The sequence below is a fragment of the Methylorubrum sp. B1-46 genome, from assembly GCF_021117295.1.
Lineage (GTDB): Bacteria > Pseudomonadota > Alphaproteobacteria > Rhizobiales > Beijerinckiaceae > Methylobacterium.
Genome location: NZ_CP088247.1, coordinates 4,545,996 through 4,658,175, shown reverse-complemented (window position 1 = coordinate 4,658,175; position 112,180 = coordinate 4,545,996). Strand labels below are relative to the sequence as shown.

Annotated in this window: 104 protein-coding genes and 1 tRNA gene (2 of these 105 only partly in view); 58 read left to right on the top strand and 47 right to left on the bottom strand. The window is 69.7% G+C overall.

Annotation, left to right across the window (positions count from 1 at the left end):
• From hemB to LPC10_RS21655, 3 genes are all read right to left on the bottom strand, one after another.
• Positions 1–1,014: the 5' portion of a porphobilinogen synthase gene (gene hemB / locus LPC10_RS21665; RefSeq protein ID WP_231344311.1), read on the bottom strand. The gene continues 42 nt to the left of window position 1, outside the view; the window shows 1,014 of its 1,056 coding nt (coding positions 1–1,014); it begins with the start codon at positions 1,012–1,014; its stop codon lies beyond the left edge, outside the window.
• Between the two features lie 379 nt (positions 1,015–1,393).
• Positions 1,394–1,633, bottom strand: coding sequence for a hypothetical protein (locus LPC10_RS21660; RefSeq protein WP_231344310.1), 240 nt, complete (start codon positions 1,631–1,633; stop codon positions 1,394–1,396).
• Between the two features lie 307 nt (positions 1,634–1,940).
• Positions 1,941–4,049 (bottom strand): bifunctional diguanylate cyclase/phosphodiesterase, encoded by a 2,109-nt coding sequence (locus LPC10_RS21655; RefSeq protein WP_231344309.1) that lies wholly within the window; start codon positions 4,047–4,049, stop codon positions 1,941–1,943.
• A gap of 290 nt (positions 4,050–4,339) precedes the next feature.
• Between LPC10_RS21655 and LPC10_RS21650 the strand changes: the two genes are divergently transcribed.
• The 4 genes from LPC10_RS21650 (at position 4,340) to LPC10_RS21635 (ending at position 6,777) form a co-directional block, all read left to right on the top strand.
• Positions 4,340–5,440, top strand: coding sequence for an enoyl-CoA hydratase/isomerase family protein (locus LPC10_RS21650; RefSeq protein ID WP_370644738.1), 1,101 nt, complete (start codon positions 4,340–4,342; stop codon positions 5,438–5,440).
• Positions 5,437–5,904, top strand: a complete 468-nt coding sequence (locus LPC10_RS21645; protein ID WP_231344308.1) for a DUF6163 family protein — start codon at positions 5,437–5,439, stop codon at positions 5,902–5,904. Before LPC10_RS21650 ends, LPC10_RS21645 begins: the two co-directional genes overlap by 4 nt.
• 161 nt (positions 5,905–6,065) lie before the next feature.
• Complete coding sequence (gene ldtR, locus LPC10_RS21640; RefSeq protein WP_108941938.1) at positions 6,066–6,584, top strand: transcriptional regulator LdtR; 519 nt, start codon at positions 6,066–6,068, stop codon at positions 6,582–6,584.
• Between the two features lie 19 nt (positions 6,585–6,603).
• A complete protein-coding gene (locus tag LPC10_RS21635) occupies positions 6,604–6,777 on the top strand; it encodes a hypothetical protein (RefSeq protein ID WP_231344306.1) in 174 nt (57 codons plus the stop codon).
• Between the two features lie 39 nt (positions 6,778–6,816).
• Here the strand turns inward: LPC10_RS21635 and pqqA (LPC10_RS21630) are convergent, their stop codons facing one another.
• Together pqqA (LPC10_RS21630) and pqqA (LPC10_RS21625) are read right to left on the bottom strand one after the other, a co-directional pair.
• Positions 6,817–6,906: a pyrroloquinoline quinone precursor peptide PqqA gene (gene pqqA, locus LPC10_RS21630; RefSeq protein ID WP_015857429.1), complete on the bottom strand. Its 90-nt coding sequence runs from the start codon at positions 6,904–6,906 to the stop codon at positions 6,817–6,819.
• 62 nt (positions 6,907–6,968) lie between these two features.
• The gene (pqqA, locus tag LPC10_RS21625; RefSeq protein WP_015857429.1) at positions 6,969–7,058 is read right to left on the bottom strand and encodes a pyrroloquinoline quinone precursor peptide PqqA; all 90 of its coding nucleotides are present in this window, start codon (positions 7,056–7,058) and stop codon (positions 6,969–6,971) included.
• Positions 7,059–7,537: 479 nt separating this feature from the next.
• Between pqqA (LPC10_RS21625) and serS the strand changes: the two genes are divergently transcribed.
• From serS to LPC10_RS21605, 4 genes are all read left to right on the top strand, one after another.
• On the top strand, positions 7,538–8,824 hold the full coding sequence (gene serS, locus LPC10_RS21620) for a serine--tRNA ligase (RefSeq protein WP_231344305.1): 1,287 nt from the start codon (positions 7,538–7,540) through the stop codon (positions 8,822–8,824).
• On the top strand, positions 8,824–9,588 hold the full coding sequence (surE, locus tag LPC10_RS21615) for a 5'/3'-nucleotidase SurE (protein ID WP_231344303.1): 765 nt from the start codon (positions 8,824–8,826) through the stop codon (positions 9,586–9,588). The genes serS and surE overlap by 1 nt, the downstream gene beginning before the upstream one ends.
• A gap of 33 nt (positions 9,589–9,621) precedes the next feature.
• The gene (locus tag LPC10_RS21610; protein WP_231344302.1) at positions 9,622–10,320 is read left to right on the top strand and encodes a protein-L-isoaspartate O-methyltransferase; all 699 of its coding nucleotides are present in this window, start codon (positions 9,622–9,624) and stop codon (positions 10,318–10,320) included.
• A 186-nt stretch (positions 10,321–10,506) separates the two neighbouring features.
• Positions 10,507–11,868, top strand: a complete 1,362-nt coding sequence (locus tag LPC10_RS21605; protein WP_231344301.1) for a murein hydrolase activator EnvC — start codon at positions 10,507–10,509, stop codon at positions 11,866–11,868.
• Positions 11,869–11,993: 125 nt separating this feature from the next.
• On the opposite strand, the gene LPC10_RS21600 is transcribed toward LPC10_RS21605, so the two are convergent.
• Positions 11,994–12,872 (bottom strand): ATP-binding protein, encoded by an 879-nt coding sequence (locus LPC10_RS21600; RefSeq protein WP_231344300.1) that lies wholly within the window; start codon positions 12,870–12,872, stop codon positions 11,994–11,996.
• Positions 12,873–13,108: 236 nt separating this feature from the next.
• Between LPC10_RS21600 and yajC the strand changes: the two genes are divergently transcribed.
• The 7 genes from yajC to LPC10_RS21565 all read left to right on the top strand — a co-directional run bounded on the left by yajC (position 13,109) and on the right by LPC10_RS21565 (position 18,321).
• Positions 13,109–13,441, top strand: coding sequence for a preprotein translocase subunit YajC (gene yajC, locus LPC10_RS21595; RefSeq protein ID WP_108941932.1), 333 nt, complete (start codon positions 13,109–13,111; stop codon positions 13,439–13,441).
• 64 nt (positions 13,442–13,505) lie between these two features.
• Positions 13,506–15,107 (top strand): protein translocase subunit SecD, encoded by a 1,602-nt coding sequence (secD, locus tag LPC10_RS21590; protein WP_108941931.1) that lies wholly within the window; start codon positions 13,506–13,508, stop codon positions 15,105–15,107.
• A 106-nt stretch (positions 15,108–15,213) separates the two neighbouring features.
• Positions 15,214–16,155, top strand: coding sequence for a protein translocase subunit SecF (secF, locus tag LPC10_RS21585; RefSeq protein WP_108941930.1), 942 nt, complete (start codon positions 15,214–15,216; stop codon positions 16,153–16,155).
• Positions 16,156–16,256: 101 nt separating this feature from the next.
• Positions 16,257–16,655, top strand: a complete 399-nt coding sequence (locus LPC10_RS21580; RefSeq protein WP_231344299.1) for an Mth938-like domain-containing protein — start codon at positions 16,257–16,259, stop codon at positions 16,653–16,655.
• 28 nt (positions 16,656–16,683) lie between these two features.
• Positions 16,684–17,580: a phytoene/squalene synthase family protein gene (locus LPC10_RS21575; protein ID WP_231344298.1), complete on the top strand. Its 897-nt coding sequence runs from the start codon at positions 16,684–16,686 to the stop codon at positions 17,578–17,580.
• 90 nt (positions 17,581–17,670) lie between these two features.
• Positions 17,671–17,925 (top strand): type II toxin-antitoxin system RelE/ParE family toxin, encoded by a 255-nt coding sequence (locus LPC10_RS21570; RefSeq protein WP_231344297.1) that lies wholly within the window; start codon positions 17,671–17,673, stop codon positions 17,923–17,925.
• 21 nt (positions 17,926–17,946) lie between these two features.
• A complete protein-coding gene (locus tag LPC10_RS21565; RefSeq protein ID WP_231344296.1) occupies positions 17,947–18,321 on the top strand; it encodes a helix-turn-helix domain-containing protein in 375 nt (124 codons plus the stop codon).
• A gap of 47 nt (positions 18,322–18,368) precedes the next feature.
• Here the strand turns inward: LPC10_RS21565 and LPC10_RS21560 are convergent, their stop codons facing one another.
• Entirely contained in the window at positions 18,369–19,292 is a 924-nt protein-coding gene (locus tag LPC10_RS21560; protein ID WP_133089695.1) for a manganese catalase family protein, read from the bottom strand.
• A 301-nt stretch (positions 19,293–19,593) separates the two neighbouring features.
• Between LPC10_RS21560 and LPC10_RS21555 the strand changes: the two genes are divergently transcribed.
• The gene (locus LPC10_RS21555) at positions 19,594–21,336 is read left to right on the top strand and encodes an L-lactate permease (RefSeq protein WP_231344295.1); all 1,743 of its coding nucleotides are present in this window, start codon (positions 19,594–19,596) and stop codon (positions 21,334–21,336) included.
• 81 nt (positions 21,337–21,417) lie between these two features.
• On the opposite strand, the gene LPC10_RS21550 is transcribed toward LPC10_RS21555, so the two are convergent.
• The gene (locus tag LPC10_RS21550; RefSeq protein ID WP_231344294.1) at positions 21,418–21,855 is read right to left on the bottom strand and encodes a DUF983 domain-containing protein; all 438 of its coding nucleotides are present in this window, start codon (positions 21,853–21,855) and stop codon (positions 21,418–21,420) included.
• Positions 21,856–22,032: 177 nt separating this feature from the next.
• Here LPC10_RS21550 and LPC10_RS21545 point away from each other — a divergent pair, with 177 nt between their 5' ends.
• Both LPC10_RS21545 and LPC10_RS21540 read left to right on the top strand, forming a co-directional pair.
• Positions 22,033–22,563, top strand: coding sequence for a GNAT family N-acetyltransferase (locus tag LPC10_RS21545; RefSeq protein WP_231344293.1), 531 nt, complete (start codon positions 22,033–22,035; stop codon positions 22,561–22,563).
• A gap of 293 nt (positions 22,564–22,856) precedes the next feature.
• Positions 22,857–23,534: a response regulator transcription factor gene (locus LPC10_RS21540; RefSeq protein WP_231344292.1), complete on the top strand. Its 678-nt coding sequence runs from the start codon at positions 22,857–22,859 to the stop codon at positions 23,532–23,534.
• Positions 23,535–23,543: 9 nt separating this feature from the next.
• On the opposite strand, the gene LPC10_RS21535 is transcribed toward LPC10_RS21540, so the two are convergent.
• The gene (locus tag LPC10_RS21535; RefSeq protein WP_231344291.1) at positions 23,544–24,443 is read right to left on the bottom strand and encodes a DMT family transporter; all 900 of its coding nucleotides are present in this window, start codon (positions 24,441–24,443) and stop codon (positions 23,544–23,546) included.
• Between the two features lie 120 nt (positions 24,444–24,563).
• Between LPC10_RS21535 and LPC10_RS21530 the strand changes: the two genes are divergently transcribed.
• On the top strand, positions 24,564–25,994 hold the full coding sequence (locus LPC10_RS21530) for a PLP-dependent aminotransferase family protein (protein WP_231344290.1): 1,431 nt from the start codon (positions 24,564–24,566) through the stop codon (positions 25,992–25,994).
• Positions 25,995–26,124: 130 nt separating this feature from the next.
• Here the strand turns inward: LPC10_RS21530 and LPC10_RS21525 are convergent, their stop codons facing one another.
• Positions 26,125–28,473, bottom strand: a complete 2,349-nt coding sequence (locus tag LPC10_RS21525) for a PAS domain-containing hybrid sensor histidine kinase/response regulator (protein WP_231347114.1) — start codon at positions 28,471–28,473, stop codon at positions 26,125–26,127.
• Positions 28,474–28,641: 168 nt separating this feature from the next.
• A complete protein-coding gene (locus LPC10_RS21520) occupies positions 28,642–30,003 on the bottom strand; it encodes a pentapeptide repeat-containing protein (RefSeq protein WP_231344289.1) in 1,362 nt (453 codons plus the stop codon).
• 174 nt (positions 30,004–30,177) lie between these two features.
• Here LPC10_RS21520 and LPC10_RS21515 point away from each other — a divergent pair, with 174 nt between their 5' ends.
• Together LPC10_RS21515 and LPC10_RS21510 are read left to right on the top strand one after the other, a co-directional pair.
• A complete protein-coding gene (locus LPC10_RS21515; RefSeq protein WP_133089078.1) occupies positions 30,178–30,552 on the top strand; it encodes a response regulator in 375 nt (124 codons plus the stop codon).
• 197 nt (positions 30,553–30,749) lie between these two features.
• On the top strand, positions 30,750–32,702 hold the full coding sequence (locus LPC10_RS21510) for an AI-2E family transporter (protein WP_231344288.1): 1,953 nt from the start codon (positions 30,750–30,752) through the stop codon (positions 32,700–32,702).
• Between the two features lie 19 nt (positions 32,703–32,721).
• Here the strand turns inward: LPC10_RS21510 and LPC10_RS21505 are convergent, their stop codons facing one another.
• Both LPC10_RS21505 and LPC10_RS21500 read right to left on the bottom strand, forming a co-directional pair.
• The gene (locus LPC10_RS21505) at positions 32,722–33,165 is read right to left on the bottom strand and encodes a DMT family transporter (RefSeq protein WP_231344287.1); all 444 of its coding nucleotides are present in this window, start codon (positions 33,163–33,165) and stop codon (positions 32,722–32,724) included.
• Positions 33,166–33,211: 46 nt separating this feature from the next.
• On the bottom strand, positions 33,212–34,369 hold the full coding sequence (locus LPC10_RS21500; RefSeq protein WP_231344286.1) for a Gfo/Idh/MocA family protein: 1,158 nt from the start codon (positions 34,367–34,369) through the stop codon (positions 33,212–33,214).
• 273 nt (positions 34,370–34,642) lie between these two features.
• Here LPC10_RS21500 and LPC10_RS21495 point away from each other — a divergent pair, with 273 nt between their 5' ends.
• Positions 34,643–35,794, top strand: a complete 1,152-nt coding sequence (locus LPC10_RS21495; protein ID WP_231344285.1) for a glycosyltransferase family 2 protein — start codon at positions 34,643–34,645, stop codon at positions 35,792–35,794.
• A gap of 126 nt (positions 35,795–35,920) precedes the next feature.
• Here the strand turns inward: LPC10_RS21495 and lipB are convergent, their stop codons facing one another.
• Complete coding sequence (gene lipB / locus LPC10_RS21490; RefSeq protein ID WP_231344284.1) at positions 35,921–36,667, bottom strand: lipoyl(octanoyl) transferase LipB; 747 nt, start codon at positions 36,665–36,667, stop codon at positions 35,921–35,923.
• 57 nt (positions 36,668–36,724) lie between these two features.
• Here lipB and LPC10_RS21485 point away from each other — a divergent pair, with 57 nt between their 5' ends.
• From LPC10_RS21485 to LPC10_RS21475, 3 genes are all read left to right on the top strand, one after another.
• Positions 36,725–37,030: a FliM/FliN family flagellar motor switch protein gene (locus LPC10_RS21485; RefSeq protein WP_108941912.1), complete on the top strand. Its 306-nt coding sequence runs from the start codon at positions 36,725–36,727 to the stop codon at positions 37,028–37,030.
• Between the two features lie 125 nt (positions 37,031–37,155).
• Positions 37,156–37,240: transfer RNA gene (locus tag LPC10_RS21480), tRNA-Leu, on the top strand.
• Positions 37,241–37,453: 213 nt separating this feature from the next.
• Positions 37,454–37,876 carry a hypothetical protein gene (locus LPC10_RS21475; protein ID WP_231344283.1) on the top strand — a complete coding sequence of 141 codons (423 nt, stop codon included), beginning with the start codon at positions 37,454–37,456 and terminating at the stop codon, positions 37,874–37,876.
• A gap of 238 nt (positions 37,877–38,114) precedes the next feature.
• On the opposite strand, the gene LPC10_RS21470 is transcribed toward LPC10_RS21475, so the two are convergent.
• The 3 genes from LPC10_RS21470 to LPC10_RS21460 form a co-directional block, all read right to left on the bottom strand.
• Entirely contained in the window at positions 38,115–38,300 is a 186-nt protein-coding gene (locus LPC10_RS21470; RefSeq protein ID WP_231344282.1) for a hypothetical protein, read from the bottom strand.
• A 160-nt stretch (positions 38,301–38,460) separates the two neighbouring features.
• A complete protein-coding gene (locus LPC10_RS21465) occupies positions 38,461–39,804 on the bottom strand; it encodes an O-antigen ligase (protein ID WP_231344281.1) in 1,344 nt (447 codons plus the stop codon).
• A 90-nt stretch (positions 39,805–39,894) separates the two neighbouring features.
• Positions 39,895–41,370, bottom strand: coding sequence for a GumC family protein (locus LPC10_RS21460; RefSeq protein WP_231344280.1), 1,476 nt, complete (start codon positions 41,368–41,370; stop codon positions 39,895–39,897).
• A gap of 335 nt (positions 41,371–41,705) precedes the next feature.
• On the opposite strand from LPC10_RS21460, the gene LPC10_RS21455 reads away from it, so the two are divergent.
• The 4 genes from LPC10_RS21455 (at position 41,706) to LPC10_RS21440 (ending at position 49,033) form a co-directional block, all read left to right on the top strand.
• Positions 41,706–43,139, top strand: coding sequence for an NAD-dependent succinate-semialdehyde dehydrogenase (locus LPC10_RS21455; protein WP_231344279.1), 1,434 nt, complete (start codon positions 41,706–41,708; stop codon positions 43,137–43,139).
• Between the two features lie 385 nt (positions 43,140–43,524).
• Positions 43,525–44,907 (top strand): polyhydroxyalkanoate depolymerase, encoded by a 1,383-nt coding sequence (locus tag LPC10_RS21450; RefSeq protein ID WP_231344278.1) that lies wholly within the window; start codon positions 43,525–43,527, stop codon positions 44,905–44,907.
• 203 nt (positions 44,908–45,110) lie between these two features.
• Entirely contained in the window at positions 45,111–48,083 is a 2,973-nt protein-coding gene (locus LPC10_RS21445) for an FAD-binding and (Fe-S)-binding domain-containing protein (RefSeq protein WP_231344277.1), read from the top strand.
• Between the two features lie 77 nt (positions 48,084–48,160).
• Positions 48,161–49,033, top strand: coding sequence for an SDR family oxidoreductase (locus LPC10_RS21440; protein ID WP_231344276.1), 873 nt, complete (start codon positions 48,161–48,163; stop codon positions 49,031–49,033).
• A gap of 133 nt (positions 49,034–49,166) precedes the next feature.
• Here the strand turns inward: LPC10_RS21440 and hyi are convergent, their stop codons facing one another.
• On the bottom strand, positions 49,167–49,943 hold the full coding sequence (gene hyi, locus LPC10_RS21435; RefSeq protein WP_231344274.1) for a hydroxypyruvate isomerase: 777 nt from the start codon (positions 49,941–49,943) through the stop codon (positions 49,167–49,169).
• Positions 49,944–49,998: 55 nt separating this feature from the next.
• On the bottom strand, positions 49,999–50,802 hold the full coding sequence (locus LPC10_RS21430; RefSeq protein ID WP_231344273.1) for a GntR family transcriptional regulator: 804 nt from the start codon (positions 50,800–50,802) through the stop codon (positions 49,999–50,001).
• A gap of 152 nt (positions 50,803–50,954) precedes the next feature.
• On the opposite strand from LPC10_RS21430, the gene LPC10_RS21425 reads away from it, so the two are divergent.
• Positions 50,955–52,130 carry an alanine--glyoxylate aminotransferase family protein gene (locus tag LPC10_RS21425; RefSeq protein WP_231344272.1) on the top strand — a complete coding sequence of 392 codons (1,176 nt, stop codon included), beginning with the start codon at positions 50,955–50,957 and terminating at the stop codon, positions 52,128–52,130.
• Between the two features lie 88 nt (positions 52,131–52,218).
• Entirely contained in the window at positions 52,219–53,520 is a 1,302-nt protein-coding gene (locus LPC10_RS21420; RefSeq protein WP_231344271.1) for an MFS transporter, read from the top strand.
• Between the two features lie 45 nt (positions 53,521–53,565).
• Here LPC10_RS21420 and LPC10_RS21415 read toward each other — a convergent pair whose 3' ends face one another.
• The 4 genes from LPC10_RS21415 to LPC10_RS21400 form a co-directional block, all read right to left on the bottom strand.
• A complete protein-coding gene (locus LPC10_RS21415) occupies positions 53,566–53,955 on the bottom strand; it encodes a hypothetical protein (RefSeq protein WP_231344270.1) in 390 nt (129 codons plus the stop codon).
• Positions 53,956–54,137: 182 nt separating this feature from the next.
• Complete coding sequence (locus tag LPC10_RS21410; protein ID WP_231344269.1) at positions 54,138–54,611, bottom strand: anaerobic typically selenocysteine-containing protein; 474 nt, start codon at positions 54,609–54,611, stop codon at positions 54,138–54,140.
• A 536-nt stretch (positions 54,612–55,147) separates the two neighbouring features.
• On the bottom strand, positions 55,148–57,859 hold the full coding sequence (locus LPC10_RS21405; RefSeq protein WP_231344268.1) for a DUF2339 domain-containing protein: 2,712 nt from the start codon (positions 57,857–57,859) through the stop codon (positions 55,148–55,150).
• A gap of 155 nt (positions 57,860–58,014) precedes the next feature.
• A complete protein-coding gene (locus LPC10_RS21400) occupies positions 58,015–58,266 on the bottom strand; it encodes a hypothetical protein (RefSeq protein ID WP_231344267.1) in 252 nt (83 codons plus the stop codon).
• Between the two features lie 391 nt (positions 58,267–58,657).
• Here LPC10_RS21400 and LPC10_RS21395 point away from each other — a divergent pair, with 391 nt between their 5' ends.
• From LPC10_RS21395 to LPC10_RS21370, 6 genes are all read left to right on the top strand, one after another.
• Complete coding sequence (locus LPC10_RS21395) at positions 58,658–59,350, top strand: Crp/Fnr family transcriptional regulator (protein ID WP_012456405.1); 693 nt, start codon at positions 58,658–58,660, stop codon at positions 59,348–59,350.
• 87 nt (positions 59,351–59,437) lie between these two features.
• On the top strand, positions 59,438–60,529 hold the full coding sequence (locus LPC10_RS21390; protein ID WP_231344266.1) for an ABC transporter ATP-binding protein: 1,092 nt from the start codon (positions 59,438–59,440) through the stop codon (positions 60,527–60,529).
• Positions 60,526–61,563, top strand: a complete 1,038-nt coding sequence (locus LPC10_RS21385; protein WP_231344265.1) for an ABC transporter permease — start codon at positions 60,526–60,528, stop codon at positions 61,561–61,563. Before LPC10_RS21390 ends, LPC10_RS21385 begins: the two co-directional genes overlap by 4 nt.
• On the top strand, positions 61,560–62,336 hold the full coding sequence (locus tag LPC10_RS21380) for an ABC transporter permease subunit (protein ID WP_231344264.1): 777 nt from the start codon (positions 61,560–61,562) through the stop codon (positions 62,334–62,336). The genes LPC10_RS21385 and LPC10_RS21380 overlap by 4 nt, the downstream gene beginning before the upstream one ends.
• A gap of 41 nt (positions 62,337–62,377) precedes the next feature.
• On the top strand, positions 62,378–63,067 hold the full coding sequence (gene tmk, locus LPC10_RS21375) for a dTMP kinase (RefSeq protein WP_231344262.1): 690 nt from the start codon (positions 62,378–62,380) through the stop codon (positions 63,065–63,067).
• Entirely contained in the window at positions 63,057–64,130 is a 1,074-nt protein-coding gene (locus LPC10_RS21370) for a DNA polymerase III subunit delta' (protein WP_231344261.1), read from the top strand. The genes tmk and LPC10_RS21370 overlap by 11 nt, the downstream gene beginning before the upstream one ends.
• Positions 64,131–64,187: 57 nt before the next feature.
• Here LPC10_RS21370 and LPC10_RS21365 read toward each other — a convergent pair whose 3' ends face one another.
• Positions 64,188–65,789 carry an acyltransferase gene (locus LPC10_RS21365; protein WP_231344260.1) on the bottom strand — a complete coding sequence of 534 codons (1,602 nt, stop codon included), beginning with the start codon at positions 65,787–65,789 and terminating at the stop codon, positions 64,188–64,190.
• A 244-nt stretch (positions 65,790–66,033) separates the two neighbouring features.
• Between LPC10_RS21365 and LPC10_RS21360 the strand changes: the two genes are divergently transcribed.
• Both LPC10_RS21360 and LPC10_RS21355 read left to right on the top strand, forming a co-directional pair.
• Complete coding sequence (locus tag LPC10_RS21360; RefSeq protein ID WP_108941892.1) at positions 66,034–66,225, top strand: helix-hairpin-helix domain-containing protein; 192 nt, start codon at positions 66,034–66,036, stop codon at positions 66,223–66,225.
• A 164-nt stretch (positions 66,226–66,389) separates the two neighbouring features.
• Positions 66,390–66,941, top strand: a complete 552-nt coding sequence (locus LPC10_RS21355; RefSeq protein ID WP_231344258.1) for a ferritin-like domain-containing protein — start codon at positions 66,390–66,392, stop codon at positions 66,939–66,941.
• A 109-nt stretch (positions 66,942–67,050) separates the two neighbouring features.
• On the opposite strand, the gene LPC10_RS21350 is transcribed toward LPC10_RS21355, so the two are convergent.
• Positions 67,051–67,251: a hypothetical protein gene (locus LPC10_RS21350; RefSeq protein ID WP_231344257.1), complete on the bottom strand. Its 201-nt coding sequence runs from the start codon at positions 67,249–67,251 to the stop codon at positions 67,051–67,053.
• A 311-nt stretch (positions 67,252–67,562) separates the two neighbouring features.
• Between LPC10_RS21350 and LPC10_RS21345 the strand changes: the two genes are divergently transcribed.
• From LPC10_RS21345 to LPC10_RS21330, 4 genes are all read left to right on the top strand, one after another.
• A complete protein-coding gene (locus LPC10_RS21345; protein ID WP_231344256.1) occupies positions 67,563–67,775 on the top strand; it encodes a hypothetical protein in 213 nt (70 codons plus the stop codon).
• A gap of 196 nt (positions 67,776–67,971) precedes the next feature.
• Positions 67,972–69,540 (top strand): methionine--tRNA ligase, encoded by a 1,569-nt coding sequence (gene metG, locus LPC10_RS21340; RefSeq protein ID WP_231344255.1) that lies wholly within the window; start codon positions 67,972–67,974, stop codon positions 69,538–69,540.
• A gap of 57 nt (positions 69,541–69,597) precedes the next feature.
• Positions 69,598–70,395 carry a TatD family hydrolase gene (locus tag LPC10_RS21335; protein ID WP_231344253.1) on the top strand — a complete coding sequence of 266 codons (798 nt, stop codon included), beginning with the start codon at positions 69,598–69,600 and terminating at the stop codon, positions 70,393–70,395.
• Between the two features lie 16 nt (positions 70,396–70,411).
• A complete protein-coding gene (locus LPC10_RS21330) occupies positions 70,412–71,236 on the top strand; it encodes an MBL fold metallo-hydrolase (protein WP_231344252.1) in 825 nt (274 codons plus the stop codon).
• 4 nt (positions 71,237–71,240) lie between these two features.
• On the opposite strand, the gene LPC10_RS21325 is transcribed toward LPC10_RS21330, so the two are convergent.
• The 4 genes from LPC10_RS21325 to LPC10_RS21310 all read right to left on the bottom strand — a co-directional run bounded on the left by LPC10_RS21325 (position 71,241) and on the right by LPC10_RS21310 (position 75,171).
• Positions 71,241–71,633: a group III truncated hemoglobin gene (locus LPC10_RS21325; RefSeq protein ID WP_231347113.1), complete on the bottom strand. Its 393-nt coding sequence runs from the start codon at positions 71,631–71,633 to the stop codon at positions 71,241–71,243.
• 71 nt (positions 71,634–71,704) lie between these two features.
• Positions 71,705–72,520, bottom strand: coding sequence for an SGNH/GDSL hydrolase family protein (locus LPC10_RS21320; protein ID WP_231344251.1), 816 nt, complete (start codon positions 72,518–72,520; stop codon positions 71,705–71,707).
• Between the two features lie 451 nt (positions 72,521–72,971).
• The gene (locus tag LPC10_RS21315) at positions 72,972–73,994 is read right to left on the bottom strand and encodes a sensor histidine kinase (protein WP_231344249.1); all 1,023 of its coding nucleotides are present in this window, start codon (positions 73,992–73,994) and stop codon (positions 72,972–72,974) included.
• A gap of 244 nt (positions 73,995–74,238) precedes the next feature.
• Positions 74,239–75,171 (bottom strand): DMT family transporter, encoded by a 933-nt coding sequence (locus LPC10_RS21310; RefSeq protein WP_231344247.1) that lies wholly within the window; start codon positions 75,169–75,171, stop codon positions 74,239–74,241.
• A 438-nt stretch (positions 75,172–75,609) separates the two neighbouring features.
• Here LPC10_RS21310 and LPC10_RS21305 point away from each other — a divergent pair, with 438 nt between their 5' ends.
• Genes LPC10_RS21305 through LPC10_RS21290 form a run of 4 tightly spaced genes read left to right on the top strand, consistent with a single transcriptional unit; the run spans position 75,610 to position 80,263 of the window.
• The gene (locus LPC10_RS21305) at positions 75,610–76,989 is read left to right on the top strand and encodes a protein adenylyltransferase SelO (RefSeq protein WP_231344245.1); all 1,380 of its coding nucleotides are present in this window, start codon (positions 75,610–75,612) and stop codon (positions 76,987–76,989) included.
• Between the two features lie 6 nt (positions 76,990–76,995).
• Positions 76,996–77,820, top strand: coding sequence for an SDR family oxidoreductase (locus tag LPC10_RS21300; RefSeq protein ID WP_231344244.1), 825 nt, complete (start codon positions 76,996–76,998; stop codon positions 77,818–77,820).
• 17 nt (positions 77,821–77,837) lie between these two features.
• Entirely contained in the window at positions 77,838–78,752 is a 915-nt protein-coding gene (locus LPC10_RS21295) for an alpha/beta hydrolase (RefSeq protein ID WP_231344243.1), read from the top strand.
• Complete coding sequence (locus LPC10_RS21290) at positions 78,749–80,263, top strand: NAD(P)/FAD-dependent oxidoreductase (protein ID WP_231344242.1); 1,515 nt, start codon at positions 78,749–78,751, stop codon at positions 80,261–80,263. Before LPC10_RS21295 ends, LPC10_RS21290 begins: the two co-directional genes overlap by 4 nt.
• Positions 80,264–80,381: 118 nt before the next feature.
• Here the strand turns inward: LPC10_RS21290 and LPC10_RS21285 are convergent, their stop codons facing one another.
• From LPC10_RS21285 to LPC10_RS21270, 4 genes are read right to left on the bottom strand one after another with little or no spacing between them, the layout of a single operon-like run.
• On the bottom strand, positions 80,382–80,855 hold the full coding sequence (locus LPC10_RS21285) for a DUF2721 domain-containing protein (RefSeq protein ID WP_231344241.1): 474 nt from the start codon (positions 80,853–80,855) through the stop codon (positions 80,382–80,384).
• 15 nt (positions 80,856–80,870) lie between these two features.
• A complete protein-coding gene (locus LPC10_RS21280) occupies positions 80,871–81,200 on the bottom strand; it encodes a lipid-A-disaccharide synthase N-terminal domain-containing protein (protein WP_108941875.1) in 330 nt (109 codons plus the stop codon).
• A gap of 4 nt (positions 81,201–81,204) precedes the next feature.
• Positions 81,205–81,972: a glycosyltransferase family 2 protein gene (locus LPC10_RS21275; RefSeq protein ID WP_231344240.1), complete on the bottom strand. Its 768-nt coding sequence runs from the start codon at positions 81,970–81,972 to the stop codon at positions 81,205–81,207.
• A complete protein-coding gene (locus LPC10_RS21270) occupies positions 81,969–83,765 on the bottom strand; it encodes a glycosyltransferase family 39 protein (protein WP_231347112.1) in 1,797 nt (598 codons plus the stop codon). Before LPC10_RS21270 ends, LPC10_RS21275 begins: the two co-directional genes overlap by 4 nt.
• A gap of 260 nt (positions 83,766–84,025) precedes the next feature.
• On the opposite strand from LPC10_RS21270, the gene LPC10_RS21265 reads away from it, so the two are divergent.
• Together LPC10_RS21265 and LPC10_RS21260 are read left to right on the top strand one after the other, a co-directional pair.
• Complete coding sequence (locus tag LPC10_RS21265) at positions 84,026–84,220, top strand: hypothetical protein (RefSeq protein WP_003599068.1); 195 nt, start codon at positions 84,026–84,028, stop codon at positions 84,218–84,220.
• A gap of 160 nt (positions 84,221–84,380) precedes the next feature.
• Entirely contained in the window at positions 84,381–86,012 is a 1,632-nt protein-coding gene (locus LPC10_RS21260; protein ID WP_231344239.1) for an acyl-CoA synthetase, read from the top strand.
• 87 nt (positions 86,013–86,099) lie between these two features.
• Here the strand turns inward: LPC10_RS21260 and LPC10_RS21255 are convergent, their stop codons facing one another.
• Together LPC10_RS21255 and LPC10_RS21250 are read right to left on the bottom strand one after the other, a co-directional pair.
• Positions 86,100–86,462 carry a response regulator gene (locus LPC10_RS21255; RefSeq protein ID WP_133089111.1) on the bottom strand — a complete coding sequence of 121 codons (363 nt, stop codon included), beginning with the start codon at positions 86,460–86,462 and terminating at the stop codon, positions 86,100–86,102.
• 187 nt (positions 86,463–86,649) lie between these two features.
• A complete protein-coding gene (locus LPC10_RS21250; protein ID WP_231344238.1) occupies positions 86,650–87,906 on the bottom strand; it encodes an ATP-binding protein in 1,257 nt (418 codons plus the stop codon).
• A gap of 194 nt (positions 87,907–88,100) precedes the next feature.
• On the opposite strand from LPC10_RS21250, the gene LPC10_RS21245 reads away from it, so the two are divergent.
• Entirely contained in the window at positions 88,101–89,597 is a 1,497-nt protein-coding gene (locus tag LPC10_RS21245) for an AMP-binding protein (RefSeq protein WP_370644590.1), read from the top strand.
• Positions 89,598–89,856: 259 nt separating this feature from the next.
• Complete coding sequence (locus LPC10_RS21240; RefSeq protein WP_108941870.1) at positions 89,857–90,198, top strand: hypothetical protein; 342 nt, start codon at positions 89,857–89,859, stop codon at positions 90,196–90,198.
• A gap of 155 nt (positions 90,199–90,353) precedes the next feature.
• On the opposite strand, the gene LPC10_RS21235 is transcribed toward LPC10_RS21240, so the two are convergent.
• From LPC10_RS21235 to LPC10_RS21215, 5 genes are all read right to left on the bottom strand, one after another.
• Positions 90,354–90,551, bottom strand: coding sequence for a hypothetical protein (locus LPC10_RS21235; protein ID WP_231344235.1), 198 nt, complete (start codon positions 90,549–90,551; stop codon positions 90,354–90,356).
• Between the two features lie 290 nt (positions 90,552–90,841).
• Positions 90,842–91,210 carry a DUF6481 family protein gene (locus LPC10_RS21230; protein WP_231344234.1) on the bottom strand — a complete coding sequence of 123 codons (369 nt, stop codon included), beginning with the start codon at positions 91,208–91,210 and terminating at the stop codon, positions 90,842–90,844.
• Between the two features lie 104 nt (positions 91,211–91,314).
• Positions 91,315–91,524 carry a cold-shock protein gene (locus tag LPC10_RS21225; protein WP_108941867.1) on the bottom strand — a complete coding sequence of 70 codons (210 nt, stop codon included), beginning with the start codon at positions 91,522–91,524 and terminating at the stop codon, positions 91,315–91,317.
• 306 nt (positions 91,525–91,830) lie between these two features.
• Positions 91,831–95,427: a transcription-repair coupling factor gene (gene mfd / locus LPC10_RS21220; protein ID WP_231344233.1), complete on the bottom strand. Its 3,597-nt coding sequence runs from the start codon at positions 95,425–95,427 to the stop codon at positions 91,831–91,833.
• Between the two features lie 198 nt (positions 95,428–95,625).
• Positions 95,626–95,922, bottom strand: coding sequence for a succinate dehydrogenase assembly factor 2 (locus tag LPC10_RS21215; RefSeq protein ID WP_017483961.1), 297 nt, complete (start codon positions 95,920–95,922; stop codon positions 95,626–95,628).
• A 538-nt stretch (positions 95,923–96,460) separates the two neighbouring features.
• Between LPC10_RS21215 and LPC10_RS21210 the strand changes: the two genes are divergently transcribed.
• The 3 genes from LPC10_RS21210 to LPC10_RS21200 all read left to right on the top strand — a co-directional run bounded on the left by LPC10_RS21210 (position 96,461) and on the right by LPC10_RS21200 (position 100,375).
• The gene (locus LPC10_RS21210; RefSeq protein ID WP_231344232.1) at positions 96,461–97,636 is read left to right on the top strand and encodes a hypothetical protein; all 1,176 of its coding nucleotides are present in this window, start codon (positions 96,461–96,463) and stop codon (positions 97,634–97,636) included.
• Positions 97,633–99,762, top strand: coding sequence for an ATP-dependent DNA helicase RecG (gene recG, locus LPC10_RS21205; RefSeq protein ID WP_231344231.1), 2,130 nt, complete (start codon positions 97,633–97,635; stop codon positions 99,760–99,762). Before LPC10_RS21210 ends, recG begins: the two co-directional genes overlap by 4 nt.
• Before the next feature lie 283 nt (positions 99,763–100,045).
• On the top strand, positions 100,046–100,375 hold the full coding sequence (locus LPC10_RS21200; protein ID WP_231344230.1) for a hypothetical protein: 330 nt from the start codon (positions 100,046–100,048) through the stop codon (positions 100,373–100,375).
• Positions 100,376–100,402: 27 nt separating this feature from the next.
• Here LPC10_RS21200 and LPC10_RS21195 read toward each other — a convergent pair whose 3' ends face one another.
• The gene (locus LPC10_RS21195; RefSeq protein WP_231344229.1) at positions 100,403–101,206 is read right to left on the bottom strand and encodes a DUF502 domain-containing protein; all 804 of its coding nucleotides are present in this window, start codon (positions 101,204–101,206) and stop codon (positions 100,403–100,405) included.
• A gap of 220 nt (positions 101,207–101,426) precedes the next feature.
• On the opposite strand from LPC10_RS21195, the gene LPC10_RS21190 reads away from it, so the two are divergent.
• A complete protein-coding gene (locus LPC10_RS21190) occupies positions 101,427–101,861 on the top strand; it encodes a heme-binding protein (protein WP_133089118.1) in 435 nt (144 codons plus the stop codon).
• 64 nt (positions 101,862–101,925) lie between these two features.
• On the opposite strand, the gene glmS is transcribed toward LPC10_RS21190, so the two are convergent.
• From glmS to LPC10_RS21170, 4 genes are all read right to left on the bottom strand, one after another.
• Complete coding sequence (glmS, locus tag LPC10_RS21185; RefSeq protein WP_231344228.1) at positions 101,926–103,752, bottom strand: glutamine--fructose-6-phosphate transaminase (isomerizing); 1,827 nt, start codon at positions 103,750–103,752, stop codon at positions 101,926–101,928.
• A gap of 180 nt (positions 103,753–103,932) precedes the next feature.
• Positions 103,933–105,318, bottom strand: coding sequence for a bifunctional UDP-N-acetylglucosamine diphosphorylase/glucosamine-1-phosphate N-acetyltransferase GlmU (gene glmU / locus LPC10_RS21180; RefSeq protein ID WP_231344227.1), 1,386 nt, complete (start codon positions 105,316–105,318; stop codon positions 103,933–103,935).
• A gap of 403 nt (positions 105,319–105,721) precedes the next feature.
• On the bottom strand, positions 105,722–106,255 hold the full coding sequence (locus LPC10_RS21175) for a DUF2243 domain-containing protein (RefSeq protein WP_231344226.1): 534 nt from the start codon (positions 106,253–106,255) through the stop codon (positions 105,722–105,724).
• 11 nt (positions 106,256–106,266) lie between these two features.
• A complete protein-coding gene (locus LPC10_RS21170; RefSeq protein WP_231344224.1) occupies positions 106,267–107,166 on the bottom strand; it encodes an MBL fold metallo-hydrolase in 900 nt (299 codons plus the stop codon).
• Between the two features lie 362 nt (positions 107,167–107,528).
• Here LPC10_RS21170 and LPC10_RS21165 point away from each other — a divergent pair, with 362 nt between their 5' ends.
• Complete coding sequence (locus LPC10_RS21165) at positions 107,529–108,263, top strand: DUF4336 domain-containing protein (RefSeq protein WP_166060679.1); 735 nt, start codon at positions 107,529–107,531, stop codon at positions 108,261–108,263.
• A gap of 18 nt (positions 108,264–108,281) precedes the next feature.
• Here LPC10_RS21165 and LPC10_RS21160 read toward each other — a convergent pair whose 3' ends face one another.
• Together LPC10_RS21160 and LPC10_RS21155 are read right to left on the bottom strand one after the other, a co-directional pair.
• Positions 108,282–108,479, bottom strand: coding sequence for a hypothetical protein (locus LPC10_RS21160; protein WP_231344223.1), 198 nt, complete (start codon positions 108,477–108,479; stop codon positions 108,282–108,284).
• A gap of 146 nt (positions 108,480–108,625) precedes the next feature.
• Positions 108,626–109,507 (bottom strand): serine protease, encoded by an 882-nt coding sequence (locus tag LPC10_RS21155; RefSeq protein WP_231344222.1) that lies wholly within the window; start codon positions 109,505–109,507, stop codon positions 108,626–108,628.
• Positions 109,508–109,877: 370 nt separating this feature from the next.
• On the opposite strand from LPC10_RS21155, the gene LPC10_RS21150 reads away from it, so the two are divergent.
• Positions 109,878–111,758 (top strand): methanol/ethanol family PQQ-dependent dehydrogenase, encoded by a 1,881-nt coding sequence (locus LPC10_RS21150; RefSeq protein ID WP_108941853.1) that lies wholly within the window; start codon positions 109,878–109,880, stop codon positions 111,756–111,758.
• Positions 111,759–112,021: 263 nt separating this feature from the next.
• Positions 112,022–112,180: the start of a methanol oxidation system protein MoxJ gene (gene moxJ, locus LPC10_RS21145; protein ID WP_231344220.1), read on the top strand. Its footprint extends 720 nt past the window's final position; 159 of the gene's 879 nt are visible here — the first part of the coding sequence; the start codon lies at positions 112,022–112,024; the stop codon falls past the right edge of the window.

Below are 112,180 nucleotides of genomic sequence, written 5' to 3'. Positions count from 1 at the left end.
GTAGGTCAGCACCCCGTCGGCCCCCGCGCGCTTGAAGGCGAGCAGGCTCTCGGTCATGGCGCGCTCGCCGTCGAGCCAGCCGTTGCGGGCGGCGGCCTCGATCATCGCGTACTCGCCCGACACCTGATAGGCGAAGGTCGGCACGCCGAACTCCGTCTTCACCCGGGTGATGATGTCGAGATAGGGCAGCCCCGGCTTGACCATCACTGAGTCGGCGCCCTCGGCGAGATCGAGCGCGACCTCGCGCAGGGCTTCCGCCGCGTTGCCGGGATCCATCTGGTAGGTGCGCTTGTCGCCGACCAGAGCCGCCTTGGTGCCGATGGCGTCGCGGAACGGGCCGTAGAAGGCGCTGGCGTATTTGGCGGCGTAGGCCATGATCTGCACGTCGCGGAAGCCCGCCCGGTCGAGGCCGGTGCGGATCGCGCCGACGCGCCCGTCCATCATGTCGGAGGGAGCGATGATGTCGGTGCCGGCCTCGGCCTGGATCAGGCTCTGCTCGACCAGCACCGCCACAGTCTCGTCGTTGAGGATCGCGCCGTCCTCGATTAGGCCGTCATGGCCGTGGCTGGTATAGGGGTCGAGCGCGACATCGGTCATCACGCCGATCTCAGGCACCGCCCGCTTCACCGCCCGCACCGCCCGGCAGACGAGGTTCTCGCGGTTCAGCGCCTCGGAGCCGGTGGGATCGCGCAGGCCCGGCTCGGTGTAGGGGAAGAACGAGACCAGCGGGATGCCGAGCTTTGCGGCGCGCTCGGCCTCGCGCACGACCTCGTCCACGCTCAGGCGCTCGACGCCGGGCATGGAGGCGATCGGCTCGCGCCGCCGCTCGCCCTCGATGACGAAGAGCGGCCAGATCAGGTCGTCGACGGTGAGGCTGTGCTCGCGCACGAGACGGCGCGACCAGTCGGCCTTGCGGTTGCGGCGCGGGCGCTGGGTCAGGCTCAGCGACCCCGAGCCCGGAGCGGCTTCGCGCGCGGTTTCGATGGCGAGCGGGCGCGGCGTGGCGTCTGACATGGCCCTCAGGACTCCGGTGTTCCAGCGCGCTCTCGAGCCGAAGGGGGCACCGGCTCGGGGGCAGTTGCGCATCGCGACAAAGACGTCAGAGCCATGCTCGAAGGCAAGTCGATCTCGAAGGCAAGTCGATCGGCGATGGCCCGAGGCGGAGCATTCCGGGCTCGCATCCCCGAAACCGTCCGTAGACCGGAGGTTTCCCGCGGGCCGAAACGGTGGGAGGAGCGCCGCGGAACGCGCAGCCATGAGGTGTGCGCCTAGCACATCCCGATTTGGACCCGAAAGGCGCCGTTGCCGCAGGGCAGGCTCCCTTATCTCGGCGATGGCATTCCGCTCATCACCCTTTGAGGACGGGACGACCGAGGCTTCCCCTGCAAACGCGTCAGCCGCCCGCCACGTCCTCGATCTGACTGACGAGGCGCAGGCGCATCACCGCGCGGTCGGGTCCGTCGCGCACCGTCACCACGACGACGCCGGAGCCGCCGAGCTTCTGCGGATCGGCGGCGAAGGCGGCCCCGCGCGCCAGCGCCTCGGCCCGCGCGGCGGCGCGATCGGGCAGATCCCGTCCGTTGGTGTCGATGACGACGGCGTCGTCATGGATATCGAAGAAGTAGCGAGGCAACGTCCATCCCTTCCGCCTCGTCCGGGACGTCGGTCCGCGCGGCCTCGATGGGCCAAGCACCATCGCCCCGCCCTTCGAAGGTGCAGAAGATACGGGCAGGGCTCAACAACAAATGCGCGCGTTGTGACACCCTAAAGCGGCTGCCGGAGAGGTGAACACCGGTTTGCCGCAGCAACGCGCATCATGAGAGAACTCAGAGCCGCATTCAGCTTGATGCGCTTGGATCGATGCGGTTTCGGTTCGGGCGTGGACGAGGTCGGAGCCGACCGCCTGCGAGACGCGCACATGCCCTTCGCCGTTGGTGTCGTCACGCGGCCTCGTTGTCGGCGTTCGGCTCCTCCGGCACATAGGCCGCGTGCGCCACGAGACCTTCGATGGTCGCGACATCGCGCGGATGCGGCGCGGGACGGCCGAGCAGGTAGCCCTGAACCTCGCTGCAGCCCTCCGCGGTGACGAGGGCCAGATGGGCTGCGGTCTCGACGCCTTCGGCCACCGTCGTCACCCCGAGGCGGCGGCCGAGATCCGCGACGACCCCGACGATCGCTGCGCAATCCGGGCGGCTGGTCGCGTCGCGCACGAACGAGCCGTCGATCTTGATCTTGTCGAACGGAAAGGCGCGCAGATGCGCCAGGGACGAGAAGCCGGTGCCGAAATCGTCGAGCGCGATGCGCACGCCCAGGCCGCGGACCCGGCGCAGCTCGCCCATGCAATCGACGTGATCGTTGAGCAGCGCGCTCTCGGTCACTTCGAGTTCGAGGCGTTGCGGCGGCAGGCCGCTGGCCACGAGGGCGGCGAGCACGGCCTGGAGCAGACGACCGGTGCCGAGCTGGCGCGGCGAGACGTTGACCGCGACCCGCGCCTCGTCCTCCCAGCTCATCGCATCCGTGCAGGCGCGATGCAGCACCCAGGTCCCGATCTCGTCGATCAGCCCGCTCTCCTCGGCGATCGGGATGAAATCGCCGGGCGAGATCCAGCCGCGCGCCGAATGGTGCCAGCGGATCAGCCCCTCGCGCGCCGTCACCCGGCCGGTGCGGATATCCGTGATCGGCTGGTAGAACAGGAACAGGCCGTTCTTCTCTTCGAGCGCCTGCCGCAGCTTCGCCTCCAGGCGGACCCGCTGCGTCATCCGCTGCTCCATCTCCGGCTGGAAGACGCGGAAGGTGTTCTTGCCGGCAGCTTTCGCCGCGTAGAGCGCCATGTCGGCGCGCGAGAGCAGCGTTTCCGAGTCGGTCCCGTGCAGGGGTGCGACCGCGATGCCGATACTCGCGCCGATCTGCAAGCGCCGCTCGTCCTCGACCAGGAAGGGCGCGACCAGCGCTTCCACCAGGGCTTCGGCGAGGTCCATCGCCGCCCTCGTGTCGCCGCCCAGGATCAGGATCGCGAACTCGTCGCCGCCGAGGCGCGCGACGGTCACCTCCGGGCTGCGGCAATGCCCCCGCAGCCGGTCGGCGACCCGCTTCAGCAATGCGTCGCCGACGAGATGGCCGTTGGCGTCATTGACGAGCTTGAAGCCGTCGAGGTCGATGAACAGAAGCCCGTGGCAGGGCTGCGGCCGGCTGAGGGCGGCCTCCAGATGCTCGCGGAAGGTGGTGCGGTTGGCCAGCCCTGTGAGGGTATCGTAGTGGGCGAGCTGCTGGATCCGCGCTTCGGCAGCGACCTGGTGGGTGATCACCGACCACGTCAGCATCGGACCGATATAGTCGCCGCTCGTCCCCGTCACCGCGGAGACCTGCAGATCCAGCACCTCGGGTCCGAGCTTGATCTGGGCGCGATGGGGCAGGTTGCGCGGATCGGCCAGGAGGCGGCGCTGGTGCTCCGGGTGGCGGTGGAAGATGTCGATCGACTGGCCGAGCAGGGCGTCCGGCTTGACCGGCAGCAGGTTCTCGATTTGCGAGAGCGTGCGCTTCGAGGTCTCGTTCATGTAGGTGATCGCAAAGCTCGCCGGATCGACCGTCATCACCGCCACCGGCATGTCGTCGATCATGCGAAGGAGCTTGTACTCCTCGTGCTCCTTGGCCACCTCCGCGGTCGCGATCGCCCAGACCAGCAGCGCGCGCACGACGCGCCCCTGCGAGTCCGGCAGCGGATGGATGTGCAGGTCGAGCCACTCTTCGCCGAAGCGGATGCGGGCCTTGTGGGGCAGGGCGTCAGGGTTGGAGAGCAGTCCGCGCTGATAGCCGGGGTGGCGGTGGAAGACGTCGATGCATGTTCCGACGATCTGCTCCGGATCGAAATCCAGCGAGTCGCGGATGGTGTGCAGGAGTTGGATCGAGCAGGCATTCGCGTAGTCGATCGTAAAGGTCCTCAGGTCGCAGGTCATCGCGCCGATGGGGAGAACCTCGATCATCTTTGCAAACGACAGCGGCTCGATCTCGCCCAGATCGGCCGGCAGCGGATCGAGATAGGGGCAGCTCATCGACTCCACCCGGCAACGGGGCTTGCGCTCATGAAGAAAAGCTAACCAAACAAATGTGAATAAAATGCCAAACAACGCAGGGCGGAAGGCATCGCCGCGCAGCGTTGACGCTGCCGCCGGGAGTTCGTCTAAGGGGCCCGCGCGGCCGCGCAGCGGACATCCGCGCGGGGGGCGGCATGGCGGAGTGGAGCACGGCGGTGGAGCGCGGAATGTCGGGCGGGCGAGGGAGCGGGCAAGGAAGCGGGCAAGAGAGCGGGCAAGCGATCTCGCGAGAGGACGTGCGCGCGGAATTGGCCGAGCCCGACATCGCCTTCGAGACCCGCGGAGAGGCCGGGCTGATCACCCTGAAGCGGCCGAAGGCGCTCAATGCCCTGACCCTGCCGATGGTGGAGGCGATGCACCGCCAACTCCGGGCCTGGGCCGCGGATGCGCGGGTCACCCGGGTGGTGGTGCGCGGCTCGGGCGGGCGCGCCTTCTGCGCCGGCGGCGACATCCGTCAGATCCACGCGCTCGGCCGGGCCGGGCGCCACGCCGACGTGATGGCGTTCTGGCGCGGGGAATACTGGCTCGACGCCACCGTGAAGACCTTTCCGAAGCCCTACATCGCCCTGATCGAGGGCATCGTCATGGGTGGGGGGGTCGGCCTCTCGCTCCACGGCGACGTGCGGGTGGCCGCCGAGAGCTACAGCTTCGCCATGCCCGAGACCGGCATCGGCTTCTTCCCCGATGTCGGCGCGACCTACGCCCTGCCGCGCCTGCCCGGCTACACCGGGCGCTACCTCGCGCTCACGGGCGCCCGGATCAGCGCGGGCGACGCGCTGGCCGTGGGGCTCGCGACCCACGCGGCGCGGGCGGCCGATTTCGAGACCCTCATCGAGCGGCTCGCGGGCGGCGGGGCGATCGCCCGCGCCTTCGAGGGCCTCGATGCGCCGACACCGGAGACCGGCCCCCTCGTTGCCGAGCGGACGCTGATCGATGCCTGCTTTTCCGCCGACACCGTCGCGGAGGTGGTCGCCCGCCTCGACGCGGCGGCGGGGGAGGGCTCCGCCTTCGCGGCGGCGAGCGCGAAGACGATCCGCACCCGCTCGCCCACGAGCCTGACCATCGCCCAGGCGCTGATGCGCCGGGGCGGCGAACTCGGATTCGCCGAGGCCCTGCTCGCCGAGTACCGGCTGGCCGAACGGGTGATGCGCGGCCATGATTTCTACGAGGGCGTGCGGGCGGTGATCATCGACAAGGACAACCGGCCGGCCTGGCAACCCGCCACCCTGGACGACGTCGACGGCGCGGCGATCGAGACCGCCTTCGACCCGCCCGATCCCGCCGAGCCGCGCTTCGACGGCAGCCAGGGCCCGCGCGACGCAGCGCCGGCCGCGGGAATCCGGTCGTGAAGGCGCTCGCCAAGGTCGGCACCACCCTCGACGGACGCGGGCGGGCAAGTGCCGGGAACGGCGACCGGATCGAGGGCACCGCCCCGCGGGCGCAGACCCGCTGGGACGTGGTGCTGGTCTGGTTCATGCGGATCACCGCCCTGATCTGGCTCGCCAAGGGGCTCGCCACCTGGGGCGAGATCCTGGACCTGATCCCCGGCCGGACGCCGTTCGCCGACCTGCCGATGGGCCGGCAATCGGCGATCGTCTACTTCGCGGTGATCGACTTCGTGGCGGCGGTCGGCCTGTGGCTGACGAGCGCCTGGGGCGGGGTGGTCTGGCTGCTCGCCGCGACCTCGGCGCTGACGCTGGCCCTGCTGACGCCGCAGCTCCTGCCGATGTCGATGCCGCTGATCGCAGTGCAGGCAAGCATTGTCGCCGTTTACTTCGTGTTATCCTGGCTGGCGGCCCGCGATGTAGGCTGAACAAGAGGTCAACATCATCGTTTCATTTTGCATTTACCGACAGAAGTAAATCGCGAGTTCATCCTGTCGCTTAAATCGGCTTTCATCGGTGGGGGCTAGGTTCACCTCATAAGCGAGGCCGGCCAGCAAGAGCCGGCACGAATCGACAGGAAGGCATCACGATGAGCACGAAGGCCGCCAACACCGCCCTCAAGACCACCGACGCCGCCCCCGAAGCCCAGGGCGCCGCCGGCTCCTATCTCGAGGCGCTGCACCTCGTGGAGCGGCTGCACCGCCGCCTCCTCGACGTCATCAAGGACGAGTTCGACCGGCGTGGCCGGGAGGACGTCAACAGCGTCCAGGCGCTACTGCTCTACAACATCGGCGACAAGGAGCTGACCGCGAGCGAGCTGCGCTCCAAGGGCTACTATCTCGGCTCGAACGTGTCCTACAACGTCAAGAAGCTGGTCGAGGCCGGCTTCCTGCACCACGCCCGCTCCAAGACCGACCGGCGCTCGGTGCGCATCAGCCTGACCCCGAAGGGCCGCGAGGTCCACGACCTGATCCAGGGCCTCTACGACAAGCACGCCCGCACGATCCAGCCGATCGGCGGCATCTCCGAGGACGATTTCGGCCGTCTCAACCTCGCGCTCTCCCGCCTGGAGCGCTTCTGGACCGACCAGATCCGCTACCGGCTGTGATCGACCCTCCCGAGGATTGATGCAGACTTTTCCCGTCATCGCGAGCGTCAGCGAGGCGATGACGGGTGCAGGAAGCCTCGAACCGAGCAATTCCGAAAGCATGAAGGCCGAAGGGTTCAGCCAAGAACCCTTCGGCCTTCATGCTTCTCGCCGCGTCATTGCAAACGAAAAGGGCGCCACCCTGTTCGGGTGACGCCCTCGATCTCACCGGATGAGTCCGGCGACAGCCTTCTTAGTTGAAGGTGTCGATCTCGGCGGACTCGTAGGAGGTGACTTCCATGCCGACGCAGATCTCGGCAACGACGGGAGCAGACCACTTCATGACGTTTCTCCTGCTGGACGAATGAATGAAAGCCGGACCGGCTCGAAGCCGGCGGCACCTTCTCAGTTGAAGGTGTCGATCTCGGCGGACTCGTAGGAGGTGACTTCCATGCCGACGCAGATCTCGGCAACGACGGGGGCAGACCACTTCATGGCGTGTCTCCTGATGACAATTTGAATACGAAGGTCGGTCCCAGGACCGTCCCACCTCGAACTGAGGTGGTGGCCGTTTGTTCACCGAGCCCCTCGTGTTCGACGCCCTTGATATAGACGATCCGTTGGGCGCAATTCAAGCGGACCCTACACTTATATTTCTCATAGATAGCTCTCAGGAACGCCCAACTCGGTATCCGAGAGAGGCCGCCTCCCGTCAAAGGCGCGGAAAAGTGCCGGGATTATCAACGATGTGGTGCCGATCGCCGTGATCCACAAGCCGGAGTGGCGGGATCATGCGCAGCGATCCTTGCCACTCTCTCCCGGCTCATTTTATCGGAAATCCGGTACGGCGCACCCCCGCCGACCCGGATCGGATGCCCGCGACCCGGCGCGCGCCAGCGTACCCACTCTTGTGATGCGGGGGGCGATGCGGCAAAGCGGGGCCCTCGCGCGCACAAGATCTCGAGAGCCCCGATATGCACGACATCCGCGCCATCCGCGAGAATCCGGAGGCCTTCGACCGCGATCTGGAGCGCCGCGGTCTCTCGCCCCTGAGCGCCGAGCTGATCGCCCTCGACGATGCGCGCAAGGGCGCCGTCTCGGCGGCGCAGGCGGCCCAGGAGCGGCGCAACGCGCTGTCCAAGGAGATCGGCGCCGCCAAGAAGGCGAAGGACGAGGCCCGCGCCGCCGAACTGATGGCCGAGGTCGCCCGCCTGAAGGAAGAGGCGCCGGGCCTGGAAGCGGCGCAGGCGCAGGCGGCCAAGGTCCTCGATGCGCGCCTCGCCGCGATCCCGAACCGGCCGAAGGCGGATGTGCCCCCCGGCGCCGACGAGCACGGCAATGTCGAGTACCGCCGCTTCGACGCCTCTCGCGCGCGCCTGGCGGAAGGCCGCCAGCATTTCGAACTCGGCGAAGCCACCGGCCTGATGGATTTCGAGGCCGCCGCGAAACTCTCCGGTTCGCGCTTCGTGGTGCTGAAAGGTCAGCTCGCCCGGCTGGAGCGGGCGCTCGGCCAGTTCATGCTCGACCTGCATACGAGCGAGCATGGCTACACCGAAGTTGTCCCGCCCGTCCTCGTGCGCGACGAAGCGATGTTCGGCACGGCGCAGTTGCCGAAGTTTCGTGACGACCAGTTCGCGGCTGGCGACGGCTTCTGGCTGATCCCCACGGCCGAAGTCCCGCTCACCAACCTCGTGCGCGAAAGCATTCTGGCCGAGGACGAGCTGCCTCTCCGCTACACTGCGCTCACCCCCTGCTTCCGCGCCGAGGCCGGGGCGGCGGGGCGCGACACCCGCGGCATGCTGCGCCAGCATCAGTTCAACAAGGTCGAGCTGGTCTCGATCACCGCGCCGGAGAGGTCGGACGAGGAGCACGAGCGGATGCTCGCCTGCGCCGAGGCCGTGCTGAAGAAGCTCGATCTCAGCTACCGCGTCATGACGCTCTGCACCGGCGACATGGGCTTTGCCTCCCAAAAGACTTACGACATCGAGGTCTGGGTGCCGGGCCAGCAGACCTACCGGGAGATCTCGTCCTGCTCGGTCTGCGGCGAGTTCCAGGCGCGGCGGATGAATGCGCGCTACCGGGCCAAGGAGGGCAGGGGCGTCAACTTCGTCCACACGCTCAACGGCTCCGGCGTCGCGGTCGGCCGCGCGCTGATCGCCGTGATGGAGAACTACCAGAACCCCGACGGCAGCGTCACGATCCCGTCGGTGCTCCAGCCCTACATGGGCGGCCTGAACCGGATCGAGGGACCGAACCACTGATGCGCATCCTGGTCACCAACGACGACGGCATCCACGCGCCGGGCCTGGAGACGCTGGAGGGGATCGCCCGCGAACTCAGCGACGACGTCTGGGTGGTCGCGCCCGAATACGACCAGTCGGGCGTCTCGCACTCGCTCTCGCTCAACGATCCGCTGCGGCTGCGGCAGGTCTCGGACAAGCGCTTCGCGGTGAAGGGCACGCCCTCCGACTGCGTGATCATGGGGGTGTCGCACATCCTCAAGGATCACCGGCCGGATCTGGTGCTGTCGGGGGTCAACCGCGGCCAGAACGTCGCCGAGGACGTGACCTATTCCGGCACCATCGCCGGCGCCATGGAGGGCACCATCCTCGGCATCCGCGCGATCGCGCTGAGCCAGGCCTACGGCGCGGGCGGGCGGGCCAACCTGAAATGGTCCTGCGCCGCCGCGCACGGGGCAGGGGTGATCCGCAAGATCCTGGAGATCGGGATCGAGCCCGGCATCCTCGTCAACGTCAACTTTCCCGATTGCGAGCCGGATCAGGTGCAGGGCGTGGCGGTCTCGGCGCAGGGCCAGCGCAACCAGGCGCTGCTGCAGATCGACGCCCGCCACGACGGGCGCGGCAACCCCTATTTCTGGCTCGCCTTTGCCAAGGCGCGGTTCGAGCCGGGCAACGGCACCGACCTCAAGGCGATCGCCGAGAACCGCATCTCGGTGACGCCGCTGCGGCTCGACCTCACCGACGAGCCGGAACTGACCCGCTTCGCCGCGGCCTTCCGGACGTGAGCGGGGGCGGTCGCTCCGGCCATTCGGGGCCCCATGCCGTCTGAGGCCGACGATCCCGAGGGATCGGCCGAGGGGCTGGCGAGGGGGCTGGCGGAGGCGACCGGCAACGCCGCCTTCGTGCTGGCCCTGCGCGAGCGGGGCGTGCGCGACACCGCCGTGCTGCGGGCGATGGAGCGGGTGCCGCGGGAGCGCTTCGCCCCGCCGGCCCTGCGCGCCCATGCCCGGCGCGACATCGCCCTGCCGCTCGCCTGCGGTCAGACCATGACCGCGCCGAGCGTGGTCGCCGCCCTGCTCGGCGCCCTCGACGTCGCTCCCGGCGCCCGGGTGCTGGAAGTCGGCACAGGCACCGGCTACGTCACCGCCCTGCTGGTTCAGCTCGGCGCGGCCCATGTGCGGAGCCTGGAGCGCTACGAGGGGCTCGCCCGCGCCGCGCGGGCCCATCTCGGGCGCGACTTCGACGCGGCGAGTGTCGAGGCCGCCGACGGGCTCGCGCCGGAGGTGGTGCGCGGCGGGAGCTACGACCGCATCCTCCTCAACGGCAGCCTCGCCGCGCTGCCGCCGCACCTTCCCGCCGCGCTCAAATCCGGCGGGCGGCTGGTGGCGGGGTTCTGGAGCGGGCGGGGGAGCCGGCTCGTGACCCTGACCCGCGACGGCGCGGCGGCGTTCGCGCGGACGGAAGGACCGGCCCTGCGCCTTGGGCCCCTCACCTCGGGGCGGGTGCTCGCGCCGTAGCCCGGACCGCGTCGACGGGGTGGGCCGCGCGGGTCGAAGACGGGATCGGCAGCGTCGCGAGAATTCCTCAACCTTTACGGATCAGGCGCGAAATCGATCCGTGTGAGGATCTCGGGAACGGTTGCTTAACCTGAATCCCGTTTGAATAGCGCATCACGTTGCGTCAGTGTTCAAGCGGGTGCGTCGATGCGGGTTCGGGGGAAAGTTCTGGGCTTGAGGACGCTGTCGCGCTTCGCCCTTATCGGAATGATCGGCGGCGGCACCGCCGCCTGCTCGTCGGACGCCTCGCGCCTCGGCGATCCCTTCACCAACCCCTTCTCCTCGCTGACCGGCGAGCCCTCGGCCACCGGCAGCCTGCCGGAGGAGGGCGCGGATAGCGAGATGGCGGCCGCTCCGGCGATCCGCACGCCGCGCATCCAGTCCCAGGCGCTGCCCGCTCCCGGGCCGGCCCTGTCGCCGCGCCCCGGTGCGATCAGCGCCGCCCCGGCCAAGACCGCGACCCGCGTCGCGACGGCCGAGCCGATCTCGGGCGGAATGGCGAGCAGCGTGTCCGGCCTGAACCCGGATGCGAGCCGCGCGATGACGCCGCGCGCCTCCGCCCCGGCACCGCAGCCCAAGCTCCAGTTCGGCAAGCCCGCGGACAAGGCCACCGACAAGGCTGCGGAGAAGCGCGCCGCCGAGGCCGCTGCCGCAAAGGCGCTCGACGCCCGCCGCGAAGCCGAGCGGCAGGCCGCCGCCGCCAAGATCGCCGAGGCGAAGGCGGCGGAAGCCAAGGCTGCGGAGAAGGCAGCGCAGTCGAAGAAGCTCGCCGCCGACAAGGCCGCCGAGGCGAAGAAGGCTGCCGAGGCCGCCAAGCATCCGCGCCCGGGTCAGAAGGCGACCGAGAAGGTCGCCAAGATCGAGACGAAGGTCGATCCGAAGGACGCCGCCAAGGAAGCTGCGAAAGCCGAGGCTGCCCGCAAGGCCGAGGCCGAGGCCAAGCAGGCCAAGGCCGACGCCGCCAAGAAGCTCGCCGAGGCCCGCGCCGCGGAAGCGGCCGCCAAGGCCGCGGCCAAGGAGAGCAAGGAAGCGGCCAAGGAAGCGGCTAAGGCGCCTGCGAAGGAGACGGCGCCGGCCGCTCCGGTGAAGGTTGCGAGCGCCGACGCCTCGGCCCCGATCCCGTCGGCGGCCCCGCAGGCCCCAGCCGAGTCGTTCCGCTGGCCGGCCAAGGGCCGCATCATCAACGGCTACGGCTCGGGCGGCAACGAGGGCATCAACATCGCCGTGCCCGAGGGCACCCCGGTCAAGGCGGCCGAGGACGGCACGGTCGCCTATGCCGGCTCCGACGTGAAGGGTTACGGCAAGCTGGTTCTGGTGCGGCACAACAACGGCTACGTCTCGGCCTACGCCCATAACGGCGAGCTGGACGTGCGCCCCGGCGAGAAGGTGAAGCGCGGCCAGACGATCGCCAAGTCGGGCGCGACCGGCAACGTCACCTCGCCCCAGCTCCACTTCGAGCTGCGCAAGGGCGCGACCCCGGTCGATCCGATGCCTCATCTCGGCGGCTGATTTTTCCGACGCCTACAGTCAAAAGGCGGCTCCTTGCGGGGCCGCCATTTTCGTTCAGACCACCTCGTCTTCAGCCGCATCCCCTCTCTCCCTGTGTGGGGAGAGGGGATGCACGGCATTCCGAGCTACCCGTCGAGCCGCTGCCCGAGCCGCCCGGCGAGATCCTGGATGAACTGGAACGCCGTGCGCCCCGACCGCGAGCCGCGGGTGGTGGCCCATTCCAGCGCCTCGGCCCGCACCCGCTCCGGCGCCACGTCGAGGGCGTAGCGATCCACATAGGCGGAAATCATCGCCAGATATTCGTCCTGGCTGCATTTGTGGAAGCCGAGCCAGAGGCCGAAGCGGTCCGAGAGCGAGACCTTCTCCTCCACCGCCTCGCCCGGATTGATCGCCGTGGAGCGCTCGTTCTCGACCATCTCGCGGGCGAGCAGGTGGCGCCGGTTCGAGGTGGCGTAGAACAGCACGTTGCCGGGCCGCCCCTCGATGCCGCCGTCGAGCGCGGTCTTGAGCGACTTGTACGAGGTGTCGTCGGCATCGAACGAGAGGTCGTCGCAGAAGACGAGCCAGCGGTGCGGGTCGTTGCGCAGCAGGCTCATCAGCTCGGGCAGCGCCTCGATGTCCTCGCGGTGGATCTCCACGAGCTTCATCGGCAGGCTGCCCTCCGGCCGCCGGGCGTTGATCTCGGCATGCGCCGCCTTGACCAGCGAGGACTTGCCCATGCCGCGCGCGCCCCAGAGCAGGGCGTTGTTGGCTGGCAAGCCCCGGGCGAAGCGCTCGGTGTTCTCGACCAGGGTGTCGCGGGCGCGGTCGATGCCGGTGAGGATGCCGATCTCGACCCGGTTGACCCGCGGCACCGGGATCAGCCTGCGCTCCGGCCCCCACAGGAAGGCGTCGGCGGCACGCGTGTCCACCTTCGGGACGGCGGGGGGCGCAGCGCGCTCCAGGGCTGCGGCGATCCGCTCCAGGAGCGGGAGGAGGTCGGCGGGGGTCGGCTCTGGGGCCATGTTTGGACGGGTCCGGTTGCGGGGGGAGGGCGGTGGCCCTCGCTGAGGTGGCGCCTTGTAGGCGGATGCCGGAAAAAAGGGGAACCGCCGCACCGCGGGCCCGGATGCATCGCCCCGCCGTTGCTTTCGAATCGCCCCTCGCTATAGTCCGCGCGCTTTTCGGCAGGCTCGTCGTCGCAAGGCTCCGGCGTCGCCGGGCCTCACGAGCCCATGCCCTCGATCAGGAGTGTTCGGCGTTGATCACCCCCGCCTTCGCGCAAGGAACCGGTGCCGGAAGCGGCGCGGACGTCGCGTTGCAATTCGTCCCCTTCGTCCTGATCTTCGTGATCATGTACTTCCTGATCCTGCGCCCGCAGCAGCGCCGGCTCAAGGATCACCAGAACATGGTGAAGAACGTCCGCCGCGAGGACACCATCGTGACCACGGGCGGCCTCGTCGGCCGGGTCACCAAGGTCGCGGATGACGCCTCCGAGATCGAAGTCGAGATCGCCCCGAACGTGCGCGTGAAGGTGGTGCGCACGATGATCTCCGAGGTCCGCGTCAAGGGCGCCCCGGTCAAGGCCTCCTGAGCGCCACAGGCGTGTGCCGGCCGGCATAGCCGGCACCCATGACAGACAAGTCGGAACCGGGCGGATGCTGCGCTTCTCGAAAACCAAGATCGTCGCGACGCTCGCCGTCATCCTGATCGGCCTGAGTCTGGCGGTGCCCAGCTTCATCCCGGCCGACAGCCGCAAGGCCTTCATGGCCTCCCTGCCGTCGTGGTTCCCGAGCTGGATCATCCCGCAGCGGGCGATCGTGCTCGGCCTCGACCTCCAGGGCGGCTCGCAGATCCTGCTTGAGATCGACCAGCCCGACCTCGTCCGCTCGATGGTCACGGGCCTGCGCGACGACGTGCGCCGCATCCTGCGCGAGGCCTCCGTCTCGCCCGAGGGCGGCATCCGCGTGATCAACCGCGGCGTCGAGCTGCGCATCCCCGATGCGGCGGCCCGCGCCAAGGTGCTGCCAAAGCTGCGCGAGCTCGCCCAGCCGATCAACAATCCGCTGGCCGCCGGCGGTCAGACGCTCTCGGTCAACGAGGCCGAGAACGGCACGATCCAGCTCGTCCTGACGGATGCCGGCATCAACGACCGCACCCGTCGCGCGGTCAGCCAGGCGATCGAGGTCGTGCGCAAGCGCATCGATTTCGGCGGCACCAAGGAGCCGTCGATCCAGCAGCAGGGCGCCGACCGCATCCTTGTCCAGGTGCCGGGCCTGCAGAACCCGCAGGAGCTGGAGGACCAGCTCGGCAAGACCGCCAAGCTCGAATTCCGCATGCTGGCCGACTCGCCCTCGGGCGACGTCGACATGCTGCCCTCGAAGGACGAGGGCGGCGCCAAGGTGCCGGTCGAGCGCCGCGTCATGGCCGACGGCAGCGACCTCACCGACGCCCAGCCGGCCTTCGACCCGCAGACCCACGAGCCGATGGTGAGCTTCAAGTTCAACCTGCGCGGGGCGCAACGCTTCGGTCAGGCGACCTCGGAGAATGTCGGCCGCCGCATGGCGATCGTGCTCGATGGGGTGATCCAGTCGGCCCCCGTGATCCGCTCGGCGATCACCGGCGGCTCGGGCCAGATCACCGGCAACTTCACCGTCAAGGACGCCAACGACCTCTCGGTGCTGCTGCGGGCGGGCGCGCTGCCGGCCAAGCTCACCGTGGTCGAGCGCCGCGTCGTCGGCCCCGGTCTCGGCCGCGACTCGATCGAGGCCGGCAAGATGGCGACTTTGGTCGCCGCCGGACTCGTCATCGCTTTCATGTTCGCGACCTACGGCACCTTCGGCTTCATCGCCAACATCGCGCTCATCGTCCACGTCGGCCTGATCCTCGGCCTGATGTCGGTGCTGGAGGCGACGATGACGCTGCCCGGCATCGCCGGCATCGTGCTCACCATCGGCACGGCGGTGGATTCCAACGTGCTGATCTACGAGCGCATGCGCGAGGAGGCCCGATCCGGCCGCTCCCTGGTCTCAGCGCTCCAGGCGGGCTTCGACCGGGCGTTCGCCACCATCATCGACTCGAACTCGACCATGGCGATCGCCGCCCTGCTGCTGTTCTTCATGGGCTCCGGCCCGGTGAAGGGTTTTGCCGTGGTGTTCATCCTCGGCATCCTCACCACCGTCATCACCGCCGTGACGCTGACGCGCATGATGATCGCGGTGTGGTACAATTGGCTCCGGCCCAAGGCCCTGCCGTTCTGATCGAACCCCGCCCGGGGACCTGAGGCGGCCCGCACCGCGTGGGCCGCGATACCGCTTCGTAAGGCTCAAGGCGCCGCGCGCCGGCCTTCATGATCCGAGACCGACCATGCGCCTGCTTCGCCTCTGGCCCGACGAATCGCATTTCGACTTCATGCGGTTCCGGCGCGTCACCTTCCCGCTCTCGGCGGTGATGTCGGTCGTGACGCTCGTGCTGTTCATCACCGTCGGGCTCAATTACGGCATCGACTTCAAGGGCGGCACCCTGGTCGAGCTTCAGGCCAAGCCCGGCCATACGGCGGACGTCGCCGAGATCCGCCACACCGCCAACGGCTTCGGCTTCGGCGAGACCGAGGTTCAGGAACTCGGCGGCCAGGGGCAGGTGCTGGTGCGCTTTCCCCTTCAGGCCGGCGAGCAGGGCCAGACCGCGGTGATGCAGAAGGCGCACGCCGCCTTCGACGCCGGCTACGATTTCCGCCGCACCGAGACGGTCGGTCCGCGCGTCTCGGGCGAGCTGGTGCAGTCCGGCACGATCGGCGTCGTGCTCTCGGTGCTCGCCGTGCTGGTCTACCTGTGGTTCCGCTTCGAGCGGGAGCTGGCGCTGGGTGCCATCGTCGGCACCCTGCACGATATCGTGCTGACGGTGGGCGTGTTCATCATCACCCGCATCGAGTTCAACATGACCTCGATCGCGGCGATCCTCACCATCGTCGGCTACTCGCTCAACGAGACCGTGGTCGTGTTCGACCGGACCCGCGAACTGATGCGCCGCTACAAGACCATTCCCGTGGTGGAGTTGCTCAACCTCTCGATCAACTCCACCATGTCGCGCACGGTGATGACCTCGCTCTCCACCACCCTGTCGCTGGTGGCGCTGGTGCTGTTCGGCGGCGAGGCGATCAACGGCTTCGCCGTGGTGATGCTCTGCGGCGTGGTGATCTGCACCTATTCGGCGATCTTCGTCTCGACTCCGGCGCTGATCTATATCGGCCTGCGCCTGTCGGGCTCGAAGGCGTCGCAGCAGGCGGGCCTTCCGCAGGCGGCCGAGTAAGTGTCTGCCGCAAAACGCCCGCGGCACCGTCGCAGCCGGCGAAAAGCGGTCGGTGACCGGGCGTCCGACATCGTCCGATCCGGGATGAGGGGAGACGCGGCGTGAGCGAGGGACGGGTCCCGGGTCAGATCCACGACGGCTTCCTGCCCGGCCGCCACGGCATCGACGCTTACGGCAATGGCGGTTTCCGCTTCGGGCAGATGTCCCATCGCGGCTCGATCCTGCTGCTGCCCTCGGGCGTGCGCGCCTGGGACGTGAGCGAGCCCGGCGCCATCGACGGGCCGAGCCTCGCCCCCATCCTCGCCGAGGCCGACGGGATCGAGCTGCTGCTGATCGGCACGGGCGCCGACATCGTCTTCCTGCCCGATTCCCTGCGCCAGCGCCTCAAGGCCGCAGGCATCGGCCTCGACACCATGCAGACGGGAGCGGCGGCACGCACCTACAACATCCTGATGGCCGAGAACCGCAAGGTCGCGGCCGCGCTGATCGCCGTCACCTGACTGTCGAACGCCGCATGAGCCCCGCTCCATGACGCGCCCCGAGACCCGAACCGAGACGAACCCGGAGGCCGGCCATGACGGGCTCGCCTTCGCCTTCCGGCACTGCGAGGAGCTGGTGCGCGAGGGCGACCCGGATCGCTACTTCGCGGCCCTGTTCGCGCCCGCCGCCTTCCGCCCGCACCTATTCGCGCTGGCCGCCTTCAGCTTGACCATCGCCCGCATCCGCGAGGCCGCCACGAACCCGATGGCCGGCGAGATCCGCCTGCAATGGTGGCGCGACGCGCTCCAGGGCGAGGCGCGGGGCGACGTGCGGGCCAACCCGGTCGCGGCGGCGCTGGAGGACGCCATCGTCACCCGCCGCCTCGGGCGCCAGCCCTTTGTCGACCTGATCGATGCCCGCGTGTTCGACCTCTACGACGACCCGATGCCGCGGGTGAACGATCTGGAGGGCTATTGCGGCGAAACCGCCTCGGCGCTGATCCGCCTTTCGGGCCTCGTGCTCGCGGAAGGGGCCGAACCCGGCGGCGCGGCGGCGGCCGGGCATGCCGGCGTCGCCTACGGCATCACCGGCCTTCTGCGCTCGCTGCCGTGGCACGCGCGCCAGGGGCAGGTTTACCTGCCCGGCGACCTGCTGCGCCAGAACGGCGTCACCCGCGAGGACATCGTCTCGGGCCGCGGCGGACCGGGACTGGTGCGCACCTGCGCCGAATTGCGGGCGCTGGCGCGGCGCCATCTCGCCGCCTACGAGGCGGCCCGTGCCACCATTGCCCCGGCCGCCCGGCCCGCCTTCCTGCCGACGGCGCTGGTCGAACCGTATCTCGCGGCGATGGAGCGTCCCGGCTACGACCCGCTCAACAGCGTGATCGAGATCGCCCGCTGGCGCCGCCTGTGGCGGCTGTGGCGGGCGGCGCGCACGGGGCGCTAAAAAGACGGCGCGACCGCTGAAGGCCACCGGAATCTGCGATCGCGCATAATAGCGAATTGCTATTTCATAGCATTCTGCTATGCACGATGCATGGCTGAGGTCGTCTACAGCAAAGCTGCCGTGCAGGCTTTGATCCGGCTCCCAGCCGACGTCTCCCGGAAGATCCGCCTCAAGATCGAACAATACGCAGCCGACCCTGCGTCACTTGCCAACAACGTGAAGGCTCTCCGGGGCGAGCCCGGCATCCTACGCCTGCGGGTTGGAGATTGGCGTGTTCTCTTCACCGAGGAAGGCGTCGTGATTGCCGTCATCAGGATCGCACCACGGGGCGACGCGTACGACTGAGTGGCGAAGGATACGACAACCATGAACACGCGGATCATCACCACCCCCGGCGGCGAGCGTCTTGTGCTTATGCCGGAATCGGATTTCGAAGCGTTGGTGGCAGCGGCCGAAGACAACGCCGACCGTACCGCCGTCGCGGAGTTCCGGCGTAAGATCGCTGCGGGCGAGGAGGAACTGGTTCCAGCTTCCGTCGTGGAGCGTCTTCTGTCCGGCGAAAACCGTGTCCGTGTCTGGCGTGAACACCGCGGCCTGAGCGGGGCCGCGCTCGCGAAGCAAGCCGGTCTCGCGCAGGCTTACCTGTCGCAGATCGAGACGGGCGCGCGGGAAGGCACCATCGAAACGTATGGCAAGCTTGCAGGGGCTCTCAGGGTTTCCCTGAACGATCTCGCGGGCTGATCCCCCGTAGTCTCGGCGGCCGACGTCGCCGGCCACCGAGCAGCGCCTCAGCGCGCCTTCTTCGTCAGCTTCTGCGCGATCTCGAACATCTCCTCCGGCGCGTAGTCCGGCGCGAAGGCCGAGGGGATACCGGTGAGCTGGTGGATCTTGCCGCCGTCGGGCATGCCCTCGACGACCTCCAGTTCACCCGGCGGATCGCCGGGCAGGGCGTGCTCGCCGCTGTTCCAGATCCCGGCGATGTCGCGGTAATCGTTCGGGCTCCAGGTGTAGAGGCGGCGGTGCGAGCCCTCCTGCAGATACTTCTGGCACTCGGGGATCTTGTCGAGGTTGATGTTCGGCGTCGGCAGGAACTTGTCGAGATCGACGCCGGTGATCTGCTTGAGCGCCAGCGCGTAGGCGTGGGCATGGACCGAGCCGCGCACCAGCAGGTAGCCGCAGACCTCGCGGCCGGTCGGGTCCGACAACGTCTCGTAGACCCGAAGCTTGTGCAGCCGGGCGCCGCATTCGAGGTGGAAGTTGTGCAGGAGATCGACGACGACGTTGCCCGTCGAGGTGATGAAGTCGTTGTTCCACGAGGCGCCGTTGCTGTTGATCGGCGCCGCACCGCCGCCGTTCGAGAGGAAGGCCGCGGCCAGCCGAATGTCCTTCATGTCCTCGAAGGGCGCACCCGAGATATCGCCGCCATCCGTCGTATCGCCGTCGTTGTCGGGCCCGTTGTTGAGCATGGCCACGCCGTTGCTCACGAGCTCGACATGGCCGAGTTCCTCCGCCGTGATGCTGGCCACCAGGCTGTAGAAGGGCTTGAGCTTGTCCTTGCTACGGAAATTGAAGCTCTGGAACATGTAGTTCCCGAGCGTGGACATCTCGCCGTACTTGCCACCGAGCAGCTCCTGCAGCGCGGCGGCCGCGTTCGGATCCCTGCGTTTGGGGGCGGGAAGCTCGGCCTGTAGCTTGTCGACGCGCATGAACATGGGAGGATATTCCTCTCGCTGCGTTCGGAGTAGCCCGGAGGCGTCCAGCGGGAACCGGCGGTGCCCGGCCCTGTTCCTCGCCCGTCCCAAACAATTGCTCACACCCGCGTGATGCCGCCCACCGGCTGGTCTTCCGCGCGCTTCATCGCCCGCGGTGCCAAAAAACGTCACCCGGCAAACATCGCTCGGGACACGGATTGAATACATCATGACGCGCGTTGAGCGGGCTTGGCAGCTCTGCTAGCACCCTACTCCAGAAGGTCCCGGCGCAAGATCGGGGCATGGGAGGAGGGCCAAGCCCGTGACACCCTGGAATCAGGTCTACGATCCATTCGGTAATCAGTGGCTCTCGACTTTCGTCGCGTCGCTGCCGGTCATCGCTCTGCTCGGCATGATCGCCAGCGGCAAGATCAAGGTGCACATCGCCGCCGTTCTTGCCCTTGTCGTTGCCTTCCTCGTCGCCGTGGTCGCCTTCGGCATGCCGACGGACCTCGCCGTGCGCGCCACGATCCTCGGCATGGTCACGGGCATGTTCCCGATCGGCTGGATCATCCTCAACGTGATCTTTCTCTACCGCCTGACGGTGGAGAAGGGCTGGTTCGCCATCCTCCAGCAATCGGTGGCCGGCATCACCGAGGACCGGCGCATCCAGCTCCTTCTGGTGGCCTTCGCCTTCGGCGCCTTCTTCGAGGGCGCGGGCGGCTTCGGCACCCCGGTCGCCGTCACCGGCGCCATCCTGATCGGTCTCGGCTTCTCGCCTCTGGCCGCCTCGGGCCTGTCGCTGATCGCCAACACCGCCCCCGTGGCCTACGGCGCGCTCGGCGCTCCGGTGCAGGGCCTGGCCTCGGTGACGGGCTACGACCCCTACGTGCTCGGCGCGATGATCGGCCGCCAGCTGCCGTTCTTCTCGGTGATCGTGCCGTTCTGGCTGATCTGGGTGTTCGCAGGCTTCCGCGGCATGATGGCGATCTGGCCGCCGATCGCGGTCTGCGGCATCTCGTTTGCCGCGGCGCAGTTCCTGATCTCGAACTACATCAACCCCTGGATCGTCGATATCGGCGCTTCGCTGGTCTCGATGGCGGCGCTGGTCGCCTTCCTCAAGGTCTGGCGTCCGGCCCAGGTCTGGACCTCTCCGGCCCTGCGCGGCCACGACCCGTCGATCGGCTACGGCGAGCCCCGGCCCGCCTCGCTCGGCGCGGGCGTGCCCAGCGACCTGCCGAAGGTCCAGCTCGGCGGCCGCACCGCCTCCTCGCAGGAGATCCTCATGGCCTGGGTGCCGTGGATCATCCTCTCGATCATCGTCGCGATCTGGGGCACCGGCTGGTTCAAGGGCATCGTCAACCCGATCTTCTCGTGGAAATACGAGGTGCCGGGCCTGCACAACATGATCATGAAGGTGCCGCCGGTGGAGGCCGCGCCGAAGGCCGAGGCCGCGATCTTCAACTTCACCTACATGTCCTACACCGGCACGGGCGTGCTGTTCGCCGCGATCATCTCCGGCCTGATCATGCGCTTCTCGCCGGTGCGTCTCGTCACCGCTTATTTCGAGACGATCTGGGTCTTGCGCTACTCGCTCATCACCATCGCGGCGATGCTCGCGCTCGGCGTGCTCACCCGCTACGCCGGCGTCGACGCCACGCTGGGTCTGGCCTTCGCCGGCACGGGCATCCTCTACCCGTTCTTCGGCACCCTTCTCGGCTGGCTCGGCGTCGCGCTGACGGGCTCGGACACCGCCTCCAACGTGCTGTTCGGCGGCCTGCAGCGGATCACCTCCGAGCAGCTCGGCCTGTCGGGCATCCTGATGGCCTCGGCGAACTCGTCCGGCGGCGTGATGGGCAAGATGATCGACGCCCAGTCGATCGTCGTGGCCTCGACGGCGACGGGCTATTTCGGCCAGGAGAGCAAGATCCTGCGCTTCGTGTTCTGGCACTCGATCGTGCTGGCCTGCCTCGTCGGCGGCCTCGTGATGCTCCAGGCCTACGTCTACCCGTTCACCGAGATGGTGATCCACCCACCGGCCGGCCTCGCGCCCGCCGCGCACTGACGCTCAGGTCGACGACCGCATGACGAAGCCCGCCCCGAGCGCTCGGGGCGGGCTTTTCGATTCCGACCGGTCCCGCCGGGGTCAGCGCGGCCCGGGCGCGTCGGGGTTCGCGGCCGGTGCGGAGGCCGCGGCCGGCCGCGCGAGCCGTCCCTCCTCGGCCCGGTGCACGTATTGGCTCGCCACCAGCCAGCCCTTGAAGAAGCGCAAGGGGAGGGTGCAGGTGATCAGCACCACCGGCAGCGTCAGGACGAAGTGGAGCCACATCGGCGGGTCGTAGGTCAGCTCCAGCCACAGGCCGAAGGCGACCGCCGGGATCGCCGTCGTCATCATCACGAAGAAGGCCGGACCGTCGGCGGGATCGGCGAAGGAGAAGTCGAGCCCGCACACGTCGCAACGCGGGGCGATGTTCAGGAATCCCTTGAACAGGTGGCCCCGGCCGCAGCGCGGGCAGGCGCTGCGCGCCGCCACGGCCAGCGGCGCCTGGGGCTCGTACCGGGTCTCGTCACGGGTCTCGGTCATCATGGTCTCCTGGCGGGGCAACCGGCGCCCCCCGCGATGGTTCGCGCAGCCGGCCCGCACACCACCCATGCGGGAGTAGCAGGATTTTTTCGAGCCGAGATTTTTCTCAGACAGGCGGGATTAACCGGCTGCGTCCACACGTTGAGACTGTCACCCGCGCCACCACAGTCCCCAGCCATGTTCCTCCGCCGCGGCCGCCCTGACAGCCTGATCGACCTGCCCGGCCTCGACACCGCGCGCCTGGCGATCGCGCCGCTCGGGCCGGAGCATGCGCCGGCGCTGCACCGGCTCACCGACGATCCGGCGATCACCGGCGCGGTCGACTTCCTCCCCACGCCCTTCACCCTGGCGGATGCCGAGGCGCTGATCGCGTCGGGCCGGCACGGGCGCGACCGCTTCCTGGGGGCCTGGAGCCGCGAGGAGGCCGCCCCGCTCATCGGGGTCGTGGGCGCGCATCTGCGGGGGGAGGGAGCGGTCGAGATCGGATACTGGATCGCGGGCGGCGCCCGCGGGCGCGGCTTCGGAACCGAGGCCGTCCTGGCGACCCTCGATTGCCTGCGCCGCTGCTTCCCGCACCGGGTCGTCGTGGCCGAGTGCCGCCCCGGCAATGTCGCCTCCTGGGGCCTGCTGCACAAAGTCGGTTTCCGCGAGACCGGGGCGGACGGGCACCGGCCGGGCCGTCGCCAACTTATCCTCGAAAGCGCGTGACGGCCGACGCTTCGCCCATCGCCGGTGTCCAAAGGACAGGTCCCTTCGGGTGTCCGGGGCGGGGCCGGGACAGAGCCCTGATCGAGCGGAGGCGCGACAGTCGGCCGCCTCGGCCTTATCTCCTGGCACAGGGCGCCTCGCATTGGACCAAAGATCGGGAAGCGGGCGCGCCCGAAATGCCCTATGAGAATCGGGATGGGACCGCAGGCCGGCCCCGCCGGAAGGCACGACCCGCGATGACGGCCACCGCAGCATCGGATTCCGCATCGGATCGCGACCGGGAGATCGGGGGCATGCCCGTCCTTGCGGGGGAGGGCGCCCTACGCCTCCTCCTCGTCGATGACCATCCGCTCTTCCGCGAGGCGCTGGCGAGCGCCATCGCGCTGGCCTTTCCGAAAGCGGCCTTGCACGAGGCCGACGGCATCCGTGCGGCCTGCGAGATCTTAGGCCAGAACCCCGCCATCGACCTCACTCTGCTCGATCTCTCGATGCAGGGCGTGACCGGGTTCGAGGGCCTCACGACGATCCGCGCGCGCTTTCCCCGCGTGCCGATCCTGATCGTCTCGGGCGTCACCGAACCGCGGGTCATGCAGGAGGCCCTGCGCCACGGCGCGGCAGGCTTCGTGCCGAAGGCCGTCGACAAGGCGACCCTGACGCGGGCGATCTCCGAGGTGCTCGGCGGCGCCCTGTTCATGCCGCCCGACCTTGCCGCCGCGCCGCCCCCGGCACGGGGGAGCGACAAGGCGCCGATCGCCGAGCGGGTCGCCCGCCTGACCCCGCAGCAGATGCGGGTGCTCGGCATGATCCGCCAGGGCAAGCTCAACAAGCAGATCGCCTACGAGCTGCAGGTCGGCGATTCGACCGTGAAGGCGCATGTCTCCGAGATCCTGCGCAAGCTCGAAGTCATCAGCCGGACGCAGATCGTGATCGAGACCGCCTATCTCGACTTCGATCAGACGGCCGGCTTCTGACGCGCCCCCTCAGGCGAAGCGCTTGGCGCCGACGACGCAGAGCACTACCCCGGCGGCGACCGCGACCATCGTGCCCTCGACCGGCTCGCCCAACAGGAGGCCGGCCAGTGCGAGGCCGAGGAAGGGCTGGAGCAATTGCAATTGCCCGACGCCGGCGATGCCGCCGAGCGCCAGCCCGCGATACCAGAACACGAAGCCGACCAGCATGCTGAAGACCGAGACGTAGCCGAGCCCGATCCAGGCCCGCAGCCCGATCCCGGCCCAGATCTCAGGCCAAGTCTCGGGCCAGGTCGCGAGGGCCAGCCCCGCCATGGCGGGGACGGCGAGCAGGAGCGCCCAGGAGATCACCTGCCAGCCGCCGAGCCGGCGCGAGAGCCGGGCTCCCTCGGCATAGCCGAGGCCGCACAACCCGATCGCGCCGAGCATCAGCCCGTCGCCGGTGAGGTCGCCGCCATCGCCATGCGCCAGGGCGAAGCCCACGACCAACAGGCTGCCCGCGCCCGAGAACAGCCAGAAGGCGGGCTTCGGACGGTCGTCGGCGCGCAGCAGGCCGAACAGGGCGGTGGCCAGCGGCAGCAGGCCGATGAAGACGATGGAGCGGGCCGACGTAATGTGCCGCAGCGCCAGGGCCGTCAGCAGGGGAAATCCGACCACCACGCCGAGCGCCACCACCGCGAGCGGCCCGAGATCGCCCCGCGCCGGCCGCCGCTGCCGCAGCAGGGCGAGCAGCGCGGCGCCGAGTCCGGCGGCGATCACCGCCCGCGAGGCGGTGAGGAAGAGCGGCGTGAAGCCGCTCACCGCCGCCCGCGTCGCCGGCAGCGACCCGCTGAAGATGATCACGCCGAGAAGGCCGTGGCCCCACCCCTCCCATCGCTTGCTGCTTGGATTGTTCGTGTGATGTTCGGGCATCGTTCGTCTCGAAGGCGATGCGAGGCTAGATGACGAACCCTGGCAGTGACAGATACAGTCCCGTACGGCTTGATCCAAACTGTATGGCTCTTTGCACCGATATGCCTGAACAATCGCACCATGACGGATGAGATCGGAGGCCGTACGGCGGCAGTGATGGCGGCGATCCGCGACAAGCTCGCCACCCAGGCGCTGGCTCCGGGCGAAAAGCTGCCCTCGATCCGCCGGTTCGCGGCGACCATGGGCGTCTCGCCCTCGACCGTGGTCGAGGCCTATGACCGGCTGGCGGCGGAGGGGCTGATCCGGGCCCGGCCGGGTTCGGGTTTTTTCGTCTCGGGCGCGGTCTCGCCGCTGGCGCTGAGCGAGACGGAGCCGCGGCGTGACCGGGCGATCGATCCGCTCTGGGTCTCGCGCCAATCGCTCGATGCCGGGCCGGACATGCTCAAGCCGGGCTGCGGCTGGCTCCCGGCGGAATGGATGCCGAATGCAGCGATCCGCCGGGCCGTGCGCGGTCTCGCGCAGCAGGCCGGGGAAGGGGTGCTGACCGATTACGGCGCCGCCCGCGGTGCGCTCACCCTGCGCCGTCACCTCGTGCGCCGGCTCGCGGGGGAGGGGATCGACCTGGGCGCGGACCAAGTGCTGCTCACGGCCTCGGGCACGCAGGCCATCGACCTGATCGGCCGCTTCCTGCTGCGGCCCGGCGACACCGTGATCGTGGACGATCCCTGCTACTTCAACTTCCAGGCCTTGCTGCGCGTGCACGCGGTGCGGATCGTCGGCGTGCCCTACACGCCGACGGGGCCCGACCTCACGGCCTTCGCCGCGGCGCTGGCCGAGCATCGCCCGCGCCTCTACGTCACCAATTCCGCGCTCCACAACCCGACCGGCGCGACGCTCACGCCGCAAACCGCCCACCGGCTGCTGACGCTCGCGGCGGCGCACGACCTCACCATCGTCGAGGACGACATCTTCGCCGACCTCGAGCCCGAGCCCTCGCCCCGGCTCGCCGCGCTCGACGGCCTCGCCCGTGTGATCCGCGTCGGTAGCTTTTCCAAGACGCTCTCGGCCTCGATCCGCTGCGGCTACGTCGCGGCGCGTCCCGACTGGATCGAGGCGCTGGTCGATCTCCAGGTGGCGACGAGCTTCGGCGGCCCGAGCCCGGTCGCCGCGGAGGTGATCGCCGGCACGCTCACGGATGGCAGCTACCGCAAGCATCTGGAGGCCCTGCGCCGCCGGCTGTCGCGGACGCGCCGGGAGGCTGCCGCCCGGCTGGAGCCGCTCGGCATCGCGCCCTGGATCGTGCCGCGGGGCGGCTTCACCCTGTGGTGCCGCCTGCCCGAGGGGCAGGACGCGGGCGCGCTCGCCCGCGCCGGCTTGGCCGAGGGTCTGGTGCTGGCGCCGGGCAACGTGTTCAGCGTCGCGCAGACGGCGGGCGGCTTCATGCGCTTCAACGTGGCGCAGATGACCGATCCGCGGGTCTACGAGGGGCTGGCACGGGCGATGGCGAAGGCAAGGGCTGATAAGGCAAGGGCTGATCCGGTTTCCGGCTGATCGGCTCGGCCCAGCCCCCCGCCACCGTCACTCCGGGTCGCTGACAAGCGAAACTGGGATGACGGAGCGCGGCACCGAAGAAAGCCATGCTCTCCCTCCTCACCCTGAGGCGGGTCGGACAGGCCGAACCCTACGGCGGCAGCTTGTCGATCAGCCCCTGGAGCTGTCCCGGCAGCGGCGTGCCGTCCTGCCGGGCGTAGAGGTCGCGCAATTGCCGGCCGATCTCGGACAGGCTCATCGAGCCCTTCATGATCAGCCGGTCGGCCTGCCGTCCGAGGCTCTCCTTCTCCGACGGGGTGATCTCCTTGGCCGTGAGCACCACCACGGGAATGCTGTCGCCGTCCGGGCGCCCGCGTAGCGCCCGCAGGAAGGCGAAGCCGTCCATCACCGGCATCATCAGGTCGAGCAGGATCAGGCTCGGGCGTTCAGCGTCGAGGCTCTCCAGGGCGGCGGCGCCGTTCTCGGCCTCGCGCACCTGCCAGCCGTCCCGCTGGAGCGTGCGGCGCACCCGCTCGCGGGCATCTGCATCGTCGTCGACCACGAGCACGCTGCCCTCGCGGTCGACGGGGCGGTAGCGCTCCATCGCGTCCTTGAGCGCGCTCCAGTCGATCGGCTTGACCATGTAGTCGGTGGCGCCGAGCACGTGGGCGAGGCTGAACTCGTTGACCACGCTGGTGATGATCACCGGCGTCTCGGCGATCTCGGGATCGGTGCGGATCGCGTGCAGCACCGCCCAGCCGTCCATGCGCGGCATCTCGATGTCGAGCAGGATCGCCCTGGGCTTCAACGCCCGCGCCAACGTCAGCCCGGCCCGGCCATCGTTGGCGGTGCGAACGCGAAACCCCTCGCGTTCGAGGAAGCGCTGGAGCAGGTCGCGGGCGGCCGGATCGTCGTCGACGAGCAGCACCACGTCGTGCAGATGCGCCTCGCCCTCGGTGATCTCGTGGACGCGGGCGGCGACGCTCTGCGCCTCCACCTCCTCCTCATGGGCGGCGAGTTCGGCCGGCAGGCGGATGGTGAAGGTCGCGCCCGCGCCGAACGTGCTCTCGACGCCGATCGAGCCGCCCATCCGCTCGACGAAGGCGCGGGTGATGGCGAGCCCGAGGCCGGTACCGCCGAACTGGCGCGTGGTCGATTCGTCCGCCTGGGAGAAGCGCTCGAACAGCCGGCCGATCTGCTCTTCCGTCAGCCCGATGCCGGTGTCGGAGACCGCAAAGCGCATCCAGTCGGCACCGTCCTGCCGGAAACGCCGCACCGAGAGGACGATCTCGCCGTCTTCCGAGAACTTGGCGGCGTTGCCGATCAGGTTGATCAGCGACTGGCGCAGCTTGAGCTGGTCCTGATGCATCGCGCCGAGGCCGATCATCGGATCGCCCTCGACGTCGAGGCGGAAATGGTTGCGCTTCTTCGTGATGAGCGACTGCGTCGCGGCGGTGACATCCTCGATCAGCGTCGCCACGTCGAAGGTCTCCGCCGCCAGCGTCAACCGTCCAGCCTCGATCTTCGAGATGTCGAGCACATCATTGATGAGGCCCAGCAGGTGGCGGGCCGAAGACTCGATCTTGCGCAGATCCGGCAGCAGCTCGGCCTGACCGAGATCCTCCAGCTCCTCGCCGAGCATCTCGGAATAGCCGATCACCGCCGAGAGCGGTGTGCGCAGCTCGTGGCTCATATTGGCCAGGAACTGGCTCTTGGCGAGGTTGGCGGCCTCCGCCGCGGCGCGGGCTTGCTCGATCGCGGCCTCCGCCTCCTTCCGGGCGGTGATGTCGATGTTGAGCCCGACCCATTCGCGGATGGTGCCGTCCTCGCCGAGCACCGGCACGCCGCGCACCTCCATGTCGCGCCAGACGCCGTCATGGCGGCGCAAGCGGTACTCGACCTCGTAGGTCTTCGCCGCCTCGACGCATTCGGCCCAGACCTCGGCGGCCCGCGCCCGGTCGTCGGGATGGACGGCATCGACCCAGCCCCAGCCCTGGTAGGCTTCCTCGCTCTGCCCGGTATAGGCGGCCCAGCGCGGCTGGGGCGGCAACAGTTCGCCCGTGGCCGTGGTGTTCCAGATCACGGCCGCCGAGGCATCGACCAGCGCCCGGAAGCGCTGCTCGGAATGGCCGAGCGCGTCCTGTGCGAGGCGCGTCTCGGTGACGTCGGTGTTGGTGCCGTACCAACGCACGATGACGCCCTCGGCGTTGCGCACCGGCTCGGCCAGCGACAGGAACCAGAGGTAGCGGCCGTCCTTGCCGCGCAACGGAAAGGTGTCCTGCCACGATTCGCCCGCGGCGATGCAGGCGGAGAAGCGCGCGGCGGCGCGCTCGAGATGGTCGGGATGGTGCAGCTTGCGCCAGCCGTGATCGGCCATCTCGGCCGGTGTGGTGCCGGTGTAGTCGTACCAGCGGCGATTGTACCAGACGAGGTTGCCGTCGGCCTCGGCGATCCAGGCGAGTTGCGGCAGCGCGTCGGCGAGATTGCGGAAATCCGCCATGGTCGGCCCGGTGTCCGGCACCTTCCCGCTCTGTAGGGGCACAGTGATGTCTCCCGTCGTGGCGTTGCCGCCTCGGCGCTGCGGCCTTGGCCTTGCTGTCCCGGCATCGCCCGCAAAAGCTGTGGCCGGCTTTTGCGGGAAAGCACAATCAAAAGTCGGAGCCGCCGCTCAGCGCCGCAGCCGGTTGCCGAGCACGAAACCGAACAGCCCCATCAGCACGATGCCCGCCGCCCCCTGAAGACCGACCAGCAGGTTGGTGACGCGCCCGATCGGCTTCACGCCGATCTCAGGCGGGTTGGCCGTCATCATGTTGAGCGCGCTGTAGCTGACGAGGTCGAGGGGATTGTAGGTCGGGATGTTCTCGCCCTCGTGGAACAGCCCGCCGGTCGCGCCGTAGGCCCCGGCGAACAGGACGATCCCGACGAGAAAGGCGCGGGCGATCCGCGACAGGCTCTCGCCGTAATCGCACAGCCACTCGACGAAGCGGTCGGCGATCCAGCGGTAGCCGTGGCTCAGGGTTCCCCGGATGTCGCGGGCGAAAAAGGCCTCGCGGGCGCGCTGGCCGGCATGGCGGCGGCCCATGCGGCGCCCGCGCTTGTAGGCCCAGCTCGCCCCCTCGGGGCTGCCGATGCTCTGGAGGTTGCGCTCCAGGGCGAGATAGCTCGCCTGCGCCGCCTCGTACTCGCCCGCCTTCTCCTCGCCGACCATGCCCCCGATCTGCTCGACGGAGAGCCGCACGCCCTCCAGCCACGCCCCGGCGAAGCGCGCGTGGTGCAGCCGGCACGCGGTGAGGTCGAGCCGAACGAGGCTGGTGCGGGAGAAGTCGGCTCCCGACAGGTCCGCCCCGTCGAGACGGGCGCCGGAGAAGTTGGCCCCGCGCAGCCGCGAGCCGACGAGCCGCGCCTTTTTAAGGCTCGCGCCCTCGAAGTCGGCGCCGGTCAGGTTGCAGTCGGAGAGGTTGGCCTCGTCGAGCCGGGCCTTGCGGAACACGGAATCGTCGGCATCCGCGCCCGTGAAGTCGGTGCCCCACAGGTCGGCACCCTCGAAGCGGGCGCCGTCGAGGAGAGCCTTGTCGAGCCGGGCGAAGCGCATGGTCGCGCCGGAGAAATCGGCATCCTCGATCATCGCCTCGCGGAAGGAGGCTTGGCCCCCTGCGATTCCGGTAAAGCGCGCGCCGCTGAGGTCGGCGCCGGAAAAATCCGCCTCTTCCACGCAGGCGCCCGCAAAATCGGCCGAGCGCGCGAGCGCACCGGCGAGCGAGACGCGCCGCAGATTGGCGCCCGACAGATCCGTCTCTTCCAGTCGGGCGTCGGCGAGATCGGCTCCGGCCAGATCGAGCCCGCCCGACCCTTCCACCCACCACGGAGGCGGCGCCTGCGGATCGACGCTCGGAGTCAGGGCGTCGCGCCCGAGGGCGAGCCCGGCGAGGTCGTCGCGCCCGCTGATCGAGAACGGCGCCTCACGCTCCGCGAGATGCGCGAGCAGCGCCGTGACGCGCGGATCGCCGTCCTCCGCCCCGCCATCCCGCACCGCGTTCGCCCCGAATGATCCGTCCGTGCGCTCCCCTTAGCCGTGCGGAGCCGAGCGAGACAAGGCAGCGAATATGACAAGGGATAAGGATTGCGTGCAGGCCCATGAGACCGCAACGGGTTTCCGCGCGTTAGGTCGCGGAAAGCGCGTGCAGCGCGAGTGAGGGGTTTCGGCGTGTCGGGTAAAATCCTGCTGGTGGAAGACCACGAGGAGATCTGGGACTTCCTCTCCCGCCGGCTGAAACGCCGCGGCTACGAGGTGGTGCTGGCCCATGACGGCGAGGCGGGCGTGCAGCAGGCCCGCGCCGCCCAACCCGACGTGATCCTGCTCGACATGAACCTGCCGATCCTCGACGGCTGGTCGACCGCCCGCGCCCTCAAGGCCGCGCCCGATACGCGCGCCATCCCGATCATCGCGCTCACGGCCCACGCCATGTCGGGCGACCGCGACAAGGCGATCCAGGCCGGCTGCGACGACTACCACCCGAAGCCGATCGATTTTCCGAAACTGCTGACTCAGATCGGCACGGCGATCGGGTCGGGGGAGTGAGAGGCTGACCCACCCATCCCGGATCTCATCCACCCCCTCATCCTGAGATGCCGCGAAGCGGCCTCTGGACGATTCTTCGAGGCTCGCTAGCGGGGGCACCTCAAGATGCCGGTGAGGATGGGATCGGCCGTGCCTCCCCGAAAGCCAAAGCCCTCTGCTTCTCTCGACACGTGTGAGTACGCCATCATGAGGATGTCATGACCACCGATCCGGTCACCCAGCGGCTCCTGCGCCAGGCGCTGCCGGTCGTGACGACGCTCGCCTCGCTGCTGCTCGTGGTGACGCTCGCGAGCGCGTTGTATTTCGGCCGCGACATCCTCGTGCCGGTAGCGCTCGCGATCCTGCTCAGCTTCGTCCTGGTCCCCGCCGTGCGTGCCCTGCGGCGCATCCGGGTGCCGCGCGCGGCCGCCGTGCTGCTCGTCGTGCTGCTCGCCTTCGGCACCCTCGGCGCGGTGGGCAGCCTGATCGCTCGGGAAGCCGCGCAGCTCGCAGCGGACCTACCGCGCTACTCGCTGACGCTACGCGACAAGATCACGGCGCTGCGCGCTGCCACCGCCGAGCGGGGCGGCCTGTCCGACACCTTCTCCGGCTTCTTCGACATGGCGGAAGAGATCGGCAAGGAGCTGCAGCCGCCCGTCAAGTCCGAGTCCGAGACGAGCGCGGCGCTGGGTACGGCGGCGCGGCCGATGCAGGTCGAGATCCACGCCCCCCGTTCCGGTCTGCTGAAGACGCTGGGCAGCGTGGCGGGCGGGGTGCTGCACCCGCTGGCGACGCTCGGCCTGATCCTGCTGTTCACGATCTTCATCCTGCTCCAGCGCGAGGATCTGCGGAACCGCGCGATCCGGCTCGCGGGGTCGAGCGACCTGCGCCGCACCACCGCGGCGATCGACGACGCCGCCGCCCGGCTCAGCCGCTTCTTCATCGCCCAGCTCATCCTCAATTTCGCCTTCGGCCTCGTGATCGGCGTCGGCCTGTGGTTCATCGGCGTGCCGAGCCCGATCCTGTTCGGGGTCATCGCCGGCATCTCGCGCTTCGTGCCCTATGTCGGCGCGGTGATCTCGGCGGTGCTGCCGCTCGCCATTGCGGTGGCGGTCGATCCCGGCTGGTCGATGGCGATCCAGGTCGCGATCCTATTCGTGATCGTCGAGCCCATCGCCGGCCACGTGGTCGAGCCGCTGCTCTACGGCCACTCCACCGGCATCTCGCCCATGGCGGTGATCCTGGCGGCGACGATCTGGACCTTCCTGTGGGGGCCGATCGGCCTGCTGCTCGCCACCCCGCTCACCGTCTGCCTCGTGGTGCTCGGGCGCCATGTCGAGCGGCTGTGGTTCCTCGACGTGATCCTGGGGGATCGCCCGGCCCTCGGCCCGCAGGAGATCTTCTACCAGCGCATGCTCGCGGGCGACCCCGCCGAGGCGATCGACCAGGGACGGCTGTTCCTCAAGGAGCGGGCGCTCGTGACCTATTACGACGAGGTCGTGCTGCCGGGCCTTCGTATGGCCCAGGAGGATGCGGCGCGCGGCATGCTCGACCGGGAGCGGCAGGGCGAGGTGGGAGCGGGCTTCCGCGCGGTCGTCGAAACGCTGGGGCTGGCGCGCAAGCGCGGCATGCCGCGGCGCTCGCGCAAGCCGAGAGGTGCCGAGGCCGAGGCCGCCTTCGCGGCGGTGGGGCCGGACCGGCGCGCCGCGGGCATCGTGCTCGGCCCGGAAGACCTCGCCCCGGCCTGGCGCGGCGCGGCGCCGGTCCTGTGCGTGCCGAGCGGGGGCGCCTTCGACGAGGCGGCAACCCTGATGCTGGCCCAGACCCTCTCCCGCCACGGCCTTGGCGCGCGGGTGACGACGGTCGACGCGCTGCGCGACGGCCTGCCCGAGGGCGAACGCCCGGCGATGATCTGCTTCTCCTATCTCGACCCGATCAGCCTGTCGCAGATTCGCCTCACCATCCGCCGCGCTCGCAAGGCCGCGCCCGGGGTGACGATCCTCGTCGGCTTCTGGCGCGAGCGCGACCCGGCCTCCCTCGGGCGCCTGCGCCGCGCGACCTCGGCCGACCTGCTCGTGACCTCGCTGAGCGAGGCTCTCGATGCGGCGCTGGAGCGGGCACGGACCGGCACCGCGCCCACCAACACGCCCCGGCTCCGGCAGGCAGCGTAGAGGGCGGGGCAAGGCCCGCTCAGAACAGCGCCACCAGGGCGACGCCCGCGATCATCAGCCCGCCGCCGACGAGGCGCGCGAGGCTCGCGGGATGGGTGGCGAAGCCTTCGAGCCCGAAATGGTCGAGGGTGATCGAGGTGACGACGCCCGCGGTGACGAGGAGGCCGAGGAAACTCGCCGCCCCGATCCGCTGCGCGACGAAGAGCTGGGCCAGGATCACGCCGGCCCCGAGCACCCCGCCACCCCAGGCCCACCAGGGCGTGGCGCCCGCCTGCTCAAGGCTCGGCAGGTGCAGCCGCCCGGTCGCGAGGCCGATGACGAGCACGGTGGCGGTGCCGACCAGCATCGAGACGAGCCCGGCCGCGAAGGGTTCACCGAACGATTTGGCAAGCTGCGTGCTCTGACCGGGCTGCATCGCCGTGGCGATGCCCGCGAGCAGGGCGATGCCGTAGAGAAACATCATCGTCTTTGGATCCCTGCGGCGCGAGCGATACGGGTTGGAGACCGCGTCAGTTCTTCGGCACCTTCTCCTTGCCCTTGCCGGGATTGGAAGTGTTCACGAGATCCGGCGCGGATTGCGCCTTCAGCGTCTGCCGCTGCGCCTCGGTGTCGATGCGCCGCCGGCGCGTGAACGGCTCCAGCGTCACCGGCCCGCCGCTCTCCAGCGCCTTCAGGATGCCCTCGATCACCCGCAGGTCGGCATAGCCCTCCTCGGCATCGGGCTCGGGGTCGGTGCTGTTCAGGATGCAATCCGAGAAGTATTTCAGCTCGCCGCCGAAATGGTCGGTGTTCTTGAAGCTCTCGTGGTTCTTCGTCTCGCCGAGCGTCACCGTGCGCTCCAACGGCTTGCCGTACATGTAGGCCGGATTGACCTCGACGCTGCCCTTGGTGCCGACCACGGCGTAGGTGTCGAGCACGTTGCCGTAATAGGACAGCACGAACTGCGCGAGGCGGTTCTGCGGAAAGCGCAGGGTGACGGCGACGGTGTCGTCGAAATCGCCCAGGCCCGCCTCGGGATGGCGCACGCCGACGGCCGAGACCACCTCGGTCGGCTCGTCGCCGAACAGGTAGCGCACGGCATTGATCGGGTAGGGGCCCATGTCGAAGATCGGCCCCGCCTCGACGCCGCTCGTCGCCCGGTGGTTCTCGGGCGAGACCATCTGCGTGAAGGTCGAGGAGAAGGTCAGGATCTCGCCGAGTTCGCCTGAGCGGATCAGGTCGATCGTGGCCAGCGTCGCCGGCTCGAAATGCAGCCGGTAGGCGACCATCAGCTTGGCCGTGGAGGCCGCCTGCGCCGCCATGATCTCCCGGCATTTTTCGGCTGAGATCTCCAGCGGCTTCTCGACCAGGACGTGGATGCCGGCCTTGAGAGCGGGGATCGCGAACTCGGCGTGGCGCCAATTCGGCGTGGCGAGATAGATCGCGTCGATCGTGCCCGAGGCGAGCAGTGCGCCGAACTGCTCGTAGCCGTAGGTCTCTGTGACGCCGTAGCGCTCGCCGACCCGGCGCGCCTTCTCGGGATCGCCGGTGACGAAGGCCGTGACCTCGGAATTGCCGGTATGCGCCACGCCCGGCAGCATCGCCTCCTGCGCGATGTCGCCGAGCGCCACGACCGCGTAGCGGACCTTCTTGCCCGAGGTCAGGCCAAGGGCGGACAGAACGCTCATGCGGGGATCTCCTGAGAGGCGGGTCGGAACGGCGCGGGGCCGGCTCCGCACGGGTGGGGCGCGTCGAGCGGCCGTCGGCAGGCTTGGAAAGGCCAGGGGAGGGACGAGGGCCAGGCGGTTGCGGGTCGACCGGAGAACCGGGGGAAGCAGGCCCTGTTCCGCCGTGCGGGACCATCAGCCGCGGTTCATCAAGCGTGGCGTAAGAAGGGCGCGAGGCGTGGGGCGGATTCCGGTCCGTCCGGTGCCTCTTTTCGGCCCTCCCGGAGCCCGTCCGTGCCGCCCGCCTCTTCGATCCTCGATACCCTGATCGCCATCCCCGTGCGCAACGAGGCCGAGCGGATCGCCCGCTGCCTGAAGGCGATCGACGGGCAGACCGGGATCGCGCCGGGACGGCTCGGGCTCGTGCTGTTCCTCAACAACTGCACCGACGGGACCGAGCGGATCGTGGCCGACCTCGTGCCGCAGATGTCGATTCCCGTTCGGGTGATCGAGCGTGTCCATGCCGGCGCCCATGCCGGCTGGGCGCGGCGCGCGGCGATGGATGCGGCGGTCGCGTGGCTCGAAGAGACGGGCACGGCCGAAGCGGCGACCCTCCTGACGACGGATGCCGACAGCATCGTGCCGCCGGACTGGGTCGCGGCCAACCTCGCCGCCCTGGCGGCGGGCGCCGACGCGGTCGCCGGCCGGGTCGAGCTGATCCCCGAGGAGGCGGCCCTGCTGCCGCCCTCGCTGCCCGCCCGCGGCCAGCTGGAGGACAGCTACGACGCCCTCATCACCGAGATGGAGGCGCGCATCGATCCCGATCCGCACGATCCCTGGCCCTGCCACCGCACCACCATCGGTGCCTCGCTCGCCGTGCGGCTTCCCGCCTACACGCAAGTCGGCGGCATGCCGGAGATCCCGCTCGGCGAGGACGGCGCCTTCGTCGGCGCCTTGCTGCAGCGGGGTTTTCGCGTGCGCCACGACCGTGCGGTGCTGGTCCTGATCTCGGCCCGTCTCACCGGGCGCGCGGCCGGCGGCGTCGCCGACACGATCCGCTCCCGCTGCGAGAAGCCCGACGCCCTCTGCGACGCCCGGATGGAAGCGGTGCCTCGCGCCCTCCACCGCTACGCCTGGCGGGCGCGGCTGCGACGCCTCTACAACCAGGGCCGGCTCGCCCGCGACCTCGGCTGGGCGCGCCGGCTCGGCATCCCCGAGGCGGAGGCCCGCCGCATCGCCGCCCTGCCGCGAGTCGGCGAGATCGTCGCGGCCGTCGATCGCGCCAGCCCGCGCCTTGCCTACCACCCGCTGATGCCGAGGCAATTACCGGGGCAGATCCGGCTCGCCCGCCTCGTCCTGCCGCTGCTGCGCATAGGCCTGCGTCTGCGCCGGTCGGCGCCTGCCGCCGCGCATCCCGTCGTGCCTGCAGCCACCGCCGACGCGTAAAGTTCCGTGTATCCAAAGGGATCATCCCTTTGGCGGGGTATCGGGGCAGCGCCCGGATCTCCCTTCCACCAGGGCTCCGCCCTGGACCCGCGAAAGGGCTTGCCCTTTCGAAACCCCCGACCTCGGCTACGGCGTCTCGTCGCGCGTCGGGCCGAAGATCGGCTCGAAGGCGGCGCGCAGGGCCATGTCCACCTCGGGCAGGCTGACGATGCGGCCGAGATCGGCCAAGCTCGTGACCCCGTGCTCGCGCACGCCGCAGGGCACGATGCCGGAGAAGTGGGAGAGATCCGGCTCGACGTTGAGGCTGATGCCGTGCAGGCTCACCCAGCGCCGCACGCGGATGCCGATCGCCGCGATCTTGTCCTCGACGCAGACACCGTTCACTTCGCCCTTGTCCGGCCGGCGCACCCACACCCCGACCCGGTCCTCCCGGCGCTCCGCCCGGACGTTGTAGGCATCGAGCGTCGCGATCAGCCACGCCTCCAGGCTCGCCACATAGGCCCGCAGGTCGGGTTTGCGCCGGTTGAGGTCGAGCATCACGTAGGCGATGCGCTGGCCCGGCCCGTGATAGGTGTATTGCCCGCCCCGCCCCGTGCGGTGGACGGGGAAGCGCTCCGGCTCCACGAGGTCGGCGGACTTGGCCGAGGTGCCGGCCGTGTAGAGCGGCGGATGCTCCAGGAGCCAGACCAGTTCGTCCGCCTCGCCCCGTGCGATGGCGGTGGCGCGGGCCTCCATCTCGGCCTCCGCCTCGACGTAGTCGACGAGGCCGTCGGTCACGCGCCAGGCCACCGGCGGCGCGCTCACGCGCGGCAGGAATGTCGCGGGTGCGATCGAAAGCCGGGACGCGGGCGCCGTGAAGGAATTGTTTACCAAGACTTCACCCTTGCATGCGGAAGGTTTTCCGAACGTTGAGAAAGGGAGCATCCGCGCGTGGCGGTCCTGGACGAATTGCAGGTCGATCTCAAGGTCGTGCTGGGGCGCAGCCACATGCCGCTGCACATGCTGCTGCGCATGGGCCGCGGCGCGGTGATCGAGTTGGAAGCCACCGAGACCGACATGGTCGAGATCCTCGCCAACGATCACCCGATCGCCCGCGGGCAGATCGTGGTGACCGGCAACCGCATCTCGGTGGAGGTGACCGAGCTGATCCGCAAGGCCGACGTGGTGCGCACCCCCGGCGTGACGATCGGGGAGGGCGCCGTGCCGATCCTCGACGACGCCGAGGCGGGGTTCTGACGCGTTTTCGAGGCGGCAAAATGCGAAGAAGCGAATCCGGCGCTTGTGCCCGCCCCGGGCATCTGTTATCCGCTGCGCCGCCCACACAAGACACCGGCTGCTGACGAAGCGGCACGGCGGCAAGGGCGGCCATGGCGGAATTGGTAGACGCGCTAGCTTGAGGTGCTAGTCCCGCGAGGGGTGGAGGTTCGAGTCCTCTTGGCCGCACCAAACTTTTTCCTAACGATGGGAAGAGGTTAGGTGGATGATAGAGATGAGGATGACCGCACTCTCACACAGCGGTCTCACACACAGTTCCTCTCAGAGTAGCCAGACCGTGGAAAGACCCAAAGACAGGGGTCTACCCTCTACGGCAACGCACTCCCCGTGACATTCTCCCGAGCTTGAGGGCACAGTCCGTCGCTGCCGGTGGGTAGCTTGCGGATGTCGGTCACGAGCGGCGCCATCGTTCAGCTGTCGCTGTGGACGAAAGAGCCGAATCAAGCGCGTATCTGGCATTCGGTCGCCGATGGGGCCTTGAAGCTCGTCTGGCAGGCTCGGCAGAACGAAGTTGACCGCAGTGCCCCGGCTGACGCTCCGGTGAGGATCGAGGAACCTGTCACGCAGGCTGCCCCGGCCGTAGAGACAGCCCGTGGACCGTCTCCCCCGACATCCATCCCTGCGGCGAACGCGCTGAGTGTCGAGCGAATTACCGTTGGCGATCTGTTCGATCGGTGGGCCGCCTACAGCGCGGACAAGAAGGTCCTCAACACCATCAAGCGGTATCGGGGAAGCTTCCGATCATTCGAAGCCTTCACCAAGGATCGCGACGTGCGAATGCCGACCGCCGACGCCCTTTTCACGTAGGCTGAACACCGGCGTGACGTAGAGGGAGTGACGGCCCGCGCGATCAACAAGAACATATGGTCGCCGTTGGGTCCGTCATGGGTTGGGCCGCCAACCGGCAGGGCGAGACACTTCTGTCGGACAATCCCGGCCGTGGCGTCCGCTTGGATGAGCCGAGCTGGCCGCGCGTCCGATCCAAAACGGGTTGCTACTCCTGGTCCTTCGGCAAGCCCACGGCCGCAACGCCTCCGTAGCTTGCTCAACCCGCGCCGTAACCGCCCTTGGCGTTGTCCTTCGAGAGATCCGGCGATTGCTTCTCACCCTCCACCGAAGCCGGACCGGTCGGTCCCAAATCCGGCTGCTCTTCGGGCTTGCTGCCCTCACCGAGGGGGCGACCGGGCGGCACCGAGCCGGCCGCCTCCCTCTCCGTCTTTGCGTCTGCCATCGTGAACCTCCGGAGCTTCCGATAAGGCAATGCCGGAGGCTCCCCGAAGTTTCGCCGCGGGGGGATGCTCGTTGGCGATATCGGATGCGGAGATGGCCACGCCCTCTCGCTCACCGGCGGATCGGCCTGCCCCATCGGGGGGACCGCCGACCGGTGCCGCTCAGGCGAGGGCAGGCTGCGGCAGGCGTGGCCGATACCGGCGGCAGAGAACGAACAGACAGTAGAACTGGAAGATCGTCGACATCCGGTTGTGTGCCAGAAAGAGGTAGCCGGTCGCGCTGTTGAGGATGAAGGCGATCAGCAGGGCCGAGAGCAGGAAGGCCGTGCGACGCTCGAGGCTCGGATGCGCGAAGATGGATGACGAGGCGAAGAGCAGGACGAGATAGAACGCACCGCCGACGAGACCGAGGCCGACCAGGGTGTCGAGAAAGGTGTTGTGGAAGTCGGGCGTGAAGAAGAACATCTCGCGCTCCCACACGCTCCAGGCCCGTGAGAACGGATCGGTGTTGAAGAAGCTCAGATAGCCGTAGCCGAACACCGGCCGGTCGCGGAAGGCTTCGAGGGCGTAGGGCCAGAAGTTGCTGCGCCCGGTGAAGTCGGGGCTGCGACCGAGCGCGACGGCGATGTCGCCGACGCCGATGAAGGGCAGGATCAGCGAGAGCAGGATCGCGAACCCGGTCACCGTCGCGAAGATGACCCGGCCACAGCCGGGGAGCAGCCGGGCGGCGAGCATCGTCACGCCGGCCACCGCAATGCCGCTGACGGAGGACATCGAGTTCGCCAGGATCAGCCCGAGCGCGAGGATGGCCAGTGCCGGGACCCGTAGTCCCCGGGGACTCGCGCCGGGCAGGAACAGCAGGATCAGGATGGAGCTTGCGGCAAACATGCCGTGCAGGGTTTTGCTGCCGTAGGCCCCGAACAGCTCGCCCGACATCAGGAAGCCCGGCCGGGTGATGTCGGTGCGCACCGCATCGGGCATGACCACCACCATCACCAGGGAGGACGCGACCAGGAAGACGTTGGTCCAGGCAAACAGGCTCAGGAACACCGCCGGATGGACGACGGACGCCAGGGCCGCGGCGATGGCGATGTTCAGGACGAGCATCCCCGCAGGAACCAGCGAGGCCCAGCTATCGGTCGCCCAGCAGGTGGAGAGCAGGATGTAGCCGGCGAGCGGAAGGACGGCGATCAGGCAGAGGTCGATCCCGTTGCGCAGCACGTCGCGCAGCACCACGCAGACGGACAGGGCGTAGAGCGCGAGCCAGAGGCCGACATAGAGCAGGTTGTTCCGGTTCGACGGCATCAGCGTCTTCGTGTTGCCGACGTCGTTGTTGCTGCCGAGGAAGACCACGTAGAACGCGTTCACGCACATCATCACCGCGAAGACGACGAAGGCGAGCCGCCACCGCTGGCCGGAAAACCCGCTCAGGAGCGGCGCGGCGCGCAGCCCGGCGGCCGGATTCGCGGCAGGGAGGCCAGTGGCGGGACGGCTCGTGGCGGTCATGGAACGAGACACGACGAAGGGCTTGGCGCAGGGCGCGGAACGGTGTCCGGGGCCCCTCCCGAAGCGCAGCGTCCGGGACTGGAGAGCGGATCAGGCACGCGCCGCCTCGCCCGATCCGGCCGGGGGCCGCGCGGTGGTCGCCGCCTCGCCGCGCAGGACGCCGAGGGCGACCGCCGCAAGGATGCCGAGCGCGAGGCCGACCAGCGTCCCGATGGCGAGGACGATGGCCTTGCTCAGGTTCGTCGGCGTCTCGGGCGGGGAGGCCGCACCGATCACGCGGATGTTGTTCACGTTGACCTGCGTCTGCTCGATCAGTTCGCGGGAGCGCACGAGGTACTGGGCGAACAGCTTGCGCTGGGCCTCCGCCTCCGCCTCCCGCGCGCGCAGCTCGGCGAGAGCGCGGTCGTCGGCGAGTGAGGTCGTCGACATCGCCTCGACCGTCCTGCGCAGCTCCTCCTCGGTCTGCTTTGCGCGGCGGTAGTCGTTTCGGGCCGCGTCGCCGATCCGCTGCAGCTCCTGGCCGAGCTGATCCTGCAGGGCGTCGATCTCCCGGCCGACCGAGTTCAGCTCCGGGTGGCGCGGCCCCAGCACGTTGGCGAGGTTGGCCCGGCGCCGGCGAGCCTCGGCGATCTGATAGCGCAACTGGATCATCGCCTGGGACTGAACGGCCTCCGACAGGCCGTCGAGCCGGCCGCGCAGGGCGCTCGCCTGCTCCATCCGGACGAGTGCCTCGGCGGACCGGGCCCGGGCGGCGGCAAGCTGGGTATTGAGGTCGCGCAGGCGCCGGTCCCGCGTCAGGGCGCCGTCGGCGCTGACGAGGTCGTGCTCGGTCCTGAAGGTCTCGACCCGATTTTCCGCCGCGCGGACGGCGGCGCGCAGTTCGGCGAGGCGGTCGTCGAGGGAGGCGCCGGAGCGGCGCGCGAGCTCGGCGCGGGTCCGGCTCGCCTGTTCGGTGTAGAGCGTCACGAGATCGTTCGCGATCCGGGCGGACTTGTCGGGATCGCGGGTGGCCACGTGCACCTCGACGACGAAGCTGCGCTCGGCGCGGCGGACGGCGATCTTGCGCTCGAGGGCTTGGAGGGCCGCGCGACGCGGATCGGGCGCGCGGGCCGGCGACAGGCCGACGAGATCGAACAGCGCCGCCTTCGTCCGACGCAGCAGGCCCGGCGGGTCGCCGGCGAATTCGGGATCCGCGTCGAGCCGGTCGCGGGCGATCAGGGCATTGAGGACCGTGCTCGACCGCAGCACGCGCATCTCGTTCTCGACCGAGGCGATTTGTGCGTCGGCGTTGTCGATGCTCGGCGTCACCTCGCGCTCGACGACCCGGAGCGCCCGCGGATCGATGATGACCTGTGCGGTGGCAACGTAATTCGGTTCGGTCCTCGCGATGAAGGCCGTGCTGCCGAGGGCGCCGAGGATCATCGAGAGAGCGATGAGCCGGCGGCGGCGCCTGAGCATCGCCAGGAGCTGCGTCGGTGTGATCGAGGGGGATTGCCCGGCGGAGGCGGCGGGCCAATCGAGAGAGGAGAGCGGGATGGCTCCGCGCACGGCCGGATAGGTCGTCATTGGGTCGTCAAGCCGCAATCGGCCCCTCGCGTTGAGCGCGTACCCTCGGATGCCGGATGGCCCTGAGACACGCCAAGGTCGCTCACACACCGATGCAAGGTCTCGGCCGGTCCCATCGTCCCGTCCAGGGACACGCGGAACCGGTCGGGCGCGCGCCGCCGGGGACGGAGGATCGGGTCGGGAGCGAGGTTCCCTCCGGTCCCACCGCGGACCGTCCCGGTTCGGGATCGTCCGCCACCCCGGTGCCGGTCCGTCCCTGCGCATGGCCGCGCGGGCGTCCCCTTCGAGCGAGACGCCCTCTATATGGATGCCGTCCCTTCCCGCGGAGATGGCTCATGGACCTCGACGTTTCGCTTCATATCGCCGGCCGGTGGCGCTCCGGAAGCGGCGGCGAGACCCTGTCGATCCTCAATCCGGCCACCGGCGAGTCGATCGGCCGGGTCGCGGTCGCCAGCCAAGCCGATCTCGACGAGGCGCTGGAGGCGGTCGCGCGCGGCTTCGCCGCTTGGCGGCGGGTCTCCGCCTTCGACCGGTCCAAGGTTCTGCGCCGGGCCGCCGCCCTGATGCGCGAGCGTGCGGAGGGGATCGCCCGCACCATGACGCTCGAGCAGGGTAAGCCGCTCGCCGAGGCGCGCGCCGAGACGGCGGTCGCCGCCGACATCATCGAGTGGTTCGCCGAAGAGGGGCGGCGCGCCTACGGCCGGGTCATCCCCGCCCGCGCAGAAGGCGTGCTCCAGATCGTCACCCGCGAACCCGTCGGGCCGGTGGCGGCCTTCACACCGTGGAACTTCCCGATCAACCAGGCCGTGCGAAAGCTCTCGGCGGCGCTCTGCACCGGCTGCCCGGTCATCCTCAAGGGCCCCGAGGACACCCCCGCCTCCTGCGCCGAACTGGTGCGTGCCTTCCTCGACGCGGGCGTGCCCGGCGACGCGCTCGCCCTCGTCTACGGCGATCCGGCCGAAATTTCCGGCACCCTCATCCCGCATCCAGCGATCCACAAGATCACCTTCACCGGCTCGACCACGGTCGGCAAGCAACTCGCGGCTTTGGCCGGCCAGCACATGAAGCGGGCGACGATGGAGCTCGGCGGCCACGCCCCGGCGATCGTGTTCGACGACGCCGATATCGATACCGCCGTGCGGGTGCTGTCCGCCAACAAGTACCGCAATGCGGGCCAGGTCTGCGTCGCCCCGACCCGCTTCCTCGTGCAGGAGCGGGTGTACGACCGCTTCATCGACGGATTCGTCGCGGCCTCGAAAGCGCTCAAGGTCGGCGATGGACTCGACCCCGACACGCAGATGGGTCCTCTCGTCCACGGCCGCCGGGTCGAGGCGATGGAGGCCTTCGTGGCCGATGCCGAGGCCAAGGGCGCGCGGCTTCTCACCGGCGGCAGCCGCATCGGCAATCGCGGCCACTTCTTCGAGCCCACCGTCTTCGCCGACGTGCCGCTTGACGCCCGGATCATGAATGAGGAGCCGTTCGGGCCGATCGCGGCGATCCGGCGCTTCTCGGGGGACGAGGAGGCCTTCGCTGAAGCCAACCGCCTGCCTTACGGGCTCGCGGCCTATGCCTATACCCGCTCGGCTGCCCGGGCGAACCGAGCGGGCGAGAGGATCGAAGCCGGCATGATCTCGATCAACCATCACGGCATCGCGCTCCCCGAGACGCCGTTCGGCGGCATCAAGGATTCTGGCTACGGCAGCGAGGGCGGCTCGGAAGCGATCGAGGCCTATCTCGTGACGAAGTTCGTGACGCAGGCCAACGCCTGAAGCCGCATCGTCGAGCAAGACCGCGCGGGTCTGGCGTGAAGTCCAAAGCCGTCATCCAGAGCGGATCGGCCAGTTCGGGCCCGACAAGGCGATCCGCCAAGATGCGATCGCCTTGTCGGGACGGGTCGTTCCGACTGTCGCGCAGGGCCGCCTGAGCGCCCGCGCCGAGCCACGTCGCGGGCATGACCGTTCCAGACGATCGATGGCGGTCGAGGGCTGTGGCCCTACTCCCCTCTGTTCTTGCCGATCCTCAATTTCGGGCAGCGTCGTCAACAGGGGGATCTTGTAAAAACGAAACCTTTTCTCACGTCGGGGAGTTGCACTTTCCACCAACGGAAGAAAAGGACAGCTTGGGTCAAGCGAGCTGCTCCAGGGAAGCGCTCGCATGCTGTACCCTCTTTACGAGGCTGGCCATCTCATGCTCGCACCGATGCGCCTGGCGGCGGAAGCCACGCGGTTGGCCTGCGAGAATCCCTTCAATCCCCTCGCTTATGCCCCCCAGAGCCGCACCGTCGCTGCCGGCTGCGAGATGTTCGAGCGCGCCACCCGCGTCTACGCCAAGCCCGCCTTCGGGCTCGGCGTGCCGGAGCGGATCGTCTGGGAGCGTCCGTTCTGCCGCGTCATCGCCTTCGGCGAGCCGTCCGCCGAACTCGACGCCAAGCCGAAGCTCCTGATCGTCGCGCCGCTGTCGGGCCATTACGCCACGCTGCTGCGCGGCACCGTCGAGGCCTTCCTCGACAGCCATCAGGTCTTCATCACGGATTGGGCCGATGCCCGTCAGGTGCCCGCGAGCGCCGGCCGGTTCGGTCTCGACGACTACATCGATACCTGCATCGCCCTGTTCGCGGCGCTCGGGCCGGATCTCCACGTCGCGGCCGTGTGTCAGCCCTCCGTGCCGGTGCTCGCCGCCATCGCCCGGATGGAGGCGGAGGATCACCCGCTCGTGCCGCGTACGGCCGTGCTGATGGGCGGGCCCGTCGATACCCGCCGCTCGCCCACCGCCGTCAACGCCCTGGCCCAGGAGAAGGGGTTTGCCTGGTTCGAGCGGCACTGCATCCACACCGTGCCGCCGGGCTATCCCGGCCTGGGCCGCGCCGTCTATCCGGGCTTCCTGCAGCTTGCCGGCTTCATGGGGATGAACCTCGAACGTCACCGGGACGCCCACCACGCGATGTTCGACCATCTCGTGCGCGGCGATGGCGATTCCGCCGCCCGCCACCGGGCCTTCTACGACGAGTATCTGGCGGTGATGGATCTGACCGCCGAGTTCTACCTCGAGACGATCGAGCGGGTCTTCATCAGCCACGACCTGCCCCGCGGCACCCTGCGCCATCACGGCGAGCCGGTCGATCTCGGCGCGATCCGTCGCTGCCACCTGATGGCGGTGGAGGGCGAGAAGGACGACATCACCGGGCTTGGCCAGACAAAGGCCGCGCTCGATCTCGCGGTGAACCTGCCCGAGGCGGCCAAGACCTACCACATGCAGCCGGGCGCCGGGCATTACGGCATCTTCAACGGTTCACGCTTCCGCCAGGACATCGTGCCGCTGGTGCGGGGCTTCATGGAGCGCAGCCTGCGGCCTGCCGCCATGCGGCCGGCCCCCGTGGTGCCGGCGCCGGAGCCGCACCCGATCCTGCTGCGCCAGGATCCGATCAAGCGGCCGCCGGAGGCCGCGCCCGCCGATCCGATCGTGTGGCCGGACGCCGCCCTCGAACGGGCGGAGCGGCCCGGCCGGGGCGACGCCATCCCGCAGCGGATCGCCCTGTAATCCCTTTGTCGGAAGCCCCCATCGCACGAAGCGGCCGCCGATCTCCCTCGGCGGCCGCTTCGCCTTTCTGGAAGCCGCGACGCCAGCGCGTTTGACCCATCCCCGTCAGAGAATTATGAATTCAAAAACGCCCAACACTTGGTGAGGCGAGGGGAGGGAGGTTCCACTTGAGCGCGAACTTGGGCGGGAGCTTGGGCGGGAACTTGAGCGCAGGTGCGAAGCCAGACGAGGCAGCCTCCGGCGCACCGGCCCCGAGCGCGCGAGCGCTGGCCCGCAACGCGGCCGGGCTGCCGCGCAAGCTCGCGGAGGTTTTGCAGGGCGAGGCTCGCTTCGACGCCTTCACCCGCGGACGCTACGCCACCGACGCCTCGATCTACCAGATCATGCCGGCCGGCGTCGTCTTCCCCAAGAGCGCCGCCGACATTGCCGCGACCCTGAAAGTGGCGGCTCAGTTCGACCTGCCCGTTATCATGCGCGGCGGCGGCACCTCCCAGAACGGCCAGCCGATCGGCACCGGCCTCGTGGTCGATTGCTCGCGCCACTTCAACGGCGTGCTGGCCTACGACGCGGAAGGCGGCACGGTCACGGTCGAGCCCGGCCACGTGCTGGAGCGCCTCAACGCCCGGCTGAAGGCGGACGGCTGGTTCTTCCCCGTCGAGCCCTCGACCGCGACCCGCTGCACCATCGGCGGCATGGCCGGCAACAATTCCTGCGGCGCCCGCTCGCTGCGCTACGGCAAGATGAGCGACAACGTGCTGGCCCTGGAGGCGCTGTTCCACGACGGCGCCGCCTTCGGCTTCGGGCTCACCGGAAACGCGACGAGCGCGGTCACCGGCGGCGCCCGTGCCGACGATCTGGCGCGCCGGATGCTCGCCCTCGCCGACGCGCACCGCGACGAGATCGAGAAGATGTACCCGCGAGTGCAGCGGCGGGTCGGCGGCTACAATCTCGATTCCCTGATCGAGCCGCGCCCGAACCTCGCCCATCTCCTCGTCGGCTCGGAGGGGACGCTCGCCGCCACCACCTCGGTCACGCTCAAGCTCTCGCGCCTGCCGGCCCATCGCGCCATGGGCGTGTGCCACTTCCCCTCGTTCCGCGCGGCGATGGAGACGACGCAGCACATCGTCGCCCTCGATCCCGTGGCGGTCGAGCTCGTGGACAACAACGTGCTCGTGCTCGGCGCCGACATCCCGCTGTTCCGCACCACGCTCGCCGACATCACCCGGGGGCAGCCGAACTGCCTGCTGCTCGCCGAATTCGCCGGCGACGACCTCGCTGCCCTGAAGCGCGACTTGAAGCGGCTCGACCAGTGCATGGCCGATCACGGCTTTCCCGACGCCGTGGTCGAGGTGGTGGAGCCGAACCGCCAGAAGGCGGTGTGGGAGGTGCGCGAGGCCTGCCTCAACATCATGATGTCGATGAAGGGAGACGCGAAGCCCGTCTCCTTCATCGAGGATTGCGCCGTCCCCCTCGATCATCTGGCCGACTACACCGACGCCGTCACCGAGGTGTTCACGCGGCACGGCACCCGCGGCACGTGGTACGCCCACGCCTCCGTCGGCTGCCTGCACGTGCGCCCGATCCTCGACATGAAGCAGGGCGGCGATGTCCGGAAGATGCGCGCCATCGCCGAAGAGACCGCGGAGCTGGTGCGCCGCCACAAGGGCTCCTATTCGGGCGAGCACGGCGACGGCATCTCGCGCTCCGAGTTCGTCGAGCCGCTGTTCGGCGCCAAGCTCACCCGCGCTTTCGAGACGGTGAAGGACGGGTTCGACCCGGACAACCGCCTGAACCCGAACAAGATCGTCCGCCCGCTGAAGATGGACGACCGCACCCTGATGCGCTTCGGCCCCGACTATGCCGTGAGCGCCCCGCGAGAGACAGCGCTGGACTGGTCGGATTGGGGTGGGTTCGGCCCGGCGGTCGAAATGTGCAACAACAACGGCACCTGCCGGAAGCTCGCCGGGGGCGCGATGTGCCCCTCCTATCGCGCCACCCGCGACGAGCAGCACCTCACCCGCGGCCGCGCCAACTCGCTGCGTCTCGCGATCTCAGGGCAGCTCGGGCCGGATGCCTTCCTCAGCCCTGAGATGAAGCGCACGATGGATCTGTGCGTCTCGTGCAAGGCCTGCCGCCGGGAATGCCCGACTGGCGTCGACATGGCCAAGATGAAGGTCGAGTTCCTGCACCATTACCACGCCCGGCACGGCCTGCCGCTGAAGGAGCGGCTGGTGGCCGAGATGCCGCGCTATGCCGGCGTGGCGGCCGCGCTCGCGCCGCTCTTGAACCTGCGCAACCGCTATCCGGCGCTGGCCCGCTTCGGTGAGAGCTGGGCCGGTTTCTCGGCTCGCCGCTCGCTGCCCGAATGGCGCCGGCCCTGGCGGGAATCCGGCGAGGTCGCCCACCCCGAAGACGTGGCGGGCGACCATCGCGACCTCGTCCTGTTCGGCGACACCTTCAACCGCGCTTTCGAGCGCGAGAATCTTGAGGCCGCCGAACGGGTTTTGACGGCCGCCGGCTACCGCCTGCACCGCGTGGTCGCACACAAAGGGCGCCGCCCGCTCTGCTGCGGCCGCACCTACCTCGCCTCCGGCCAGACCGACCGGGCGCGCGCGGAGGCGCGCCGCACGCTCGACACGCTCCTGCCCTTCGTGCGGGCCGGCGCCCGCGTCATCGGCCTGGAGCCCTCCTGCCTCCTGACCTTCCGCGACGAGTTCCTGTCGCTGCTGCCGCGGGAGGAGGCCAGCGAACTGGCAGGCAAAGCCTTCCTGTTCGAGGAGCTTCTGGCCGCCGACCTCGCCGCCGGCCGCATCACGCTCCCGCTCGCCGACCAGGGCGGCCGGGTCGCCCACCTGCACGGACACTGCCACCAGAAGTCTTTCGGGGCGATGGGTGCGGTGGAGACGGTGTTGCGCGCGGTGCCGGGGCTCGATGTCCGCGTCATCGAATCGAGCTGCTGCGGCATGGCCGGCGCGTTCGGCTATGGGCGGGACACGATCGACGCCTCCTTCGCCATGGCCGAGCTGTCGCTGTTCCCGGCGCTGCGCAACGCGTCAGCCGACGACCTCGTGGTCGCCGACGGCACCAGCTGCCGCCACCAGATCCACGATGGCCTCGGCCGCGACGCGATCCACGTCGCCCGCGTGCTCGACGCGGCCCTCGTGCCGGCGGGCTGACCGCGGCCCAGGGTCGCCGCCACGGAACGGCGGCCCTCGCACCCGGTTGTCGCGGCAATCCCCGAACAGGAGCCGTGATGACCGATCCGCTGACCAAGTACCCGCGCCCGCCCTTCGACACGCAACCGCAGAGCTTCCCCGGCAAGACGCCCAAGATGACCCCCGAGCCGGACCACGGCGAGGAGAGCTACAAGGGTTCGGGCAAGCTCACCGGCAAGGCGGCCCTAGTGACGGGCGGTGACAGCGGCATCGGCCGGGCGGTGGCCATCGCCTATGCCCGCGAGGGCGCCGACGTGGCGATCTCCTACCTGCCCGACGAGCAGAAGGACGCGGAGACCGTCGGCGCGTGGATCGAGCGGGCGGGCCGCCGCGCCCTGCTGCTTCCCGGCGACATCAAGGACGCTTCTTACGCCCGCGACATCGTCGAGCGCACGGCACAAGAATTCGGCCGGCTCGACATTCTGGTGAACAACGCCGCCTTCCAGCAGCCGAACCAAGGTGTTGCCGACATCGACGACGAAGTGTTCGAAAAACACTTCCGGACCAACATCTTCGGCCCGTTCTACGCCACCAAGGCGGCGCTGGCGCATCTCAAGCCCGGTGCCTCGGTGATCTTCACCTCCTCGGTCAATTCCAAGCACCCGGTGCCGACGCTCTTCGCCTACAGCGCCACCAAGGGCGCGCTCAGCAACATGGTGCTCGGCCTCGCGCAGCTTCTCGCGGAAAAGGGCATCCGCGTGAACGGCGTGCTACCCGGCCCGATCTGGACCCCGTTCATCCCCGCCGGGATGAGTGAGGATGCGGTGAAGACCTTCGGCAGCCAAGTGCCGTTCAACCGCCCCGGCCAGCCGGCGGAACTCGCCTCGGCCTATGTCATGCTCGCAGCGGAAGAGAGCAGCTACACCTCCGGCGCGCTCATCACCGTCGCGGGCGGCATGCCGATCTTCTGAACACAGGTTTCGAAAGACAAGTCCTTTCGCGGGTCCAGGGCAGAGCCCCGGCAGAAGGCCGGGGCTCTGCCCCGATCTACAAACCACCTTGCACCCCGCCAAAGGGGTGCCCCCTTTGGGATCCCGGATCTGATCAGCGGTAAGCCGCCATCCAGCCGAGGCCCGCCTCGGTGTTGGCGGCAGGCAGGTATTCGCAGCCGATGAAGCCGTCGTAGCCGAGCCGGTCGAGGGCCGCGAAGGCGGCGGCAAAGTCGATGCCGCCGGTGCCCGGCTCGTGGCGGCCGGGGGCGTCGGCGATCTGGACGTGGGCAATGCGGGCGCGGTGGGCGGTGAGACTGTCCACCAGATCCTCGCCCATCCGCGCCATGTGGTAGAGGTCCGCCTGAATGAAGAGGTTTTCGGAGCCCACCGCCTCGATCACCGCAGCCGCATCGGCGAGGCGGTTCAAGAAGAAGCCCGGCATGTCGCGGTCGTTGATCGGCTCGATCAGCAGGCGGATGCCGGCCTTGCCCAGGGCATCGGCGGCGTAGGCGAGGTTCTCGGTCAGCGTCGCGCGCAGGCGCGCCCGCTCGGCGTCCGGCGGCGCGAGGCCGGCGAGGCAGTTGACCTGCCGGCATCCGAGCGCCCCGGCGTAATCGATCGCTCGCGCGACCCCTTCGCGGAACTCGGACATCCGCTCAGGGAAGATGGCGATGCCGCGCTCGCCCGCCGCCCAATCGCCGGGGGGCAGGTTGTGCAGCACGAGCGGCAGGCCGGCCTCCGTCAGGCGCGGGGCCAGAGCCTCCTTCGGCTCGGCATAGGGAAACTGCATCTCGACGGCCGCGAAGCCCGCCGCACGGGCCTCAGCGAACCGGTCGAGCAGGGGTCGCTCCGCGAACAGCAGGCTCAGATTGGCGGCGAAGCGAGGCATGAACAAGCCGTTGAGTTGCGCGAAATGCATTCAAAAATGACGGGAAATGCGCGCCTCAGGCGCTTTCGCCGTGTACAACATCGCCGAGCGTGGGCGCCGCCGCCTCTTGATCGGCGGCGGCCTTTCGCTTGTTGCGCAGATGGCGGAACAGGATATCGCTGAGTTCCGGCCCGGCCCGGCGGCGAAGGGCGTCGAGGATCTCCTCATGCTCGCGCATCGCCTCGCCCCAGCGGTCGCGGTTGGCGTCGAGATTGGCCGAGTAGCGCGCCCGCCGCAGGCGCCCTGTGAAGCTGGCGTAGGTGGCGCTCAGGGCTGCGTTGTCGGCGGCCTCCACGATGCGGTCGTGGATCGCCTGATTGCAGGCGAAGTAGCCGTGCAGGTCGCGCCGCAGGTAGTGGCCGTACATCTCGTGGTGGAGCCGCTCGATCTCGGCATAGGCCGCGTCCGTGATACGCTCGCAGGCGAGCCGGCCGGCCAGAGCCTCCAGGCCGCCCATCACGTCGAACAACTCGACGATCTCGCGCTCGCCGATCCGGCGCACCCGCGCGCCGCGGTTCGGCAGCAGGTCGATCAGCCCCTCGGAGGCCAGCACCTTCAGCGCCTCCCGCAAGGGCGTGCGCGAGATGCCGAAGCGCTCGCAGAGCAGCCGCTCGGGCACCCGCGCGCCAGGGGCGAGATTGCCCTCGACGATGAAATCGCGCAGCCGTGCCAGCACCTCGTCGTGAAGGGAATGCACGAGGTTTTCCCGAGGCTTGGCGGAAAGCTTGGCCGCGGCCTCGGGCGAGTGCCCGGCGGGGAGGGAGATCGGGCCGTTCGCCTCCTCCGACTCGGCTGCGGCGAATGTCGTGGCGGAAGTCATGGCGAATTCGTAGCAGCGGGCTCAGCCGCCGTCGATGGGAGGATTGAAGGCATGATACTTCTTGTCTCAACTCAAAATGAATGCAAATTGGATCGGATGAAACGACCGGCCGCGACGTGAAGCGCCCGGCATCCGGCCCGACGGGAGGGACCATGACGAGCCGCACCGGACGACACTTCCTGCACATTCCGGGACCGAGCCCGGTGCCGGAGCGCGTGCTGCGCGCCATGGATCGGCAGGTGATCGACCATCGCGGGCCGGAATTCGGCGCGCTCGGCCGCGAGGTGCTGGAGGGCTGCCGCACCATCTTCCGCACCAAGGGGCCGGTGGTGATCTATCCAGGCTCCGGCACGGGGGCTTGGGAGGCGACGATCGTCAACACGCTCTCGTCGGGCGACCGAGTGTTGATGTTCGAGACCGGCCACTTCGCCACCCTGTGGCGGCAGATGGCGGCGCGCTGGGGCATCGAGGTCGAGTTCGTGCCCGGCGACTGGCGCCACGGCGTCGACCCGGCCCTGGTCGAGGCCAAGCTCGCCGAGGACCGTGCTCATGCCTTCAAGGCGGTGATGGTGGTCCATAACGAGACCTCCACCGGCGTCACGAGCCGCATTCCGGCGATTCGCAAGGCGATCGACGCCGCCGGGCACCCGGCGCTTCTTCTCGTCGACACCATCTCCTCGCTCGGCTCGGTCGATTACCGCCACGACGAATGGGGCGTCGATGTCACCGTCAGCGGCTCGCAGAAGGGGCTGATGCTGCCGCCGGGCCTCGGCTTCACCGCGATCTCGGACAAGGCGTGGACGGCCGGACGATCCAACAATCTCCCCCGCTCCTACTGGGACTGGGAGGAGATGCTGAAGCCCAACGCCAACGGCTACTTCCCCTACACACCTGCCACCAACCTGCTCTACGGCCTGCGCGAGGCAGTGGCGATGATGCTGGAGGAAGGCCTCGACAACGTCTTCGCCCGCCACCAGCGGCTCGCCGCCGCGACCCGTGCCGCCGTCGAGGCCTGGGGCCTCGAAGTGCTGTGTCAGAACCCGGACGAGTACTCGCCGGTGCTGACCGCGGTGATGATGCCCGACGGCAAGGGCGCGGACGCCTTCCGCGCCCTGGTGCTCGAAAAGTTCGACATGTCGCTCGGCGCAGGGCTATCGAAGCTCGCCGACAAGATCTTCCGCATCGGCCATCTCGGCGAGACCAACGACCTGACCCTGATGGGCGCCCTGTCCGGCGTCGAGATGGGGCTGGCGGCAGCCGGCGTACCGCACAAGAGCGGCGGCGTGCTCGCCGCCATGGCGAGCCTGCGCTCCGGCCTCGACGGCTGATTCCGTCGATCGCCCCCGCGCTCCGAGGAGCCGCGCGCCAGACGCGGGCTCGGGGCGCGTTCGCCCATAAAATCGGAGGAGATTCCCGATGATCACGATCCCACGCCGCGTGACGGCGCCGGGCATGGTGCTGTTCCTGCTCTGCCTGATGTACTTCATCACCTATGTCGACCGGGTCAACGTCGGCACCGCCGGGCCGGCGATCAAGGGTGAACTCGGCCTCACCAACACCGAACTCGGCCTCGTCTTCTCGGCCTTCGCCTATCCCTACGCGGTGTTCCAGATCATCGGCGGCGCCATGGCCGACAAGTGGGGCGCACGGCGCACGCTGTTCATCTGCGGCCTGATCTGGGCGGCGGCGACGGTGGCGACCGGTTTCGTCGGCGGCGTGGTCTCGCTGTTCCTCGCCCGCTTCGCGTTGGGCTTCGGCGAGGGCGCCACCTTCCCCACCGCGACGCGGGCCATGCAGTCCTGGGTGGCCAAGGATCAGCGCGGCTTCGCGCAGGGCATCACCCACTCCTTCGCCCGCTTCGGCAACGCGATCACGCCGCCGCTCGTCGTGCTGATGATGGCCTATGTGGGCTGGCGCGGCGCCTTCGTCGTGCTCGGCATCGTCAGCTTCGCCTGGGTGCTGGTCTGGGCGTTCTACTACCGGGACGACCCGCGCGAGCATAAGAGCATCACGAACGAGGATCTGCAGCGGCTCGCGATCCATGACCGGACCGCCAAGCCCGCCGCCAAACCGCCGGTGCCGTGGCGCCGGCTGATCCCGCGCATGGCGCCGGTGACGCTGACCTATTTCTGCTACGGCTGGTCGCTGTGGCTCTACCTCAACTGGCTGCCCTCGTTCTTCAAGGACGGCTACGGCCTCGACATCAAGAACTCGGCCCTGTTCGCCTCGGGCGTGTTCTTCGCCGGCGTCGTCGGCGACACGCTCGGCGGCGTCGTCTCCGACCGCATCCTGAAGAAGACCGGCGACCTGCAGAAGGCGCGCCGCAACGTGATCTGCCTCGGCATGCTCGGCGCCGCCGCCTGCCTCGCGGGGGTGTTCTTCACCAAGGACCTCACCCTGGTGGCGCTGCTGCTCAGCGGTGGCTTCTTCTTCCTCGAGCTGGTGATCGGGCCGATCTGGTCGGTGCCGATGGACATCGCGCCCCAATATGCCGGCACGGCGAGCGGGCTGATGAATTTCGGCTCGGCGTTTGCCGCGATCGTCTCGCCGCTCACCTTCGGCCTGATCGTCGATCTGACCGGCAACTGGATCCTGCCGTTCGCCGGCTCGATCGGCCTGCTGCTGCTGGGTGCGGGGCTGGCCTTCACCATGCATCCCGAGCGCCCGTTCGAGGACGAGCCGGCGCCCCTGACCCCGCGGGCGGTGCCGGCGGAGTAGGAGTCCGCCCCGTTTTCGCTCCGTCGCCGCCGATGCGGCGACGGTTCAGGGCGCGGGGAAGCGGCGCTGGAGGTCGGCCAGGATCTCGACCGCCTCGGCGGAGAGACCCGATTCCCGCACGGCCTTGAGGCTGCGATCCTCGGGTCCCGGCGCGGTCGCCGGCTCGAACTGGCGGCGGTGGGCCTGATCGAGGATGTCAGCGATCCGGTCGCCGACCGCCATGGCAATGGCGGTCGAGTCCGGTCCTTCCGAGCGGTGGGCATGCATGCGCTGGAGCGCATCGGCGATCTGCCGCTCGAAGGCCTGGAACAGCGCGTCGGCGGCCTGCGGGCTCATCCGCATCAGGGCGCCCGCGGCCGCGCAATAGGTCTCCTTCAGCATGTACAGGGTCAGGCGGTCGATGGCCTGCTCGTCTTCGTCCCCCGGCTTCGCCATGCGCTCTCTGTCCCGCATCCTCTGGTCCGAACCCGTGCCCGGCCGAAACGGTGGGGCACGGATTCGTCCCTTCCTTTACAGGATGGGGGATGGGGCCTGCCAAGCCTGATCGCCCGCCGACGTCGCCGGGGCTGTTGCCGGCGGCGCGGCACCGGCAAGATGCGATCGGACGGGACGGGGCCTCAGCCCGAGGGCGGGGTCAGGATGACCTTGCCCTCGAACGGGTTGCTCCGGCTGTTGGCGCCGGTGCAGGCGAAGGTCTTCTCGCCGGCCGAGACCGTACGGAGGCGCAACTGCCCGCGCCCATCCCGCTTGACCGTGTACCCCTTCTCGCTCGCCACGTGGACGAGGTCGCCGTCGGCGTGGAGCACGCGGCCGTTCTCGAACTGGCCCGGCATAGTGATCGTCACCGGCTGATCGGCCCGACTCACCACGTTGAGCGCCACGTTGGTGTCGGCCGGCAGACGCAGTTCCGCCGGCTGGCAGACGGGACGTCCGTCGCGCATCTCGACGGTCAGTTCGACCGGCGGCATCGCGTCGCTGTCCGGCGGCGGCAGCGGTTTCCCCTGGGCCAGGGCGGCGGCCGGCAGGGCGAGGCCGGTCACGGCGGCGAGCAGAACGGACGGGAGGCGGAGACGGGTCGAACGATGGGGCATGCGCGAATCCTTCGCGGTGGGTCCGGGGCGCCCTCCGGCACGGCGGGTGCGGCCGCGCGGGGACGCCGGTTCCTCCGGGCAAGAAGCCATCCCTTGACCCTGTTCCGATCCGCGACGCCCCGCCGCGTGACCGGCCGGCCGCGGCCGAGCACGCGCCGGTTCCGGACGCCCCCGAGACGGCCGTTCGCGCTTTCATCTGCGATCGCGAGGCGAAGCCGAAAGGAAGACGAACCGCGAGCGATCAACGAACCGGTCTGACGGGGGATCCGAGGCCTCGCCTGCCGCCTCGGCGGCTATGGCCGCCCCTCGTCGGAGTGCGGCGGGGGCCGGCGTCCCCGCCGTCCGAACCGGGACGGCGGGGGGTGTCGTTCGCACGACCGAGCCGATACGCAACGTGGCTCCCCCGTAGAATGACCGCGACCGGTTAGCCGACGGTCAATGCCGGAAACGGGCGACGTGCCGGAACGGGACCGTGTCCTACCAAATCCGGGCGATCCCTTCGCGACAGCGGATTTGGCCGTCGCTCAAGAGCCGCATCAGGCCTCCGGCGCGGCGGACGGCGGCATGAGCGGGGGAGGGGGCGCGAAGACGAGGCGCTGGTAGACGAGGCCGATGGCGATCAGGCAGCCGCCGAGCCCGAGGAAGGACAGGGCCCGCAAAGGCCCCTCCAGCCCCGAAAGGTCGAGCAGGAACACCTTGAGCGTCGCCAGCCCAACGAGCACGGCGGAGGCCAGCCGTGCGGTGGCCGAGCCGCGCAGGATACCGTAGCCGAGGGCGATCAGGCCGAGGGCGAGCCACGCCGCCGAGTAGGTGTACCACTCGGCCTGCCCGGTCTCGCGGTCGAGCCCGAGCCGCTCGCCCTGGAAGCCGTGCCGCACGGCGAGGCACAGGGCGAGGAAGCTGAGCGCCAGCCCGAGACCACCCGCCATCCGCACGAACCAGACGGGCCGCACGTCCCGCGCCGCCCGCGCCAGCGCGAAGGAAGCCGCCGCCGGAAGCGCGTAGGCGAGTACGGCGTCGTTCAGGACGAGCCCGCCCGCGACCGGCTCGTCGGTCAGGAGGGGGTTGGCGGCAAGCCCGAGGCCGAGCGCGCCCTGGAGCAGGGCGAGGCAGGCGAAGGCGAGGCCACCGAAGCGGATCACCGGCGAGGGCGAGGGGCCGGAGAACCACGTCAGCACCCCGGAGAAGCCGAGGGCGGTCAGCGTCGTCAGCCCCTGCTCCAGCACGCTCGTGCCGGGGGCGGAGAGGTCGCCGCCATGGAGCGCGTGGCGGATCTCCAGGAAGACGAACAGACCCGAGAGGAGCAGGCTCAGGGCCTGCGCCACCTGTTCCGGAATGTCGGCCGGCCGCCCCGGCCGACGGATCACCCAGGCAGCGAGGCCGAAGCACAGGGCCGGCAGGCCGTAGGCGGTCACGAGCCCGTTCAGGATCGGCGTGCGCGACAGATCCGCCCCGATCAGGGCCGGATCCCAGGCGAGACGCGCGGCGACGAGGGCGGCGAGCCCGGCCACGCACCAGCGCAGCGCCGGGATGTCGAGGCGCCGGGCGATCAGGCCGGTGGCGAGGGCTGCCCCGGCCAGGGCCGGCGTCAGCGAGCCGCCCGACAGGGCGAAGACGAGACCGAGGCACAGGCTCGCCACCGCCGCCGCGGCGAAGGCGCCGAGCCCGAGCGCCAGGGCCGGGGAGGGGGTCTGGTCGCCCTGGCGTCGGCACAGGGCGGCAAGGCTGCAGAACCCCGCGGCCAGGACACCCGCCGCGGCGGCGAAGCCCGGCGCCACCGCCCCGCCCGCGATCCGCAAATAGACGAGCACGAGTGCGGCGAGCGGGGCCGCCGCCGCGCCGGCCGCGAAGGTCAGCGCCGTGGCGTAGGGCAGGCCGCTGCCGCCCAGGAGCCGCAGCGCGCCGATTGCGGCGACCGCGAGCGAACCGGCTACGGCCAGCGCGATCAGCAGGCCGGGATTCGCGGCTCCGTACCAGAGGAGGAAGAAGGGGGTGACCGCGGGGTCTGACGCCTGCGGCCAGAGCATGAGGGCGCCCGCGAGCGTCAGGGCCGCAACGGCGCTGCCGGCGGCGGCGGGCGCGGCCACGAGGCCTGCGAGCGCGGGCAGAACGGTCGCGGCCAGGGCCGCGCCCGCCCAGCCCGGACCGCCGTCGGTGGCCGTCAGGCCGAGCACTGCCAGCGCCACGCCGCCCGCGAGCGCGAGGGCGAGGGCGGCAAAGCGGTCGAGCCGTGCCTGCGCGTCGGGCACCCCGCGGCCCGGCAGGACGGCGAAGACAAGCACCGCCAGCGCCTGCTGCAGCACGAGGTGAGCCTGCACGGCCAGGCTCTGGCCGGGCAGGAGCGTGAGGAACAGGGCCCAGGCCGCGGCACCGAGGCCGGCCGCCACCGCCAGCGCGCGCCAGCCCTTCGCCCACGCGAAGGCGTAGGCACTGCCCGCCACCACCGGCAGGTAGAGGGCGAGGGGCCACAGGCTCGTGCCCCCGCCGCCGACGAGGAGCGGCGTGGCCAGCGCCCCGACGAGACCGATCCCGGCGAGCGCCGGCCCGTGCAGCAGGGCGGCGAACATGGCGGCAAGGCCTGTCACCGCGAGCCCGGCGAAGGCGAGACCCGGCCCGATGAAACCGTAGAGCGCGTGCGCGGCGTAGACCGCTCCGAACAGGCCGACTGTGCCGGCAGCGGTGACCATGGCCGGCACGTCGGGCCAGGCCGGGGGGACCGACGCGGCCCCGCGCAGGCGCCGTCTCAGGACCTCGCCGAGCCCGACGAGGCCGAAGGCGAGGGCGAACCCGCCGACGATCCGCACGCCCGGCCCGAACAGGCCGCGCTCGGCCGAGTAGCGCACCAGCAGAACCGCGCCGAAGGCGAGAGCGAGGCCACCGACCCAAACGGTCCAGCGGGTGCCGAAGCGCTCCTCGATGGACGGGGCCGGGGAGCGGTCAGGGGGCAGGGCAGGGGAGGACGCGGATACCGGTTGCCCCGGCGTCACGGCCGGGACGGCGCTGCGCGGCGTCGCGAGTTCGGGCGGCGGCTCCGGCGGCCGGACATCGCGCGGCTCCGGCGCCGCAGCGGGCGCTGCGGCCGGGATCGGCGCAGGGCCGGCGATCGGACGCGCCTCTACGAGGGCGAGGCGCCGCTCGAGAACCTGAATCCGATGCCGCTGCCGCAGCGCCAGCAGCAGGGCCGCCGGACAGGACAGGGCGAGCGCCAGCGCGATCAGCACCGCACTCAGGAAAAGTCCATCGTCCATCGACCGCCCGCCCGCTTCGAGAGCGGCGAAGCTAGCCTCGTTCCCGAACCGGATGGGTGCGGGGGCTCACACGCTCGTGAATCAGCGCGCCACGCATCCTATAGATCGCGCGGTCTTGCAAATGACGAGCGGCCTGATCGTCAGGCAGTGCCGCTTCAGCGAACGAATGCAAGATAAAGACGGCAGCCTTCGCGCTCGACCACGGCGCAGCGACAATCGATCTTCAGACAGGCAATGGATAAGCGCACGGAATCAGGGACAACAACATCTGCGCCGACCTCGACATCGACGCCATCGGGTGTCTCGTCCCAAACGAGGCATCCAATATCACCACGGCTCTCTGAAGATGAAATCAGTCCTACCTTGAAAGCATCCTGCAGAAATAAGTCACGGTAACCTTCCAACATCGGTTAACTCCGCGATCGCCTCAGATCCGCAGCAAAAGGTTACGGTTAATGCTTCCTAAAATCACGCAGAAAATGACTTCTCACAGTGCAAAAAACCTGTTGCGCGGCGGACAACTTCATGGAAGCCAATTCGGATTGGCTATTCGTTCTTCGGCTAAGTGCCTATCCGCTTAGCCTTTTGGCGCCATTGCAACCGGCGGCCCCGAATCAGCTGAGGCTCTCCGAGCCTACGCTTGGGCTAGGCCTCGCCCCCGCCGGCGCGACACACGGAAAGCAGCCGAGGCCCCGCGCCGTCCACCTCAATCGTCCGGCCGCCGCGCGCGGCGACTTGACCCGCCCCGGCGCGGGCCTCACCATTCAGTCTACGCGCGTAGACTAAGGTACAAGAGGCGTGGCGACAGGCCGGTTGGCGAGCATCCCGTTCTTCAAGGAACCGGGTGTCGATCTCTCCCCATTCGAGACGCGCTGCCATTGGCGGCGCTTCGACGAGAACGAGACGCTCGTCGATTACGACGACATCTCGACCGATGTGTACTTCCTCGCCATGGGCGAGGTGCGCATCCTCAACCGGTCCCAGTCCGGCAAGGAGGTCATCCTCGGCGAGATGCGCACCGGCGCCTTCTTCGGCGAGCTGGCGGCGCTGGACGGCATCGGCCGCTCGGCCAACGTCACCGCGCTCACCCGCGGCGAGGTCTGTGTGGTGCCCGCCCCGGTCTTCCGCCAGATCGTGTTCGCCTCGGAAGCCATCGCCGACCGGCTGTTCCGCCTGCTCGCCAAGCGCGTGCGCGAGCTGAACACCCGCCTGATGGAGCACGCGCTGCTCGACCTGCGCCACCGACTCTACGCCGAGCTGCTGCGCCTCTCGGTGCCGCGGGCGGGCCAGGACGGGGAGCGGGTGGTGACGCCGCCGCCCTACCACCACGTGCTGGCCGCCCGCATCGGCTGCCGTCGGGAGCAGGTGACCCGCGAGTTCACGGTGATGGCGGGCGAAGGCCTGATCGACCGCACCCGCGGCGCCCTCGTCATCCGCCGCCCCGACCTGCTGGAGGCGCGGGTGCAGGAGGCGCTGCGCGAGGACGCGTGAGGCGTCCGGATCACCGTTTTTTGATCATCGCCCTCCGCAACAGACAAGTCGCCGAAATCCCTCGCGACGCCGGTCCGAAGATCCATCTTGCACGCCAGCACCTCCCATCCGGAACAGAGGCTCCGCCTGGAGCGGATCACTAAGCGCTTCGGCCCGCACACGGCGGTCGATGACGTCTCACTCGATCTGGCGGGGGCTGAGTTCTTCTGCCTGCTCGGTCCCTCCGGCTGCGGCAAGAGCACCCTGCTGCGGATGGTGGCCGGATTCGAGACGCCCGATTCCGGCACGATTCGGCTCGGCGAGACCGACCTGACCGCGCTGCCGCCGCATCGGCGGCCGGTCAACATGATGTTCCAGTCCTACGCGCTGTTCCCGCATCTGAGCGTGGCGGCCAACCTCGCCTACGGGCTGAAGGGACTGGGCTTGAGCCGGGCCGAGAGTGCCGAGCGGGTGAAGGCGCTGCTCCGGCTCGTGCGGCTCGAAGGGTTCGAGGCGCGCCGCCCCGACACGCTCTCCGGCGGGCAGCGCCAGCGGGTGGCGCTCGCCCGCGCGCTCGCCCGCGAGCCGCGCCTGCTGCTCCTCGACGAGCCGCTCGGGGCGCTGGACCGGGCCTTGCGCGAGGAGACGCAAGGGGAATTGCGGGCGATCCAGCGGCGGCTCGGGACGAGCTTCGTCGTCGTCACCCACGACGCCGAGGAGGCGATGGCGCTCGCAGACCGGATCGGCGTGATGGAGCGCGGGCGCCTCGTGCAGGTGGGGCCGCCGCGCGAACTCTACGAGCGCCCGGCGAGCCGCTACGTCGCGGGCCTGCTCGGCGACGTGAACCTGATCGACGGCCGCCTCGGGCGGGCGGAATCAGGCGGCGTGCGTCGCGTCGAGACCGCCCTGGGCTTCCTGCGCGCGAGCGGTGAGGGCGAGGCGGGCAACCCGGTCGTGGTCGCGATCCGGCCCGAGCGGCTGGTCGTGAGCGGGCAGGGGGAAGGCATGGCGGAGGGGCTCCCCGGCCGGTTGACCGAGGCGACCTTCCTCGGTGACCGCATCCGCTACCGGGTCGAGATGGCCAACGGTACGACCCTGCGCGCCTCCGCCGCCCTGCCGACCGCCGGCCCGATTCCGGCCGTCGGCGAGACCGTCGCCGTCGCTGTGCCCGCCGACGCCGCGCGGATCCTGCCGGCATGAGCGGCCTGTCGCCACAACAACAACCAACCGGCGATGACCGCGCATCGCCGGTTGACCCCGCGAATGCGGGGCGGCGGGCATCCGCCGAACGCAGGGAGGCCGGCCATCGGTCGGCGTCACTGCAGCGTAAGATCGGCCGGGGCCTCGTCCGGGGCCTGCCGCTGCTGTGGCTGGCTCTGTTCTTCCTCGTGCCCTTCGCGGTGACGCTGAAGATCAGCTTCTCCTCGCCGGCCACCGCCCAGCCGCCCTACCTGCCGGTGCTGGAATGGGATGGCGGCCTGGAGGGCTGGCGTGAGTTCTTCGAGGCGCTCGACTTCCAGAATTACGGGATGATCGCGGCCGACGCGCTCTATCGCGACGCTGCCCTCTCCTCGCTCGGCTACGCTGCGCTCGCCACCGCGATCCTCGTTCTGATCGGCACGCCGACGGCCTACGCCATGGCCCGCGCCTCTTCGCGCTGGCAGCCGATCCTGGTAGCGCTCGTCATCGTGCCGTTCTGGACGAGCTTTCTCATCCGGGTCTACGCCTGGATCGCGATCCTCAAACCCGAGGGATTGCTCAACGCGGGCCTGCTCAAGCTCGGCCTGATCGCCGCGCCGCTGCCGATCCTCGACGGCCCGTTCGGCGTGCTGATTGGGCTGACTTACGCCTACCTGCCCTTCATGGTGCTGCCGCTCTACGCGGTGATGAGCCGGCTCGACCCGGCCCTCACCGAGGCTGCGGCCGATCTCGGCGCGTCGCGGGCGCGGGCCTTCTTCACCGTCACGCTGCCGCTGAGCCTGCCCGGCCTCGCCGCCGGGGCGCTGCTCTGCTTCATCCCAATGGTCGGCGAGTTCATCATCCCCGATCTGCTCGGCGGCTCGGACACGCTGATGCTCGGGCGCGTGCTGTGGAGCGAGTTCTTCTCCAACCGCGACTGGCCGCTCGCTTCCGCCGTGGCGGTGCTGCTGCTGATCCTCGTGGTCGGGCCCGTGGTGCTGTTCCGCGAGGCGGAGCTGCGCCGGGAGGAAGCGGCGGAAGGGGCCAGCCGATGAGCCTCTTCGCCCGCACGGCGCTCGCCCTGGCGCTGATCTTCCTCTACGCGCCGATCCTCGTGCTGATCGTCTACTCGTTCAACGCCTCGAAGCTCGTCACGGTCTGGGGCGGGTTCTCGACCCAGTGGTACGGCGTGCTGTTCCGGGACGGGCCGCTGATCGCCGCCGCCCTCGTCTCACTCAAGGTCGCGGTCCTCTCGGCCAGCATCGCCGGCGTGCTCGGCACCTGCGCCGCGCTCGCGCTCGACCGGCACGGGCGCTTCCTCGGGCGCGGCGCCTATACCGGTCTCCTCTACGCGCCGATGGTGATGCCGGAAGTCATCACCGGGCTGTCGCTGCTGCTGCTCTTCGTCGGCATCGGCCTCGACCGAGGCATCGCGACCCTGGTCATTGCCCACGCGACCTTCGCCACCGGCTTCGTCGCGGTGGTGGTCGGCGCACGCCTGAAAGGTCTCGACCGCTCGCTGGAGGAGGCTGCCGCCGATCTCGGCGCCGGGCCGGCCCGCGTCTTTCTCAGTGTCACCCTGCCGCTGATCGCGCCGTCCGTCGCCGCCGGGTTCCTGCTCGCCTTCACCCTGTCGCTCGACGACCTCGTGATCGCGAGCTTCGTCTCGGGGCCGGGCGCCACCACCCTGCCGATGCGGATCTACAGCCAGGTCCGGCTCGGGGTGAATCCGGAGATCAACGCCGCCTCGACCCTCATGATCGCCATGGTCGGCCTCGTGGTGCTGGCCGCCTCCTGGCTGACGGGACGGAAGGGCGCGGCGGTGTAGCGATGGTCGCGCGCGGCCCTTCACTGTGCTAGCCCCGCCCCATGTCGAGCGATGCGCCGCGGGGCGTCTTCATCACCTTCGAGGGCGGGGAGGGGGCGGGTAAGTCCACCCAGATCGCGCGCCTTGCCGAAGCCCTGAGGCAGGCGAGCGGGCGCGAGGTCGTGACCACCCGCGAGCCCGGCGGCACGAAGCGGGCGGAGGAGCTGCGCGCGGCGCTGCTGCGCGGCGTGGCCAAGCCCTACGGGCCGTTTGCCGAGGCGCTGATGTTCGCCGCCGCCCGCATCGATCATATCGAGGGGCTGATCCGCCCCGCGCTCGCCCGCGGCGCGATCGTGCTGTGCGACCGCTTCTCCGACTCGACCCGCGCCTACCAGGGCGCGGCCGGCGGCCTGGAGCCGGGGCTGATCGCCAGCCTGGAGCGGGTGACGCTGGAGGGCCTGCGCCCCGACCTCACCCTGATCCTCGATCTGCCGCCCGAGGCCGGGCTCGCCCGAGCGCAAAGGCGCGGGGAGGGGCCCCCCGCCGACCGCTTCGAGGCGGAGGGCCTGCACTTCCATGAGCGGCTGCGGGCGGCCTTCCGCGCCATCGCCGAGGCGGAGCCCGAGCGCTGCCGCCTCATCGATGCCGATCTCGGCCCCGACGCGGTCGAGGCCCGGATCCGCGAAGCCGTCTCCGCCTGGCGGCCGGACCTGCTCGCGGCCGCGGGGGAGGGCCACGATCATGCGGCCTAGCTCCGCCCGCGACGCTGCCCGCACCGAGGCCGAGGCGGGCGATCTCGCCAACATTCCGCGCCCGCGCGAACAGACCCGCCTCCTTGGCCATGCCGCGGCGGAGGCCGCCTTCGCCCGCGCTCTGGCCGCGGGCCGGCTCCACCACGCTTGGCTGATCGGCGGCCCTGCGGGCATCGGCAAGGCGACGCTGGCCTACCGCGTCGCGCGCCGGCTCGTCGCCGATCCGCGCTCGCTTCCGGCCCCCGACTCCCTCGACGTGCCGGAGGATCATCCGGCCGCGCGCCAGGTGGCGGCCCTGTCGCATCCGAACCTCGTGGCGCTCCGCCGGGTCCAGGCCCCCGGCGCCAAGACCCTGCCGACCCGCATCTCGGTCGATGCCGCCCGCGAGGCGCTCGCCCTGTTCGGCTCGACCGCGGGCGGGGAGGGGGGCTGGCGCGTCTGCATCGTCGACAGCGCCGAGGATCTCAACGCCAACAGCGCCAACGCCCTCCTCAAGATGATCGAGGAGCCGCCGCCGCGGGCGATCTTCCTCATCGTCTCGCACGCGCCCGGCCGCCTGCTGCCGACGATCCGCTCCCGCTGCCGGGCGCTCTCCCTGCGCGCCCTCCCCGAGGCCGACGTCCGCACGGTGATCGAGGGTTTCCCGCCCCCCTTCGCCCGGCCCGATGCGGCGGCCCTGGGGCGGGCGGCGGCGCTGTGCGAGGGCTCGGTGGCTCGCGCCGTGGCCCTGCTCGATCCGGCCACCGCCGCGGTCGAGGCGGAGGTGTCGGCGCTGCTGGCCGGCCTGCCCGAGCCCGATGGGCGGCGCGTCCTCAAGCTCGCCGAGACGCTGGCCGGCCGCGATGCCGAGGGGCTTCTGGCCACCGCCCTCGACACGATTCAACGCCACGTCGCGGCCGAACTCGACCGGCGCCAGGGCGAGGGTCCGGCGCGCCTGCTCGGGCTCGTCGAGGCGGCCGAGCGCATCGCGTCCTCCGCCCGCGAGGCGGCGATCTACAACCTCGACCGCCGGCCGCTGGTGCTCGCGGCCTTCCGCGAACTGGCCGCCGCCGCACGGGCATGAGCGGAAGCCGAAGTCGCCCTTCCCGAAGGGAGCAGCCGGCTTCAGCCTGAGACGCGTTCAGCGCCCCAGCACGGCCATCCGCCCCTCCATATCGATGGCGAGCACGAGCGGAGCCGGGTCCCCCGCGCAGGCGGCGGTGGGGATCTGCATCAGGAAGCCGATCCGGCCCGGCCGCGTCGAACCGGTCACGGCGGCGAGGTCCTTGCGCCACCGGCGCGGCCGATCGAGGCCGATCAGGCGGCCGGAGCAGTAGACGGCCAGCAGGTAGGTCTGCTTCGGCCGCGCCGGATCGTAGGCGTAGGCCGAGACCACGGTATCGACCGGCGAGGCGGGCTCGATGCCCTCCAGCGCGGCCTGCATCGATGGGGGAAGCGCGAGGCCGCGGCCCTCGATCGTCGCTTTGGCCGCACCGGGGCCGGTCCAGGCCTCAGGGGGCAGGGCGGCCAGCGCCGCGCGCGCCCGCCGCTCGTGCCCGTTGTTGCGGGCGGTCTCGGCGCTGCCCCAGGCGGCACAACCGGCAAACATCAGCAGGTAGGCGGCCAGCCCGCGCTTGAGGGTGGCGGGCGCGGCCGCGTCGATGCGGCGGCGCAGGGCGCGGTAGAGCGCGAGATCGAAGGGCCCGAGCAGCGCAGCGAGCCCGAGCGCGGCCATGACGGCGGTGAGGCCGTAGGCGAAGCCGGACCAGTGGGCGGGCACCGCCCAGGCAGTCAGCACCAGCACCGGGACGTGGATGAGGTAGAGCAGGTAGCTCGCATCCCCGAGGGCGAGCGCCGCCCGCGTCGCGGCGCCCTCACCCCTTGCCTGACGGGCCGAGGCCGCGGCCCCCACGAGCAGCAAAGCCGCGATCCCGCCGAGCCAGCGCGCCGCATCGCGCTCGACGAAGAGGCAGGCGGCGAACAGCGGCAGCGCCAGCAACCCGGCCACGGGTGTCATCCGGCCGGAGGCGATCAGCCGGGGCAGCAGCAGGCCGCCGGCGAAGGGCACGCAGGCGGCCATCAGGGGAAGCAGATAGGCCGGCGGCAGGACCAGATCGCGCGAGGCTGCCGGCAGCAGCAGGAAGGCCGCCGCCAGCAGAGCCAGCCAGAGGACGGCCAGCGGCACGATGCGGCGGGCGAGGCCGGCGCTCGCCAGCAGGAACAGGCCGACATAGAAGCTCGTCTCGAAGACGAGGGTCCACTCGACGTTGAGCGCGTAGCTGCGCGGGCCGGCGGGCGCGAGCGACAGGGAGAGCGGCGCGAGACCGCCGAGGCTCAGGCCGAGGGCGGCGAACACAGCGGCGAACAGCGCCACGACCGCGAGATAGGTCGGGAAGATTCGCGAGATCCGGTGCGCCAGAAACACCAGGGGGCGGTCGCGCACCACGAGACCCGCCATGAGGGAGCCCGAGATCGCGAAGAAGACGGCGACGCCCCACAGCCCCATCATCGCGTCGAAGGTCGGGAACAGACGGTCCGCGCCGCGCAGGAGCTGGGCGTAGACCGCCGCGTGGTGGACGAGCACCACCGCCGCCGCGACTCCGCGCAGGATCTGGATGTTGGCCAGGCCGGCGGTCGCGCGGCGGCCGACCGGGGCGGAGACGGCCTCCGGGGCGACGCTCGGTGCGAGGCCGGTCGACGGATGTGCGGCGACCAGCGGCGCCGTCCGTGCGGGCCTGGACAACCTCCTGGCGAGACGTGCGAGCATGACGATGCGTGGTCCGACCCCAGCGGGCGCGACGGATCCCCGCCGGCTTACGGACCTGACCCGTACCGAAGACTTGGGCGGTTTTGGTGTGACGGCGGCGTTCCTCGGCGCCTGCTGCCGTTCGGCCACAGGCTGCGCGGCAGACCTGCCGTTCGGGGGGATGAGACGCGGAACCGGCCTAGACCGCTGACGTTCCGTCCCGGCCGAACAGGAAGCCGCCATGCTCGATCTCAACACCGCGACCGCCGAGGAACTGGATGAGGTGCCGGCGCTGAAGGGCCACGGCTTCGAGATCGTGCGCTACCGCGAAGAGCGGGGCCGCTTCACCAGCCTGCGCCAACTCGATGAAGTGCCGGGCCTCAGCGGCAAGACGGACGGCATCGCGGGACAGGTCGCGGTTGTGGAGGACTGAGCCGTTCGCGGGGTGATCGGGGGCACCAAAAGTTCCCGGAATTTTGCAGTCTTTCCCCCGATGATTTTCGGACCCAAGCGCCGAGCTTTGCGTTTTTGCAGGACAGGCCGCCGGTTAGGCCACTCCCGCTGCCCACTCTTTCAGACAAACGGAGATATTTTACTATGGCTACCAAGCAGAAAACTTTGCACGACGCGTTCTATGAGACGCTGAAGGATGTTTATTACGCGGAAAAGCAGTCCGTGCGTGCGCTGAAGAAATCGGCCAAGGCGGCCGAGCACGAGGACCTGCGCCAAGCCTTCGAGACCCACGCCGAGGAAAGCGCCAATCAGGTCGAGCGGCTGCAGCAGATCTTCGAGATCATCGGCAAGCCGGCGCGCGCCAAGACCTGCGAGGCGATGCAGGGCCTCACCTCCGAGATGGAGGAGGATCTCGAGGATTTCGAGGACAGCCCGGCGGCCGATGCCGTGCTGGCCGCGTGCGCGCAGGCTGTGGAGCACTACGAGATCGCCCGCTACGGCACGCTGAAGACCTGGGCGAGCCAGCTCGGCTACGCGGACGCCGCCAAGCTGCTCGATGAAACCCTGCAGGAAGAGAAGAAGACCGACCAGTTGCTCACGCAGATCGCCGAGAGCCTCAATGCCGAGGCCTCGGACGGCACCGACGAGGGGGGCGAGGGAGAAGCGAAGGGCAAGAGCCGCCGCAAGGCCGCCTGAAACCGGCCGCTTGAAATAGGTCCTGGACCCACCGAGACGAAGAAGGCGCCGCTAGGCGCCTTTTTTCGTTGTCAGCGATGGGCTGCGAGCCGACGATCCGAGGCGTCGCTCAGATCAAGGCACCGATGAGCGTGGCGGCCCCGATCAGCGCCACGCACGCACCGAGCTGAACGGTGCGAAAGGTTTCGGCCGATAAGCGGCGATTATCGTTGGCAGCTTGGCCGCGCGCGTGCAGCAGGTAGCGCTCAAGGTCCGGCTCTGGAAGCTCGACCCACTGCTCGTCGGTCTCGCGAATTCTGGCGATGGACATGCAGACATTCCCCGAAGACACCGGCGATGACCGCTCGACGCTTCTGAATCACGCTCGAGCCGCACTACTCGGCCGCCCCATTGGCAGCAAGGATTAAACCGAGGCCCGATCCCGTGTCCATGCAAAATAGATCATTTTGCAGATTAATGTGCATCATAATGCAATAATGTCGGGTCTCGCTCCTGCCCAGCCGCGATCCATGCATTCAGCGAATATCTGGCATTTGGTGTCTGGTATACCAAAAGGTGCGCCGCGGTGGCACATACGCTGCAACGCAACACACCGCAGACACACCGGACAGGACGCTTCCCATGATCTCTCTGGCTCTCCTCGCTGCCGTCGCTGCTGGCGCCGTCAACATTGCCCTGGTCACCCTGGTGGCCAACCGCCTCGGCCCGAAGGCCGGCACTGCTTCCGCCGGTGAATTCGCCGCCATCGGTGGTGCGGCGCCCACCGTCCAGCGCGGTGCGGTCAAGGTCGGCAACGAGAACCTCTCCCCCCTCGCCGTCCGGCGCGCCGCCTGAGCGCCCTCCACGGATCCATCACGATCGAGAAAGCCCCGCCGGGTCCCCGGCGGGGCTTTCTTGCGTTTGGAACTAGCCGCGGCGGGAAAGCGGTGTCGTGCCCTCGGGGCGTGGGGTCCGGTTGCGTCGCGGCATGGTTTCGCGCCACAAGGCTCTTCAGTCCGACCGACCCTTCGTATCCGGGACATCCTCTGACGTGAGCGCGAGCGAGAAGGCGAACGAGCCCTTCCTCATCACCACGGCGATCTCCTACCCCAACGGCGCGCCGCATATCGGCCACGCCTACGAGGTGATCGCCACCGACGCCATCGCCCGCTTCCACCGCCTCGACGGGCGCGACGTGCTGTTCACCACCGGCACCGACGAGCACGGCCTCAAGATCCAGCAGACGGCCGCCAAAGCCTGCGTGACACCGCGCGCCTTCGTCGACGACATGGCCGGGCGCTTCAAGGCGGTGGCCGACCGGCTCGACTGCACCTACGACCGCTTCATCCGCACCACGGAAGCCGACCACTACGCCGCCGCGCAGGAGCTGTGGCGGCGCATGGAGGCCAACGGCGACATCTATCTGGCCAAATATGCCGGCTGGTACTCCGTGCGCGACGAGGCCTATTACGACGAGGCCGAGACCGTTCTGGGTCCCGACGGCGGCCGCCGCTCGATCAAGACGGACACGCCCGTCGAGTGGATGGAGGAGGAGAACTACCTCTTCCGTCTCTCGAAGTATCAGGAGCCCCTGCTCAAGCTGTACGCGGAGCAGCCGGACTTCCTCGGTCCCGAGACGCGGATGAACGAGGTCGCGAGCTTCGTGCGCTCCGGCCTCAAGGATCTCTCGGTCAGCCGCACCACCTTCGACTGGGGCGTGCCGGTGCCGGATCATCCCGGCCACGTCATGTATGTCTGGGTCGATGCCCTGACCAACTACCTCACGGTGACGGGCTTTCCCGACGCGGAAGCTCCGAACGCCCGGTTCTGGCCGGCGAGCCTGCATATCATCGGCAAGGACATCGTCCGCTTCCACGCGGTCTACTGGCCGGCCTTCCTGATGTCGGCCGGACTGCCGCTGCCCAAGCGCGTGTTCGGCCACGGTTTCTTCCTGAGCCGCGGCGAGAAGATGTCGAAGTCGCTGGGCAACGTGGTCGATCCGCTCGATCTCGTCGGCACCTACGGCGTCGATCCGGTGCGCTACTTCCTCCTGCGCGAGGCCCCCTTCGGCGGCGACGGCAATTACGACCACGAGGCGATCATCAACCGCATCAACGCGGATCTCGCCAACGATCTGGGCAACCTCGCCCAGCGCTCGCTCTCGATGATTGCGAAGAATTGTGAGGGCACGGTGCCCGATCCCGGCGCCTTCACGGAGGCCGACGAGCGCCTGCTCGCGGCCGCCGCCGCGCTGCCGGACAAGGCGCGGGGGCTGATGCAGAATCTGGCGCTCCACGCGATCCTGGCCGAGATCTGGGCTGTGGTCGGCGAGGCCAACCGCTATTTCGCCTCCGAGGAGCCGTGGAAGCTGCGAAAGAGCGATCCGGCGCGCATGAACACGGTGCTCTACGTCACGGTCGAGACCCTGCGCCGGGTCGGCCTGATGGTGCAGCCCTTCGTGCCGACGGCGGGCTCGGCTCTGCTCGATCTCCTCGCCGTGCCGGTGGATCGACGCAGCTTCGCCTTCACCGGCGAAGAGCACCGCCTGCGGGGCGGCACGCCGCTGCCCGCCCCGGCGCCGATTTTTCCGCGGTTCGAGAAGCCGGAGGCGATGGCCTGAGAGGGCCGTCCTCGCCCGCATCGCGCCCTCCTCCAATAAGATTCATCAAAAGCGACTATGCTGGTCGACAGCCACTGCCATCTCGACTTCCCGGACTTCGCGCAGGACATTCCCGGCGTGATCGCCCGCGCGGCACAGGCCGGCGTGACCCGCCTCCTCACGATCTCGACGCGGATTGCCAAGGCCGACAGCTACCGCGCGCTGGCCGAGGCGCACGCGGCGGTCTGGTACACGGTGGGCACCCACCCGCACGGCGCCGCCGAGGAGCCGGACGTGCCGGCCGAGACGATCGCCGCGCTCGCCGAGGCTCCGCGCTGCGTCGGCATCGGCGAGGCGGGGCTCGACTACCATTATGAGGACGCCGCGCCGGAGGCGGTGCAGGAGCGGGTGCTGCGCGCCCATATCGAGGCCGCGCGCCTCTCCGGGCTGCCGCTGGTGATCCATTCCCGTGATGCCGACGCCCATATGGAGGCGGTGCTCACCGACGAGATGGCGAGGGCGCCGTTCAAGGCGGTGCTGCACTGCTTCTCGTCCGGCGCCCGGCTGGCTGAGGTCGGGGTCGAACTCGGCCTGTCGGTTTCCTTCTCCGGCATCGTCACCTTCCGCCGGTCGGACGCGCTGCGCGACATCGCCCGCAGCGTGCCCCTCGACCGCATCCTGGTCGAGACCGACGCGCCGTTCCTCGCGCCCGAGCCGCACCGGGGCCGGCGCTGCGAGCCGGCCTACACCGCCGACACCGCGCGGGTGCTGGCCAAGGCGCTCGACCTGCCCTTCGAGGATTTTTCCGCGCGTACGACGGCCAACTTCTACCGGCTGTTCTCGAAGGCCGCGGCGATCGAGGGCGTCCGCGCATGATGAAAGGGGAGGGCGCATGCCGGTCTTGAGCCTGCGCATCCTCGGCTGCGGCTCGTCCGGCGGCGTGCCGCGGGTCGGCTACGGCTGGGGCGCCTGCGATCCGGCCGACCCGCGCAACCGCCGCCGCCGCTGCTCGCTGCTGGTCGAGCGGCGCCCAGGAAACGGGCAAGGAAACGAAGGGGAGGGGGCCACCACGGTGCTGGTCGACACCTCGCCGGACCTGCGCGAGCAACTCATCGATGCCGGCGTCACCCGCCTCGACGCCCTGCTCTACACCCATGCGCATGCCGACCACACCCACGGCATCGACGATGTCCGGCCCCTCGTCATCCACATGCACCGGCGCATCCCGGTCCATGCCGATCCCCTCACCCGCGCGATGCTGATCAAGCGCTTCGGCTACGCCTTCGAGACGCCTCCGGGCAGCCTCTACCCGCCGATCCTCGACCTGCACGAGATGCGGGCGGGCGAGCGCCTCGCCATCGAAGGCGCGGGTGGGCCGATCGAGGCGGAGGCCTTCCGCATGGAGCACGGCAACGAGATCGCCCACGGCTTCCGCTTCGGCCCCGCCGCCTACGCGCCGGACGTCAGCGTGATGCCCGAGGCGGCCAAGGCGCGCTTGCACGGTCTCGACCTGCTCATCATCGATGCCCTGCGCGAGACCCCTCACCCGTCGCACTATTCGGTCTCGGATGCACTGGCACTGATCGAGGAGGTGGCCCCGCGCCGGGCCATCCTGACCAACCTCCACACCGATCTCGACTACGCGACCTTGGCGAGGAAGCTGCCGGCGAACGTGGTGCCGGCCCATGACGGGCTGAGCGCGACCGTCGATCTCTGAGGGATCAGGCGCGAACGCCGCGCATCTCGGGCCGGAAGAACAGGCCGGCCTTGAGGCTGTCGCCGATGCGATGCGCCCGCTCGACGATCTCGGTCGCGATCTCCGGCTCGAAAACCTCTCGCGCCGTCTCCTCGAACAGGCCGAGCCAGCGCGCGAAATGCGCCGGCGCAATCCCTTCGATGCCGAGATGGCGGCCGAACGGGTTGCCCTTGTAGCGGCCGGTCTTCAGCAGCACCGAGGACCAGAAATCGCGGATCGTGGCGAGGTGGCGCGGCCAGGCCTCGTCCGGGATTTTTTCCGCGAAGACCGGCCCGATCAGCGGGTCGTGGCGCACCCGCGCGTAGAAGGCATCGAGGAAGGCGGCGAGCGTCGCCTCGGTCAGTTCGGTCTGCTTCATGGGACGGACCGGGAAGGCGGGGAGGGGGCTTTTCAAGCGAAACGACATCCCTGCCCCGGTCGGTTCCGGGGTCAGTTCCGGGCGAGCGAGGGCTGGATCAGGCCCGCACCGACGAGGATCTGGGCGGCGGCCGCCTTGGCGAGCTGGCGGTAGCCGGCATCGGTCATGTGCAGTCCGTCGGGGCCGATCATCTGGGCCGGGGTCATCAGCCCGTGCGTGACCCAGGACTGCATCAGGGCGCGGCGGCGGATCACCGGCACGCCGAGTTCGGCGGCGAGCGCGTGAAGCGCCTCGCCGTAGCGCTCGGCGCCCTCCACGCCCGTGAGCTTCTGGCACCATTGCTGGTCCATCAGCACCACGTCGGCACCCGTCGCCCGGATCGCCAGGATGCCCGCACGGGTCAGTTGGACGAAGCGCTCCAGCGGCACCCCGGCGAGCGGATCGTTGCTGCCGGTTTGCCAGACCACGAGATCCGGACGCTCGGTCAGCACGTCGCGCTCCAGGCGCCGCGCCATCGCCTCGGAGGTGTCGCCGCCCTTGCCGCGGTTGATCACGGTGATCGAGCGCGGGCTCGACGCGCCGATCTGGAGGCGCTCCTCGAGGTCACGCTCGAGCAGGGCAGGGTAGGCCATGGCCGGCGACGAGGCGCCCGCCCCTTCCGTCGATGAGGAGCCGAAGGCCACGATCCGCACCTCGCCGTCCCGTCCGAGCAGCGAAGCGAGCCGGACGAGCTTCGTCGGCAGGCGCTCGGCCGAGGCCGGCATCTGCGAGGCCGGGACCGAAGCGGAGATCGGCGGCGCATCGGGCTGCGCGCAGGCGCCGGACAGGCCGAGCGGGCCGGCGAGGGCGGTGGCGAGGATTAGTCCAGGAAGCGTGCGGAACGACATGGCGAAGCGTCTGACAGCCGGTTCTGTTTCCCGATCCTGCCGCTGGTGCCCGACGATTGTGACGATTGCGAGGGATCGGGTCCGCGTTCGCCGACACCAATCCCAACCGATCGGCATGCGGCCGATCTCATGCGGCCGATCTCATGGTGCGGGCGATATCGGCAGCCAGGGGCGGAAAACCGGGAAAATCCCGGGAAGTTATGGTTAATGGTTGCGGAAAGGCGGCCTGCAGGCGCCCTCAGGTTCCATAATATATCTTATGCGAACAGCTTGGACGCGGCTGGAGCAGGCGTTTGGCAACCGGATGACCGACGGTCGGCAGCGGCCGGATCGTTTCGTGGAAGCTCACGACGACGCGGAGCCGAATGCCTAGCGCTCGACCGGAAACGGTATGACTTCAGGCTCGCTGGAGGCGCCCTGCCCCGGTCGGCACCGTCCGACGCCGGTCCCGTCAAGCCGCGGCGGGCGCAGGCCCGGTGGCAAAGACGAGACGGACGACCGTGCCGCCCTCGTTGGCGTAGGACAGCGTGCCGTCGAGCTGCGCAGCCAGCCCCTGGACGATCCGGAAGCCGAGGCTGCGGCTCGCCGCCGGGTCGAAGCTCGCGGGAATCCCCGGCCCGTCGTCGGCGATGCTGAGCGCCGCCTGTCCTCCGTCGAGGGTTTCGAGCCGGATGGTGATGGTGCCGCGCCCGCTCCCCTGAAAGGCGTGCTTCAGGGCATTCGTCACCACTTCCACCACGAGCAGCGACAGGGTGGTGAGGCGGGCGAGGTCGAGGCGCACCGGCGGCACGTCGACGAGGCAGACGATGTTGCGCGCACCCGTGGCGCCGAGCAGGTCGGTGCAGAGCTCCTGGAGGTACGTGCCCACGGGCAGGTCGGCCAGGGCCGGGTCGTAGAGGCGGCGATGGATGCGCGCGATCGTCTCCAGCCGGGTCTGCGCCTCGTCGAAGACGCCGACCGCTTCCTGCGGGTTCTCGACGACCTTGCGTCGCTGCAGGGCGAGCAGGGCCGCCACGAACTGCATGTTGTTGGCGACCCGGTGCTGCAGCTCCTGGAACATGGTGCGCTGCTGCTCGTAGAGTTGCGCGCTGACCGCCCGCTCCGCGCTCAGGCGCTCGCCCGCGACACGCATCAGGTGGATGAGGGCGATGTCGACGGCGACGATGAAGGCGTAGAAGCCGAGCGCCAGCCCCGTCTGCGCATCAAGCCGGAAGGTGCCGGCCTCGCCGATGAAGAAGTACCACGCGGCGAGCCCCGAGAGCACCGCGCAGACGATCCCCGGCCGCAGGCCGAAGAAGAACGTCGTCAGGATCACCGCCGGGAAGAAGGTCAGGAACGGGAAGCCCGGCGGCAGCACGTCGTCTAGGGCATGGCGCAGGGCGACCGCGACCCCCGTCGCCCCCAGGGCGGCGGCGTCGCCGAGCCACGAGGGCGCGGGCGGCCGCCCAGCGGCTGGGGCGAGGGGAGACGACATTGCGATGGGAAAGATCCACGACGGTGATTCGAAGGAACTCTAACGGGTTTTGAGGCCCATTCTGTGTCCCGGTCACCGCGGTGCCGGTTTTTCGGTGCCGGTTTCTCCCGCCCGTCCTTGGATCGGCCGGGGATGACATCGCTTCCGGTCGCTTCCTTCGGTCCCGCCTCCCCTGTCACCAGCCCCGCGCGGGACGGGGCCGCGCCCTCACCTTCCCCGAGACCGTCCCTGACTTTGCCCGCCTTCAGCCGGCCCTGGCTCGTGCCGCGCGCCGCCCGGCGATCTCGGCGATGAGGATGCCGCCGAGCACGAGGAGGAGCGCCAGCCCCTCGGCCCCGCCGAAAGGTTCCCCCGCCAGCAGCACGGCGAGCCCGGCGCCGAAGACCGGCACGAGGTTCACGAACAGCCCGGCCCGGTTCGGGCCGATCAGTTCGACGCCGCGAATGAAGGAGAGCTGCGCCAGCAGCGAGGGCCCGAGCGCGACGAAGGCGACGATGGCCCAAGCCGTTGCGGTCGTGGGCCAGATCGCGCGGCCGAGCGCCCATTCGGCGGCCAGCGGCGGCAGCGAGGTGAGGAAGGCGGCGAGCGCCAGCGCGGTGAAGAAGGCGAGGCCCGACACCGGAGGCCGCCCGGTCAGCGCCACGGTGTAGCCGGCATAGACGAGGCTTGCCGCGAGCATCAGCCCGTCGCCGCGATTGAGGCCGAGATGGGCCAGCACCGCGAGATCGCCGTGGGTGGTCGCCACCGCGACGCCCACCAGGGTGACGGCGGCGCCCAACACCTGCCCGGCCCGCACCGGCACGCGGCGCACGGCGAAGTTCAGCGCCATGACGAAGACGGGAACCGCCCCCTGGATCAGCGCGACGTTGACGGCGGTGGTGTAGGTGCCGGCGGCGTAGAACAGGCTCGCGAAGATGGTGAAGCCGAAGGCCCCCATCAGGAACAGGTAGGGCCAGCGCTGCATCAGCCGGTCACGGTCCGCCAGGATGGCCCGGCGCGCCACCACCGCCAGCACCGCGAAGGCGAAGGCCCAGCGCAGGGTGGTGAGCACCTGCGGCGAGACCTCGCCGACCGCCCACTTGCCGGCCACCGTGTTGCCCGCCCAGAGCAGGGTGGTCAGCGTCAGGATCGGGTAGGCCGCGGCGGAGGCGCGGGCGCCGGGAGTGCCTTGGGTCACGCAGGGAATCCGTGCTCGGGGCTCGTACCGGTCCGATGCCATGCCGCGCAGGACGCGGAATAGCCACGGAAGGGCACGGCAGCCATTCGGTGAAGGGATCATCCCTCCCCGCTGCCGGGTTCACCCTAAGGGCCATTGCTCGAAGCCGCTTGAGCGGCTTCGCGGCGCGAAGAGCGCTGCGCGGAGCAGGCCTCGGCTTTGGCCGAGGCGTCGATCGGAGCGAAAGCCTGAGCCCGCGGAGGCGGGCGCCGGTGATTGAGGCCAGCAACAAAAATCCAGGGTGATCGCTTTCAAGCGATCGCCCTGGGTTCACCCTTTCGTCGGCTTGACGTTCCCCCTCGCCTGCCCGACTCCTCCCGCCGCACCGGAGCCGAACCCCTGCCCGATTTCAGACCCTCGCGCCGCCACGCCGATCTCGGACCCGACTTCTTCGACGTCGTGGCGCCCGCCGATTTCCCCTCGGCGATCCTGCGCTACCGCAATCAGTCCTGGGCGCGCCGCGTCGGGCTCGACGCGCTGTCGGACGAGGCCTGGATCGCCCATTTCGCGCGGTTCACCCCCCTGCCCGGCTCGTTCGAGCACCCGCTGGCGCTGCGCTATCACGGCCACCAGTTCCGCTCCTACAATCCCGATCTCGGCGACGGGCGCGGCTTCCTGTTCGCGCAACTCCATGACCTCCATGATCGCCGGCTGCTCGATCTCGGCACCAAGGGCAGCGGAACGACACCCTGGTCGCGCGGGGCGGACGGTCGGCTCACCCTGAAGGGCGGCGTGCGCGAGGTGCTCGCCACCGCCATGCTGGAGGCGCTCGGCGTCGAGACCTCGAAATCCTTCAGCCTGATCGAGACCGGCGAGGCGCTGGAGCGAGGCGACGAGCCCTCTCCCACCCGTTCGGCTGTGCTGGTGCGGCTGTCGCACTCGCACCTGCGCATCGGCACCTTCCAGCGCTTCCTGTTCCTCGAACAGCCGGAGGCCATCGCCCACCTCGTCGATCACGTGGTCGAGACCTACTATCCCGGCATCCAAGAGGCCGAGACGGCCGAGCGCGCGGCCCAGTTCTTCGAGGCGATGGTCGCGCGGGTGGCGCGGATGGGGGCGCAGTGGATGGCCGCGGGCTTCGTCCATGGCGTGCTCAACACCGACAACATCAACGTCACCGGCGAGAGCTTCGATTACGGCCCCTGGCGCTTCGTGCCCGTGCACGATCCGGCTTTCACCGCCGCCTATTTCGACGAGTGGGGCCTCTACAGCTTCGGCCGCCAGCCCGAGGCCCTGTTCTGGAACCTGAGCCGGCTGGCCGATTGCCTGCTCGGCCTCGTCCCCAAGGAGCGGCTGGAGGCGGGACTCAAGAGCTTCGGCCCGGCACTTCAGGACGCCTTCGCCGAGACGATCCTGTTCCGGCTCGGGGTGACGCCCGCGCAGGGGGAGGGCGAGGGGGCGGTCCACCGGCTGGTCGGCGCCTTCTGGGCCTTTCTCGAAAAGAGTCGCGCTCCGTTCGAGCAGGTCTTCTTCGACTGGCGCGGCGGGCTGGCAAGCGAGCCTCGCGCCGCCCGGAGCCCGGCGGGCGAGCACTACGCCGGCGACGCCTTCCGCCCGGTCCATGCCGCGCTCCAGGCGATGCGGCCCTCTGCCAATGCCAACCTCGACCATCCCTATTTCGCCCGCGAAAACCCCTGCACGATGCTGATCGACGAGGTCGAGGCGCTCTGGGCGCCGATCGCGGAGGCCAACGACTGGTCGGCGTTCCACGCCAAGCTGGCCGCGATCGAGACCATGGCCGAGGCCACCGGCACGCGCCCCCTCCCCCCGGAGAGCTGAGAGGCGATGGGACAGCGCTTCGTTCTGCGGGGCCGCACCGCCCTCGTCACGGGAGCGGCGAGCGGGATCGGCGCGGCCTTGAGCCTCGCGCTGGCCGCGCGCGGCTGCGCCCTGGCGCTCGCCGACCGGGACGCAGAAGGCCTCGCCCGGACGGCGCAGGCCGCCCGCGCCGCCGGTGTCGCGGTGAGCGAACACGTGCTCGACCTGACCGACCGCGCGGCGCTGCTGGCCCTGCCGGAGGCGGTCCGGGCCCGTCACGGCGGGCTGCAGCTTCTCGTCAACAATGCCGGGGTGGCGCTCGGCGGGCGGTTCGAGGAGACCGACCCAGCCGATATCGACTGGCTGATGGACGTGAACCTGCACGCGGTGATGCGGCTGACCCATGCCTGCCTGCCGCTGCTGCGAGCCGAGCCCCAGGCGCAGATCGTCAACCTGTCGAGCCTGTTCGGCATCATTGCGCCGGCGGGGCAGGCGGCCTACGCGGCGAGCAAGTTCGCCGTGCGCGGCTTCACCGAGGCCCTGCGCCACGAATGCGAGGGGACCGGGCTCGGCGTTACCCTGGTGCATCCGGGCGGCGTCGCCACTGCCATCGCCCGCAACGCCCGCACGCCCCGCGCCAAGGATCCGCGCGAGGCCGCCGCGGGGCTCGCCGCCTTCGAGCGCCTGCTGATCCTGCGCCCGGAAACCGCGGCCGCGGCGATCCTGCGCGGGATCGAGACGCGGGCGCCCCGCGTGCTGATCGGCTCCGATGCCCGCCGCGCCGTGCTGATCCAGCGCCTGATGCCGGTGCGCTACTGGTCGCTGATCCGCCGCGCCCTTCGAGATACGTGAATTCGAGACGAACGAGTATGGCGAGCCTGCGCGCCCACATCTACGATCTCGCCATCCGCCTCGCGGTGAAGCGGCGGATCGGCCGGACTCTCGACGTCTACGCGATCCGCCGCGCCTTCGAGGGCGCCCGGTTCCCGGCGCCTGCCGGCGTCGCCTTCACGCCCGGCGTGGTCGGCGGCGTGCCCGGCGAGTGGGCGCAGGCCGAAGCGGCGGGCGGCGAGCGCCCCACCCTGCTCTACCTCCACGGCGGCGGCTTCATCGCCTGCTCGGCGCAGGTCTACCGTCCGGTCACCGGGCATTTCGCCAGGGCCGGCTTCCGGGTGTTCACCCCGGATTACCGGTTGGCGCCGGAGCACCCCTTCCCCGCCGCCGTCGAGGATTGCGCGGCCGTCTGGGCCGCGCTCGCGCCGGCCGGACCGGCAGTCGTGGCCGGGGATTCCGCGGGCGGCACCCTGGCGCTGACCACGATCATCGAGGCGCGCCGCCTCGGCCTGCACCCGCCCGCGGCCGCCGCCCTGTTCTCGCCGGCCACCGACCTGATCGGCCGCAGCGCCTCGTTCCGCACGAATGGACGGCGCGACGCGATGTTCCGCCCGGAATCTCTGATGCGGCTCGTGCCGGCCTACCTCGCCGGGGCCGATCCCGCCGACCCGCGCGCCTCGCCGATCGAGGCCGACTTTTCCGGCTTCCCGCCGCTCCTGATCCATGTCGGCGCCCGCGAGATCCTGCGCGACGATTCCTTGCGGCTCGCCGAGAAGGCGCGGGAAGCGGGCGTGCCGGTCGAACTCACCGTCTTCCCCGTGGTGGCGCATGCTTGGCAACTCGCCGAGAGCTTCCTGCCCGAGGCGCGCCGCTCCCTCGACGGGGCGGCAGCCTTCCTGCACCGTGCCCTCCGGGTGGACGCCCAGTCCGAGAAGGGGTCCGCCGCATGAGCGAGGCGCCCCTCGACTTTGTCATCGTCGGCGCCGGCTTCTCCGGGCTCGCCATGGCGATCCGCGCGCGGCAGGCCGGGTTCGACCGCCTCGTCGTGCTGGAAAAGGCCGCGGGCGTCGGCGGGACGTGGCGGGAGAACACCTATCCGGGGGCGGCCTGCGACGTGCCCTCGCAACTCTACTCCCTTTCCTTTGCCCCGAAATCCGACTGGAGCCGCCTGTTCGCGCCCCAGCCCGAGATTCAGAGCTATCTGGAGGGGCTCGTCGCCGCGCACGGCCTCGCGCCGCTCCTGCGGCTGGAGACCCGCGTCGAGCGCGCCGTCTTCGATGCGGCCGCGGGCCTGTGGCGGGTCGAGACCGACCGGGGCGACGTCTGCGCCCGCGTGCTGGTGGGCGCGATGGGCGCCCTGCACCACCCGGCCCTGCCCCGCCTGCCCGGCCTGGACAGCTTCGCCGGCACCGCCTTCCACTCCGCGGCCTGGGACCATGCCTGCGACCTGCGGGGCAAGCGCGTCGGCGTCATCGGCACGGGGGCGAGCGCGGTGCAGTTCGTGCCGGAAATCGTCGACCAGGTCGCCCACCTCACGCAGTTCCAGCGCTCGGCCCCCTGGATCCTGCCCCGCGGCGACCGCCCGGTCGGAGGCGGGCGCCGACGCCTGATGCGGCTCGCGCCCCTGCGCCGGCTCTACCGCGCCTCGCTGTTCTGGCGCCGGGAGGCCGCGGCGCTTCTCGGCTTCACCCGCGTCTCGACCATCACTGCACTCGCCGAAGCGGGAGCACGCCGGCACCTCGCCGCTTCGATCGCCGACCCGGACCTGCGCGAGCGGCTTACGCCCGATTACCGCCTCGGGTGCAAGCGTGTGCTCCTCTCCGACGACTATTACCCGGCCCTGGCCCGGCCCCATGCGAGCCTTGTCACCGCCCCGATCCGCGCGGTGCTGCCCCACGGCGTCGTCACCGCGGACGGAACCGAGCATCCGCTCGACGTGCTGATCTTCGCCACCGGCTTCTCTCCCGGCGGCAGCCTCCTGCGCACCGAGGTGATCGGGCGCGATGGCCTCAGCCTGCTCCAGGCCTGGAAGGGCGGGGCGGACGCCTTCCACGGGGTTTCGGTCGCGGGCTTTCCGAACTTCTTCCTGCTGCTCGGCCCCAATACCGGGCTCGGGCACAACTCGGTGCTCCTGATGGTCGAGGCCCAGGTCGCCCATGTCCTCGACGCGCTGGAGCGGCTGCGGGACCATCCCGGCGGCGTGCTGGAGGTGCGGCCCGAGGCGCAAGCGCGCTTCCGCGCCGAGGTCGATGCCCGGATGGAGGGCAGCATCTGGACCGAAGGCGGCTGCGGCAGCTGGTATCTCGACCGATCGGGGCGCAACCGCACGCTCTGGCCCGGCACCGTGAGTGATTACGTGCGCGGCACCGAGCGGATGCGGGCGGAGGATTACAGCCTCTTCGATCCACATCGGTCTGCGGATATCGGGCAACGCCCCTCTGCGGCATCAGCCCCAGGCTGAGCGCTTTCCGTCATCGCGAGGCGGAGCCGAAGCGATCCAGGACGCAACCACTCCGGATGAGGCGGCGGCCTGGATCGCTTCGCTGGCGCTCGCGATGACGGTGGCGCGGTGGCAAGCCTTACGCCGCCCGGTCCTGCTTGCGCTCGACCTCAAGCCTTATGCCCCGGCCGGCCAGACGGATCTCAGCGAGAAAGGCCAGGATCGCCAGGATGGTGCAGGCAAGCGCGAGGCCGAAGCAGGCGAGCAGAACCGAGGCCGCGGAGGCGTCCCTGAGCGCGCCGACGAACAGGGTCAGCACGGCCGCCCCCGTCATCACGCCGCCGAGGCTCGCCAGCACCACGGCGCCGTCGAGCAGGAGTGAGCGGCGGCGCAGGTAGGCGAGGCGCAGGGCCAGCGTCGCCCGCGCCTCCGCGTTCGCGCCGGGCAGGCTGGCCGAGAGCGCATCGACCTTGTCGGCGACGCGGCCCAGCCGGGTCGAGAACACGTTGAGCAGGGTCGCCAGCGCCGAGAGCAGGAAGGCGGGGGCGAGCGCCACCTGAATGATGTGGGCGATGCTCTCGGGGTCGGCCGCCTCGAAACCGGTCGGGAACATGCGGTCCGGCCCGTCTCAGCTGTTGCGGGCGCGGCGCCGCTCGCGAAAGATCAGGGCGAGGTTGCGCAGGTAGATGACGGTCGAGAGGCCCTGGCCGATGATGATCACCGGCTCCCGGCGCACGAAGCCGTAGACCAGGGTCATCAGCCCGCCGAGGATCGACAGGAACCAGAACGAGAGCGGCATCACGCTCTTGCCCGCCCGCTCGCTGGCGATCCATTGCAGGATGAAGCGCGAGCCGAACACGAGCTGCGCCCCGATGCCGAACACCAGCCAGAAATCGAAGCGGGTGACGAACACGTCGTAGAAATAGGCCGGGAGGTCCTCGGCGAGCTGGATCAGCATGGGGTCACCGGGTCTCGCTGTGCGGCAGGTCCTCGGGCACATCCTCGGCCCGCGGGGCCGGGCGCCGCCGCCGGATCAGCCACCACACCCCGGCCAGATCGAGGATGCCGACCCAGAGCCGGTCGAACATCCCGTAATTCGAGCGGCCGGTGAAGCGCGGCCGGTCCACCACGTCGCGGTGGACCACCCCGAACCCCTCGCGGGTGACGAGCGCCGGCATGAAGCGGTGGAGCGCGTCGAAATAGGGCAGCGCGAGGTAGACCTCGCGACGGAACACCTTGAGGCCGCAGCCGGTGTCGCGGGTGGCGTCCTTCAGGATCTTTCCGCGCACGCCGTTGGCGATCTTCGACTGGAATTGCTTCCAGGCCCCTTTTCGGCCGATCCGCTGACCCTGGGCGAGGCCGATGCTCGCGCCGCCCTGTTCGAGGGCGGCGAAGAGCACGGGGATGAAGGAGGGGTCGTTCTGGCCATCGCCGTCGAGGGTGGCAATGACGGGCGCACGGGCGCGCAGCACGCCGCTGCGCACCGCCCCGCTCTGGCCGCCGCTGCGGTCGTGGCGCACGACTCGGAGCCAGGGATGCTTGCCCCGCAGCCCCTGGAGCGTGGCCAGGGTCTCGTCCGTTGAGCCGTCATCGACGTAGATGACCTCGAACGGCGCAAGGTTGTGGCAGGCATGGCCGATCTCGGCCACCAGCGCCTCGATGTTGCCGGCCTCGTTCTTCACCGGCACCACCACGCTGAGGCGCGGCTCGGGATCGTTCGTCATGCTCATGGTGTGGCGCCCGGCAGCGCGGCGTAGGCGGAGACCCCGACCGGCTTGCCGCCGTTGATGTTGAAGCCCGTGACCCGGCCGGCGGGGCTCAGCGGGAGCCCGCCTTCCGCGGCGGCGAATTCGGCTGCGAACCGGTCCTCGACCAGCACGAGGCGGCAGCCGCCCTCTCGCAGGAAGGCGGCGGCCTCCGCGCCGGAATTCAGCATGGCCAGATCCGTGCCGATGGTGAAGACGAGGCTCGGCTCGCGGAGCCCCAGGCTCGCCACGCGCGGAGCCTCGCAGGGCAGGGCGTCGCGGATCGCGGCGAGACGCGGCGAGACCTTGAGACTCTGCAGCACCGGTTGGGTCAGGCCGAAGACGGCGGCCGACAGCACCACCGAGGCGGCGATGCCGAGGGCCAGAGCGCCCTCCCCGGCCCGTTGCCCCGCTCTTTGCCGGCCGCCTTGCGCGAAGACGGCCCAGGCGAGCGCCGCCAGGGCGCAGGCGGCGAGGAGCAGCGGCAGGGCGGCGAGCGGCAGCACGTGATCGAGGCGCCATGCGGCGAGGCTCAGGCCCAGCGTCAGCCCAACCGGGATCAGCACGACGAGACCCGCCACCCAGCGCGCGCCCGGACGGCGCGGGTCGAGCGCGCCGCGCGACAGCGCCAGCACGGTGAGGATCGCCACCGCCGGCATCAGCGGCAGGACGTAGTGCGGCAGCTTGGTCGGCACCGCCTCGAAGATCAGCCACATCGGCACGATCCAGGCCAGCAGCAGCGCCACTGCCTCCTCGCCCCGCCGCGCCCAAGCGAAGGGGATCGCCAGGGCGGCGAAGGCCGCGCCCGGCCAGAAGGTGGCGAAGAAGGCGAGTGCGTAGGCGCCAGGCGGGCCCCAATGCTTCTCGGCACCGGAGCCGACCTTGCCGAGCATGTCGCGCCCCACCGCCTCGCCGAAGAAGGCGCCGCCGCTCTTCCAGGCGATCGCCAGGAACCAGGGCGCCACCACGACCAGCGTGATGAGGAGCCCCAGCCGCGGCCGGAGGTCGAGGAGCCAGCGGGCGGAGCCCTCGCGTAAGGAGAGGACGAGGGCGGCGAGGCCGGCAAACAGCGGCACCATCGGCCCCTTCACGAGCACGCCGAGGGCGATCCCGAGCCAGAAGACGAGCGCCGTCCCGAGCGAGGCCGGACCGCGGCGGCGCTCCAGCTGGGCGCGGCCGAGCCAGGCGCGGGCGAGCGCGCCGAAGGCGGCGACCGAACAGGCGGTGAGCAGCGCGTCGGTCTTGGCCAGCCGCGCTTCGGCCGAGAGCATGATGCAGGCGGAAAACAGCGCCGCCGCCAGCAGCGCCCGGCGCCGGTCGAGCAGGGCGAGCGCCGCCCAGTAGGTCAGCAGGGTCGCCGCCAGCGCGCCGAGGAGGGAGGGGATGCGGTAGAGACCGATCTGCGTGCGCGCCCGCGGGACGCCGAGCGCCTCGCCGGCGGCCACAGCGGCGGCCTGTGCCCAGTAGATCCCGACCGGCTTCTTGTGGCGCGCCTCGGCCTGGAAGCGGATATCGACGAGGTCGCCCGTCTCCAGCATCTGCTTGGAGGCCTGGGCGAAGCGCGGCTCATCCCGGTCCATCGGCTGGAGCGAGGCGAAGCCCGGCAGGAAACTCGCGAGCCCGATGAGCAGAAGCAGAAGGCAGGCCCGGAGATGGCTCGCCGCCCCGAAGGACAGTACCCGATCCACGCGGTTCAGGAGGCCGGCCAGCAAGGCGGCCGGCGGCCGGATCCCCTCCGCCCGCGCCGACGCGGCCGGCGCGACGCCGAGATCGATCATGGGCGGCATCCGCCCCATCTCGCGCCCCATCTCGGTGCGGTCCGGCTCGGGTGGGGAGGAACGGGCATCGGCGGCTCGGGCGCGGATGAAAAAGGCCGGAGGACGGCCCGCGCCCCGGCCGGGCGCCGTGTCGATGATCCGCTTCGGATTGTCAAATGCGAGGGCCTGACGCGCCGCGGCGGCGGGCTCGCCCGCGAAAAGCAACGCAACCATGCACCGGGTGGGTAGCCGGACCGGGAGGGCGTCCCTATATCCCACTCATGGCAAACAACAGCGCAAATCCCTACACCCTCGAAATCGAAGCCTGCGAGCGCCCCGCTGGGCACTTCACCTGGGCCATCCGCCGGAACGGCAAGCTGTTTCAGCGCGCCGATCGGGTGCAGACCACGGAAGAGGCTGCCGAGCGCAGCGGGCTCGCCGCCCTGGAGAAGCTCCTCAGCGGCCGGGAGCGTTGATCGGCCCTTTTCGGCCGCTCTCGCCCTCCCCCTCTCGAACCTGATCCGACAAGGCTCCCGGGCATCTGCCCGCGGGGCCTTTTCTCTGTGGTTTCGCCTGTTCTCTGTCGTTTCGCCTGCGCAGCTCGGATAATCTCCTTCGAACAGGGAGGCGAGACCGATGACGCGTGCGACGATCTACGATCGGGATCTCGATCGAAACCCCGCCAATTATCAGCCGCTCACGCCGCTGACCTATCTCGACCGCGCCGCCCGCACCTTCCCGGATCAGGTCGCGGTGATTCACGGATCCCTGCGTCGTCCTTACGCCGAGCTCTACGCCCGCTGCCGCCGCCTCGCCGCGGCCCTGGCGGCACGCGGCATCGGCCGCGGCGACACCGTCGCCGTGCTGCTGGCCAACACGCCGGCGATGATCGAGTGCCACTACGGCGTGCCGATGACGGGGGCGGTGCTCAACACCCTCAACACGCGCCTCGACGCGGCGGCGCTCGCCTTCTGTCTCGACCACGGCGAGGCCAAGGTGTTCATCGTCGATCGCGAATTCGCGCGGATCGGCCGCGAGGCGCTCGACCGGGCCGGGGTCTCGCCCCTCGTCATCGACTACGACGATCCGGAATTCACCGGCGAGGGCGCGCCCCTCGGCGAGACCGGCTACGAGGCGCTCCTGGCCGAGGGCGATCCCGATTACGACTGGGCGATGCCGGGCGACGAGTGGGACGCGATCTCGCTGAATTACACCTCCGGCACCACGGGCGACCCGAAGGGCGTGGTCTATCACCACCGCGGCGCGGCCCTGCTCTCGCTCGGCAACGTCATCACCGCCGGGCTGCCGCAGCACGCGGTCTATCTCTGGACCTTGCCGATGTTTCACTGCAACGGCTGGTGCTTCCCGTGGACGCTCTCGATCGTGGCCGGCACCCATGTCTGCCTGCGCCAGGTGCGGGCGCCCGCGATGTACGCGGCGCTGGCCGAGCACGGCGTCACCCACCTGTCGGGCGCGCCGATCGTGATGTCGACGCTGCTCAACGCCCCCGACGCGCAGAAGCGTCCCCTCCCCCAGCGCGTCCACTTCCTCACCGCCGCCGCGCCGCCGCCCGAGGCGGTCCTCGCCGCCATGGGCGAGGCCGGCTTCGACGTCACCCACCTCTACGGCCTGACCGAGACCTACGGCCCGGCGGTCGTGAATGCGTGGCACGAGGATTGGGACGCGCTGGCCCCCGATGAGCGGGCGAAGAAGAAGGCGCGCCAAGGCGTGCGCTACCCCGTTCTGGAAGGGCTCGACGTGCGCGATCCCGAGACGATGGAGTCGCTGCCCGCCGACGGGACGAGCCTCGGCGAGGTGATGTTCCGCGGCAATGTGGTGATGCGCGGCTATCTGAAGAACCCGGCCTCGACGCAGGCCGCCTTCGCGGGCGGCTGGTTCCGCTCCGGCGATCTCGGGGTGAAGCATCCCGACGGCTACATTCAGTTGAAGGACCGTTCGAAGGACATCATCATCTCCGGCGGCGAGAACATCTCCTCGATCGAGGTCGAGGACGCGCTGTTCAAGCACCCCTCCGTCGCCGCCGCCGCCGTGGTGGCCAAGCCCGACGCGAAGTGGGGCGAGACCCCTTGCGCCTTCATCGAGCTGAAGGAGGGCCGGGAGGCGACCTCCGAGGAGTTGGTCGCGTGGTGCCGCGAGCGGCTCGCGCCCTACAAGTTGCCGCGCCACATCGTGTTCGGCGAGTTGCCGAAGACCTCGACGGGCAAGGTGCAGAAGTTCGTCTTGAGGGAGAAGGCGCGGGAGGAGTGATACGGCGTTCGCTTGATCGCTTCGATGCCGCTTTCCGTCATCCCGGGGCCGCACAGGGGAATCCGGAATCCATAGGAGCCGGCCGGCTTACCCCACCCCCAATTGCTGCGCGGCGCTCATGATCGCCGTCATGCGGTAGGGCTTCATCACCAGCACGCTCTCGCTCACCTGCCGGGGCTGCTCGCTGCTGTAGCCGGTCACGTAGATCACCGGCAGGGCCGGATGGAGCAGGCGGGCGCGTTCGGCGAGGTCCCAGCCGTCGAGTTGGCCCGGCAGGCGGATGTCGGTGAAGAGGAGATCGACCCGCTCGGCCCCCTGGAGCAGGCCATAGGCCTCCTCCGCGGTGCCCGCGCTGAGCACGGCAAAGCCGGCATCCTCGAACTCCATGGTCACGGCGTTGAGCAGCATCTCTTCGTCCTCGACGACGAGCACCGTCCGCTTGTCGATCATCCCTCGCCTCTCCCTCCCTCTCGCTGCCGTGACGGCCACCGCACCCCGTCGCGACGATGCTCTATTCCCTTGTTCGCGCATCGTCTTTTCCCGAAAGCCGGCGGCCACCTTTCGGGACGATGCTACAGCCCCTCGTTCGCGCATCGCCTTTTCCCGAAAACCGGCGGGCGCCTTTCAGGACGATGTTCTAGCCCGCGGCCACCACCGGTGGCATCAGCGGCGCGAAATCGGACTCGGCGCCCGGTGCTGGCCGCGTCGGTGCCGGACGGTTCGCAACCGACCCCTGTGCCGGGAAGGACAGGCGCACCGTCGTGCCGGGCCGGTCGCCGCGCACGAAGGTGGCGTTGCCGCCCGATTGCTGCGCGAAGCCGAACACCTGGCTGAGCCCCAGGCCCGTCCCCTGCCCCACCGGCTTCGTGGTGAAGAACGGCTCGAAGGCGTGGGCCTCGACCTCCGGCGTCATCCCGGTTCCGGTGTCTGACACTTCCACCGCAAGCCCCTCGCCCCCCGGCAGCAGCCGGGTGGCCAGCGTCAGGGTCCCACCCTCCGGCATCGCGTCGCGGGCGTTGACCGCGAGGTTGAGGATCGCGTTCTCGAACTGGTTGGGATCGACGTTCACCCGCGGCAGGTTCGGGGCGAGATCGGTCTCGAGCCGGATCCGCGAGCCGATCGTGCCGCCCAGGAACTCGGCGAAGGAGGCGATCTGGGCGTTGACGTCGGTGCTCACCGGCGAGAGCGGCTGGCGGCGGGCGAAGGCCAGCAGCTTGTGCGTCATCGTCGCCGCCCGCTCGGCGCCCTTCATCGCATCGCCCAGGCGCTTGCGCAGGGGACTCTCCTCGGGCAGGCCGCGCTCGACCCGGTCGAGGTTGAGCAGCACCACGTTGAGCAGGTTGTTGAAGTCGTGGGCCACGCCGCCGGTGAGCTGGCCGATCGCCTCCATCTTCTGGCTCTGGCGCAGCGCTTCCTCGGCGCGCTGGCGCTCGGCATTGGCGGCTTCCAAGGCGGCGAGCGCCGCGTCGCGCTCCCGGATGCGCGCCTCCAGCGCCTCGTTGGCCTGCCGGAGCTGAGTGGGAGACGGCAGCGTCAGCGCCTTCGGCATCAGGACCCAGAGCGCCACCGACGTGCCGATGGAGGCCAAGCCCGTCAGGAGCTTGACCGCAGCCTCCAGCCCGTAATCCGGCACCCAGAGCGTCCAGATTGCCATGAGATGCGTCGCGCCGCAGGCGGTGATGAACACCGCGAACGACCAGAAGATCCAGCCGAACACCACGTCCCGGCGGTGGGACACGAAGTAAGCCAGGCCGACGGGAATCGAGAAATAGGCGAAGGCGATCAGGCTGTCGGAGACGACGTGCGTCCAGATCAGCTCCGGGCGCCAGAGCAGACAGATGCCGTGGGGCGAAAGATTCTCGACCTCCCACAGCCGCCGCAGAAGTTCGAGCATCGCTTCGGCCCCGGCTCACCTGCACGCGATCCTACAGACCGCGCGCTCACATGCTCAACAGGAATCGGGTCCTCCGGCCAAGGCCGCCTCCCTGCCTGCAATTCTCTACGCGAGACGCCCTCGGCCCTCAAACGTTAAGCCTTGCTTAACCCTATTCATTCATCAAACGGGGTGGTTTTCGAGGGCGGGCGCGAGTGTCGGCGCAACGGGCTATCACGCAAGCTGAGGCGTCGCCGCGGGCCTTGCAGGACGCTCTGCAAGGGGCCCTGCAACGCGCCTTGCAGGGCGCTTTGCAAGAGGCCGCGCAAGGGGCCGCGCAGCAGGCTTCGAAGGATGCGTCCGACAGGCCCGCGGGCTTGGCGACGGACGCGGCCCCCGACGAGGCTCCGCCTCGGGTACAGGCCGCCGCGCCGCAGAGGCGTGTCAGCCTCGGCAGCCTGCTGACCGCCACGGCCCGGCGCCATCCCGACCGGATCGCGGTCGTCGATCCTGCCGACAAGCCGGATTGGAGCGACCGGCCTGCCATCACCTGGACCTACGCCGCCGCCGCCGAGATCGTCGAGCGCCTCGCCCGCGGCCTGCGCAGTTGGCGCCTGCCGCCGGGAAGCCGCATCGGCCTGTGCCTGCCGGGCTCGGCCGAGAGCGCGCTGGCGATCCTCGCCGTCGAGGCCGCCGGCCACGTCGCCTGCCTCCTGCCGGTCTCCTGGGACGAGGAGCGCCTGCTCGCCGCGGCGCAGAACGTGGCGCTGAGCGCGGTTCTGACCCAGGCCCGGCTCGGCTCCGCCGCACCCGCGCAACGCCTCTGCAATGTCGCCGCGCGCTATTTCGGCCTGCGCTACCTCGCTGCCTTCGGCCCCGACGTGCCGGACGGGGTGATCAACCTTGACCGGTTCGTTCTCGACGGCCCCGCCGGAGAGCCCACCGGACCGGCGCCCGAATCCGCCGGCCTCATCAGCTTCGTCGGAGGCGATCCCGAGCGGCCGGTCTACCGCAGCGGCGAATCGGTGGTGGCGGCCGCCGCCGCGCATCTCGTGGCGATGCGGGTCGCCCCCGCCGAGCGCATCCTCAGTCTGATCGCCCCGCACGACCTGCGCGGCCTCGCCACCGGGCTCGCCGCCGCCCTCGTGGCGGGCGCGAGCCTGGAAACGCTGCCGCTCTTCGACGGGGCAGCCTTCGCGGCGGCCCTGCGCCGGCCGGGGCCGACCCATCTGGTCGCTCCCGCCTTCCTCGAAAAGAACCTCGCCGGCCGCGACATGCCGGCGGATCTGCGCTCGGTCGCCCTAGTGCACCGGGCACCGACCCGCCTCCCCGGCCGCAGTCGCGCCGTGGGCCTGCCGCAGAGCCTGCGGCTCGACACGGTGGTCGATACGATCGTCTTCGACGAGACGGCACTGCTCTCCGGACGGCGCGGGACGGCGGGCGATCTCTCTCTCGTGCTCGGCAAGCCGGAGCGCCTCGCCCTCCCCGCCACGCTGATGGCGCTGCGGCACGAGCCGGACGGGCGCCTCGCCTTCCGCGGTCAAGCCTGCACCGTGAAGGCGCTGCAACGCGGCAATCCGCCGGACGCGCCGGACGGCGCTTGGCGGGAGACATCCTACGCGCCGGTGCTGTTCGCGGGCCTCGCGACCGCGATCGAGGCGGTCGAGACGTCTGAATCCGCCGATCTACCGGAGAATTTTGCGTCCGCGTAGTCCGGCCCGCCAACTGCGGCGCGCGCGGCATCCACGTCTTTATCGCGGCGAAGAAAAGATCAGCAATATCAACGAATAACCGCGAGAGCCACACACCGCGCCGCGCCTCGTCACGGCCTGTGCAGTGCAGTTCATCAGACCTTCAGCCAGACGATTCCATGTTGAATTGATCTGCATGGCCGGCGAACCAATCGTGGCCGTGCGGGTTATCCGGGGTGCCTCTTCACACGAGGCGCGACATGGGGTAACGCTGAAGCTTATGGGTGCGCTGCAACAAGTGCTCGTCGTAGACGATGGCCGCCGGGCCGTCGATCGCTCTCTTGCCGCCGACCTTGCCGGGCTCGGTTACGCGAGCGTGACCGCTTCGATCGAGGCGGCCGACGATGTTCTCGCCGTGATCGCTCGCCCCGCGGCGATCGTTCTCCAGCTCTCTTCCAGCCCGAACCCGCAGATTGCCGCCCTGGCCAACCGCCTGCGTGAGCAGATGCGCGTCGGCGGAATCCCGGTGATCGAGATGGACGACGCAGGTCCCCGCGCCGGCGCACCCGTCGATTTGAAGAGCCGAATCGGACCCTACGTGCTTAATGAGCCGGAGCTTTAGGGCTTTCCCTTAACGGGACAATGACGGGCGGGCCGAGGGGCCCGCCTTTTTCATTGGCGCGAGGGCGAGCGGGGCCCCGTGTCTCTCACAAAACGCCCGCGGCGCTATCCTCGCCGGAGGGAGAGCGGTCGGTGACCGAGGATCTTGTGAGGGGCCTACGCCGCCGCGACGATCTCGCTCTCACGGACGGCGCGTTCCGCCGAGCCCGAGCGGATCCGGTAGGATGGCTCCCCCGTCGGATCGTCGGGCATCAGACGGACGATCTCGCTGACCGCGGCGAAACCCAGTCGCTCGTCGAGAGGCGAGGATTGAGCGCGGCGAACGCGCTGGCCGAGCTTGAACTTGTGCATCATCGGTATCTCCTCGACGCGAGAGCTTCGCCCTGGATATCGGATCCAGGACCAGGCTCTCGGCCTTTGTTTTTGCACCATCTTTTTCCGAAAGCCGGCGATTCCCTTCCGGGATGATGCTCTTTCCGCCGGAGCGTCGAAGACGGCTTCGGGCGGAGGCGAGCCCCATCGGAGCAACGAACGAGCGCCGATCGTGGCCTGAGGCGGGGATCGAAATCGGCTCCGGCGCCGTGCCGAGGCAGGTTCCGCGCGCCGGACGGGTCCGGCTCGCGGCCACGGCTGCCGACAGGCGGTCAGCGCCGCAGTTTGATCTTGGCTTTGCGGGCGGCGTAGCGGGCGTCCCGCTCCTCTTTCTGCTTGGCCTGAGCGAGACGGGCGCGCTCGGCGGCTGCCTCGATCTCGGCAGCCTTGCGCGCAGCCTCCGCCTCGCGCTCCGCGGCGGCGATGGCGGCCAGCCGCTCGGCTTCGAGGCGCCGCTGCAGCTCACGCTCCTGAACCCGCTCTTCGCGAGCGGCGGCGATCGCGCGGCGCTCGGCGCCGCGCGCCACGACGGCCGGATCGTCCTGGGAGGGGCGGGCGCGAAAGCGGGCGAGCATGGCCTCCCGTGCGGAGGCGGAATCCTGGCGACGGTCGTCGAAGGAGTTTTGTTTGCTGAAGCTCACAGAGTGTCCTTGATCGTGCCGGGCTCGAGGAGCGAACCGCGGCCTAAAAAGCGCAAAGCCGCTCCGGACCGGAGCGGCTTCGACATGTCGGGTTCAGGCGCGGATTACGCGACCTGGAGCTGTCCCGCCGACTGCTTGCCGGAACGGCGGTCGGTTTCCATCTCGTAGGAGACCCGCTGGCCCTCGGTGAGGCCGCGCAGGCCGGCGCGCTCGACGGCGGAGATGTGGACGAAAACGTCCTTCGAGCCGTCCTCAGGCTGGATGAAGCCGAAGCCCTTCTGCTCGTTGAACCACTTGACGGTGCCGGTGCTCATAGAATGTCCTTGTCTCCGCAGGATACAGCTAGCGAGCCTCTGCGCCCTGCGGCACCGAGGCTGTGTCGTTCGACCGATAACGAAGGAAAATGAGAACCGCCCTGCGGAGGCGTTACGGCCCAGAAAATCCGGCCTCGCATCGATGAGAACTTATATGCAATTGGAATGGAGCTTTATCAAGGCGGTATTTTATTTTTCGTAGCGCAATAATTGTTGGCAGATCGCTTGAAACGACCTGCCTGCACCCGCGATTCTTCAATGCGTGGCGCGTGTTGAGGCGAAGATCTCCCTCGCCCCACCACGTCTTCACGCCGCCTTCGTCGCCCGCTTGGCGATGGTCACGAGGCCGCGCATGATCTGCGTCGTCTCCTTCAGGCGCTTGGGCACGGTGTCGAGTTCGCGGATGAACACGACGCTCATGTCGGGACGGACCTTGGCGAAGGAGCCCTGCTCCACGACCATGGCGGCGAGCCCCTGCGGGTTGGCGAAGGACTTTTCGCGGAAGTGGACCACGACGCCCTTCGGCCCGGCCTCGACTTTCTCGACATTGGCCTCGCGGCACAGGATCTTGATGGTCACGATCTTCAGGAGCTGCTCCACCTCCGGCGGGAGGGGCCCGAAGCGGTCGATCAGCTCGGCCCCAAAACTCTCCATCTCGGCGTCGTTCTCCAGCGTGGAGAGGCGGCGGTAGAGACCGAGTCGGACGGTGAGATCCTCGACGTAATCCTCCGGGATCGTCACGGGCGCGCCGAGCGCGATGGTCGGCGACCACGCCTCCTCCACCGGCTCCTCGATCCCGGCCTTGAGCGCGGTGACGGCGTCCTCTAGCATCTGCTGGTAGAGTTCGTAGCCCACTTCCTTGATGTGGCCGGACTGGGCGTCGCCAAGCAAATTGCCGGCACCGCGGATGTCGAGGTCGTGGGAGGCGAGCTGGAAGCCGGCGCCGAGCGTGTCGAGGCTCTGGAGCACCTTGAGCCGCTGCTCGGCCTGGGTGGTGAGCTGACGGTTGGCCGGCGTCGTGAACAGAGCATAGGCCCGCGCCTTGGAGCGTCCGACGCGCCCGCGGAGCTGGTAGAGCGCGGCCAGCCCGAACATGTCGGCCCGGTGCACGATCAGCGTGTTCGCGGTCGGGATGTCGAGGCCGGATTCGACGATGGTGGTCGAGAGCAGCACGTCGTACTTGCCCTCGTAGAACGCGGTCATCACGTCCTCGAGCTGGCCCGCTGCCATCTGGCCATGGGCGACCGCCACCGTCACCTCCGGCATCTCCTGATCTAGGAAGCGCTTGACCTCCGCCAGATCCTCGATGCGCGGCACCACGTAGAAGGCCTGTCCGCCACGGTAGCGCTCGCGCAGCAGTGCCTCGCGGATCAGAAGGGGATCGAACGGCGTCACGAAGGTGCGCACGGCCAGCCGATCCACCGGCGGCGTGGCGATGATCGAGAGTTCGCGCACGCCCGTCATGGCGAGCTGCAGCGTGCGCGGGATCGGGGTGGCCGAGAGCGTCAGCACGTGGACGTCCGCCTGGAGCGCCTTCAGCCGCTCCTTGTGGGCGACGCCGAAATGCTGCTCCTCATCGACGATGATGAGGCCGAGATCCTTGAAGGCGACGTTCTTGGCCAGCAACGCGTGGGTACCGACGACGATGTCGACCTTGCCTTCGGCCAGCCCCGCGCGGGTCTGGCGCTGATCGCCGGCCGAGACGAAGCGCGAGAGCTGCGCCACGTTGATCGGCAGACCTTTGAAGCGCTCGGCGAAGGTACGGTAGTGCTGGCGCGCGAGCAGGGTGGTGGGTACGACCACCGCGACTTGCTTGCCCGAGATCGCCGAAGCGAAGGCCGCGCGGAGCGCCACCTCGGTCTTGCCGAAGCCGACATCGCCGCAGACGAGGCGGTCCATCGGACGCCCGGCATTGAGGTCGTCGAGCACCGCGTCGATGGCGTTGGCCTGATCCTCGGTCTCCTGGAAGGCGAAGCGCGCGGCGAACTCTTCGTAGAGCCCCTCCGGGGCCTTGAGGCTGGGAGCGGGCTTCACGAAGCGCGCGGCGGCCACCTTGATGAGTTCGCCCGCCATCTCGAGGATGCGGCGCTTCATCTTGGCCTTGCGGGCCTGCCACGCCCCGCCGCCGAGGCGGTCCAGCGCGACCTCGGAATCCTCCGAGCCGTAGCGGGTCAGAAGCTCGATATTCTCCACCGGCAAGAGCAGCAGGCCGCCGGCATATTGCAGTTCCAGGCAGTCGTGCGGCGCACCGGCCGCGGTGATGGTCTTGAGGCCAACGAAGCGGCCGATGCCGTGATCGGCATGGACCACGAGGTCGCCGGGCTGGAGCGCCTGCACTTCCAGGATGATGTCCTGGGGCCGTTTGGACTTGCGCTTTTGGCGCACCAGCCGGTCACCGAGGATGTCGCCCTCGGCCACCACCGCCAGCTTGTCGAGGGTGAAGCCCGCCTCCAGGCCCCAGACCGCGACCGCCACGTCGGTGCCGCGCTTGAGCGCGTTCACGGCCGTGAAGGTGTTGATCTCGATCGGTTTTTTCAGGCCGTGATCGGTCAGCACGCCGCAGAGCCGGTCGCGGGAACCGTCGGACCAGGATCCAAGGATCACGTGATGCCCGGATGCTTGGAGGTCGCGGATATGCGCCACCGCGGCGTCGAACACGCTGGCCGCCTCGTCGGCCCGCTCGGGCGCGAAGTTGCGGCCGGCCCTGGCACCGCAATCGATCACCGCCCGCTCATCCGAATCCGGCTGGGCGAAGGGGGTGAGCCGCGCCACCGTGCCGGCCTCGACCTTACCCTTCCACTCGTTAGGGGTGAGGTAGAGCGCGCGGGGCGGCAGCGGCTTGTAGGGCGCCACACCCGATTGCGGGTTCTTCAGCGCCGCCTCGCGGGCCTGGAAATAATCCTGGATCAGCGAGAGCCGCTCGGACGCCGCTTCCTCGACCTGCGGGTCGAACAGCATCGGCACGTCGCCGAGATAATCGAACAGGGTGTCGAGGCCGTCGTAGAACAACGGCATCCAGTGCTCGAGGCCGGCATAGCGCCGCCCCTCACTCACCGTCTCGTAGAGCCGGTCGTCGCGGGTCGCCGCGCCGAAGCTCGTGAGATAACCCTGGCGGAAGCGCCGAATCGTCTCGGTGGTGAGCTGCACCTCGCTCATCGGCACGAGGTCCAGGGAGCGGAGCGAGCCCACCGTGCGCTGCGTCTCGGGATCGAAGGCGCGGATCGATTCGAGGGTGTCGCCGAAGAAGTCGAGGCGGATCGGGTTCGGCAGGCCCGGCGGCGAGAGATCGAGGATGCCGCCGCGCACGGCGTACTCGCCGGTATCCCGCACCGTGCCGGTGCGCAGGAAGCCGTTGGCCTCGACCCAGGCCACCACCTTGTCCATCGGCACCACGTTGCCGATCGCCGCCGAGAAGGTCTCGACCGCAACCCGGGCGCGGGGCGGCACCCGCTGCACCAGGGCGTTCACCGTGGTGCAGAGGATGCGCGGCTTCTCTTCCGACGAGCGCGAGCGGGTCAGCCGCGAGAGCGCGGTCATGCGCTGCGCGGCGATCGCGGCATTGGGCGAGACGCGGTCGTAGGGCTGGCAGTCCCAGGCCGGAAAACTCATCGCCTCGATCTCGGGAGCGACGAATTTCAGCGCGTTCTGGAAGGCGTTGGAGCGCCCGGAATCCCGCGCGACGTGGACCAGCACCGCCGGCCCCTCGAAGGTGCCCGACAGCGCCCGGGCGAGGTCGGCGGCCACCAGCGCGTCGAAGCCGTCGGGCACGGAGGCCAGCGTCGGGCTGTCGCCACGCTTGATCGCATCGAGCGCCTTGGTCAGCGGCGCCGATTTCGGCAGGGCGAAGCGGGCAATCTGCGGCTTCGAGGCGGGAGCGGGCGGCTTGGGCTGGGGCTTGGCCATCGATTCTTGGATAAAGAGGCAGTGAAGAACCCTCCCCCTCTGCGGGGGAGGGTGCCGCGCGGATGCGAGGCGGGAGAGGTGGCGACCTGTCCGGAAAGGGCGCTCCCCTCGCCCGACCCGCTTCGCGGGTCACCCTCTCCCGCAGAGGGGAGAGGGATTTGGTGCCGCGTTCGATGAAGCCGGCCTGCGCCGACGAGTTCAGTTATGGATCGGTGCGTCGTGCCGATGGAACGCCTTGAGCCGGCGATAGACGGCGGTGTCGTAATTCTCCGGCGTCGCGTCCTCGCCGGTGAGCCAGCGGAACAGGTCACGGTCGGGCACCTCGATCAGCGCCTCGAACTGCGTCAGTTCCTCCTCGGACAACGCGCCGATCTCGGCATCGGCGAAGCGGCCCATGATCAGATCCATCTCGCGGATGCCGCGGTGCCACGCGCGAAACAGCGTGCGGCGGCGGCGCGGGTCGAGGTCGGCGCTGGTGCGGGTGGTGCCGGACATGGGCTGTCCCCTGGTAATCCTGAACCCGCATGTAGAGGGGCGTGCGGCCGTGGGCAAACGGCGTCAGCGTATGGGGCGCCCCATCGCCCGAACCTGCGGCGAAACGTAACTCGCATCGTGCGCGAAGGATCGTGCGTGAAGGGCAGCGGCGCGCCCGTGCTCTGGGCGTCGAGCACGCGGGCGATGTCCGGCTTGTGCAGGGCGCCGGCATGGATCACCGCCTCGAAGACCCGCGCGATCGGTCCGGTTTCGGCCACCGAGCCGACCACCTGCGGCTCGGGGCCCGGCGCCCTATCGAACCTCGTGACGGCGTGGCCCGCCGCGCGCCGTGGCGGCGCGAGGAACCGGCCGAGCCATCAGGAAGAGCCTGCCAGCAGGACGCGCATGGCCGCTTCCTCTGGCAATCCGAGCGAGCGGAGGCAAAGACTGCCGCTCGGCTCACCGCCGCGCTCCGGGGGAGCATCGCCGGCGCGGTCTCGTGTGCCATCAATGCGGACGGCGAGAGCGCGCGTGGCCGAGCCGAGTCGCGGAGGATGGGATGAACTTGCCGACATGGATGCGCGCCGTCCTGACGCGGCTGCAGCGTCAAAACGCGGCGCGCGAGGTGCCCTGGTCCGGCCTGGACGACAGGGATCCGGCGTCGTGCCAAGTCGGCGTGGCCGTACCGGGCCCGCTCCTCGACCGCATCCAGCATGTGATCGAAGGCGTTCGAGACGGCAATCTGCAGCAGGTCGATCTCGAAGCCGCCGTCTCCGATCTCACCGCCCTTTCCCCCGCTGCCGTTCCGGCCGCCAGCGCCGCGGTGGCGGAATTGATCCTGCTCTCACGCCACGTTTCGGGAGACCTGCCCGCGTGGCGACACCGTGAGGCCGATCTGGCCCACCTCTGCGCGACGGCCGGTCTCGATCGCCTCTTCGTCTTCCATCCGGACGGGTACGTGCGCGAGGCCGCCCTGCGGATGCCGGGCGGCCCGGCCCGGACCGCCTTCGAGATCGCGGCGATCGCCTACCGGCTCAACGACTGGGCGCTTCCGGTCCGTCTCTCGGCGCGGAGCGCCGCCCTGCGCCTCTTCCCGGCCGCTGCGGCAGAGGCGGCGGCCGAAGCCCTACTCTTCCTTCTCGACCGGATGCCGGAATGGCAGCGCTGGCGGGCGGAACAGGAGGATAACGGGCGGGTCCTCGATGATCTGATGATGCGAACCGATGTCTGCGCGCGGCTCGCCGAGCGGCTGTGCACCGCCCGAACCGGCCGAATGGGGAAGCGGCTTCAGCGCGCCGCCCGATGGTCCGGCCTCGATCCCTTCCTGCCCGATCTGGCGCGCCATGCCGTCCTGCCCTCCGTCCGGGCCTGTGCCCTGCGCTTCCTGATCGAGGAGCGGGCGACATGGCCGGAGGGGTACCGGCGGGAATGGATCGACAAGTCCTATGGCCTCACTCGTCGCGTTCGCGTAATCGGGGAGCGCCGGTTCGTTCGGACCTCGGAATTGGAGACGTTGATCGCACAGGGCGCCCAGGACCGTTCCGCCGTCGTGCGGCGCGTGGCGGCCGACGGGCTGGCGGTGCATCGCGCGGCCCTCGGCGACCGGATGCACGCCCTGGTCGAACGACTGGCCGACGACACGAGCCCGTCCGTGCGCTGGCGGGCCGCCTTCATCCTGAAGGAACGCGCCGCCCGGTCATCGGGCACCTCAGTCCCCCAACCCACCCGCCGATGACCGACGACGCCCCGTCCTTACGCCCCAGCATCCTCGATCCGCTCTTCGCCCCCGCCCGCGGCCTGCCCGGCGTCGGGCCGAAGATCGCGCCGCTGATCGAGAAGCTGCTGGGCTCCGAGGAGCGGCCGGCCCGCGTCGCCGACCTGCTGTTCCACCTCCCCCAGAGCGGCGTCGCCCGCCCCCTCTGCGGCTCGATCCGCGACGCGCCGACGGGCGAACCCGTGACCCTCGGCGTCACCGTGGTGGCCCACCGTCCGCCGGCTCTCGGCAAGCGGGCCTTCCGGGTGCTGGTCGAGGACGGGACCGGCGACATCAGCCTCGTGTTCTTCGGCATGCCGCGCGGGCGCATCGAGAAGATGCTGCCAGTGGGCAGCCACCGCTACGTCTCCGGCCGGATCGACCTGTGGGACGGCACCCGGCAGATGGTGCATCCCTCGCGCATCCTCGACCAGGAGGGGCTGGCGAGCCTGCCCGCGGTCGAGCCGATCTACGGCGCGACCGAGGGGCTGACCTCACGGGTCATCAGCAAGATCGTCCACGGCGCGCTCGACCGGCTTCCCGTCCTGCCCGAGTGGCAGGACGCGTCCTATCTCGCCCGCAACCGCTTCCCGCCGTTTGCCGAGGCCCTGCGCATCGAGCATCGGCCGGAAGAGGCGCCCCCTCCCCCGGTCGAGGGACAGGCGCCGCCCGCGAGCCCCGCGCGCAAGCGCCTCGCCTATGACGAGCTGCTGGCCTCGCAGCTCGCGCTCGCCCTGGTGCGGGCCCGGCAGCGACGCAAGGCCGGCCGGGTCAATGCCGGCGACGGGCACCTGAAGGCACAGGTCGAGGCGGCGCTGCCCTTCGCACTCACCGGGGCGCAGGCGCGGGCGGTGGAGGAGATCCGCGCCGACATGGCCTCTGAGCGGCGGATGCTGCGCCTGCTCCAGGGCGATGTCGGCTCCGGCAAGACCGCCGTGGCGTTGCTCGCCATGGCCTCCGCTGTCGAGGCCGGGCGGCAGGCCGCCCTGATGGCCCCGACCGAGATCCTGGCGCGCCAGCATTACGAGCGGCTGGTGCCGCTCGCCGGCGCCATGCGTCTTCGCCTGCTGACCGGCCGCGATCGGGCCGCCGAGCGCCGGGCGACGCTGGCGGATCTGGCGGCGGGCGAGATCGACATCGTGGTCGGCACCCACGCCCTGTTCCAGGAATCGGTCGCCTTCCGCGATCTCGGCCTCGCCGTGGTGGACGAGCAGCACCGCTTCGGCGTGCACCAGCGCCTCGCGCTTGGCGCCAAGGGCGAGGCGGTGGACATCCTGGTGATGACCGCGACCCCGATCCCCCGCACCCTGGCGCTGACCTTCTTCGGCGACATGGACGTCTCGGTGCTCGACGAGAAGCCGGCCGGGCGCCAGCCGATCAAGACCATCACCGTGCCGGTGGAGCGCATCGACGAGGTGGTGGGCGGCCTGCACCGGGCGCTGGCGGCGGGCGACCGGGTCTACTGGATCTGCCCGCTGGTCGCCGAATCCGAGTACGTCGATCTCGCCGCGGCGGGCGAGCGGTTCGAGGATCTGAAGAAGCATTTCGGCGACGCGGTCGGCCTGATCCACGGCAAGATGCCGGGGCCGGAGAAGGACGCGGCGATGGAGGCGTTCGCAACGGGGCGCACCCGCGTGCTCGTCTCGACCACGGTGGTGGAGGTCGGCGTCGATGTGCCGGAGGCCACCATCATGGTGATCGAGCATGCCGAGCGCTTCGGGCTGGCCCAGCTCCACCAGCTCCGCGGCCGGGTCGGGCGCGGTTCGAAGGCCTCCTCCTGCCTGCTGCTCTACCGCGGCCCGCTCGGGCAGGTGGCCAAGGCGCGGCTGGAGATGATGCGCTCGAGCGAGGACGGCTTTCGCATCGCCGAGGAAGACCTGCGGCTGCGCGGCGAGGGCGAGGTGCTCGGCACCCGCCAGTCCGGCGCGGCCGCCTTCCGCCTTGCCCGGCTCGAGACCGACGGCGACCTGTTGGAGGCCGCCCGCGACGACGCGCGGCTGATCGTGGAGCGCGACCCGCGCCTCCAGAGCGAGCGCGGCCGGGCACTGAGGGTGCTGCTCTACCTGTTCGAGCGGGAAGCCGCGATCCGGCTGATCGGTGCGGGCTGAACGAAAACGTTCAGGTTTCCGTTCAGAATCCCCGGAATCTGAACGGCACGTTCAGGAACCCGGCATCGGCACGAAAGGGTGAACAGCTGCGGCAACGCTGCGCGATGCGACAGCGTTCGTCATGGAAAATCAGCAACTTAGCGCGTGATTTTGAGCCCGCACCCGAGGGCTCGTCCGGGCACAAATATCGAAGACACCTTGTATCTGCCCAAATTGCCGCTTAACTGGAGATGAACAAACGGCCTCGTAGACCGGGGTGCCACTGGAAAAAAGGAGGATCGCGATGTCGATCGCACCGTTCCAACGCCTGCCGGGTTCCTCCGAGAATTGGGGAGCCGACGCGCTTTCCGTCGAACCCTGGCTCATGCCGATCTCGGATCGCGCGGCGCGCGACGAGACCACGACGGACGCTCTGGCGAAGGCCGTGCGGCAATCCTCGCGCCGGCTCTGGATCGCGGCCAACGCGCTCTGCGCGGGTCTCGCCCTGCTGCTGACCGCCCAGATCGCGACCGACTGGTCCTCCTCGCCGGTCGCCCGCCCCGTGACCGGGCATCAGGTCGCCGACGCGACCCCGCCGACGCTGCCGGTCGAGAAGGCTTCGCTGCAACACTGAGGCGCAGCCGCGTCGCGGATCACATCTTTAGAGATCAGGGCGTGCCGGTTCCCGGCGCGTCTTTTCCGTCTCAGAGGCCGCCTCGCTCTCCCCCACTTGTGCCTGGCGCAGGGACGCGGCCATGGCATGGAAGCCCGCCCGCGGATCCTCCGGCTGGATCACGCCGGCCGACATCACGAGCTTGGCCGCCTCGTCCACGCTGATATTGATCTCCACGATCTCGGCCCGCGGCAGGTAGAAGAAGAATCCGGTGGTCGGGTTCGGCGCGCAGGGTAGGAACACGCCGACATAATCGTGCCGGCCACCCTCCTTGGCCTGGAGCGCACCCTGCACCTCGTTCGCGGCGGGGGCCGAGAGGAACACTACCGACCATGTCCCCTTGACCGGAAACTCCACGAGTCCGACGGTGCGGAACGAGGTGCCGTTGGCCGAGAACAGCGTCTCGAAGATCTGGCGCAGGCCGCGATAAAGGCCTGAGATGACGGGCGTGCGGGCGAGCAGCACCTCGCCGAACTCCACCACCGAGCGCCCGACGAGGTTGGCGGTGAGGAAGCCGAGCATCGTCACCGCCACGAAGGCGATGAGCAGGCCGAGACCCGGAATCGAGAACGGCAGATAGTGGTCGGGCAGGTAGCTCGCCGGCACCAGCGGCTTCACCCAGCCGTCGATCAGGGCGATGAACCACCACGTGATGTAGATCGTGATCGCGAGCGGACCTGCGACGATCACGCCGGTGAGGAAGTAGGTCCGCAGCCGGCCGCGGGCGCTGACGCGCGTCTTGGACGAGGCGGGTTCCGGAGCGTCCGGAATCGGCGAGAGGGTCGGCGCCACGCATGCACCTCGGGGAGGCGGAACGAGCGGGCGGACGGCGTCATCCCGACCTCCGGCTCTCCGGGCAGAGACGTAGCGGCTGCGCACCGACGGCTCAAGAGCGGCAGGCGCCGGCGGGCCGATTGAGTGGTGCGCGAGGCAACTTGATCGAGGGCCGCGCCCTCTTACCTCGAAGGGGCCCGCTGTGGCCAAGGTATACGAGTTTCAGGGAGAGGACGCGATGCACGTCACCATCGAGCAGGCGGAAAAGGCGATTGAGGCCGCGCGCGCCAAGGCGGTCGAACTCGGCACGCAGATGTGCATCGCCGTGGTCGATTCCGGCGGCAACCTGAAGGCCTTCCACCGCATGGACGGCGCCTGGGTCGGTTCGATCGACATCGCCCAGAAGAAGGCCAAGACCGCCGTGTTCTTCGGTATGAAGACCGGGCAGATCGGCTCGCTGTCGCAGCCGGGCGGCTCGCTCTACGGCATCGAGCACTCGAACCAGGGCCTGATCACCTTCCCCGGCGGCATCCCGATCGTCGATGCGGACGGAGAGATGTCGGGCGCCATCGGCGTCAGCGGCTCGTCGGTGGAGAACGACGACGCGGTGGCGCTCGCCGGCGCCAGCGCGATCGGCGACACTGAGTTGCCCGACCACCCCTGGCGCACCTGAGTTTTTTGAGAGGCGCATCGATCCGGAGGCCGAGTCGATGCGCCAAACGACAGTCCTCGGCGGCTCACTCCACCGTGACGGATTTGGCCAGATTGCGCGGCTGGTCGACGTCTTTCCCCATGAAGACGGCGGTGTGGTAGGCGATGAGCTGGATCGGCACCGCGTAGACGATCGGCGCGATCACCGGGTCCACGTCCGGCATGGTCAGCGTCGCCAGCGTGTCGAGTCCGGCCGCGGCCGCGCCCTTGGCGTCTCCGACAAGGATGATTCGGCCGCCGCGGGCGGCGACCTCCTGCATGTTCGAGACGGTCTTCTCGAAGATCGCGTCGTGGGGGGCGATCACGATCACCGGCACGCTCTCGTCGATCAGGGCGATCGGCCCATGCTTGAGTTCGCCCGCCGCGTAGCCTTCGGCGTGGATGTAGCTGATTTCCTTCAGCTTCAAGGCACCTTCGAGCGCCATCGGGTAGCTCGTGCCGCGCCCCAGATAGAGCACGTCGCGGGCTTTCGCGATCTCGCGGGCGAGCCCCTCGACCTCGGCTTCCATCTTGACCGCCTCGGCCATCAGGCCGGGGGCGGTGATGAGCGCATCGACGATGGCACGCTCGCGCTCCGCATCCAGCACGCCGCGGGCGCGCCCGGCGGCCAGCGCGAGGCAGAGCAGCACCGTGAGCTGGCAGGAGAAGGCCTTCGTGGAGGCCACCCCGATCTCGGGCCCGGCGAAGGTCGGCATCACCGCCGAGGATTCCCGCGCGATGGTCGAGGTCGGCACGTTGACCACCGCCAGGGTGTGCTGGCCTTGGGCCTTGGCGTAGCGCAGCGAGGCGAGCGTGTCGGCGGTCTCGCCCGATTGCGAGATCACCAGCGTCAGCCCATCCCGCTCCAGCGGCGGCTCGCGGTAGCGGGTCTCGGAGGCGACGTCGATCTCGACCGGCAGGCGCGCCACGGTCTCGAACCAGTATTTGGCGACGAGACCGGCATAGTAGGCGGTGCCGCAGGCGGTGATCGAGAGGCGCGAGAGCCGGGCGAAGTCGAAGGGCAGCGCCTCGGGCACGACGACCCGGCCGCGGGCCATGTCAATGTAGTGGGCTAGCGTGCGGCCGACGACTTCCGGCTGCTCGTGGATCTCCTTGGCCATGAAGTGGCGGTGATTGCCCTTGTCGACGAGGTAGGCCTGCGTCGCGATGCGCTGGCGCGGCCGGCGCACCGGGGCTTCGGTGATGTCCCGAATCTCGGCGCCGTCGCGGGTCAGGATCGCCCAGTCGCCCTCTTCGAGATAGGTGATCTCGTCGGTGAACGGCGCGAGCGCGAGCGCGTCCGAGCCGAGATAGGTCTCACCCTGCCCGTAGCCAATGGCGAGCGGCGCGCCGTGGCGGGCGCCGATCAGGAAGTTTTCCTCGCCCGCGAACAGGAAGGCCAGGGCGAAGGCACCGTGCAGGCGCGGCAGCGCCGCCTCGACCGCGGCCACCGGCCCGAGCCCCTGTCCCATCAGGTGGCTCACGAGTTGGGCCACCACCTCGGTGTCGGTCTCGCTCTCGAAGCGCGCGCCCGCCGCCACGAGTTCGGCCTTCAACTCGCGAAAATTCTCGATGATCCCGTTATGGACCACGGCCAGCCGCTCGGTGGCGTGCGGGTGAGCATTGGTCTCGTTCGGGCGTCCGTGCGTCGCCCAGCGGGTATGGCCGATGCCGATGTCGCCCGGCAGCGGCGTCTCGGCGAGCTTGCGCTGCAGGTTCGAGAGCTTGCCCTCGGCACGCCGCCGGTCGAGCCGGCCATGATCCAGGGTGGCGATGCCGGCCGAATCGTAGCCGCGATATTCGAGCCGTCGCAACGCCTCGACCAGTGCGTCCGCGACTGACTCACGCCCGACGATGCCGACGATTCCGCACATGGCCGATCCTGAAGACGCTCGATCAGAAATGCGCCGTTCCATCCCGTATGGGAGGCTCGCCCGGATCCGGCTCCCGCGATGCAGGAGCCCGACCTGAAGCGCGGCGCGGATGAAGGGGCTTGTACGGATCGCGGCGCCAGAAGGCCAGCACCTGCCACAAGAGCCCTCTGACCCGCCCGCTCAGCCCTCCCTGGCTTCTCGGGCAGCCTTGGCGGCCTTCAGCGACTGACGCAGGGTCTTGGCCGCTCCCTCGCGGGTGACCTGCCGCCCCCGCGCCACGGCGAGCGCGTCCGCCGGCACGTCGCGGGTGATGACCGAGCCGGCCCCGACCAACGCGCCCGCGCCGACGCTCACCGGCGCCACCAGCGCCGAGTTCGAGCCGATGAAGGCGCCCGCGCCGATGGTTGTGCGGTGCTTCGACACGCCGTCGTAATTGCAGGTGATGGTGCCCGCGCCGATATTGGCGCCCGCTCCGACCTCGGCGTCGCCGAGATAGGTCAGGTGCGAGGCCTTGGCGCCCGCGTGCAGGGTCGCGTTCTTGATCTCGACGAAGTTGCCGAGATGCACGCCCGCCCCCAGCACCGCGCCGCCGCGCAGGCGCACATGCGGGCCGATATCGGCCCCCTCCATCAGCCGAGCGTCGTGCAGGTGCGAGAAGGCGCGGATGGTGCAGCCGTCGCCGACGACGACGCCGGGGCCGAACACACTGTGGGGCTCGACGACGACGTCGCGTCCGAGAATCGTGTCGACGCTCAGGAACACCGTCTCGGGGGCGATCAGCGTCGCCCCGCCGAGCTGGGCCGCCCGGCGTAGGCGCGCCTGGATCGTGGCCTCGGCCTGGCTGAGCTGCACCCGGTCGTTGACCCCCTGCGCCTCCGCCTCGTCCACCGGCACGACCGCGACGGAGAGCCCATCGGCGACGGCGAGCGCCACCGCATCGGTGAGGTAGTATTCGCGGTTGGCGTTGTCGTTGCCGATCCGCTCCAGCAGAGAGAGGGCGTGCGCGCCCGAGAGCGCCATCAGCCCGGCATTCGACAGACACACGCGGCGCTCGTCTTCCGACGCATCCTTCTCCTCGCGGATCGCCAGGACGCGGCCGCCTTCCGTCAGAACGCGCCCGTAGCCGGTGGGGTCGGCGGCCTCAAAAGCCAGCACCGCCACCGCCGCGCCCTCGCGCAGGGGGGCGCGCAGGCGGGCATAGGTCTCGGCCGTGATCAGCGGCGTGTCGCCGAAGGCCACGATCACGTCCTGCCCCCCCTCCAGGGCCGCACGGGCGGCGAGGACCGCATGCGCGGTGCCGAGCCGCTCGGCCTGGGGGTGAACGCCGGCGCCGGGCGCCAGCCGCTCGATCTCGCGAGCGACGTCCTCGCGGCCCGGCTCGACCACCACTGCGAGGCGGGAGGCCCCTGCCTCCTGCACGGCGGCGAGCACGTGGCCGAGCATCGAGCGGTTGGCCAGCGCATGAAGCACCTTGGGCCGGTCGGAACGCATACGCGTGCCCTTGCCGGCCGCCAGCACGATCGCGGTGAAGCCGCTCTCCGCCCCCTTGTTCGCGCCTGCCGTCATCGAGATCCGCTTCCTGTCGTCTGGGCGTGCTTCCGGACGCCCACCCTCGCCAACAATGGCGGGAGCGACGCGAGAGACACTGAATCGACGGACCGTTTAACCGATCGTATGGCGAGCGCGAAGGGCAGGCATCACGGCGCCGGCACGAGCGAGCGAACGGCTCGGATGGAACGGGTCGCGACGCGAAGGTGACGAGCTGAGGGTCCTCACCACGGCAGACAGCGAATCCGCAGAAGATCGTCCACGCTCAGCCGGACGCCAAACGCCAGAGCACGCCAAGCCGGCATCGTTGCGAGGCCGAGTCCCACGGCCAGGGCGAGCCAGGGCCAAACCCGCCGCAGGCGATCGCTTCCCGGCCGCGAATGGCCGGCGTCCCGCCGCAGGTCGCCTTCCCCCGCCCGCCTCATCGCCGGAGCGCCGCAGGAGCCGCTTCGGCAGGCCCGCGCCCACGCCGCAGCAGCCAGAGGCCGCCGAGCAGCATGGCGAGGCCCCAGGCGAGGAAGCCGAGATCCCAGGCGAGCCAGTACGCCCGGTCCACCCGCTCGTTGACGTGGTGCACACCGAGCCAGTGGTGGTCGATCAGCCCTTCGACGAGGTTGAACAGCCCCCAGCCGACGAGCAGGCTGCCGGTCAGCGCCCGGTTCGACCAGCGCAGGTGCCGCCCCCGCGCCCGGCGCCACAGGACGAACAGCCCAATCACGACGAAGACGTAGGTCGCGCTGTGGAAGATGCCGTCCCACAACGTGTTGCGTTCGAGGTTCTCGATCGAGGTGATCGGGTACCAGGAACTGAGCATGTGGTGCCATTGCAGCACCTGATGCAGCACGATCCCGTCGAAGAAGCCGCCGAGACCGAGCCCGAACAGCACGCCCGCCGCGACCGGGAAGTCGGCACCCTCGGTCGGCACGGGAACGCCCGGTTGATCGCGCGTCGCCATCGCCGTCCGTCTCACGGCGAGCGGTAGGCGGAACCGTCCTCGGCCCGCGCCGGCGTCTCGACGTAGCGGCCCTGGTCCGGCACCGCGACGCGCTCGAAATCTTGGGCCAGCGCGTCGAGGCCGCGGCGCAGCTCCGGTCCCTGGAGGGGACGTCCGTGGCCGGTGATCGCCCGCTCGGGCCGGAGCGCGGCGAGGCTGCGCACGGAGCCGCCCGCCGCCGGCCAATCGAGCGTCAGATACATCGGCGGGCCGTGGATCTCCGGCTCCTGTGTGACGACGGCATAGGCCGATTCCTGCGCGGTGGTGACGAAGGCATCGCCCGCGATCAGGCTGCGATCGGCCTCGCGCCAGAACGAGACGTGGCCCGGCGCATGGCCCGGCGTGTGCAGCCAGCGCCAGCCCGGCATCGGCGGCACGCTGCCGTCGGCGGGCAGGCGTTGCAGGCGCGCGGACACGTCCACCGGCTTGGTGGGATAGAGCGGCGCGATGCGCGCCATCAATCCGCCGCCGACACTCGGATCCGGCGTCGGGTAAGAGGCGCTGCCGTCGAGATAGGGGTGTTCGAGGCCGTGGGCGTAGACGGGAACGTCCCACTCCTCCGCCAGATCCTCCAGCACGCCGACATGGTCGAAATGGCCGTGGGTCAGGACGATGGCCGCCGGCCGGGCGCCCTCGCCGAAGCGGGCGGCGGCGGCGTTGCGGATCGCCGCCTTCGAGCCCGGAATGCCGGCATCGACGAGGACCCAGTTGCGGTCCCCCGCGCCGGAGGCGCCGACGAACACGACGTTGGCCAGGACAAGGCGGCGATAGGCAAGATCGGGCGCGATTTCGTGGGTGCCGTCGTCGCGCTCGGCATCGGCCCGCGGGTCGTCGGCGCGGGCTTGGCGGCTGATCGGGATCTGCTGCGCCACAGCCTTCTCCTGTGCGAGGTGGGACGAGAATTCGGCCGGCGCTCCGGCCGTGCAGGATCGGTCCTCACGGGAAGGCCGGCGCGAAAGCTTTGTTCCCGGATCGCGACAGGACAGAAACGATCGCCGCCGAGTGTTTGTCAGAAACTTCGCGAGAACGCTGAGGTTGAAAGGCTATAGACTGACCAAGAAACCGGGCATTCGCCCAAGAAAACCAGCATTTGCAAATTCAGGCTGAATCGCCCTGAATTGCCACGCAAATGCTGCTCCCGTGCCGCTTCCCGTGTCCCTGTCACGCGGTTGCCGAGCGGCGGCTCCATGATGGGCCACCCTCGATTCCGATCCTCGATTCCGGGCCCGATGCCGTGAGCGATCCGACCTACCCTCCCCTCGATGTGCTCAAGCCCGTGGCCTTCGGCCTCTGGATCGTGGATAGCGGCCCGATCCACGCCGCCGGGCTGCCGTTGCCGGTGCGCATGACCGTGGTGCGGCTCTCCGATGGCAGCCTCTGGCTGCACTCGCCGACCCGTTACGAGGCGGGCCTGCACCGCGAGATCGAGGCGCTCGGGCCGATCCGCCACCTCGTCGCGCCCAACGTCGCGCACTGGACCTATCTGAAGGAATGGCAGCGCCATTGCCCGCAGGCCCTGACCTGGGCCGCCCCGAACCTGCGCCAGCGCCGGCAGGTCCGTCAGGCCGGCCTGCGGCTGGACCGGGATCTCGGCGAGGCGGCGCCGCCCGAATGGTCCGCCGATCTGACGCAGACCGTGGTGCCCGGCGGGCTCGGGTTCCGGGAGGTGGCGTTCTTCCACGCCGCCTCGGCGACGCTGATTCTGACCGACCTCGTGCTGAACCTGGAACCGGGCAAGCTGCCGCTCCTGCTGCGCCCGCTTCTGCGAATCGCCGGAGCGACCGCGCCCGACGGGCGCGCGCCGATCTATCTTCGGCTGGTGATCCGCCTGCACAAGCGCGCGGCGGCCCGTGCCGCCGCGAAGCTCGTCGCCCTGTCGCCGGAGCGCGTGGTGTTCAGCCACGGCGCTTGGTTCGACCGGAACGGCACGAACGAGTTGCGCCGCTCCCTCCGTTGGCTGCTCGACTGAGTCCTCCTCGACGATCGCTCAGGCGTTGCTCCGCCCGCGATGATTGGGATCGATCCCGCCTTCGGGTGTAGTCTCGTTCTCGACATCGCCCTCGACGGTGGAGTCACCCCGGATCGCCTCCGGATCCGTCCCGGTCATGCCCTTCGACTGGCCGATGCCCGGATTGCCCTTCAGGTCGGCATCGCTCGGCGTGTCCGTCTTCAGATGTTTCGACATGGACCTGTCGTCTCCCGGTGTCTCGGTTGGAGTCCGGGCAACCGGAGTGCATGGCCGGTGTTCCGGGGGCATCCTGACCCACCCCCGGCCGAAGATCGGCCCTGTCCACAAGGATTCTGCCGAGTCAGTCGGCCACGCGTCCCGCTTCACGGTGCCGGCCGCGCTCCGTCCTCCCGCTGCGCCCGGCGCAGGGCGTCGAGCAATTCGCCCTCGATGAGCAGGGCGGAGCCGTAATGGAACTCGATGTCGAAGGCGTGCCGGGAGTTCATCGAGAGCGAGGCGCTCTGCATGGCCACGAGCCGCCCGGCCTCATCGAACAGCCCCGAACCCGAGCCGCCATAGCCGTCGTTGCAATCGTGGCGGGCACGGCGGATGCCGCCCTCCGTCGGCGGATCGATCCGGCGGACCGTGCAGGTCTCCAGGCTGCTGTCGCCCCGGTAGTTCTGGTGACCGCCGGGAGCGACGAGGGTCACGGCAAGCGCGAGGTCGCCCGTGGGCAGGTCGGGAGCCGCCTCCGGCACCGGCTGGCGCGGGGCGTCGGCGGGCTGCGCGAGGCGCAGCAACGCCCAATCGTCGGTGATGTGGAGGCGTGTGGCGTTCGCGGCCACGCCGAGCCGCAGGCTGTCGGCGACGAAGTCGTAGTTGCGGCCGCCGATCTGAAAATAGCAATCGCCGACCGATCGCGTCGTCTCGAGCTGCCGGTTTCGGAAGTTGTGGGCGTTCAGCATCACGAGCGAGGCCGTGCCGATCAGCCACGCGGCCGCGGCCTTCTGCGGCACCCCGTCCGAGCGGCGGCACCACAGAACCCCGGCTCCCGGATAGCGGGCCCGGTCGCCGCCCGTCATGTCGCGGCGCCCGTCATGGGGGTAGAGCGCGGCGCTCCGGCCCCTCGCGAGATCGTGTGGAGCCACCGCGGAGGCCCGGTGCGTCGGATCGTCTCCCGCCGGGGCGCGGCTGCCTGCGATTGCTACCAGCGCGAGCACGCCCCCCATCGCCAGAACGCGCCGTGCGCGCCGCCCCTGCGCCATCGCCGAACGACCTCCCGCTGCACCGGGCCGCTTCGCGAGGACCCGTTGACGATAGTGGTGCGCCGGGCCTCGGCGGCGGTCAAGCCAACATGCCAAGAACCGGACACTGCCCCTTGGCAATTTTAGAATTACCTTATCGTCCCGGCAAGAAATGTCCGACCAGCTAAAGACATATCGTTCAATCGAAGCCTAGAAATTATAGGCGAAGGGACGCTAATAAGTCTTTTATAAGACCGCAGCGATCTAAGAATCCTCTTAGTTCCACGACGCGGCACTTCGAAGGACTTCGGAGCGAGCCCGGAACCTCAGAAAAACGTCTGAGAGATGCCGCGAGGCCGAAAGGCGAGGCGGTTCAGTGAGGAGACGCAGGATGAGCAGGTTTGTGACATCGGTCTCGGCCTTGGCGATGCTGGCGCTCGCGCCGGCCGCGCTGTCGAGCGCCGCATACGCCAACGACAAGCTGGTCGAGTTGTCGAAGAAAGACGAAAACTGGGTGATGCCCGGTAAGAACTACGACTCGGACAACTACAGCGAGTTGAAGCAGATCAACAAGAGCAACGTGAAGCAGCTTCGGCCGGCCTGGACGTTCTCCACCGGTCTGCTCAACGGCCACGAGGGCGCGCCGCTCGTCGTCGACGGCAAGATGTACATCCACACCTCGTTCCCGAACAACACCTTCGCGCTGGGTCTCGACGATCCGGGCACGATTCTGTGGCAGGACAAGCCGAAGCAGAACCCGGCCGCCCGCGCGGTGGCCTGCTGCGACCTCGTCAACCGCGGCCTTGCCTACTGGCCCGGCGACGGCAAGACCCCGGCGCTGATCCTCAAGACGCAGCTCGACGGCAACGTCGCCGCGCTCAACGCCGAGACGGGCGAGACGGTGTGGAAGGTCGAGAACTCCGACATCAAGGTCGGCTCGACGCTCACCATCGCCCCCTATGTCGTCAAGGACAAGGTGATCATCGGCTCCTCGGGCGCCGAGCTCGGCGTGCGCGGCTACCTCACCGCCTACGACGTCAAGACCGGCGAGCAGGTGTGGCGCGCCTATGCCACGGGTCCGGACAAGGACCTGCTGCTGGCCTCCGACTTCAACATCAAGAACCCCCATTACGGCCAGAAGAACCTCGGCACTGGCACCTGGGAGGGTGACGCCTGGAAGATCGGCGGCGGCACCAACTGGGGCTGGTACGCCTACGATCCGGGCACCAACCTGATCTACTTCGGCACCGGCAACCCGGCGCCGTGGAACGAGACCATGCGTCCGGGCGACAACAAGTGGACGATGACGATCTTCGGCCGCGACGCCGATACGGGTGAGGCCAAGTTCGGCTACCAGAAGACCCCGCACGACGAGTGGGATTACGCCGGCGTCAACGTCATGATGCTCTCCGAGCAGAAGGACAAGGACGGCAAGACCCGCAAGCTGCTGACCCACCCGGACCGCAACGGCATCGTCTACACGCTCGACCGCACCGACGGCTCGCTGGTCTCGGCCAACAAGCTCGACGACACGGTCAACGTGTTCAAGTCGGTCGACCTGAAGACCGGCCAGCCGGTGCGCGATCCGGAATACGGCACCCGGATGGACCACCTCGCCAAGGACATCTGCCCTTCGGCGATGGGCTACCACAACCAGGGTCACGACTCGTACGATCCGAAGCGTGAACTGTTCTTCATGGGCATCAACCACATCTGCATGGATTGGGAGCCCTTCATGCTTCCCTATCGTGCGGGTCAGTTCTTCGTCGGTGCGACGCTGAACATGTATCCGGGCCCGAAGGGCGACCGTCAGAACTACGAAGGTCTCGGCCAGATCAAGGCGTACAACGCGATCACCGGCGACTATAAGTGGGAGAAGATGGAGCGCTTCGCCGTGTGGGGCGGCACCATGGCCACCGCGGGCGACCTCGTCTTCTACGGCACGCTCGACGGCTACCTGAAGGCGCGTGACTCCGACAACGGCGACCTTCTCTGGAAGTTCAAGATCCCGTCCGGCGCCATCGGCTACCCGATGACCTACAGCCACAAGGGCACGCAGTACGTCGCCATCTACTACGGCGTCGGCGGCTGGCCGGGCGTGGGCCTCGTGTTCGACCTCGCCGACCCGACCGCCGGTCTCGGTGCGGTGGGCGCCTTCAAGAAGCTTGCCAACTACACCCAGATGGGCGGCGGCGTGATCGTCTTCTCGCTCGACGGCAAGGGTCCCTACGACGATCCGAACGTCGGCGAGTGGAAGTCGGCCGCCAAGTAAGGCCAAGCAATCGGCAGACGAGCCTCCCCTCCCCCTCGCGGGGGAGGGACAGGGCTGGGGTGGTGCGGGCCCTCAAAACGGTCCGCACCACCGCGCTCCACTCTCCGCAGGACGTTTCCTCGAACGTGCCGATGCCCCGGCACCGGCGACGATCTGCACGGGAGATGCGTGGTGGGCAGGCCCGGATCGTCCCGGCGGGACATCCGACGACGTGCCTGAGCCCCGCGCCAAGACGTCATAAGAATAATCCAGAGGAAACGAAGATGTCGCTCGTGAACGGACGTCGCCGAGCCGTCGCATCGGCCGTCGCCCTCGCGGCCTTGACCGGCCTGTGCGCCCCTGCCCTGGCGCAGGACAAGAAAGCCGCCGAGGCTGCCAAACCCGATGCCGGCACCTTGCGCATCTGCGCCGCCGAGCAGCCG

Coding starts and splice junctions, on each gene's coding strand:
- tmk (WP_231344262.1), top strand. CDS start 62,378: ATGTCGAGCGATGCGCCGCGGGGCGTCTTCATCACCTTCGAGGGCGGG.
- LPC10_RS21240 (WP_108941870.1), top strand. CDS start 89,857: ATGGGTGCGCTGCAACAAGTGCTCGTCGTAGACGATGGCCGCCGGGCC.
- LPC10_RS21535 (WP_231344291.1), bottom strand. CDS start 24,443: ATGCCCGAACATCACACGAACAATCCAAGCAGCAAGCGATGGGAGGGG.
- LPC10_RS21250 (WP_231344238.1), bottom strand. CDS start 87,906: ATGCTCGAACTTCTGCGGCGGCTGTGGGAGGTCGAGAATCTTTCGCCC.
- mfd (WP_231344233.1), bottom strand. CDS start 95,427: ATGGCCAAGCCCCAGCCCAAGCCGCCCGCTCCCGCCTCGAAGCCGCAG.
- hyi (WP_231344274.1), bottom strand. CDS start 49,943: ATGCCTCGCTTCGCCGCCAATCTGAGCCTGCTGTTCGCGGAGCGACCC.
- LPC10_RS21460 (WP_231344280.1), bottom strand. CDS start 41,370: ATGACGACCTATCCGGCCGTGCGCGGAGCCATCCCGCTCTCCTCTCTC.
- LPC10_RS21325 (WP_231347113.1), bottom strand. CDS start 71,633: ATGAAGCAGACCGAACTGACCGAGGCGACGCTCGCCGCCTTCCTCGAT.
- LPC10_RS21465 (WP_231344281.1), bottom strand. CDS start 39,804: ATGACCGCCACGAGCCGTCCCGCCACTGGCCTCCCTGCCGCGAATCCG.
- LPC10_RS21510 (WP_231344288.1), top strand. CDS start 30,750: ATGACCACCGATCCGGTCACCCAGCGGCTCCTGCGCCAGGCGCTGCCG.
- LPC10_RS21400 (WP_231344267.1), bottom strand. CDS start 58,266: ATGTTGGAAGGTTACCGTGACTTATTTCTGCAGGATGCTTTCAAGGTA.
- LPC10_RS21295 (WP_231344243.1), top strand. CDS start 77,838: ATGGCGAGCCTGCGCGCCCACATCTACGATCTCGCCATCCGCCTCGCG.
- LPC10_RS21545 (WP_231344293.1), top strand. CDS start 22,033: ATGTTCCTCCGCCGCGGCCGCCCTGACAGCCTGATCGACCTGCCCGGC.
- LPC10_RS21635 (WP_231344306.1), top strand. CDS start 6,604: ATGCAGACTTTTCCCGTCATCGCGAGCGTCAGCGAGGCGATGACGGGT.
- glmS (WP_231344228.1), bottom strand. CDS start 103,752: ATGTGCGGAATCGTCGGCATCGTCGGGCGTGAGTCAGTCGCGGACGCA.
- LPC10_RS21225 (WP_108941867.1), bottom strand. CDS start 91,524: ATGAGCACCGGCACCGTCAAGTGGTTCAACGAGCAGAAGGGCTTCGGC.
- glmU (WP_231344227.1), bottom strand. CDS start 105,318: ATGACGGCAGGCGCGAACAAGGGGGCGGAGAGCGGCTTCACCGCGATC.
- recG (WP_231344231.1), top strand. CDS start 97,633: ATGACCGACGACGCCCCGTCCTTACGCCCCAGCATCCTCGATCCGCTC.
- LPC10_RS21355 (WP_231344258.1), top strand. CDS start 66,390: ATGGCTACCAAGCAGAAAACTTTGCACGACGCGTTCTATGAGACGCTG.
- LPC10_RS21370 (WP_231344261.1), top strand. CDS start 63,057: ATGCGGCCTAGCTCCGCCCGCGACGCTGCCCGCACCGAGGCCGAGGCG.
- LPC10_RS21275 (WP_231344240.1), bottom strand. CDS start 81,972: ATGAGCATGACGAACGATCCCGAGCCGCGCCTCAGCGTGGTGGTGCCG.
- LPC10_RS21215 (WP_017483961.1), bottom strand. CDS start 95,922: ATGTCCGGCACCACCCGCACCAGCGCCGACCTCGACCCGCGCCGCCGC.
- LPC10_RS21300 (WP_231344244.1), top strand. CDS start 76,996: ATGGGACAGCGCTTCGTTCTGCGGGGCCGCACCGCCCTCGTCACGGGA.
- LPC10_RS21235 (WP_231344235.1), bottom strand. CDS start 90,551: ATGATGCACAAGTTCAAGCTCGGCCAGCGCGTTCGCCGCGCTCAATCC.
- LPC10_RS21190 (WP_133089118.1), top strand. CDS start 101,427: ATGCACGTCACCATCGAGCAGGCGGAAAAGGCGATTGAGGCCGCGCGC.
- pqqA (WP_015857429.1), bottom strand. CDS start 6,906: ATGAAGTGGTCTGCTCCCGTCGTTGCCGAGATCTGCGTCGGCATGGAA.
- LPC10_RS21455 (WP_231344279.1), top strand. CDS start 41,706: ATGGACCTCGACGTTTCGCTTCATATCGCCGGCCGGTGGCGCTCCGGA.
- LPC10_RS21570 (WP_231344297.1), top strand. CDS start 17,671: ATGGCTGAGGTCGTCTACAGCAAAGCTGCCGTGCAGGCTTTGATCCGG.
- LPC10_RS21470 (WP_231344282.1), bottom strand. CDS start 38,300: ATGGCAGACGCAAAGACGGAGAGGGAGGCGGCCGGCTCGGTGCCGCCC.
- LPC10_RS21430 (WP_231344273.1), bottom strand. CDS start 50,802: ATGACTTCCGCCACGACATTCGCCGCAGCCGAGTCGGAGGAGGCGAAC.
- LPC10_RS21175 (WP_231344226.1), bottom strand. CDS start 106,255: ATGGCGACGCGCGATCAACCGGGCGTTCCCGTGCCGACCGAGGGTGCC.
- LPC10_RS21160 (WP_231344223.1), bottom strand. CDS start 108,479: ATGTCGAAACATCTGAAGACGGACACGCCGAGCGATGCCGACCTGAAG.
- LPC10_RS21380 (WP_231344264.1), top strand. CDS start 61,560: ATGAGCCTCTTCGCCCGCACGGCGCTCGCCCTGGCGCTGATCTTCCTC.
- LPC10_RS21335 (WP_231344253.1), top strand. CDS start 69,598: ATGCTGGTCGACAGCCACTGCCATCTCGACTTCCCGGACTTCGCGCAG.
- surE (WP_231344303.1), top strand. CDS start 8,824: ATGCGCATCCTGGTCACCAACGACGACGGCATCCACGCGCCGGGCCTG.
- LPC10_RS21525 (WP_231347114.1), bottom strand. CDS start 28,473: ATGGCGGATTTCCGCAATCTCGCCGACGCGCTGCCGCAACTCGCCTGG.
- LPC10_RS21255 (WP_133089111.1), bottom strand. CDS start 86,462: ATGATCGACAAGCGGACGGTGCTCGTCGTCGAGGACGAAGAGATGCTG.
- LPC10_RS21565 (WP_231344296.1), top strand. CDS start 17,947: ATGAACACGCGGATCATCACCACCCCCGGCGGCGAGCGTCTTGTGCTT.
- LPC10_RS21345 (WP_231344256.1), top strand. CDS start 67,563: ATGATCTCTCTGGCTCTCCTCGCTGCCGTCGCTGCTGGCGCCGTCAAC.
- serS (WP_231344305.1), top strand. CDS start 7,538: ATGCACGACATCCGCGCCATCCGCGAGAATCCGGAGGCCTTCGACCGC.
- LPC10_RS21500 (WP_231344286.1), bottom strand. CDS start 34,369: ATGAGCGTTCTGTCCGCCCTTGGCCTGACCTCGGGCAAGAAGGTCCGC.
- LPC10_RS21315 (WP_231344249.1), bottom strand. CDS start 73,994: ATGTCGTCTCCCCTCGCCCCAGCCGCTGGGCGGCCGCCCGCGCCCTCG.
- LPC10_RS21600 (WP_231344300.1), bottom strand. CDS start 12,872: ATGGCCCCAGAGCCGACCCCCGCCGACCTCCTCCCGCTCCTGGAGCGG.
- secD (WP_108941931.1), top strand. CDS start 13,506: ATGCTGCGCTTCTCGAAAACCAAGATCGTCGCGACGCTCGCCGTCATC.
- LPC10_RS21260 (WP_231344239.1), top strand. CDS start 84,381: ATGACGCGTGCGACGATCTACGATCGGGATCTCGATCGAAACCCCGCC.
- LPC10_RS21150 (WP_108941853.1), top strand. CDS start 109,878: ATGAGCAGGTTTGTGACATCGGTCTCGGCCTTGGCGATGCTGGCGCTC.
- LPC10_RS21410 (WP_231344269.1), bottom strand. CDS start 54,611: ATGCCCCATCGTTCGACCCGTCTCCGCCTCCCGTCCGTTCTGCTCGCC.
- LPC10_RS21350 (WP_231344257.1), bottom strand. CDS start 67,251: ATGTCCATCGCCAGAATTCGCGAGACCGACGAGCAGTGGGTCGAGCTT.
- LPC10_RS21605 (WP_231344301.1), top strand. CDS start 10,507: ATGCGGGTTCGGGGGAAAGTTCTGGGCTTGAGGACGCTGTCGCGCTTC.
- LPC10_RS21290 (WP_231344242.1), top strand. CDS start 78,749: ATGAGCGAGGCGCCCCTCGACTTTGTCATCGTCGGCGCCGGCTTCTCC.
- LPC10_RS21540 (WP_231344292.1), top strand. CDS start 22,857: ATGCCCGTCCTTGCGGGGGAGGGCGCCCTACGCCTCCTCCTCGTCGAT.
- pqqA (WP_015857429.1), bottom strand. CDS start 7,058: ATGAAGTGGTCTGCCCCCGTCGTTGCCGAGATCTGCGTCGGCATGGAA.
- LPC10_RS21265 (WP_003599068.1), top strand. CDS start 84,026: ATGGCAAACAACAGCGCAAATCCCTACACCCTCGAAATCGAAGCCTGC.
- LPC10_RS21360 (WP_108941892.1), top strand. CDS start 66,034: ATGCTCGATCTCAACACCGCGACCGCCGAGGAACTGGATGAGGTGCCG.
- LPC10_RS21655 (WP_231344309.1), bottom strand. CDS start 4,049: ATGAGCTGCCCCTATCTCGATCCGCTGCCGGCCGATCTGGGCGAGATC.
- LPC10_RS21440 (WP_231344276.1), top strand. CDS start 48,161: ATGACCGATCCGCTGACCAAGTACCCGCGCCCGCCCTTCGACACGCAA.
- LPC10_RS21415 (WP_231344270.1), bottom strand. CDS start 53,955: ATGGCGAAGCCGGGGGACGAAGACGAGCAGGCCATCGACCGCCTGACC.
- LPC10_RS21320 (WP_231344251.1), bottom strand. CDS start 72,520: ATGTCGTTCCGCACGCTTCCTGGACTAATCCTCGCCACCGCCCTCGCC.
- LPC10_RS21385 (WP_231344265.1), top strand. CDS start 60,526: ATGAGCGGCCTGTCGCCACAACAACAACCAACCGGCGATGACCGCGCA.
- LPC10_RS21155 (WP_231344222.1), bottom strand. CDS start 109,507: ATGGCGCAGGGGCGGCGCGCACGGCGCGTTCTGGCGATGGGGGGCGTG.
- LPC10_RS21475 (WP_231344283.1), top strand. CDS start 37,454: ATGTCGGTCACGAGCGGCGCCATCGTTCAGCTGTCGCTGTGGACGAAA.
- LPC10_RS21210 (WP_231344232.1), top strand. CDS start 96,461: ATGAACTTGCCGACATGGATGCGCGCCGTCCTGACGCGGCTGCAGCGT.
- LPC10_RS21270 (WP_231347112.1), bottom strand. CDS start 83,765: ATGATCGATCTCGGCGTCGCGCCGGCCGCGTCGGCGCGGGCGGAGGGG.
- LPC10_RS21530 (WP_231344290.1), top strand. CDS start 24,564: ATGACGGATGAGATCGGAGGCCGTACGGCGGCAGTGATGGCGGCGATC.
- LPC10_RS21560 (WP_133089695.1), bottom strand. CDS start 19,292: ATGTTCATGCGCGTCGACAAGCTACAGGCCGAGCTTCCCGCCCCCAAA.
- LPC10_RS21420 (WP_231344271.1), top strand. CDS start 52,219: ATGATCACGATCCCACGCCGCGTGACGGCGCCGGGCATGGTGCTGTTC.
- LPC10_RS21285 (WP_231344241.1), bottom strand. CDS start 80,855: ATGTTCCCGACCGGTTTCGAGGCGGCCGACCCCGAGAGCATCGCCCAC.
- LPC10_RS21405 (WP_231344268.1), bottom strand. CDS start 57,859: ATGGACGATGGACTTTTCCTGAGTGCGGTGCTGATCGCGCTGGCGCTC.
- LPC10_RS21450 (WP_231344278.1), top strand. CDS start 43,525: ATGCTGTACCCTCTTTACGAGGCTGGCCATCTCATGCTCGCACCGATG.
- LPC10_RS21550 (WP_231344294.1), bottom strand. CDS start 21,855: ATGACCGAGACCCGTGACGAGACCCGGTACGAGCCCCAGGCGCCGCTG.
- secF (WP_108941930.1), top strand. CDS start 15,214: ATGCGCCTGCTTCGCCTCTGGCCCGACGAATCGCATTTCGACTTCATG.
- LPC10_RS21575 (WP_231344298.1), top strand. CDS start 16,684: ATGACGCGCCCCGAGACCCGAACCGAGACGAACCCGGAGGCCGGCCAT.
- LPC10_RS21425 (WP_231344272.1), top strand. CDS start 50,955: ATGACGAGCCGCACCGGACGACACTTCCTGCACATTCCGGGACCGAGC.
- LPC10_RS21200 (WP_231344230.1), top strand. CDS start 100,046: ATGTCGATCGCACCGTTCCAACGCCTGCCGGGTTCCTCCGAGAATTGG.
- LPC10_RS21280 (WP_108941875.1), bottom strand. CDS start 81,200: ATGCTGATCCAGCTCGCCGAGGACCTCCCGGCCTATTTCTACGACGTG.
- ldtR (WP_108941938.1), top strand. CDS start 6,066: ATGAGCACGAAGGCCGCCAACACCGCCCTCAAGACCACCGACGCCGCC.
- LPC10_RS21330 (WP_231344252.1), top strand. CDS start 70,412: ATGCCGGTCTTGAGCCTGCGCATCCTCGGCTGCGGCTCGTCCGGCGGC.
- LPC10_RS21610 (WP_231344302.1), top strand. CDS start 9,622: ATGCCGTCTGAGGCCGACGATCCCGAGGGATCGGCCGAGGGGCTGGCG.
- LPC10_RS21505 (WP_231344287.1), bottom strand. CDS start 33,165: ATGATGTTTCTCTACGGCATCGCCCTGCTCGCGGGCATCGCCACGGCG.